The following is a 91,775-nucleotide window of genomic DNA, read 5'->3' as shown; positions in this document are numbered from 1 at the left end:
CCGCCAAGCCATTACAGCTCAGCACCAGCCAGCCAATCCAAAAGGTGAAAACAACAACACCGCCAGGAAGCGAAACCGCGCCCCGGCGCCGCCGCCGATGGACAGCCTTATGACGGACCAACCCTCACACGTCAACACCGACACAACAGAAAAATGACAGGCCCACGAAAGGACGGAGCGACGGTGTTGCGTCCCCTGCCCGGCAACCGGATGAGGCCTCCTGGCCCATTCTACAACTCCTACCTCGGCCAATGCCGCGATATCCCGGCACGTGACGAGGACGGCGAGCTGTCCCGGTCGACGCTGGCGCTCCGAGGCGCGACATCGCTGTGATTCTGAATGTTTGGTCTTTTCAGACATTCCTGAAAGGACGATAAGGAACTGGCACAGCGCTCTCCCGAGGATCGCTCACGAGGTTCCCATGCTCTCGACGTTCGATGCCCTGCTGCTCGCCCGGATCCAGTTCGGGTTCACCGTCGCCTTCCACATCATCTTCCCGGCCTTCTCGATCGGGCTGGCGAGCTATCTCGCCGTCCTCGAAGGCCTTTGGCTTGTGACCAAGCGTCAGGTCTTCATGGACCTGTTCAAATACTGGATCAAAATCTTCGCCGTCGCCTTCGCCATGGGCGTCGTCTCCGGCCTCGTGATGTCCTACCAGTTCGGCACGAACTGGTCGGTATTCTCCGACAAGACCGGTCCGGTGCTAGGCCCCCTGATGGCCTACGAGGTGCTCTCGGCTTTCTTTCTGGAGGCGGGGTTCCTCGGCGTGATGCTGTTCGGCATGACGAAGGTCGGGCCACGCCTGCATTTCCTGGCGACCCTGATGGTGGCGGCCGGGACCTTCTTCTCCGCCTTCTGGATCCTATCCGTGAACTCGTGGATGCAGACGCCGCAGGGCCACGGGGTCAACGAAGCCGGGCAGTTCATCCCCCTCGACTGGTGGGCGATCGTCTTCAATCCCTCGTTCCCCTACCGCCTCGTCCACATGGTGCTGGCCGCCTACCTCACCACCGCCCTGGTGGTCGGTGCCGTCGGGGCCTGGCATCTCATCAAGGACCGCAGGGCGACCCTGAGCCGGACGAGCGAGGGCGCCAAGGTGATGTTCTCGATGGCGATGTGGATGGCGGCCGTCGTCGCGCCGATCCAGATCTTCGCCGGCGACCTTCACGGCATCAACACCCTCGAACACCAGCCGGCCAAAGTCATGGCGATGGAGGGGCATTTCCAGAGCCATCCCGACGGCGCACCCCTGATCCTGTTCGGCCTTCCCAACCAGGACGCCGGGCGGGTCGATTATGCCGTCCAGATCCCGAAGCTCTCCTCCCTCGTGCTCAAGCACAGCCTCGACGCGCCGCTGGCCGGCCTCGACACCGTCGACCGCAAGAACTGGCCGCCGGTGCCGGTGGTGTTCTGGTCGTTCCGCGTGATGGTGGCGATGGGCATGCTGATGCTGCTCCTGGGCGTGCTCAGCCTGTGGGCGCGGTTCAAGGGTCGGCTCTACGAGTGGACGCCCCTGCATCGCTTCGCATTGGCCATGGGCCCGGCCGGCTTCGTCGCGGTCCTCGCCGGCTGGATCACCACCGAGGTCGGGCGCCAGCCCTTCACGGTCTACGGCCTGCTGCGCACGGCGGATTCCGCCTCTCCGCTCTCGGCGCCCGCGGTCGCGGCCTCGCTCACCGCCTTCGTCGTCATCTACTTCGCGGTGTTCTCCATGGGCGTCCTCTACATCCTGCGCCTGATGGCCAAGCCGCCGATGCCCGGAGAGCACGGCGTCGAGGCCAACGTCCCGACCCGCACCGCCGGCATCACCCCGGCCCCCGCCCACGCTTACCCGCAACCGGCCGAGTGAGGACGCCACCATGATCGACACCCTCGACCTGACGGTGATCTGGGCCTTCATCATCGCCTTCGCGGTGTTCGCCTACATCGTGATGGACGGCTTCGACCTGGGCATCGGCATCCTGTTCCCGGCCTTCCGGCCGGGGGCGGAGCGCGACACCGCCATGAACTCCGTCGCCCCCGTCTGGGACGGCAACGAGACCTGGCTGGTCCTGGGCGGTGGCGGCCTGTTCGCGGTTTTCCCGCTCGCCTACGCCATCATCATGCCCGCCCTCTACGCGCCGATCATCGCGATGCTGCTGGGGCTGGTGTTCCGAGGCGTCGCCTTCGAGTTCCGCTGGCGCGATCCCGACCACCGGGCGTTCTGGGATATCGCCTTCACCGGCGGCTCGGTGGTGGCGACCCTGTCCCAGGGCATCGCGCTCGGCGCCCTCCTCCAGGGCATCAAGGTCGAGGGCCGGGCCTATGCCGGCGGCTGGTGGGACTGGCTCTCGCCGTTCACCGTGCTCGTCGGCATCGGGCTGCTGTTCGGCTACGCACTGCTCGGCGCCACCTGGCTCGTGATGCGGACCGAGGGGCCCTTGCGCGACAGGGCCCGGTCGCTTTCGCTCTGGCTCGGAGGCGCCACCCTGGTCGCGATCGGCGGCGTCAGCGCGGCCACGCCCTTCCTCGAGGGTCAGTATTGGGAACGCTGGTTCTCGATGCCCAACGTCCTCCTCACCACGCAGGTGCCGCTGCTCGTGGGCGTGGCCGGGTTCCTGTTCTTTCGGACCCTGACACGCGGCGCCGACCGCGCCCCGTTCCTGATCGCCCTCGGCCTGTTCCTCCTGTCCTTCATCGGCCTGGGCATCAGCATCTTCCCCGACATCGTGCCGGGTCGGGTCACGATCTGGCAGGCGGCAGCCCCCCATGCCAGCCAGGTCTTCATCCTGGTGGGCGCCGCGGTGCTGATTCCCCTCATCCTCACCTACACCGCGTATTCCTATTGGGTGTTCCGGGGGAAGGTCGATTCCTCGGGGTACCATTGATGGCAGGGCCATCGGTCGGGCCGGGGCCGCTCTGGCGGCGCCTCGCCTGGTTCGCCGTCATCTGGGCCGCCAGCATCCTCGCCCTCGGTGTCGTCGGTTTCATCCTCAAGACCTGGCTCAAGGCCGCGTGAGAACGTCTCGTGCCAGACCGTAAAGTCGCCCTGCCGCTCTCGCCCCTCGTCCAGACCTTCGTGCTGCATTTCGGCGAGATGGGGTCGCGCTGGGGCATCAACCGCACCGTCGGGCAGATCTACGCCCTGTTGTTCGTCTCGGAGCGCCCGCTGACCGCCGACGAGATCGTCGACCGTCTCGGGCTGTCGCGTTCGAACGTCAGCATGGGCCTCAAGGAACTGCAGGCCTGGAACCTCGTGCGCCTGCAGCACCGCCCCGGCGACCGTCGCGACCACTTCTCGACTCCCGACGACATCTGGCAGATCGTTCGCACCCTCGCGGAGGAGCGCAAGAAGCGCGAGATCGACCCGACGCTGACGATGCTGCGCGAGAACCTGATGCAGGACGCCCAGACTGGCGAGGACGGCTATGCCCAGGGCCGTCTGCGGGAGATGCACGACCTGCTGGAACTCCTCACGGGATGGTACTCCGATGTCCAGAAACTCGAGACCGAGCGCCTCCTGCAACTCCTGACCCTCGGCTCGAAGGTCCAGAAGGTCCTCGAGGCCAAGGACCGGGTGATGGGACTGCCCGCGCGCCTGCGGAGATCGAAAGCGCAGGACACCGAAGTCTGACCGGATCCTCGGCCCGTCCCCGACGGGCCGAGGCTGTGTGGACACGCGTCTGCGGCCTGGAAAGGCCTGACGGCGATGTGCGCAACCTGGGCGGGCTTTCGACCTCGCGGGCCGTAGACCCTCGACGATTGCGACGAGCCGGCCGATGGCCTCGGCACCGGGGCATGGACAGTCCGGCCGGATCCCGATCGGGATGTGACGCTTTTGACCATTGATTTGATAAAGGCCCTCCCTCCATAAATATTACGCCGCGATTGATGGCTATGCCTCTTTCTCGAAGGCTCTCAAACTCCCTTTTTATAAATCAGAACCGAATCATTGTTTGAAGATATCGACGGCTCGACGAGGCAAAAGCGAGCGCCTCGGAACAAGACGAATTGGATCGTCCTGATCCGGATCCCGAATGGGGCCGAGACGCACAGCATGGCGCAAGACGTCTTCGAGACGGGCGCCAGCATCGGCATGCCTGCCTACAGCGAACGTCCCGACGGGCTCACAGTGAAGATCATCCGCATGGACGACGTCTGCTCGGTCGACCGGGCCGGGCGCGCCGCAAGCCTCGCGGACGCCCCATCAATCGCCGGGAACCCGGCCTGGTCGTCGTCGTGATTGCGGGCGAGGGCACGGAGCCGCGCGCTCGTGCGAAGCGCGTCCTCTGGGTCACGGACGATCCGGGCCGCAACGCGGCGCTGATCCTTCAGGTCGCCCCGGCGGTGGACTGCCGGATGCACGATTTGTCCGGCGATACCGCCCCGGCGGAACCGTGTGCGACGGTGATCTGCGACGTCGCTCATCTCGACGACGGCGCCATGGTCCGCCTGCACGCCTTACGCGAGTCGTCGCGGATCAAGGGGCCGCTGATCGTCATCCAGGCGCGGGAAAGCCGCCGCACCCGCCTCCAGGCGATCAAGCTGGGCGCGACGCACATCCTGTCGGGCCCCGTCGACGTGCAGCGCATCCGTTCCGCCCTCGGGGTACAGGAAGAAGCACCGCCACGGCCGCTCGCCCCGCATGTCGCCGCACAGGCGGCACGGGTCAGTGCCTTCTATACCGACGTGTTCGTGGCCGATCGCCCGATCACGCCGACCGTGATCGACAACGGAACGGAGCTGATCGAGCGCGCGATCCGGGAAACCGGCATCCGGGACTGGATCGGGGCGATACACCGCTTCGACGATGCCACGCATCAACACTGCTTGCTCGTCGCCGGCATCGCGGCGGCGTTCGCCACGCATCTCGGGCTCGGCGCCCTCGACCGGCACCGCCTGACCAAGGCCGCGCTCGTGCACGATGTCGGCAAGATCCACGTCCCGACCGCGATCCTCAACAAGCCAGGGCGCCTCGACGACGCCGAGATGGCGGTGATGCGACTCCACCCGGCGCGGGGACATGCCATGCTCGCCGACCAGGGCTTTTCGACCGAGCTGCTGACCGTGGTGCGCTCGCACCACGAGATGTTGGACGGTTCGGGCTACCCGGATGGGCTGAAGGAGGCGGAGATTCCGGATCTGGTGCGCCTCGTCACGGTCTGCGACATCTACGGGGCGCTGATCGAACGGCGTTCCTACAAGCCGCCGATGCCGTCGGCGCAGGCCTACGCGATCCTGACGGCAATGGAGGAGCGCCTGGACCCCGTGCTGGTGCGGGCGTTCGCGCCCATCGCCGACGCCTTCTCCCCCTGACCCCGCGGCTCTCCCCGCTCCCGCCATGAGGCCGGCAGGGTTTTCTCAACGTCCCCTCCGGCCGCACCAGTAGGACCGCCGTCCGCATCGCGGCGCGCGATGCATGGTCCGTGGCCTCCCGGTTCGCGATCACCACGGAGGCTCCTTCATGTGCGCGGACGGCTGGGGCGAGGTCGATCCGATGCCCTCGCAGGCCGATTGCGGTCATGCTCGGGCGCCGCGCGGGCTCGATGATGCGGGGCCCGCTTAAAGCGAGCGGACCCCCCGTCTGCTTTTCCGGTCCTATCGGATTCGTTGCGACGTCACCCCGATCGCGTCACAGAGAAGAATCTGCGACAGGCCTTCGCGCTTTTGCAAACATCGATGCGCGCTCGTGTGAGCCGATGCAGATCGGCGGTGTCATGACGATCTATAAAAGCGATGCCCCTCAAGGTTTTATCGCCTTTGCACGATGTGCCAGCGGCTACGCTGATGCCACGGATTTCGATCCCAGGAACTCGATCACGGCGATCGGTTGTCCCTCGCATCGAGTGGCGACCTGCGTCGTCGGGTCGGCAGTGGAGCGGGTGAGCATATGCAAACGCGAACCCCGGCCGATCGCCGCGGCGGACCGAAGCGTGGCTCGTACAAATGGATCAGGCCTCGACCCCAACAGCGGCCATTGCTTCTGATAATTTCGAATAAAAGACGTTATTTAATATTGCTAATTAAATAAACTGATTATTTAATTTTCTAAGAAACCTAAATGAAGATTTGATAACGAATTTTATTAAAACGACCCGCCCTTCAATCTCGAACGCCGAGCCATGTTTCTTTTGCGGAACCTCGACCCGCGTATATGCCTTTCTTTCTGACCAAAGTTTATAATTCAATCTTGAATCAATATAATTACATTCATATTTATGTTGTCCATAAAAATATGGATGTTGATTTTTGCATTAACATAAATATTCTTATCTTATCAATTAAAAAATGATAGTCCTTTGCATCGATCTTTTACATGTAATAATATTGAATTCAAATTTTATACTAAGGATAATATAACTACGGCTGCTTACTGAATAGACAGACGATTTAATCAATTTTTAACGGTAGACTTGCCATTGTTATAACTGAACCAGATGATTTTCCAGAAGGCCCGACCAATGAAATTTTTCGGTAACCTCAGCCTGCTGACGAAGATCGCCCTTCCCCTGGCGATCACAGCGCTCTTGGCGGCGGGCCTCGTCGCCTATGCCCGATCGGCCCTCGTCACCCTCGCGGAGCAGACCAACCAGATCGCGCAGGTCCAGGCGGCGCGGCAGGCTCAGATCCTGACCGTCCAGATCGCAGTCACGGAAGCGACGATCCAGAACCGGAACATCCTGATCGAGACGGATTCCGCGAAGCGGCAAGGCTATTACACCCGGCAGCTCGCCTCCATCAAGACGGGCTACGACGCCATGGATCGCCTCGTCCAGCTCGCGGACACCGAGCAGCGAAAGACGGCGAACCAAACCCTGCGGGCGAGACTGGAATCCTACACCGAGGTTCTCCAACGCTCGACCGCCCTCGGCATGAAGGGTGACGCCAGCTCCGGAATGCAGCTTGCCCAGGAAGAGGCGGCACCGCGGCGCGCGAAGATTCGGGAGGAAATCGGAGCTCGCACCGCGCTCCTGGAGCAGGAACTCAAGGTCGCGTCCGGCGACGCGGAGCGCCTCGCGGCCTCGTCGACCACCCTGCTGATGGTGTCGGCCGGCCTCGGCCTCTCGGCCGCCCTGGGGCTCGCCGCCGCCATCGTCGTGCTGGGCGTGTCGCGCCCCATCGGCCGCATGACCACCGCCATGGGCCGGCTCGCCCGGGGCGATCTGGAGATTGCCGTCGAGGGCGTTGAACGGAAGGACGAGATCGGCCTGCTGGCGCGCTCCCTCGCCGTGTTCAAGGACAACGCCGTAACGGCCCGGCGCCTCGCGGCCGAGCAGGAGGTCGAGAACGCCGGCAAGATGCGCCGCGCCGAGATCCTCGAGGGTCTGACCAAGCGCTTCGAATCCGACATCTCGGTCCTGACCGATGGCCTGGCGGGTGCGGCCACGGAGATGGAGGCCACCGCTCAGTCGATGTCCGCCACCGCCGAGCAGGCGATCCAGCAGGCGGTATCGGTGGCGGGTGCGGCCGAGCAGACCTCCGCCAACGTGCAGACCGTGGCCGCGGCCAGCGAGGAGATGTCGGCCTCGATCCAGGAGATCGTCGGTCAGGTGAGCCAATCTTCGACTTACGCGGACCAGGCCGTGGCGGATACGCGCCGGACGGAGGCCACCGTACAGCGGCTCGCCGTCGTCGCCGACAGCATCACCGACGTGGTCGCCATGATCCAGACCATCGCGGGCCAAACCAACCTGCTGGCGCTCAACGCCACCATCGAGGCGGCGCGCGCCGGCGAGGCCGGACGGGGATTCGCCGTGGTCGCGACGGAGGTGAAGGAACTCGCGGGGCAGACGGCGCGGGCCACCGAAGACATCCGCGTGAAGATCGGCGAGATCCAGGGCGCGACGGGCGAGGTGGTGAGCGACATCGCCCGCATCGGCAAGACCATCGCCGACATGTCCGGCTTCTCGTCCGGCATCGCCGCGGCGATGGAGCAGCAGGGCGCCGCGACCCAGGAGATCGCCCGCAACGTGCAGGAAGCCGCCCAGGGCACCCAGAACGTGACGAGCAACATCGAGCACGTTCGCATCGGCGCCGGAACCACCAGTGCGGCCGCCACCCAGGTGCTCGGCGCGGCACGGGAGCTGTCGCGCTACTCCGAGAGCCTCGGTGAGGAGGTGAAACGCTTCCTGTCAGGCGTGAAGGCGGCCTGATTCAGCATAGGACAAGCATGGCGGCCTTCAGGTCCGGAGGCCGCCCTCGTCGTTCCCGATCGGGGCGACAACGACCAGACGATGGGGCGACGGCCTTCTCATAACCATGTCCTGTACCTGAAGACTGGCCGCGCCGCGCCCGCGCCCTCTCTCGTGCCCGCCCGCCGGCCCAGTTCCTCGACGCTCAGATGGCAGGCGATGGGAGCCATGATCCCCTTCGCGAGGAGATGCCAAGGCGAATCCCGCGTCAGATCAGCGGGAATCCCGCCGTGGTCAATCAGCCGGGCCCCGTATCAGGCGACCGGCTCGGTCCCGCACCAGCGCGCGATGAACAGAGCCATCGCCGTAGTGACCCGCTGCAGCGACGACAGGCTCACGCGCTCGTCGAAGCCGTGGATGTTCTCGCCGACCGGGCCGTAGCAGAGGGCCGGCACCCGGTCGTAGAGGGCATGCACGCGGGCATCGAGATAGCAGGGCATCGTCACGCTTTGCATGGCATCGCCCGTGGCGGCCCGGTGGGCGTCGGCCAGGACCGCTTCGGCGTCCGACCCTTCGTCGAGGACATAGCCTTGCGCGAAGAAGCCGTCGAAGGTCACCTGCGGCGGCGTGCGGCATAGGAAAGGATCGGTGGCGGCGACATCGGCGACACACGCCTCGATCGCCCGAGCGGCCGCGTCGGCCGCCATGCCCGGATAGAGGGCGATCCGGCACGAGGCGCGGCACCAGGCCGGGACCGACGAGGCCCAGTCGCCCCCCTCGATCCGGCCGAGGTTGAGGTTGATGGGATGGGCGAGCGCCGCGAAATGCGGGTGCCGGTCCTTCTGTGCGTTCCAGGCCGCCTCGAGACCGCGCAGGGCCGCGATCACGCGGTAGACCGCGTCGATGGCGTTGGCGCCCTCCCCCATCTCGCGGACATGGACCGGCCGACCCCGGACCTCGACCGTGAACCAGAGGACGCCCACGTTGGCCCGCACCAGCCGCTCGTCCATGGGTTCGGGGATGAGCACCGCCTCGGCGCGGTAGCCGGCCAGGTGGGTCATCAGGGCGCCGTTGCCGGTGGATTCCTCCTCGACCACCGATTGCAGGATCACCTCCGCGGCCGGCTGGTGGCCGAGGCGGCGCAGCGCGTCGAGGGCGAAGAGGTTGGCGGCGTGGCCCGCCTTCATGTCGGCCGCACCGCGCCCGTAGAGCCAGTCGCCGACGATCGCCGGCTCGAACGGGGAATGCGTCCAGAGATCGCCCGGCCCGGCCGGGACCACGTCGACATGGGCCTGGAGGATCAAGGACCGGCCGGCCGTTCGGCGCGGGCGATGCCGGCCGATCACGATGGGCGCATCCGAATGTTCAGCCGTGACGGGCGCGCCGCCGGAATGGGCGGCGATGGCCACGGGGTCGAGGGCGAGTTCCGCCACCTCGTAGCCGCGCCCGGCAAAGGCCCGCGCCGTCCAGGCCTGGACCGCGTGCTCGCGTCCCCGCGTCGAGGCGAACCCGACGAGGGCACGGGTGTGCGCGATCTGCCCGGCGAATCCCTCGGCGACCGCGGCGGCGATGTCGTCGTCGGAGGGAGCGGTTCCTGTCATCGCAACGCCTTTCGAAGGGGGTTCGATCACGGTCCCCATCTGGCGCCGAGCCCGCCATGGCCGACGCGATTGAACAGAACCCGGCCTGCCGCGGTTGGCCCTGCAGAGATCGCTTTCGGATCCTTCGGAGTCATACCATGCGCAGCACCACTTTCGCCCTCGCCGCCTCGCTCGCCCTCGCCCTCGGCAGCGGTGCCTTCGCCCAGACGCCCGCCGGCGGCGGCAGCGCCGAGGGTAACCTCAACAACCCCGGCAGCGTGAAGAGCAATGGCGAGAAGGCGATGGAGCGCAGCACCGGATCGGCCACCGGACTGCCCGACACCGCCACCGGATCGACCCGGACGAACCCGGCGATGGTTCCTCCCGGCGCTGGCCCGGCAGGAACCGGCATGCCCCCGGGCACCGGCGGCACCGCCGGCGGTCCGGGCGGCATCAACCGCTGAGGCCAGCGCTCCTCACGACGCATCCACGACAACGGGAAGGCCGGGCTCAAGCCCGGCCTTTTTCATGTGAAACGACGATCCGAGGCTGGGCCGGGCCGACCTACCCCTTGTCGCGGGCGTCGGTGCGCAGCCCGATCGGTTCTGCCCTGCCGCCACGCACGACGCCGGATTTGGCGGGCGCCGGCTTTTCGGGAACGGATTTGGCGGTGGCCATCGTGGCCGGAGCGGGCTTGCCGACATCTGCGCGGACGGGGCCACCCATCGATGGGGGCAGCGAGAGCGCCGGGCGTTCGCCCGAGGGCCGTCGCGGCAGCGCGGCCCCTTTCCCCGTCGTGTCCCGCGCCGTCGGCTTGCCGGTGATGGCGGGCGCGAGGCTTCCCGTGGTGAACGGATCGCCGGGCGGCGGGGCGAGCAGCGCGATCGGTCCCGCCACCAGTCCCGGAGCGGGCGACCCGAGGCGCCCCATGGCGGCGGCCAGGGCGAAGGCGAGGCGGTCGCGCTCGGCTTCGCCGGTGGCGAGCAGGATCTCGGCGATCGCCAGTTCGGAGCGGCTGTTGAGCTCGTCGATGACGGTCCGGAAACCCGCGCCGCGCTCGATCTCGTAACCGTGCACCGCCCCGCGCAGGGCCGCGACGCGCCGGGCGAGGGTGGCGACCTGCGCCTGGTAGGCGGCGCGGCGCTGGAACACCGTCCTGGCGCTGGTCACGGTGCGGAGGATCGCGTCCTCGGTGTCGTAGAACTTCTGCTGGGCGAAGGCGGAGGCCTCGGCGATCCGCGGATAGGCGCCGGGCTCGTAGAGCGGGATCCTGGCCTGGACCTGCGTCGTGGTCTCGCGGATGCTGCGCAGGGTCGGCGTGATGTCGGTCTGCCGGCCGTGGGTGAATTGCAGGGAGAGCTGCGGCAGCAGCGCACCCTTGGCCGCATCGGCGAGCTGGCCGGCCGCCTGGGTCTCGAGGCGGGCCGCGGCCAGGCGCGGACTCTCGGCGCGCACGATGTCGGCGAGCTCGGCCTCGCTGCGCGGCAGCGGCGGCAGGCGCGGTGGCGACAGCCGCGTGGCGGGGATGCCGGTGATGCGGGTGAAATCGATCTCGGACGCCTTGAGGTCGGCGATGGCGAGTTCGACCCCGGCGCTGGCGTCGGCGACGCGGGAATCGGCCAGGGCACTGTCGGTGAGGGTGGCATCGTTGACCGCCACCTGCGCCTCGACCCCGCGCCGGATCGTCTCGATGCTCTGGAGCTGGCGCTGGCGATGGCCGAGGACCTTGCGGTCGCGGATCACCGCCAAATAGGCGGCCGCGGTCTCGAACAGCAGTTGCTGGCGGACGTCGTGGGTGATCAGGCGCCCGGCCTCCGCCAGGGTCCGCGCCGACAGCAGCGAGTTCCAGCGCTGGAAACCGTCGAACAGCGGCAGGTCGACGGTGATGCCGTATTGGTTGGGGCGGTAGCGCGGCGTCGAATCGACCCCCGCATCGAAGATCGGCAGGTCGGGATGGTACTTGATCTTGCTGTCGAGGGGCTTGGAGCCGACCAGCGCGATGCTGGGGAGGAACGCGTCGATGGTGCCGCGCAGGCGGGCCTCGGCTCCGTCCTGGCGCGCCTTGTCGGAGCGCAGCACGTAGCTCTGGTCGAAGGCGAAGTTCTGCGCCGCTTCCAACTGCTGGGCCGCGACCGGCGCGAGCGGGGCGAGCGCCCACGCGACGGACAGGGCGGCGAGGCCGCCTCTCGCCCGGCGGCCGGTGCCGCGTTTCTCGCCTGCGCGCCACTGCACCGGACCCGTACTCCTCAGGTTCACGCGATCGAAGGCGATCGCCCCTCGGCCCCGCCGCCCCCTTATGGTTAGCGTGCCGCTAAAATTCCCTTAAGCATTGGTGGAGCGCGCCGTCCCATCCGGTTTGTTTACGACTAGGGCGTAGTTTGCGGAGGTTCGACGGACGATAGACTGTCGACGATGGTCGACCAGACGGCGCACCGTATGTCCAGACATCCAGCCGATAGCCTGGGCGGACAGCGGATCGAGGCGAGGCGAGCGATGATGCGTCCGGCAGGTTACGCGGCCCTGTTCGCGGCGGGCACCTTCGCGGTGGCCCTGGCCTACGAAGGTGCCGTCCGCTACCTGCGCGCCCAGGTGTTCCAGCCCGATCCGGGCCCGATCACGGCGGTGACCCGCGACGGCGTCGCCTTCTCGCCCCTCACCCTGACCCGGGCCGACGGCACCACCGTGACGGGGCTGCAGGCGACGGGCTCCCGGCCGGGCAAAGCCGTGGTGGTCTATCTCCACGGCAACGGCGGCAGTGCCCTCACCGGCGCCCACGACGCGGCGATCCTGGCCACCGTCGGCTACGATCTCGTCATCGCCGATTACGCGGGCTACGGCGGCAACCCCGGCTCGCCCTCCCAAAGCGGGCTCGTCGCCGATGCGGACGCGTTCCTCGCCAGGGGCCACGTCATCGCCGAGGGGCGCCCGCTCCTGCTGATCGGCCACTCCCTCGGAGGGGCGCTCGCCGTCCTGGTGGCGGAAGACGCTCCGATCGCCGGGCTCCTGACCATCGGTGCCGTCGCCCGGCTGTCGGACCTCGTCCCGGTCCTGGCCCGCCCGTTCCTGCGCGACCGCTTCGACGCGCTGGCGTCGGCCTCGCGCGTCACGGCGCCGTGGCTCATCGCGCACGGCGAGGCGGACGAGGTCGTCCCCGCCTCCGACGCGGTCCGTCTCGCCGGCGCACGGGCGCAGTCCCGCCGTGAACTCGACATCGCGACGGGTCTCGCCCACCCGGTGGAACCGGCCAGTCTTCTCGGGCTCACCGAGCGCCTGTTCGCGATGCGTGCCAGATCCTGACGCCGGTCAGGACAGGCTCGTGAAGACCAGCGAGGCGTTGAGCCCGCCAAAGGCGAAGGAGTTCGACATCGCCACCGGGATCGGCATCGTTCGGGCTTGGTTGGGGATGTAGTCGAGGTCGCAATCGGGATCGACCCCGTCGAAGTTGGCGGTCGGCGGAGCGATGCCGTGCTGCATGGCCAGCACCGTGGCGATGGCCTCGAGGGCGCCGGCCGCGCCCAGGGCGTGGCCGGTCACGCCCTTCGTCGAGGAGGCCGGCGGGCAGGTGGCCGCGCCGAACACCGCCTTCATGGCGGCGGTCTCGCTGCGGTCGTTGGCGGTGGTGCCGGTGCCGTGGGCGTTGACGTAGGCCACGTCCGACGGCGAGAGGCCGGCGTCGGCCAGGGCGAGGCGCATGGCCCCGGCCATGCCCTCGACGTTGGGCGCCACGATGTCGGCCGCATCGGCGTTGGAGCCGAAGCCCGCGACCACGATGCCGGACCGATGGCCACGGCGGGCGGCGTGTTCGGCCGTCTCCAGAATCAGAATGCCGGCCCCCTCCGAGAGGATGAGACCGTCACGCCCGGCCGCGAACGGCCGGCAGGCGGTCTTCGACATGATCCGCATCGATTCCCAGGCCCGGATCGTGCCCACCGACAACGGCGCCTCGCAGCCGCCGGTGATGACGATGTCGGCGAGCCCCCCGCGCAGGAACTGCAGGGCGAGCCCGATGGCGTGGGTCGCCGAAGCGCAGGCGCTCGACGTGACGAAGCATGGACCGCGCGCGCCCGTGGCGATGGAGACCCAGCTCGCCGACGAACTCACCATGGCTTTCGCCACGGTCATCGGATGCAGCCGCTTGTTGTTCTGGCCGTAGAGCCGGACGTATTGGTCGTCCATGCTGCACTGACCGCCGGCCCCGTTGCCGAGGATGACCGCGGCCCGCGTCGGATCGGGCAGGCCCTCCGCCAACCCGGCGTCGGCCATGGCCTGGCGGGTGGCCGCCAGGGCGAAGAGGGCGCTGCGGTCGCAGGCGGAAGTCGCGATGCCGGGGTCCTTCAGGATCCCGGCGTCGGTGATCTGCGCTACCGTCACCCCCGATCCCGGCAGCCCGACGGCCTCGCCGAGCACCGGCGCGGCGGCCACGAGGCTCGCCCAGAACGTCTCGGCGCAAAGGCCGTTGGGGGCGACGACCCCGACGCCCGAGACGACGACCGTGGTCACGCGGCGATCTTCCGGGTCTTGAAGCTGGCGATCTCACCGGCCAGGTCGCCGATGGTCTTCAGGTCGGTGAACTTCAGGTTGGCGTTGAAATCGAGGTCGATGCCGTAATGGTCCTCGATCTTGAACAGGATCTCGACGAAGTCGAAGGAATCGATGCCCACCGCCTCGATCGTGGTGGCAGCGGAAAGCGGCTCGCCCGCTTCCGTACGGTAGGGCTGCAGGGTCTCGATGAGGAACGCGACGACGGAATCGTGCGTGGCGTCTTCGATCTTGGACGGTGTGCTCATGGTCCGCTCCCCCTCGATAAGTTGTCGATGTCCGATGAAGAGAGGCTAATCCGTTCAAGTTAGTCATGCAATTTCTGATCAAAATTAATCTTAATCGGGCCGTCACTGATCAGGCCATGACCAGCCCACCGAAACCGCCCGCTTCGGAACCGGAGAGGGCCTCTGCAAGGCCGGACCCGTCTTGCCTTCCGCACCCTCATCACCTAGCGATCCCGTCATCAGTCCGGAGGCCGATCCGGCGACCATCGCGGTCCGTCCGCAGGAGCCGTCTTCAATGATCCCCCGCTACAGCCGCCCCGAGATGACGGCGATCTGGTCGCCCGAGACCCGCTTCAGGATCTGGTTCGAGATCGAGGCGCATGCGACCTCGGCGCTGGCCGAGATCGGCGTCGTTCCCAAGGCGGCGGCGGACGTCATCTGGGAGAAGGGCCGCGACGCGGTGTTCGACGTCGCGCGCATCGACGCGATCGAGGCGGTGACCAAGCACGACGTCATCGCCTTCCTCACCCATCTCTCCGAGATCGTCGGCCCGGAGGCGCGCTTCGTCCACCAGGGCATGACCTCGTCGGACGTGCTCGACACCTGCCTCAACGTGCAGCTCGTGCGGGCCGCCGACATCCTGATTGCCGACGTGGACGCCCTGCTGGCGGCGCTCAAGCGCCGCGCCTACGAGCACAAGCTGACCCCGACCATCGGGCGCTCGCACGGCATCCACGCCGAGCCGGTCACCTTCGGCCTCAAGCTCGCCCAGGCCTACGCCGAGTTCGCGCGGGCCCGGGCCAGGCTCGTGGCGGCACGCGAGGAAGTGGCCACCTGCGCGATCTCGGGCGCCGTCGGCACCTTCGCCAACATCGATCCGCGCGTGGAAGTCTATGTGGCGCAGGCGATGGGGCTAACCCCCGAGCCGGTCTCGACCCAGGTGATCCCGCGCGACCGCCACGCGATGTTCTTCGCGACGCTGGGCGTGGTGGCGAGTTCGGTGGAACGGCTGTCGATCGAGGTGCGCCACCTGCAACGCACGGAGGTGCTGGAGGCGGAGGAGTTCTTCTCCGAGGGCCAGAAGGGCTCCTCGGCGATGCCGCACAAGCGCAACCCGGTGCTCACCGAGAACCTCACCGGGCTCGCCCGCATGGTGCGCTCGTTCGCCCTGCCGGCCATGGAGAACGTGGCGCTCTGGCACGAGCGCGACATCTCGCATTCCTCCGTGGAGCGCATGATCGGGCCGGATGCGACGGTGACCCTCGACTTCGCCCTGGCCCGCCTGACCGGCGTGATCGACAAGCTCCTGATCTATCCCGAGCAGATGCAGCGCAACCTCGACAAGCTCGGCGGCCTCGTCCATTCGCAGCGCGTGCTGCTGGCCCTGACCCAGGGCGGCCTCTCGCGCGAGGAATCCTACCGCCTCGTCCAGCGCAACGCGATGCCGGTGTGGCGCGGCGAAGGCGAGTTCCTGGCGCTGCTCAAGGCCGACGCCGAGGTGACCGCCGTCCTCGGCCCCGCCGAGATCGAGGATTGCTTCGACCTCGGCTACCATTTCAAGCATGTGGACACGATCTTCGAGCGGGTGTTCGGCGCCCCCTGAGGGCGCACGAATCCTGCTTTCGGCCCTACGACCGGCACCCGTTCGCGCGAGGAACCACGACGTGTCTGAAGCCCGCATCGTCTATCTCAACGGCGCGTTCCTGCCCTTCGACGAGGCCAAGGTCTCGGTGATGGATCGCGGCTTCCTGTTCGCCGACGGGATCTACGAGGTCTCGGCGGTGCTGGACGGCCGGCTCGTCGACAACGCGGCCCATCTCGCCCGCCTCGACCGTTCGCTCGGCGAGATCGGCATCCGCAATCCGCACACGATCGAGGGCTGGGTCGGCCTCCAGGAGGAGCTAGTACGGCACAACGGGCTCACGGAGGGCCTCGTCTACATGCAGGTGACGCGCGGGGCGTTCGAGCGCGATTTCGCGTTCCCGCCCGCCGAGACGCCGCCCACCGTCATGATGTTCACGCAGGCCAAGACCGTGGCCAACAACCCGCTGGCCGAGCGCGGCGCCAAGGTCGTCACCGTGCCCGACATCCGCTGGAAGCGGCGCGACATCAAGTCGGTCGCCCTGCTCGCCCAGGTGCTGGCCAAGCAGGAGGCGGCCAAGGCCGGCGTCGCCGAGGCTTGGATGGTGGAGGACGGCTTCGTGACCGAAGGCTCCTCCTCCACGGCCTTCATGGTGGCCGGCGACGCGATCGTCACGCGTCCGCTTTCGACGGCCCTGCTGCCCGGCATCACCCGCCTCGCGGTGATGCGACTGGCCGGCGACGAAGGCCTGCGCGTCGAGGAGCGCCTCTTCACCGTCGAGGAGGCCGTGGCCGCCGACGAGGCGTTCTACACCAGCGCCTCGGCCTTCGTGATGCCGGTCGTCGCCATCGACGGACGGCCGGTCGGCACCGGCGAACCCGGCCCCCGCGCGCGGCGCCTGCGCGACCTCTACCTGGAGCTGGCGCGCGCCTAGCGGTACGGCGATATCCGGACGGCCACGCTCGCCCGGCCGCCTGCGTCGGCGTCTCTGGGAAGAAGGCGTCTCGGGGAAAAAATGGTGCGGGCGGTCGGAATCGAACCGACACTCCTTGCGGAACCGGATTTTGAGTCCGGCGCGTCTACCAGTTCCACCACGCCCGCAACGCTCGCCTCTTGGCACAAGTTTCGGCGCTCGGCCAGTGGGAGCCGACGTCCCGGCATGTCGGGCCGACGAGCGCCTTTATTTTGAACGGCGTGCAGAAACACACTTACACACCGTTCAAAATACCTCATATGAGAACCGTGAACACGCTTCACGGGTCCGGAGGTCATCCATGTTCAAGCTTTTCAGGATTCTCGCCCGCGGCGCCGCCGCCCAGGCCGAAGAGGATCTGTTCGATCGTCATGCCCTGCTGGTCCTCGATCAGCAGATCCGGGAAACGCGGGTGTCCCTCGAGCGCAGCAAGCTGGCGTTGGCCACAGCCCTGGCGGGCGACCGGGCCGAGGCACGGCGGCGCGAGGAGGTCGCCGCCAGGATCGACGACCTGGAGACGCGGGCCGTCGCGGCCCTGAGCGGCGGTCGCGAAGATTTGGCGGCGGAAGCGGCCGACACCATCGCGGACCTGGAAGGCGAAATCGCGGCCATTGCCGCGGCACGGTTGCGGTTCGGCACCGAGATCGGTCGCCTGCGCCATCTCGTGGCCGACGCCACCCGGCGTCAGGCGGATCTGGAGCGTGGGCGCCGCATCGCGGCTGCCGCCGAAGCCGTCCGGCGCCTGGGCGCCAGCGCCGCCGGCAGCGACCGCGCCACCCTGCGCGAGGCGGAGGCGACGCTCCAGCGCCTGCGTCGCAACCAGGTCGAGGCCGCGGACCTCGACGAGGCGCGGGCCGAGGTCGAACCGGGCCAGGACATCGCCGAAAAACTCGCCCGCGAGGGCTTTGGAGCCGCGAGCCGGCCGCGGGCAGGAGACGTCCTCGAACGCCTTCGCCAGAAGGCGACCATGCAGCCGGCCGGCGCCTGAACGACCCCACCCAGGCACCATTCCCCTCCCTCGTCACGCTTCAGGAGATCGATCATGAACAACGAAACCACGCAGCATTCCGGCGCCTGGGTCGCCTTCACCTACGCCTCGTTCCTGGGCTCCCTCGTCATGGTCGCCCTCGGCATCCTGTTCATGCCGATGGACATCTGGGTGAAGGGCTACCTGACCATGGGCGTGGTCATGCTGGTCCAGTCCTGCATCACCGCCACCAAGACCATCCGCGACGTCCACGAGGGCCGGCGCATGGTCAACCGGATCGAGGACGCCAAGACGGAACGGCTGCTCATGTCGGTGGGCAAGGACTGATCCGGCTCGACCGCGATGCGGCCACCCGAGCGTGTCCCGCGACGGGTGTCCGCGATCGCGGTGGGGCACCCGGACGGCGACAGACCCGACGGCGCCCAATCGAGCCGCACGATGTCCCGACCGCGGTGCCGGGTCGCCGGATCTCAGGCGGCGATACCCTGGGCAGGGATATTCCGGGCAGGGATGTCCTGGGCAGGGATGTCCTGCGCGACATAGGCCGTCATCATCTCGCAGACGGCGCGGTGGGCGTAGGTGGCGACGCTCTCGTTGCCCAGGACGGGAAAGGCATCGACGATCCTGCGGCCGGCAAGGACCTGTCCGATTTCGTCGGGCGTAAAGCCGTCCTCAAGGGCCGCGGCGGAGGCCGCAAGCCCGTAGAGGCGCGGGATACGGTGCTTCTCCCGGCCCGGCAGCGCCGCCGCAAGGAGTCGCGGGCGCGCCGTGTCACTCCGCCTGTCGTCGTCTCTCATGGCCGTGGCCTCCATCCGATCCTGTGCCAAATCCGTCCTGCTCGCACCTCGAAAGGCGACAGGGTTCTGGCCGCTGAAAGAACGAGTCTGGTATCGCCTTCATTGTCGTTCACCTCGGGTCGGGACCGCCGTTGCTCGGCGACGTCAAAGATTTACCTCTTCCTTGTCGGAATGTGCTTCCAAAGTTCCCTCCCTTGGGAGATCGCACCTCGCGAAGCGGTCCCGATGCGGAGAAGACCGCGACGTCGCCCGTCCCGACCCAGGTGGGCAGCCATCTCCGTCATCGAGCGGGTCTCGTTCCGCGAGCACTCGTCGCCGGTGGCGATGCCCGAAGGGACCGACCCGCGACGTCCCGCAGGCGCATGCCGCGGACCGGGGCCATTCACGATACGAGCGTCGAAGCGGGCGCTGCGCTACGATGAGCCGACACTCGCAGGAGGCCGCCGATGCACGACGAGACGACGCATCCCCACGACCATGCGCACGACCACGGATCGGAGACGGGCGGCGAGGCCCGCGAACGCTGGAAGCACGACGGCGTTCGCGTCATTCCCGGCGACAGCCTCGATTCCAACACCGCCCAGACGCCGGGCATGTTCCGCCAGGCCGCGATCAATCACGCACGCGTCGGCGCCCAGAAGATCTGGGCTGGCACAGTGGCGATCGCTCCCGACGCCAAGACCGGCGTCCACCACCACGGTGCGCTGGAGAGCGTGATCTACGTCATTTCGGGCCGCGCCCGGATGCGCTGGGGCGACAGGCTCGAATACGTCGCCGAGGCGGGACCCGGCGACTTCATCTTCGTGCCGCCCTACGTGCCGCATCAGGAGATCAACGCCGACCCGGACCAGCCGCTTCACTGCGTCCTGGTGCGCTCCGACAACGAGGCGGTGGTGGTCAACATCACCGACGTCGAACCCGTCGAACGGCCAGAGACCGTCCATTGGGTCGACCCGATCCACGCCCACCCGTGAGGACACCGGGCGCCCCCGCCGAAGCCCGGGCACCTGCGATGCCGCGTCCGGTGCCCCGTCGCCGCGAGCCTGTCGCCGGGCGGCGGCCTCGACGAGGCGTCCCGAACGGCCGACGGGATCGGCCGGCCGCCGTGTCGTCGGCGATGTGGCGCGCCGGCACGGCCGCGATGCAACGGCGTTCTGTCGATCGCGACCGGGGAGGCTACGGCCGTCTTCGAGGAAGATCGCGGCGGTCATGGCCGCCCTTCGTCGTCCGGCGCGCGCAGCCGGTAGCCGACGCCGGTCTCCGTCAGGAGGATGCGCGGACGCTCGGGATCGGCTTCCAGCTTGAGGCGGAGCTGGCGCATGTAGACCCGCAGGTATTGCGGATCGGACGAGGTCGAGACCGCGGTCATGAGCTGGGCGTGCGTGAGCACCTTGCCGGCATGCTGGACCAGCACGCGCAGGAAGTCGTACTCGCGCGGCGTCAGCTTCACCTCGGCGCCGCGGACCCGGACGATGCGGCGCACGAGGTCGACGCTCAGGCCGTCGACCTCGAACAGGGCCCGCTCGCCCTGGACGGCGAGCTGGTGGCGCAGGGCGGCACGAATGCGCGCCAGCAGTTCGCCCATGCCGAAGGGCTTGGTCACGTAGTCGTCGGCACCGAGATCGAGGGCCTCGACCTTGCCCGGCTCGTCGTCGCGGCTGGAGAGCACCACCACCGGCAGGTCGCGAAAATCCGCCCGGACGACGCGCAGCAGGTCGTGCCCGCGCATGTCGGGCAGCCCGAGGTCGAGGATGATCAGGTCGACCGCCTCCCTGGCCAGCATGGCGAGGGCGGTGCGCGCGTCGGGCGCCTCGACGACGGCGTAGCCCTGCGTGGCCAGGCCCATGCGCAGGAGCTTGCGGATCGGCGGCTCGTCGTCGACGACGAGGATGGTTATGCTCATCCCGCGATCCCCGATCGACCGTTCCCCGCCGCGGGAATGGGCAGGTGGATGGTGAAGACCGCGCCGCTGCGGTCGCGGCGGTTGCCGGCCGTCAGCGTTCCGCCCATCGCCTCGACGAAACCGCGCGCGATGGCGAGGCCGAGCCCCGTCCCGGCCCGGACGCTGTCGCCCTTGGCGGCACGATAGAACTTGTCGAACACCCGTTCCAGCTCGGCTTGCGGCAGGCCACCGCCCTCGTCGAGGACGCGCAGGCGGACCGCACCGCGATGAACCGCCCCTTCGACCGTCACGACCGATCCGTCCGGCGCGTATTTGGCGGCGTTGTCGAGGAGGTTGACGAGCATCTGCTCGAACAGCACCGGGTCGAGGCGCAGGGCCGGCAGCGCCGCGGGCACGGCGACCACGACGCGATGGCGCGCCAGGACCGTACCGAGCCGGCGGATGGCCGTGTCGACGATCTCGGCCACGTCCTGCGGGGTGAGGGTCGCCGCCACCGCGCCCGCTTCGAGCCGGGTCATGTCGAGGAGGTTGGCGATGAAGCGGTTCAACCGCTCGGACTCCGCGACGATGGTCGTCACGAGCTCGCCCTTGGCGTCCGGGGACAGGGCCCCTTCGAGGTCGCGCAGGGTGGTGGCCGCCCCGAGCACGGAGGCCAGCGGCGTGCGCAGGTCGTGGGAGATCGAGGTGAGCAGGGCCTGGGCCAAACGGTCGGTTTCGGCGGCGCGTTCGGCCCGGTCGAGCTCTTCCACCAGGCGGACCCGCTCGATGGCGAGCGCCGCCATGTCGGCCAGGGCATCGAAAAGGCGCCGGCTTTCGGGCGAGAGGATGGGGCCGGTGCCGTCCGTGTCGAGACCGACGACACCGACGATGCCGCGGCCGGTTCGCATCGGCAGGAACAGGCGCCTGGCGCCGGGCAGGGTGTCGGCGCCGCGCCCGGCCGGCCTCTCGTTGTCGAAGGCCCAGGTCGCCGCGCCGAGGTCGGCCGCCTCGAGGCGGTCCTCGGGCGGGAAGCCGGCCTTGACCGAGACCGTTCCGTCCTCGGGCAACAGCACGACCACGCGAACCCTCAGCATGGCCGCGATCTGCGCCGAGGTCGCCCACAGCACGTCGTCGAGGGTGGCACAGCCGGCGAGCGTGCGGCTGAAGCCGTAGAGCCGTTCCGTGGCGCGGGCCCTGCCCTGCGAGACGACGGCCTCGCGGCGGGAGCGCGAGGCGAGGTTCGAGACGACGACCGCCACCAGGGTGAACAGCAGGAACGCCGCCACGTTGGTCGGGTCCGCGATGGTCAGGGTATAGACCGGAGGCAGGAAGAAGAAGTTGTAGGACAGGGAGGCGGCGACCACCGCGACGAGGGAAGGCCCCAGCCCGAGGCGCGCCGCGACCGCGACCACCGCCGTCAGGAGGAACAGGTCCGCGTTCTCCACGCCGAGGACGGGCTGCGTCAGCAGCGCGAGCGCGAGGGCCACGGTCGTCGCGGCGAGGCCGAACAGGTAGGGCGCCACGACGGAAGCCGGCGCGGGCGCGGTGGCCACCGTCTTGGGCGGCATCGGATCGGCCCTCACCGCCTCGCCGGCGATGACGTGGATGCTGATGTCGCCCGAGCGCCGGACGATGTCGTGCACCACCGAGCCGTTGACGAGTTCGAACAGGGCCGAGCGCTCGGCCTTGCCGAGGATGATGTGGTTGACGTTCGTCGCGCGGGCATGGGCGAGGATGTCGTCGGCGATACGCCGGCCGCCGGGAATGGTCACGGCGTCGCCGCCGAGGCGGTCGGCCAGGCGCAGGGTGTCGGCGATGCGGTCGCGCGCGGCCTCGTCGAGGGAGAGGCTTCGCGGGCCTTCGATGGTGATGGCGGTCCAGGGCGCGTGCAGGCGGTCGGCCAGGCGCTTGGCGTGACGCACGAGGCCGGCCGAGCGCGGGTCCTCGCTGACGCAGACCAGCACCCGTTCGCCGGCGCCCCACGGGCCCGCGATGGCGTTGGCCCGCATGTGGCTCAGGAGTTCGTCGTCAACCCGGTCGGCGGTCCGGCGCAGCGCCAGTTCACGAAGGGCGGTCAGGTTGCCGCGCGAGAAGTAGTGCCTGAGGGCGCGCTCGGCGTTGCCCTTCACGTAGACCTTGCCGTCGCGCAGGCGCTGGATCAGGTCGTCGGGGTTGAGGTCCACCACCTCGATGTCCTCGGCCCGGTCGAGGATGCCGTCGGGCACGGTCTCGCGCACCCGGATGCGGGTGATCTGCGCGACGACGTCGTTGAGGCTCTCGACGTGCTGGATGTTGAGGGTGGTGAAGACGTCGATGCCGGCGTCGAGCAGTTCCTCCACGTCCTGGTAGCGCTTGGGATGGCGCGAGCCCGGTGCGTTGGTGTGGGCGAGTTCGTCGACGAGGGCGAGGCCGGGTCGGCGCGCGAGCAGCGCGTCGAGATCCATCTCCTCGAGGACCGCGGCGTGATACGGCACCGCCCGGCGGGGCACGATCTCGAAACCGTCGACCAGGGCCGCGGTCTCGGGCCGGCCATGGGTCTCGACCACGCCGACGACGACGTCGGTGCCCGCCTTGAGCCTGGCGCGACCGATGGTGAGCATCTCGTAGGTCTTGCCGACCCCCGGGGCCGCCCCGAGGAAGATCTTGAGGCGGCCGCGCCCGCCCTCCTCCCGGCGCGCGGCCGCCAGCAGCGCGTCGGGGGACGGCCGGGCTGGCTCGCGCGGCGGGAGCGGGGTCGGCGGGCGGTTCATTCGGCGCGGTTACTTCCGTTCCAGCTCGTCGAGGGCGAGGTTGAGGGCGAGCACGTTCACCCGTGGCTCGCCGAGGACGCCCAGGAGCCGGCCCTGGACCCGGGACGCGACGAGGCCGCGCACCCGATCCTCGGCGAGGTTACGCGCCTTGGCGACGCGGGGCACCTGGAACAGGGCGGCGTCGGGCGAGACGTCGGGGTCGAGGCCCGACCCGCTCGTCGTGACGAGGTCGACCGGGACGGGACGACCCGGGTTCTCGGATCGGCGCGCGGCGAGGTCGCCCGTCACCCGCTCCGCGAGCGCGGCGCTGGTGGGGCCGAGGTTGGAGCCCGAGGAGCTCGCGGCGTTGTAGGGCGAGGGTATGGTTCTGGTCGCATCGGACGGGTCGGCGGCGGTGGTGGCCGAGGGCCGGCCCTGGAAGTAGCGCTCGCTGGTGAAGGACTGGCCGATCAAGCCGGAGCCGACGGACCGGCCGTCCCGTTCGACGAGGCTGCCCGCGGCCTCGGCCGGGAAGATGGCCCCGGCGAGGCCGGTCATCGCGAGGGGATAGCCGAGCCCGGTGATGGCGGTCAGCGCGATCAGGAGGACGAGGGCGGGGCGAAGCGGGTTCGACATGGCGGGTACTCTTTCGCGGGACGGTTCGAAGCGAATCAGACGAGGTGCAGGGCGGTGACGGCCAGATCGATGGCCTTGATGCCGATGAAGGGCACCAGGATGCCGCCGAGCCCGTAGATCAGGAGGTTCCGGCGCAGCAGCGCCCCGGCCCCGACCGCCCGGTAGGCCACGCCGCGCAGGGCCAGCGGGATCAGCACGACGATGATGAGCGCATTGAAGATGACGGCCGAGAGGATCGCACTCTGCGACGAGGCCAGCCCCATGACGTTGAGTGCCTGGAGCTGGGGATAGAGACCCAGGAACATCGCCGGGATGATGGCGAAATACTTGGCCACGTCGTTGGCGATGGAAAACGTCGTCAGGGCGCCGCGGGTCATCAGGAGCTGCTTGCCGATGCCCACGATCTCGATGAGCTTGGTCGGGTCGCTGTCGAGGTCGACCATGTTGCCGGCCTCGCGGGCCGCCACCGTGCCGGTGTTCATGGCGACTCCCACATCCGCCTGGGCGAGCGCCGGCGCGTCGTTGGTACCGTCGCCGCACATGGCGACGAGCTTGCCCTGCGCCTGCTCCTTGCGGATCAGCGCCAGCTTGTCCTCCGGGGTAGCCTGGGCGAGGAAGTCGTCGACGCCGGCCTCGGCGGCGATGGCGGCTGCGGTCATGGGGTTGTCGCCGGTGATCATCACGGTGCGGATGCCCATCCGGCGAAGCTCGGCAAAGCGCTCGCGGATACCGCCCTTCACGATGTCCTTGAGGTAGACGACGCCGAGCAAACGGCCGTCGCGGCTGACCGCCAGGGGCGTGCCGCCGGCCTTGGCGACATCCTCGGCGATGGCCTGGATCTCGCGCACGGTCTCATCGGCGACACCGGGGCTGTAGGCCAGGGCCGCGCTCGATCCACGCGTGGCCATCGGCTGCTTGCTCACGGACGCGATGATGGAATCGACGGCGCCCTTGCGGATGGAGGAACCGTCGAGGTCGACGCCGCTCATCCGGGTCTGGGCGGTGAACGGCACGAAGGTCACGTTCAGGCTCGCCATGTCGCGGGCGCGAATGCCGTATCGGTCCTTGGCCAGCACGACGATGGAGCGACCCTCGGGGGTCTCGTCGGCCAGCGAGGCCAGTTGGGCGGCGTCGGCCAAATCCTGCTCGGAGACGCCGTTCAAGGGCCGGAACTCGGTGGCCTGGCGGTTGCCCAGCGTGATGGTGCCGGTCTTGTCGAGCAGCAGGGTGTCGATGTCGCCCGCCGCCTCGACGGCCCGACCCGACATGGCCAGCACGTTGAAACGCACCAGCCGGTCCATGCCGGCGATACCGATGGCCGACAGCAGCGCGCCGATGGTGGTGGGGATCAGGGTGACGAACAGGGCCACCAGCACGATGAGCGGGATGGAGCCGCCGGCATAGGAAGCGAAGCTCGGGATCGACGCCACGGCGAAGACGAAGACGATGGTGAGGCCGGCGAGCAGGATGTTGAGGGCGATCTCGTTCGGGGTCTTCTGGCGCGAGGCGCCCTCGACCAGCGCGATCATGCGGTCGACGAAGGTCGAGCCGGCGGCCGCCGTGATCCGCACCCGGATCTCGTCGGAGAGCACCTGGGTGCCGCCGGTCACCGCCGAGCGGTCGCCGCCGGACTCGCGGATCACCGGAGCGGATTCTCCGGTGATGGCGGCCTCGTTGACCGAAGCGACGCCCTGGATCACCTCGCCGTCGGACGGGATGATGTCGCCGGCCTCGACCAGAACCACGTCGCCGACCTTGAGGTCGTTGCCGGGGACGGTCTCGAACTCCCGGCCGGCACCCTTGAGGCGCTTGGCCATGGTCTCGGTGCGGGTACGCCGGAGGCTGTCGGCCTGGGCCTTGCCACGGCCTTCCGCGATGGCCTCGGCGAAGTTGGCGAACAGCACGGTGAACCAGAGCCAGAGGACGATCTGGCCGGAGAAGGCGAGGTCGGGGCCACCGGTCAGCAGGTCGCGGAGAAACAGGACGGTGGTGAGCGCGGCCACCACCTCGACCACGAACATGACCGGGTTGCCGATCATGATGCGCGGGTCGAGCTTGGCGAGGGCGCCGACGAGCGCCGGCCCGACGAGGGCGGCGCTGAACAGGCGTGTGGAAGTCTGGCGGGCCATGGGGAACGTCCGGAATGAGGGTCGGCGGGGAGCCGGCGCACGACGCGCCCGGCCCGAGCGGATCTGGCGAAAGCGGCCACCCCCGGGGAGCATCGGGGCGCCACCGCGAAGCGGCCTGGGGTTCAGGGCGCCAGCAGGCGGCCGGCAACGGCGGCGCAGGCCAGGAGGGCGAGCGCACCGAGCAGGGTCACCGCGAGCATTCCGAGCACGATGTCGGACACCCGGGTCTTGCCCCCGTCCTGCGGGGTCTGGCTCGCGATCGGTGTCCTCGGCCGGCGAGGTCCGAGCCCCCTGCGCAGGGCTGCGCGCCGCTGTGCGAGGCGAGGCGGCATGGCGTGACGCATCTCAGCCTCCAACTGCGAAGGTCTGGCCGAGGCCGCCGGCGAGGTGCTCGACGATGGGCCCGAGCGCCAGGGCCGGGAAGAAGGTCAGCCCGCCGACGATGAGGATCACGCCGACCAGCAGCCCGACGAACAGGCCGCCATGGGTCGGGAACGTCCCCGCGGAGGCCGGCACGGTCGTCTTGGCGGCGAGCGACCCGGCCATGGCGAGCGCCGGCACGATCACGAAGAACCGTCCGAACAGCATGCCGAGGCCGAGCGTCGCGTTGTAGAAGGTGGTGTTGGCGCTCAGCCCGCCGAAGGCCGAGCCGTTGTTGGCCGCCGCCGAGGTGAAGGCGTAGAGGATTTCCGAGAAGCCGTGCGGACCCGCATTGGCCGGGCCGGCGAGCCCGGCCGCGACCACGGTGGCGAGTGCGGTGAAGCCGAGCATCATCAGGGGCAGGCACAGGATGGCGAGCATGGCCATCTTGACCTCGCGGCCCTCGATCTTCTTGCCGAGGTATTCCGGCGTGCGCCCCACCATCAGGCCGGCCACGAAGATCGTCACGACGACGAAGACCAGGATGCCGTAGAGGCCGGCGCCGACGCCGCCGACGATGATCTCGCCGAGCTGCATGTTGATCATAGGGATCATGCCGCCCAGCGCCGTGAACGAGTCGTGCATGGCGTTGACGGCGCCGCAGGACGCCGCCGTCGTCACCGCCGCGAACAGGGCGGAGGCGACGATGCCGAAACGGACCTCCTTGCCCTCCATGTTGCCGCCGGTGAGCCCGAACGAGTTGAGGACGGGGCTGCCCGCGCTCTCGGCCCAGTAGACGACGCTGACACCGGCCAGGAACAGCACACCCATGGCGGCAAGGATCGCCCAGCCCTGGCGCTCGTCGCCGACCATGCGGCCGAAGACGTTCGTCATCGCAGCGCCGATGGCGAAGATGGACACGATCTGGATGAAGTTCGAAAGCGCCGTCGGGTTCTCGAACGGATGGGCGGCATTGACGTTGAAGAAGCCGCCACCGTTGGTGCCGAGCATCTTGATGGCGACCTGGCTCGCCACCGGCCCGACCGCGATGGTCTGCCTGGCGCCCTCGAGGGTCGTCACCTCGACGGCTCCGCCCAGTGTCTGCGGGACGCCCTGGGAGACGAGGAACAGGGTGTAGAGAATGCAGAGCGGCAGCAGCACGTAGAGGACGGTGCGGGTGAGATCGACCCAGAACGACCCCACCGTCGTGGCCGACGCCCGCGAAAAGCCCCGGACCAGGGCGACGGCGAGCGCGATTCCGGTGGCCGCCGAAAGGAAGTTCTGGTGGGTCAGCCCCAGCATCTGCGCGAGGTACGACAGCGTCGTCTCGCCGCCGTAGGACTGCCAGTTGGTGTTGGTGACGAAGCTCGCCGCGGTGTTGAAGGCGAGGTCGGGCGCGACCGCCGACTGCCCGTCCGGGTTGAACGGCAGCGCCGCCTGGACGCGCAGCAGCGCGTAGAGGCTCAGGAAACCGAGGGCGTGGAAGGCGAGCATGGCCAGCGCGTAGGTCAGCCAGTGCTGCTCCTGATCGGCGTCGATGCCGGCGGCGCGGTAGAGGCCGCGCTCGACGGGGGCGAGCACGGGCGAGAGGAAGGTGCGCTCGCCCGTGAACACGCGGGTCATGTAGCCGCCGAGGGGGCGGGCGAGCGCCAGCACGACCGCGCAGAACAGCGCGATCTGGATCCAGCCGTTGATTGTCATGGCAAGTCTTCCTTGGGAGCCGTTCCTTCAGAACCGCTCGGGGCGGACGAGGGCGTAGGTGAGGTATCCGAGCAGCCCCAGGGTCACGAGGGCGCCGAGCGTCAGGTCGAGCGTCATGGCGCGTCCCTCACAGGCGTTCGCAGAAGGTCGCGTAGGCGGCGGCCAGGCCGAAGAAGGCCAGCCCCGCGGCGATGAAGACGATGTCGGGCATGATGCGTCCGTTGTCGGTCGAGGGCCGGTGCCATGACCGGCCGCGCTCGTCGGACTATGTGGACGCGAACCGCGTGAGGGTTCGAGAGGGAGTCGAGGGCGATCCCATAAGGATCTCATCAGGATCGCGGGGCGGTCGTCCCGGGCGGAGGGGCCGCCACCGCGACGGTGGCGCCGGCATGACGCCGGGCCCCGGCCGGGGCATCGTCCACCCTATCGTTTGACGAACCCGACGTCGGCCGCCACCCCCGCCAGTCGCTCGGGCTCGCGTTCCTTGCGCTCGCTGTAGCGGTCGACGAGGTAGTCGGCCCGTTCGCGGGTGAGCAGCGTGAACTTCATGAGTTCCTCGCAGACGTCGACGACGCGTTCGTAGAGGGGGCCCGGCTTCATGCGACCGGCCTCGTCGAACTCCTTGTAGGCCATCGGCACCGAGGATTGGTTGGGGATGGTGATCATCCGCATCCAGCGCCCGAGCACGCGCAGGGCGTTGACCGCGTTGAAGCTCTGCGAACCGCCCGAGACCTGCATCACCGCCAGGGTCCGCCCCTGCGTCGGCCGCACGCTGCCCTCGCTGAGTGGCAGCCAGTCGATCTGGCTCTTGATGACGCCGGTGAGGGTGCCGTGGCGCTCCGGGCTCACCCAGACCTGGCCCTCCGACCAGATCGAGAGCGCACGCAGTTCCTGCACCTTGGGATGGTCGGCAGCCGAATCGTCCGGCAGCGGCAGGCCGTGCGCGTCGTAGATCCGCACCTCGCCCCCCATCCGCTCGAGGAGGCGAGCCGCCTCGTGGGCGAGGAACCGGCTGAACGAACGCTCGCGCAGGCTGCCGTAGAGGATCAGGAACCGCGGCGCATGCGTGAAGGGCGCATCGACCCGAAGGGTCTGGGGCGTCGGCACCGCGAAATGCGCCTCGCTGAGGTTCGGCAGGCCGTCGGCGGAGGTCGGTCGGGGGAAGGTCGGTCGGGGCTTGTCCACGGCGTCGCTTTCTTTTATAGTTCAATGATGATTGAGATATTGAATCGATGATGGCGGAACGGCAAGCCCTCACCGCCTTTGCGGCCCTGTCGCAGGAGAGCCGCCTGAGGATCGTGCGGGCGCTGGTCACCGCCGGCCCGGAGGGGCTGGCGGCCGGCCTCATCGCCGAGGGGATCGGCGTGTCCTCCTCCAACGTCTCGTTCCACCTCAAGGAACTGGAGCACGCCGGCCTCATCGCATCCCGCCGCGAGGGCCGGTCGATCATCTACAGCGCCGTCTATCCGGCCCTGTCGGGCCTGATCGCCTTCCTGATGAGGGATTGCTGCCAGGGCCGGCCGGAGGTCTGCGCGCCCGCCGTCACCGCACTCGACGCCTGCTGCACACCGTCTGGGGAGATCGTCCATGCCTGATCGCGTCTACAACGTCCTGTTCCTCTGCACCGGCAACACCGCCCGTTCGATCCTGGCGGAAGCCATGCTCGCCAAGGAAGGCGCGGGCCGCTTCATGGCCTATTCCGCCGGCAGCCGGCCCAAGGGAGTCGTCAACCCGATCGCCCTCCAGGTGCTGCGCGAGACCGATTATCCCACCGACGGGCTCGCCTCGAAGCCCTGGGACGTGTTCGCGACGCCCGACGCGCCAAGGATGGATTTCGTGTTCACGGTCTGCGACAGCGCCGCCGGCGAATCCTGCCCGGTCTGGCCCGGCCAGCCGGTGACCGCCCATTGGGGTATCGAGGACCCCGCCGCCGCCGAGGGCACCGACCTCCAGAAGAAGGCCGCCTTCGTCACCGCCCAACGCTACCTCAAGAACCGGATTTCCGCCTTCCTCGCCCTTCCGATCGCCAGCCTCGACGCCGTGGCCCTGTCGTCGAAAGTCCGCGAGATCGGCCATCAGTCCGGCGCCACCGCCGCCCGGCCGGAGGTGGCGTGATGGACGTCGTCATCTACCACAACCCGGCGTGCGGCACCTCGCGCATTACCCTGGCGATGATCCGCAACGCCGGTATCGAGCCGCATGTGATCGAGTACCTGAAGACCCCGCCGACGCGGGCGCTGCTGCGCCAGCTCGTCGATCGCGCCGGGATGTCGGTGCGCGATCTCCTGCGCGAGAAGGGTACGCCCTTTGCGGAGCTCGGCCTGTCCGATCCGGGGCTCGGAGACGACCGGCTGCTGGATGCCATCGGCGAGCACCCGATCCTGATGAATCGACCCCTCGTCGTCAGCCCGAACGGCGTCGCCCTGTGCCGCCCGTCCGAACGGGTCCTCGACCTCCTGCCGCCGCAACGGGGCGCGTTCGTCAAGGAGGACGGCGAGCGCGTCGTCGACGAGCACGGCCGGACCGTCGCCACCGCCTGATCGCCAACGACCGGACAAGACAAAGACACCGCCCCGATGCTCGCGCTCGCCATCTTCGTCGTGACCCTCGTCTTCGTCATCTGGCAGCCCAGGTTCGCCTGGCAGCCCAACGGCCTCGGCATCGGGTGGAGCGCGCTGGCCGGGGCCGGCGTCGCCCTGGCCACCGGCGTCATCGGCCTGTCCGACGTGCCGGTGGTATGGGACATCGTCTGGGACGCGACCTTCACCTTCGTGGCGTTGATCGTGATCTCGCTGCTCCTCGACGAGGCCGGGTTCTTCCACTGGTCGGCGCTGCACATCGCCCGCTGGGGCGGCGGTCGCGGCCGGCTCCTGTTCCCCCTCGTCATCCTGCTCGGCGCGGCGATCGCGGCGGTCTTCGCCAACGACGGGGCCGCCCTGCTCTTGACCCCGATCGTCCTGGCCATCCTGCTGCGGCTGGACTTCAAGCCGGCCGCCGCGCTGGCCTTCATCGTCGCCTGCGGGTTCGTGGCCGATTCCACCAGCCTGCCCCTCGTGATCTCGAACCTCGTCAACATTGTCAGCGCGAACTTCTTCTCGATCTCCTTCAGCCGCTACGCCGCGGTGATGGTGCCCGTGAACCTCGTCTCCCTGGCGGCCACCCTCGTCGTGCTGTGGCTGTTCTACCGGCGCGACCTGCCGGCCACCTATCGGATCGCCGACCTCGAGCCCCCGCGCGAGGCGATCCGCGACCCGCTGGTGTTCGAGGCGGCCTTCCCGCTCCTGGCCGTCCTGCTGGCGGCCTATGTCGTCACGGCGCCGCTTGGAGTACCGGTCTCCGTCGTCACCGGAGCCGGGGCGCTCCTGATGCTGGCGCTGGCCGGGCGCTGGTTCTCCGGGGGCAACGGCGGCGTCATCGCCATCGGCAAGGTGCTGGCCGGCGCTCCCTGGCAGATCGTGCTGTTCAGCCTCGGCATGTACCTCGTCGTCTACGGGCTGAAGAACGCCGGGCTCACCGACATCCTGGCCCAGGGCCTGGCGCGGCTCGCCGGCCAGGGCGACACGGTGGCGACCATCGGCACCGGTTTCGCCGCCGCGATCCTGTCCTCGGTGATGAACAACATGCCGAGCGTCCTCGTCGGCGCCCTGGCGATCCAGCAGGCCCCCGACCTCGCGCCCCTCACCCGAGAGCTGATGGTCTATGCCAACGTCATCGGCTGCGACCTCGGGCCGAAGTTCACCCCCATCGGGAGCCTCGCCACCCTGCTCTGGCTGCACGTTCTGGCCACCAAGGGGCAGCGCATCACCTGGGGGCAGTATATGAAGGTCGGCCTCGTCATCACGCCGCCGGTCCTGCTCGTGACCCTGGCGGCCCTCGCCCTCTGGCTGCCGATCCTGGGGCCGCAATAACGGGTCATTCATGGACGGTAGCCGACGCTGGCCGGTCATCTCCGCGCTCGGAATCGTCCAGATCCTGTCCTGGGGGTCGTCGTTCTATCTCCTCGGGGTGCTCGCGACGCCGATCGCCGCCGACACCGGCTGGCCCCTGACCTGGATCGTGGGCGGCCTGTCGGCGGGCCTGCTCGTGGCTGGCCTGGTTTCGCCGACCGTGGGCCGGACTATCGCGCGCCATGGCGGGCGCCCGGTGCTGGCCTCCGCTGCGGTGGCGATGGCGACCGGCCTCGTCGTGCTCGCGCTGGCCCCGAATCTGACCGTCTTCCTCCTGGCCTGGCTGTTCCTCGGCCTCGGCATGGGGATGGGCCTGTACGACCCGGCCTTCGCCACCCTCGGGCGCCTCTACGGTGCGCAGGCGCGTCCCGCGATCGCGACCCTCACGCTGTGGGGAGGCTTCGCCAGCACGGTGAGCTGGCCGCTCTCCGCCCTCCTCGTCGAGGCGATCGGCTGGCGGGGAACCTGCCTCGCCTATGCCGGGCTGCAACTGGCGGTGTCGCTGCCCCTGGTCCTGTCGACGATCCCCCCGCCGGCCACCCCGGCGCCGGGCCCCGACGTCCGGCAGAAGCCCGTCCCGGTCCTGGCGGAGCGCGAGCGCCGGGCCTTCGTCGTGATGGCCGGCATCCTGGTCCTGGGCGGCACGGTGATGACCATGGTGTCGGTCCATCTCCTCACCCTGCTCCAGGCGCGCGCGGTGCCGCTAGCCTCGGCCGTGGCTTTCGGCGCGCTGATCGGCCCGGCCCAGGTCGGTGCCCGGCTACTGGAGATGGCGGGCCGGGGCCGCCACCATCCGCTCTGGACGCTCACCGCCGCCATGAGCCTCGTCGCGGTCGGCATCGCCCTGCTGGCGGTGGAGGTGCCCTTCGTGGGCCTCGCCCTCGTGCTCTACGGCGCCGGCAACGGCATCTATTCGATCGCCCGCGGAACGGTGCCGCTCGTGCTGTTCGGCCCGGAGCGCTACGCCCCCCTGATCGGGCTGCTGGCACGGCCGGGGCTGATGGCCCAGGCGGCGGCCCCCCTCGTCGGCGCCTTCGTCCTGACCCACGGCGGCGCCGAAGGCGTGTTCGCGCTGCTCACGACCCTGGCCGTCGCGAACGTGGCGCTGGTGGGTCTCCTGTGGCGGTGTCGCTGACCCCGAAGGACCGGCACGGCCTCCGTCGGCCGCTCGTGGATAACGGATCGCGAGGATGCGCGGGCGCGGTTCACACTTCGATAGGGTAACGACGCGTTAAGGACGGCCCGGCGCGACCCTTTCGCGGCGGCAAGCCCGCTTGGAACACTTCGTCAAACCCCGATCCGCATCGTCGGCACCGTCCACGGTTCCGGGTTTCTTGCGATGTGCGTATTCTGCGGCCAGACCCACCCGACGGTCGCCTATGCCCTGGGATCGGGAAGCGGCACCACCGCCACCGCGTCGGAGGCGTCCGGCACGGCGACGTTCACGTCCGTGTCACGCACCGCCGACGTCGACGTCAACGGCCTGCTGTACGGCACGAAGTGGGCCGGGACCGCGCTCACGGTGTCGTTCCCCGACGTCTATGACGATTACGGGACCGGCTACTACGATCAGGGCGCGGCGAGCCGCATGGCCGTGCTGACGGCCGCGCAACAGACGGCCGCGCGGGCGGTGCTGGCCAACGTCGCCGCCGTCTCCAACCTCGCCCTCACGGAGATCGCCGAGACCGCGAGCGTCCACGCCAACATCCGGCTGGCGAACTCGGGCGCGCCCTCGACGTCCTACGCCTATCTGCCGGGGTCGAGCCTGTCGGGCGATGTCTTCTTCGGCAACATCGCCGGGAGCGTGCCGGTGGCGGGCACCTACGCCTACCACACCTACCTCCACGAGATCGGGCACGCCCTCGGCCTGAAGCACGGCCACGACACCGGTTCGTTCGGCGCGATCTCGCGCCCGATGGATGCGATGGAATACTCGGTGATGACCTATCGCTCCTACGTCGGCGCGCCCCTCACCGGCTATCGCAACGAGTCCATAGGCTACGCCCAATCGCTGATGATGCTCGACATCGCAGCCCTGCAGACCCTCTACGGCGCCGACTACACCACCCAGGCCGGCGACACGGTCTACAGCTTCAGCGCCACCACGGGCGTCATGTCCATCGACGGGGTCGCCCAGGACGCGGTGGCCGGCAACCGCGTGTTCAGGACCATCTGGGACGGCGGCGGCAACGACACCTACGACTTCTCCAACTACACGACCCACCAGACGATCGACCTCGGCGCCGGGGCCGGCAGCACGATGTCGACCGCCCAGATCGCCTATCTCGGCGGCCCGTCCGCACGCGCCAACCTCTACAACGCCCTCCTGTTCGCCGGGAACGTCGCATCCCTCATCGAGAACGCCGTCGGCGGCGCGGGCAACGACCTCATCACCGGCAACCAGGCGGCCAACATCCTGTCAGGCGGCGCGGGCAACGACACCCTCGATGGCGGCATCGGCGACGACACCCTGATCGGCGGCGCCGGTGACGACACCTACCGCCTCGGCGACGCCGGTGACGTGGTGACGGAACTGGCCGGCGGCGGCACGGATACGGTGCTGGCCGCCTTTGGCCTCACCCTCGCGGACGACATCGAGAACGCCACCCTCACCGGCACGGCGGCGGTGAACGCCACCGGCAACGCCCTGGCCAACCTGCTCACCGGAAACGCCGCCGCCAACGTCCTCGACGGCGGCGCGGGCAACGACACCCTCGACGGCGGCGCCGGTGCCGACGCGCTCACCGGCGGGCTCGGCGACGATGTCTACGTCGTCGATTCCACGGGCGACACCGTGACGGAACTGGCCGGGGCGGGCATGGACACCGTGCGCGCCGGTATCGCCTACGTGCTGGGCCTCAACCTCGAGAACCTGGTGCTGACCGGCACCGCCTCCGTCGCCGGGACCGGCAACGGGCTCGCCAACGCGCTCACCGGCAACGCGGGCGCCAACGTCCTCGACGGGATCACCGGCACCGACACCCTGGCGGGGGGCGCGGGCAACGACACCTACATCGTCGACGGCGACGACGTCGTCGTCGAGGGCGCCGGCGGCGGGACGGACACCGTCCGGTCCTCGGGAAGCCACGTCCTCGGCAGCGAGGTCGAGGTGCTGGTGCTCACCGGCACCGCCGCCATCGACGGCACCGGCAACGCCCTGGCCAACACGCTCACCGGCAACGCCGGCGCCAACGTCCTCGACGGCGGCATCGGGGCCGACCGCATGGCCGGAGGCGCGGGCGACGACACCTATCGCGTCGACGCCACCGGCGACGTGGTGACGGAACTGGCCAACGGCGGCACCGATACGGTGTCCGCCTCCGTCGGCTACGTCCTGCTCGCCAACCTCGAGAACCTCACCCTGACCGGCAACGCCGCCATCGACGCCACCGGCAACATGCTGGCCAACGTCCTCACCGGAAACGCCGCGGCCAACCGCCTCGACGGCGGCCTCGGAGCCGACACCATGGCCGGCGGGCTCGGCGACGACACCTACCGGGTCGACAACCTGGGCGACGTCGTCACGGAGGCGTCCAACGGCGGCACCGACCGGGTCGAGGCATCCGTCGGCCACACCCTCGGCGGCGACGTCGAGATCCTGACGCTCACCGGCACCGGCGCCATCTCAGGCACGGGCAACGGTCTTGCCAACCTCATCACCGGCAACGGCGGCGCCAACCTCGTCGACGGCGCGGCCGGCGACGACACCATGGCCGGCGGCCTCGGCAACGACACCTACCGCGTCGACAGCGCCGGCGACATCGTCATCGAGCTCACGGCGGGGGGGATCGACACCGTCGAAGCCGCCGCCAGCTACGTCCTGGGCGCACAGGTCGAGTACCTCGTGCTCACGGGCTCCGCCGCCATCGGCGGGACCGGAAACGCGCTGGCCAATCGCATCACCGGCAACGGTGCGGGCAACACGCTGACGGGCGATGCCGGCGACGACACCCTCGACGGCGGCGCCGGCGACGACGTCCTGGTCGGGGGGCTGGGCAACGACACCTATCGCATCGACAGCGCGAGCGACGTTGTCACCGAGGCGGCCGGTGGCGGCACCGATACGGTCGAGGCGGCGGCGACCTACACCCTCGGCGACGCAATCGAGGGCCTCGTCCTCGTCGGTGCCGCGGCCATCGCCGGCACCGGCAACGTCCTGGCCAACGCCATCGCCGGTAACACGGCGGCCAATCGCATCGACGGCGGCGCCGGTAACGACACCCTCGACGGCGGCGCCGGCGCCGATACGCTGGTCGGCGGGCTCGGCGACGACACCTTCAGGGTCGACGCGGCCGGCGACGTGGTCACCGAAGCCGCCGGCGAGGGCACCGACACGGTGATCGCGACGGTCGGATACATCCTGTCGGGCGAGGTGGAAGCCCTGACCCTGGCCGGGTCGGCGGCGATCAACGGCACCGGCAACGGGCTCGCCAACCTCATCACCGGCAACACCGGCGCCAACATCCTGGACGGCGGCGCCGGCAGCGATACCCTCGCGGGCGGGCTCGGCGACGACACCTACCGGATCGACACCGTGGCGGACGTGGTGATCGAGGCGGCGGCCGCGGGCACCGACACCGTACAGGCCTCCTTCGACGTCACGCTCGGGGCCAACCTCGAGAACCTGCAGCTTCTGGGCTCGGCCGCCGTCAACGGGACCGGCAACGCACTGGCCAACGCCATCACCGGCAACGCCGGGGCCAACCTCATCGACGGCGGTGCGGGCGCCGATCGCATGGCGGGAGGGCTCGGGGACGACGTCTACAGGGTCGACAACGCCGGCGACATGGTCACCGAGACGGCCTCGGGCGGAACCGACACGGTGCAGGCCGGCATTTCCGCGACCCTCTCCGCCTTCGTCGAGAACCTGACGCTCACCGGCAGCCTGGCGATTTCGGGAACCGGCAACACCCTCGCCAACCGTCTCGTCGGCAACGGGGCCGCCAATACCCTCGACGGGGCCTCGGGCGCCGACACCATGGCCGGTGGGGCGGGCAACGACATCTACCGGGTCGACTCCGCCCTCGACGTGACCACGGAACTCGCCGGCGAGGGCACCGACACGGTCCTGGCGTCGACCGGATACACCCTCGGCGACAACGTGGAGAATCTGACGCTCGGCGGCACCGCCGCCCTCTCGGGCACCGGCAACGCCCTGTCCAACCTCGTCACCGGCAACGCGGGCGCCAACCTCCTCGACGGCGGCGCGGGCGCCGATACCCTGGCCGGCGGGCTCGGCAACGACACCTACCGGGTCGACGATGCCGGGGACGTCGTCACCGAAATCGCCGGGGGCGGCACCGACACCGTCGAGACCCTCGTCAGCCTGACCCTCGCGGCACAGGTCGAGGCCCTGACCCTCGCCGGCAGCGCTGCGATCGACGGCACCGGAAACGCGCTCTCCAACCTCCTCACCGGCAACGATGCGGCCAACGTCCTCGACGGCGCGGGCGGCGACGACACCTTCGAGGGCGGCGCCGGGGCCGACACCCTGATCGGCGGGCTGGGCAACGACAGTTACCGCGTCGGTGCCGGCGACGTGATCACCGAGGCGGCGGGCGGGGGCATCGATACGGTCCTCTCGGCCATCACATGGACCCTCGCGGGCGAGATCGAGACCCTCACCCTCACCGGGACCGGCGCCGTCGACGGTACCGGCAATGCGCTCTCGAACCGCATCACCGGCAACGCCGCCGCCAACACCCTGGCGGGCGACGCCGGCAACGATACCCTCGACGGCGGAGCCGGTGCCGACACCCTGGTGGGCGGGCTGGGCGACGACACCTATCGCATCGTCGATAGCGGCGACGTCGTCACGGAACTGACGGGAGGTGGCATCGACACGGTGGAGGCGGCGCTGAGCCTCGTACTGGCCGACTTCGTCGAGAACCTGGTCCTGACCGGGGTCACGGCCCTCTCGGGCACCGGCAACGGCCTCGCCAACCGCCTCACCGGCAATGCCGGCGCCAACCTCATCGACGGAGGGGCGGGCGCGGACACCATGACCGGCGGCCTGGGCAACGACACCTACCGGGTCGACGACAGCGGCGACGTCGTCGTCGAACTCGCCGGCGGCGGCAGCGACCTCGTCGAAACCGGCCTGAGCCATACGCTGTCGGCGCAGGTGGAAAACCTCACCCTCACCGGCTCGGGCGCCATCGACGGCACCGGCAATGCGCTGGCCAACGTCATCACCGGCAACGCAGCCACCAACGTCCTCGACGGCGGCGCCGGCAGCGACAGGATGGCCGGTGGGCTCGGCGACGACACCTATCTCGTCGACATGGCGGCCGACGCGGTGATCGAGGCGGCCGGCGGCGGAACCGACACCGTTCGGTCCTCCGCCAGCGTCACCCTGGCCCTCAACGTGGAGAACCTCACCCTGGTCGGCACCGCCGCCATCGCCGGAACCGGAAACGCGCTGGCCAACGTCATCCTCGGCAATGGGGCCGCCAATAGCCTCGACGGCGGCCTCGGAGCCGATTCGATGGCCGGCGGCCTCGGCAACGACACCTACCGGGTCGACAACGCCGGGGACGTGGTCACCGAAGCGGCGGCATCGGGCACCGATACGGTCCTGACGGCGTCCAGCTACACGCTGAGCGACCACGTCGAGGCGTTGACGCTCACCGGAAGCCTGGCGGCCGATGCCACCGGCAACGGGCTTGCCAATGTCATCACCGGCAACGGCGCCGCCAACCTCCTCGACGGCGGCGCGGGTGCCGACACGATGGTCGGCGGAGCCGGCAACGACACCTATGTCCTCGATTCGCTGTCGGACGTGGTCAGTGAAGGCGCCAGCGCCGGAACCGACAGCGTCCGCAGCGCCGTCACCCATACCCTCGGGGCGAACGTCGAGAACCTCACCCTGCTCGGGAGCGCCGACATCGACGGCACCGGCAACGCCCTCGCCAACCGGATCCTCGGCAACGACGCGGTCAACGCCCTGTCGGGAGCGGCCGGCGACGACGTCCTGCGGGGCGCCGGCGGAGACGACCGTCTCACCGGCGGGCTGGGCCGGGACATCTTCACCTACGACGCCTTCGACTTCGGGGCCGACACCATCCTCGACTTCCTCTCCGGGACCGACCGGATCGACCTGCGCGGGTCCGGCATCGATACCGTCGCGGATCTCTCGTTCTCGGCCTCCGGCGGCGACCTCCTGATCTCGTTCGAGGGAGTGGACGACACGATCACGATGGCCGGCCTCTCGTCCCTCCAACTCGCCACGTCAGACCTCCTGTTCGCATGAGGATCCGCCCCGCCCCGATCGCCGCCGCCCCCTCGCCCTGCGGCGGCGGGTTCGACGCGAGGGCGCGTCATCGCCTCCCGATGCATGGGATGAGCGAACCGATACCGGGCGGTATTTCCCGATCGATCGTTTCGACGCATGGTGTCGTCATGGCCGGCGGCAAGGTCGAAGCGTCATGAAACAGGTCATGCTGGCGACCCTGGGTTGTCTTTTGTCGGCGTTGTTCTGCTTTGGCGCCGACGGTTACTCGTTCTCGACCTACCTGTCCGACCGCGGCGGTTGCAACGCCCAGCGGCAGATCCTCGACGGTCGCCTGAAGGAACTCCGGCTCGACGTCGCCTCGTCCCAGAAGGCCGGTCGCAGTGCGAGCGTCGACCTGTTCGGGAAGCCGGCGGCGGACTGGTCGGAGGCCGACATCCGCGAGGTCCTGGCGGCCTACGGCTACTGCGAGGAACAACTCTTCCTGCGCAATGTCGAAGGGACCACGCACCGTAAAAATCGGGAATCGATGCGCAGGGACTACGAGGTACTGATCGCGCGCGGCGCGGCGCGGATCGAGGAGAGCCTGCGGGAGATCATCGCCGCCGGCCGCAGCGAGGCCGCCAAGACCGGCGCCCAGGCGACGGGCCAGCGCCGACCGAACCGCGACGGTCCTCCGGGCGATCGCTGGAACCGAGACGGGGTCCGGCCCTCAGCCGCCGCCGAGGGCGAGCCGGGCGAACGGTTGCCGGACTCGACGACCGACCTCAGCGAGGCGGAACGGACGAGGCAGTCCGAGATCCGGGCCGGTCTCCTGCAGGATGCCCGCCGCACCGCCCTCGAACGGGAGCGCGACCGCCTGCGCGCGCAGATCCCGCCCTCCGACCGGCCCGTGCCCGCTGGTCCCATCGCATCCGCACCGGAGAAGACCGCCGACGCCTTCGCCTTCGCGCCCCGGCCGATCGTCGACCGAACCCAATGCGCGGTGACGCGGGAGGGCTTCGACCAGGTCCAGCGCGGGATGCCGCTCGAACGCGTCGAGGCGGTGATCGGGTGCCGGGGGACGCTGACCACCACCACGATGTCGGCCGACCTCGGCAAGGTCGAGGTGATGCTCTGGGACGACCGCCGCAGCAGCGGCGCCATCACGGTTCAGTTCCTCAACAACGTGGTCTTCGCGAAGAGCCAGGTCGGGCTGAACTGACGGGACCCGCGACTGCGCGGCTAGGCTCTCCTCACTCCGCCGCCGGCCTCGCCGCGCGCAGAGCCTGCGCCGCCCGGCTCCGCGCGATGTCGCCGTGGGCATCGGTGAACTGGAGCGCGGCGAGCTGTGCGTAGAGCGCGCCCTCGGCCAGCAGGCTGTCGTGGGTGCCCGATTCGACGATGCGGCCGCCGTCGAGGACGAGGATGCGGTCCGCCGAGCGGATCGTGGCGAGGCGGTGAGCGATGACGATGGTGGTGCGCCCGCGCATCAGCGTGTCGAGGGCGCTCTGCACCGCGCGCTCGCTTTCCGCGTCCAGGGCCGAGGTCGCCTCGTCGAGGAGCAGGATCGGCGCATCCTTCAGGATCGCGCGGGCGATGGCGACGCGCTGGCGCTGGCCGCCCGAGAGCGTGACGCCGCGCTCGCCCACCACGGTGTGGTAGCCCTGCGGCAGGGCCTGGACGAAGCCGTCGGCATGGGCGAGTTCGGCCGCCCGCCTGACGTCGGCCTCGGTGGCGCTCGGCCGGCCGTAGGCGATGTTCTCGAACACCGTGCCGGAGAACACCGTCGGGTCCTGCGGCACCAGGGACAGGCGCTGGCGCAAGGCGTCCGGATCGGCCTTCGCGATGTCGACGCCGTCGATGCGCACGCAGCCCGAGACCGGATCGTAGAACCGCAGGATGAGCTGCAGGACCGTGGTCTTGCCGGCGCCCGAGGGGCCGACGAGGGCGACCCGCTCGCCGCGGGACACGGAAAAGTCGATCCCGTCGAGAGCCGCGTGCTCGGGCCGGGTCGGATAGGAGAAGCGCACCGCCTCGAAGGCGAGTTCGCCGCGCGAGGGCGACGGCATCGCGACGGGGGCGTCGGGCGCGCGGATCACCGGCTCGGCGGCCAGGATCTCGCCCAGCCGCTCGGCCGCACCGGCCGCCTGGGCGAGTTCCCCGTAGACCTCGGAGAGCTGGCCGAGCGCACTGGCACCGAAGACGGCGTAGAGCACGAACTGCGAGAGCTGGCCGGCGGTCATGGTGCCCGCCAGCACCCCTTGCGCGCCGTACCACATCACCCCGACGACGCTCGACGAGATGAGGAAGATCGCCACCCCCGTCAGGAGCGAGCGCGCCCGCACCGAATCGCGGGCGGCCCCGTAGGCGTTCTCGGAGGCCTGCGCGAAGCGGCCGGCCGTGGTCCGGCCCATGCCGAAGGCCTGCATCGTCCGGATCGAGCCCACCGCCTCGGAGGCGTAGGCCGAGGCCTCGGCGAGGCGGTCCTGCGCGGCCCGCGAGCGGCGCCGCACCCCGCGCCCCGACAGGATCAGCGGAAACACGATGAGCGGGATCGCCACGAGCACGAGGACCGACAATCGCGGGCTGGTGATGACCATCATGACGACGGCGCCCACGAACAGGAAGGCGTTGCGCAGGAGGATCGAGATCGAGATCCCGAACACCGACTTGACCTGCGTCGCGTCCGCGGTCAGCCGCGAGATGATCTCGCCCGATTGCGACCGGTCGAAGAAGGCCGGGTCCAGCACCGTCAGGCGGCGGAAGACGGCGCTGCGCAGATCGGCCACCACACGCTCGCCGAGCGTCACCACCGTGTAGTAGCGGGCGGCACTCGACAGCGCGAGCACGGCCACGACGCCGAGGAGGCCGGCGAAATAGGCGTCGATGACGGGCGCGTTCTCCGCCGAGAAGCCGTGGTCGATCACCCGGCGCATGGCGATGGGCACCACCAGGGTGGCACCGGAGGCGACGAGGAGCGCCAGGAACGCCGCCACGATCCGGCCGCGGTAGACCGCCGCGAACGGAACGAGCGGCTTCAACGACCCCAGGGGCGCCTTCGAACGATTGTCCTGGCCGGAGGTCTGGCCGGAGCTGCGGTCGGATTTACGGGCCATCATGCCTCTGGAGGATCCACGGATATGACATGGGACGGGCGCGGAACACCGAAATCCCGCCGTCCCGGCCGAGCGGACACGGATGGCCGCTTGTTCGTTCCGGAGCGGTGAGGTATAGGCGCGGCTTCATCCGATTGCGCGTGATCTATGGCCGCGGGCCGCCAGGCGGGCCGGTCGGCGTGGCTATTGAAGGACTTCGTCATGGCAAAGAGTGCGGCCGACAAGGCCAAGGGTACCGAGCATCCCGACTACCACTTCATCAAGGTCGTGATGACCGATGGGTCGGACTACATGACCCGGTCGACCTACGGCAAGGAGGGCGACACCCTCAACCTCGACATCGATCCCAACACGCACCCGGCCTGGACCGGCGGCGAGCAGAAGATGCTCGATCGCGGCGGTCGCGTGTCGCGCTTCAACTCGCGCTTCGGCAGCCTCTCGTTCGGCAAGAAGTAAGGCCTTTCCCGCTCCTGCTGGACCGGGCGGCGAAAACAGGCGGTGCCCGACACGGGGCACCGCCTGTTTTCGTTCGGCCGCCAAATCAGTGCGCGGTGTTGAAGGTCGTGCGCAGGAGGTCGTGCTGGGCCGCCACCGGGCTGATGCGGGCGACCGGCGTCGGGCGGTCGTCGCAGATCAACGCGTCGAGGTGCAGGACGCGGGCATGGAGGCGGCGCGTGCGCACGATGAGGTCCTGCAGGCGCGTCGGCAGCAGCGTCCCGGCATCGGCCCGCGGCAGGTCGGGCGTGGTCAGCCGCACGCGGGTCTTTTCCTGCATCGCCTGGGAGGCGCTGATCTCGCCCTCGGCCACGGCGCGCTGCACGAGGAGCCAGGAGGCGATCTGCATCAGGCGGGTGGTGAGGCGCATGCTCTCGCTGGCGTAGGCGAGGGTGCCGTCCCGCGACAGCAGGCGCGATTCCTCGCGGCCCTGCCCGTCGAGATAGGCCGCCGCTTCCTCGACGATGGCCATGCCCTCGCGGAACAGCCCCTTGAACGCCTCGGAGGCCAGGTAGGTCGTCCCGAAATCGACCCAGTCCCGCTCGTCCCGGAAGGTGACGTCGAACCCGTTCATGGTGCCCCCTGTGCCAAGGCCGGATCGTTGCCGTTCCGAAATGGAACGCGACCCCTGCCGCTGCAGCCCATGTGGCAAACCTAGCGCCGAACGCGCCCCGGCGCGTCGCTAACCGTGTGTTAACGTTAAGGGACAGGGCGGGCGCCGGACAAAAAAATGCCGCCTCGGGTGGGCGGCATGTGTCGAGTCGTCAGGAGGCATCGCGCGAGCGGACCGGAAACCCCGTTCCACATCCAGAACCCTGGACGACCCGATCGTGCCACCGGCATGGTTAACCGAGGGTTAAGGCCTCACCTGCGCGCTCGCCCGAAGGTTCCCGCGAGGGGTCCGCCGCCGGGGAAACGGAATTGACTTGAGCCCCCCCTTCCGCCATAAGCCGCGCCATCGCGACGCCGCGCCCCTTGTGGGCGCCCTTCGCGCTTGCAGACACATTCTTGGAGCGAGCCTCAGGATGTCGCGCGTGACCTTTCGGGTCCGCCGTCCCGGCTCTGTTCCGTCGGAGATCGCGCGATGAAAAGAACCTACCAGCCCAGCAAGCTCGTGCGGAAGCGTCGTCACGGCTTTCGTGCGCGCATGGCTACCGCCGGCGGCCGCAAGGTCATTGCCGCGCGCCGCGCTCACGGCCGCAAGAAGCTTTCGGCCTGATCGACCGGTCGCGCCGTTGGACGACGGCGCATCGGCAGGATGATCAGCGTCCAGGATCGGCGGCTCGGGCTTGACCGGGCCGGAGCGTGTGCGGCCGAGGTCGAGCGAACCGTGTCGACGATCGAACGCCTGAAGAAGCGCTCCGATTTTCTCTCCGCTGCCGGCGGGCGCAGGTTTCATACCGACCGCATGACGGCACAGGGGATCCTGCGACCCAACCCCGATCCCGCCGGTCTGAGGATCGGCTTCACCGTCACCAAGCGGGTCGGACACGCCACCGAGCGCAATCGCATCAAACGACGCCTGCGCAGCGTGGTGGAGCAGGCTGCGCGCGACCTGCCGGACGTTGCCGCCGACGTGGTCCTCGTGGCCCGCCGTCCGAGCCTGCACGCCCCCTTCGGTGTCCTCGTCGACGAACTGCGCCGCGCTGTAGGCGCCGTGACGAAACCGCGGTCCGCAATCCAGCCCGATACCGGCTCGGCCCGCCCTTCCCGGAGCGGATCCCGATCGCGCGGCCGGCCCACGGGCACCGCCCCCTCCGATCTTTCGGCAAAGCCGGTCGATTCCTCGCCGCTGCCGCCCTCCCCTCCCGCCAACCTGTGTGACGGATCGACCGATGGGTAATGACAAGACGAACATGATCGTCGCGATCGCCCTGTCGCTGGCGGTCCTGCTCGGTTGGAACTACTTCATCGCCGCGCCGCGAGTGGAGCAGCAGCGTCAGGCGGCGCTGCTCGAGAAGGCGGCCCAGGGTCAGGCCGCGACCGGACAGGCTGGCGTCGACGGTGTCCCGACTCCGAGTCCCAAGGAGGGCCAGCCCTCTTCGCCGATCCCCGGCACCCTCGGCAGCCCGACGCAGACGGTCGAATCGCGCGAGGCCGCCCTGGCGCGCTCGCCGCGCGTGCGCATCGAGACGCCGGCCCTGTCCGGCTCGGTGTCGCTCAAGGGCGGCCGCATCGACGACGTCCTGCTCAAGGGCTACCACGAGACCGTCGACGACAAGAGCCCGCGCATCGTGCTGCTGTCGCCCACCGGCAGCGCCAACCCCTATTTCGCCGAGTTCGGCTGGGTCGGCCAGAATGCCGGTCCTCTGCCCACCGGCGAGACCGTCTGGACCGCCGACGGCACCGTGCTGTCGCCTGGCACGCCCCTGACCCTGACCTTCGACAACGGCGCCGGCCTCGTCTTCAAGCGGGTCCTGACCGTCGACGACAAGTTCATGTTCACGGTGCGCGACGAGGTCGAGAACAAGAGCGCCAACCCGGTCACGCTCTACCCCTACAGCCTCGTCTCCCGTTGGGGAAAGCCGCAGACGCAGGGGTTCTACGTCCTGCACGAAGGCATGATCGGCGTGCTCGGCGGCGAAGGACTGCAGGAATACACCTACGACCACGTCGCCAAGGAGCCGCCCTACGGCAACGGCGGCACCAAGGGTAAGGCCTGGGCCAACGTGACGGGCGGCTTCGTCGGCATCACCGACAAGTATTGGGCCGCCGCCGCCATCCCCGACCAGGCCGAGGCCTACACCGGCGCCTTCACCGAGCGCACCGACGGGGCCACCAAGGTCTACCAGGCCAGCGTGCGCGGCGACGGCCGCACCATCGCACCGGGCGCGTCTCTGGGCGCGACCCAGCGCCTGTTCGCCGGCGCCAAGGAAGTCAACGCGATCACCACCTACGAGAAGGATCTCGGCATCAAGCAGTTCGATCTGATGATCGACTGGGGCTGGTTCCACTTCATCACCAAGCCGATGTTCCGGGCTCTGGACTTCTTCTTCCACCTGTTCGGCAATTTCGGCGTCTCGATCCTGGTCGTGACCCTCCTGCTCAAGATCCTGTTCCTGCCCATCGCCAACAAGTCCTACAAGTCCATGGCCAAGATGAAGGCCGTGCAGCCCGAGATGCTCTCCATCCGCGAGCGCTACGGCGACGACAAGATGAAGCAGCAACAGGCGATGATGGAGCTGTACAAGAAGGAGAAGATCAACCCGGTTGCCGGCTGCTGGCCGGTGCTGATCCAGATCCCGGTGTTCTTCGCGCTCTACAAGGTCTTGTTCATCACCATCGAGATGCGGCACGCGCCGTTCTTCGGCTGGATCCAGGACCTGGCCGCGCCCGATCCGACGAGCCTTCTCAACCTGTTCGGCCTGCTGCCCTACGCGGCACCGGACTTCGTCCACCTTGGCATCTGGCCCATCATCATGGGCATCACGATGTTCATCCAGATGAAGATGAACCCCGCGCCGCCGGACCCGGTGCAGGCGCAGATCTTTACCTTCATGCCGATCGTGTTCACCTTCATGCTCGGCTCGTTCCCCGCCGGCCTGGTGATTTACTGGGCCTGGAACAACACCCTCTCGGTGATCCAGCAGTACGTCATCATGCGCCAGAACGGGGTGAAGGTGGAGCTGTGGGACAACTTGAGCGGGATGGTGAAGAAGAAGCCCGCCGACAAGGTCCCGACCGTCAAGAGCTGACCTTTCCGGTCGATGGAGGGGGCGAGCCTCATCCATCCACCTGCCGGAGCCGCACCATGTCCCAAGAGAACGACGATGCGGCCCTCCTGGAGTCGGGCCGCCTGCTGTTCGCAGGCGTGGCCGACTTCCTGTCCTCGGCGCCGACCGTCGCGGCGCTGCCGCCGATGAAGGGCGTCGAGATCGCCTTCGCCGGGCGATCGAACGTCGGCAAGTCGAGCCTCGTCAACGCGCTGACAGGCCGCAACACCCTGGCGCGGACCTCGCACACGCCCGGCCGCACCCAGCAGCTCAACTTCTTCGACATCGGCGGACGGCTCACCCTCGTCGACATGCCCGGCTACGGCTACGCCAAGGTCGAGAAGGCCAAGGTCGAGGCCTGGACCGACCTGATCCACGACTACCTCAAGGGCCGGGCCAACCTCGCCCGCGTCTTCATGCTGATCGATTCGCGCCACGGGCTGAAGAGCATCGACACCGACGTCCTCGACGGCCTCGACAAGGCCGCGGTGAGCTACCAGATCGTCCTGACCAAGGGCGACGCCCTTAGGAAATCCGAGATCGCGGCACGGATCGCGGGCGTGCAAGAGGCGCTGTCGAAGCGCCCGGCCGCCTACCCCGAGATCCTGATCACCTCGAGCCGCGACGACAGCGGCGTGCCGGAGCTGCGCGCCAGCGTGGCCCGCCTGCTCGCGGAGCGCGGCGCATGAGGCTCGCGCTGCCGGACCGCATTCTGCTGGCACTCGGCGCGCTGGCGGGGCTGCTCGGGGTCGTCGCCAGCGCGGCGGCGGCCCATTCGGGTGGCGCGGAATCCCTCAAGACGGCGGCGCAGTTCCTGCTGTTCCATGCGCCCGTCGTGATCGGGCTCGTGGCGCTGAGCCAGAGCGGGGCCACCCATCGGCTCGTCACACGCTCGGCGGCCGTCGCCGTCGTGCTCGGGCTCGCGCTGTTCTGTGGCGATCTCGCCCTGCGTGCGCTCTACGGGACCCCGCTGTTTGCGATGGCGGCGCCGACGGGTGGTCTCGTCCTGATGGCCGGCTGGGGACTCGCCGCCGTGGCGGCTTTCGTCCCCGCCGGCCCCCGGGCGGGAAGACCCTGAGGACACTGCCCGGGCCGCCATTCTACTTGATCAGCGGTGGCAGTTGCGGACTCGCGCCGTCCGGCAGGGCCGTCTGCGCCGTGTTCATCGTCATGGCGAGCAAGGTGTAATAGCCGTTGATGCCGGCCATCTCGATCGCGCCCTGCTCCCCGAACGCGGCGACCACGCGCTTGTAGGTAGCGTCGCTCACCGCCTTGTTGTGGTGCAGTTCCGTCGAGAAGGCATAGGTAAGCGCTTCCTCCTCGCCCATGGCGTCGGGCCGGCGCCCTTCCTGGATCGCGGTGACGATGGCGGGGTCGAGACCGGCCTTGAGGGCAATCGGCTGGTGAATGTGCCATTCGAGTTGCTGGGTCCACTCCCGCGCCGTGATGAGGATCACCATTTCGCTCAGGCGCAACGGGAGGACGCTGCGATAGCGCAGGTGCAGGCCCATGTTGCTGGCGTTGGTCATCAGCTCCGGGCTGCGCAGCAGCGGTACGAACGGGCCGAAGACCGGCACCTTTCGCGCGCTCAGGAAGGCGTCGGACGCCTTCCTCTGCGCCTCCGTCTGTCGATCGGCCAGAATCTCGGGCAGGCGATCCTCAGCCATGACGCCCCCCGCTCCGGTCAGGAGCATGACGCCCGCGAGCAGCATTCTGGAGACCATGTCCGGTGACCTTTCGGCGTGGCTGACGGGGTTCGATGCGGCGATCGGGGGCTACGGCATCACCGGCGGGTGATAGGTCAGCGTGAAGGCCAGCGCCCAGAGCAGGAACAGCACCACCGGCAGGTGGACGAGGAGCTGCAGGAAGCTGAAGCCGACGATATCGCGGGCCTTGAGGCCGAGGATGCCGAGAAGCGGCAGCATCCAGAACGGGTTGATGAGGTTGGGCAGGGCTTCGGCCGCGTTGTAGACCATCACCGCCCAGCCGAGGTGCACCTGAAGCTCGTTGGCCGCCTGCATCACGTAGGGCGCTTCCAAGAGCCACTTGCCGCCGCCCGACGGCACGAAGAAGCCGAGCACCGCCGAGTAGACGCCCATGGAGATCGGGAAGCTGCCGGTGGTGTTCAGGCTCACGAAGGCATGCGTGATCACGTCCGACACCGAGGTGCCGGCGGCGTTCTTGGCCCCGGTCAGCATGGCGCTGATGGCGGCGTAGAGCGGGAACTGGATCAGGATGCCGGCGGTGGCCGGGACCGATTTGGCGACCGCACGCAGGAAGCGGATCGGCCGCCAGTGCAGCAGCAGGCCGAGGGTGATGAAGATCAGGTTGTAGGTGTTCAGGTTCGAGATCGCGGTGATCCAGGATTGGCGCGCGAACTCCTGCCAGATCCAGCCCGCCGCCAGGATCACGAGCAGGATGTTGAGGATCGGCCAATGCTCCAGTCGTTCGCCGGGCTGGGAGGGGGCCTCTATCGTCTCTTCCTCGCGGGCGACGTCGATTCCCAGGTCCTGCGCGGTCACGGCGGTGTCACGGCCCGGCGCCGAGGCGATGGCGATCACCACCGAGATCACGAACAGGATCGCGGCCACCAGCATCGACTGCCACAAGAAGATGGTCTCGCTGAAGGGAATCACGCCGGTGATCGGCAGCAGGGACTTCGGCAGGCTGGCCGGGTTGGCCTGGAGCTGCGCGGCCGACGAACTGAGGCCCATGGCCCAGGTCGCCCCGAGGCCGAGGTAGGCCGCCGCCCCGGCGGCGCGGTAGTCCATCCGCAGTTCGGTGCGCCGGGCCAGCGCCCGGGCCAGCAGGCCGCCGAAGATCAGGCTCAGGCCCCAGCTCAGGAACGACGACAGCATGGTCGCGGCCGCCACGAAGCCTACGGCGGCGGTACCGCTGTTGGGCACGCGGGCGAGGCGGTCGATCAATCTCTGCACCGGGGGCGCGGTGGCCACGACGTAGCCGCCGATGGTCACGAAGGCCATCTGCATGGTGAAGGGGATCAGGCTCCAGAAGCCGTCGCCGAAGCTCTTGGCGATCGCCATGGGCGGGGCGCCGTTGGCCACCGCTCCGAGCGCGACGATCACCACCGCGATCGCCACGAAGACGAAGGCATCGGGGAACCAGCGCTCGGCCCAGGCGGTGAATCGGATGCCGAGTTGGGCGAGGGCACCGTCGGTGGCCGCACCTGCGGCGGTCCGCTTCGGGTCTGGCGATGGCATGGGTGGCCCCTCGTGTCGTGCCGGTCACGCGCTGCCGACGACGCGCCGGTGTCGCAAAAACGAGGGGCGGGCTCAACCCATGCTGGCGAATCGGTCCCGTCAAACGGCCGCAATCGTCATGGATCGCAGGACATGGATCGCAGGACAAAGAAGGCCGCCGACCCCGGTGCAGGGTCGGCGGCCTCTTTTTGGTCCAGCGAGCCTCAGTTGAGCGTCGCGGAGGCCGGTCGCCTCTTCTCGCCGATGGCCCGGTCGCCGATCATCAGGCCGAGCGGCCCGAGATCGATCGTCAGGGCCTCGCCGTCGTGGACGACCCCTTCGAGGATCAGCTGCGCCAGCGGGTCCTGGATCGCCTTCTGGATCACGCGCTTCAGAGGCCGCGCGCCGTAGGCGGCGTCGTAGCCCTTGTCGGCGAGCCAGTCGCGGGCGTCCGGGGCCACCGTGAGGGTGATCTTGCGATCCTCCAGCAGGGTCTGCAGCCGGCCGAGCTGGATCTCGACGATCGCCCCCATCTCCGACCGGCGCAGGCGGTGGAACAGGATGATCTCGTCGATCCGGTTCAGGAACTCCGGCCGGAAATGCCGGCGCACCATCCCCATCACCTCTTCGCGCACGCCCTCCGTCTCCTCGTTCTCCGCCTGGTTCACGAGGTATTCGGCCCCGAGATTCGAGGTCATGATGAGGAGCGTGTTGCGGAAGTCCACCGTCCGCCCCTGCCCGTCCGTGAGCCGGCCGTCGTCGAGCACCTGCAGCAGGACGTTGAACACGTCCGGATGCGCCTTCTCGATCTCGTCGAACAGCACGACCTGGTAGGGCCGGCGGCGCACCGCCTCCGTCAGCGCCCCGCCCTCCTCGTAGCCGACGTAGCCGGGAGGCGCGCCGATGAGCCGGGCGACCGAGTGCTTCTCCATGTACTCCGACATGTCGATGCGCAGGAGCGCCGTCTCGTCGTCGAACAGGAAGCCGGCCAGCGCCTTGGTCAGCTCGGTCTTGCCGACGCCGGTCGGGCCGAGGAACATGAACGAGCCGGTCGGCCGGTTGGGGTCCTGAAGGCCGGCGCGCGCCCGGCGCACGGCCGTGGAGACCGCCTCCACCGCCTCGCGCTGGCCGACCACGCGCTTGGCCAAGGCCTCTTCCATGGCCAGCAGCTTCTCGCGCTCGCCCTCCAGCATCTTGTCGACGGGCACGCCGGTCCAGCGCGAGACGACGCCCGCGATGTGGGCCGGCGTCACCGCCTCCTCGACCATGCCGTCGCGGCCGGCGCCGGCCTCCGCCTTGGCCTCGATCTCGGCGAGCTGCTTCTCCAGCCCGGGAATCGCGCCGTAGGCGAGCTCGCCCGCACGCTGGTACTGGCCCTGGCGCTGGGCGCTGGCGAGTTCGGTGCGGGCCTCGTCGAGGCGCTTCTTTAGGTCGGCGGCGGCACCGAGCTTGTCCTTCTCCGCCTTCCAGCGGGCGGTGATGGAGGAGGATTGCTCCTCGAGGTCGGCGAGTTCGCGCTCCAGCCGCGCGAGCCGGTCGCGGGAGGCCGAATCCGTCTCCTTCTTCAGCGCCTCGCCCTCGATCTTGCGGCGCACGATCTCGCGGTCGACGTTGTCGAGTTCCTCGGGCTTGGAATCCACCTGCATGCGCAGGCGCGATCCGGCCTCGTCCATCAGGTCGATGGCCTTGTCGGGCAGGAAGCGGTCGGTGATGTAGCGGTTCGACAGGGTCGCGGCCGCCACCAGCGCCGCATCCTGGATGCGCACGCCGTGGTGCTGCTCGTACTTCTCCTTGATGCCGCGCAGGATCGAGACGGTGTCCTCGACGGTGGGCTCGGAGACGAACACCGGCTGGAAACGCCGCGCCAGGGCCGCGTCCTTCTCGACGTGCTTGCGGTACTCGTCCAGCGTGGTGGCGCCGACGCAGTGCAGTTCGCCGCGCGCCAGCGCCGGCTTGAGCAGGTTCGAGGCGTCCATCGCCCCGTCGGCCTTTCCGGCCCCCACGAGGGTGTGCATCTCGTCGATGAACAGGATGATGCCGCCGGCCGCCGCGGTGACTTCGGCCAGGACCGCCTTCAGACGCTCCTCGAACTCGCCGCGATACTTCGCGCCGGCGATGAGCGACCCCATGTCGAGGGCGAGCAGGCTCTTCTCCTTGAGCGATTCGGGCACGTCGCCGTTGACGATGCGCAGCGCCAGCCCCTCGATGATCGCGGTCTTGCCGACGCCCGGCTCGCCGATGAGCACCGGGTTGTTCTTGGTGCGCCGCGACAGCACCTGGATGGTGCGGCGGATCTCCTCGTCGCGGCCGATCACCGGGTCGAGCTTGCCCTCGCGCGCCGCTTCCGTGAGGTCCCGGGCATACTTCTTGAGCGCGTCGTAGGCGTTCTCGGCGGTGGCGTTGTCGGCGGTGCGGCCCTTGCGCAGGGCGTTGATGGCGGCGTTGAGCGAATTGGCGGTGACGCCGGCGGCGGCCAGGGCGCGGCCGGCCTCGGTGTCCTTCTCGACGGCGATGGCGAGGAGCAGGCGCTCCACCGTCACATAGGAATCGCCGGCCTTCTGGGCCGCCTTCTCGGCGGTGTCGAACAAGCGCATCAGCTCGCGCGTCGCCTGCGGCTGGGACGCGTTGCCGGACACCTGCGGCTGCTTGGCGAGCCATTGCTCGGTCTGCATCAGGGCGACGCGGGACTGGCCGCCGGCCCGGTCGATCAGGCCCGCGCACAGGCCCTCGGGATCGTCGAGGAGCGCCTTGAGCAGGTGGCCCGGCTGGAACTGCGGGTGGCCCTCGCGCAAGGCGATGGTCTGCGCCGCCTGCAGGAAGCCGCGGGCGCGTTCGGTGTACATCTCGGCATTCATGCCATCGTTCCCCGTCATGAAGGACGTCAGGCTCGCCCGCCTCGGCAGCGCGGCCCCGTCACGACCCCGTCCTCCGGCTTTTCGCCGCGAGGGACCCCGGCACCCCATCGGCCGCCGGTGCACCGGATGTGGTGTTGCAAATTCGCATCACAAGAGGAGACCGCACGGAAAGGCGCGGCGGGATCGCGCCGGATGTCGGCTCGCGAAACCGCTGGGCACGCCCGCCGAACCGGCGTAGCGACGGCCGCGGGGATCGCCACGGATCTTGCTACCGATGGTGCAACAGCAGCCAGCCCTTCTCACCGACCCCATCAGGTGCGCGCCATGACCCCATCGACGTCCAAAACCGTCACGATCGCCGGCCTGTATCGCTATCCCGTCAAGGGCTTGAGCCCGGAGCTGCTGCACGAGGCCGTCCTGGAGCGGGACGGGTACTTTCCCCATGACCGCCTGTTCGCCATCGAGAACGGGCCGTCGGGCTTCGATCCCGGACGCCCGGCCCACGAGCCCAAGATCAAGTTCCTGATGCTGATGCGCCACGAGGCCCTGGCGCGCCTGGCGACCCGGTACGAGCCGGCCACCGGCGTCCTCACCATCGCCCAGGAGGGGCGCGTCGCCGTGGAGGCGGACCTCGCCGCCCCGGAGGGGCGCCGGGCCGTCGAGGCCTTCATGGCGGGCTACCTGCCCGACGCCCTGCGGGGCGAGCCGCGCCTGCTGGCGGCGCCCGAGGGGTTCCGTTTCACCGACTCCCCGCGCGGCTACGTCTCGCTGCTCAACCTGGCGAGCGTGGCGGCCCTGGAGGACATGACCGGAGTGCCGGTCGATCCGCTGCGCTTCCGCGCCAACCTGCACCTGACCGGTCTCGCGCCGTGGGCAGAACTCGACCTCGTCGGCCGTGTCTTGAACGGTCCGGACGGCGTGGTCCTGCGGGTGATCAAGCGGACGGAGCGATGCGCCGCGACCAACGTCGATCCGGCCACCGGTATCCGAGACCTCACGATCCCGCGCACCCTCGACCGGAACCTCGGGCACACCGATTGCGGGGTCTATGCCGAGGTCCTGGCGGGTGGACGCATCGCCGCCGGCGACGATGTCGTCCTCGCCGACGCCTGACCGCGTGACGGCCCGGATCGCCGAAGTCGATCAGATGCCGTCGCGATGCACCAGGACGATGGCCGCGGCATAGCCGGCTCGGCGCAGGTGGCGCAGATCCGAGTGCCGGCGCTCGCAGGTGATCTTGAGGTAGCGCGATTCGCCGCCCGTCATGCCCGTGGAGGCGGCCACCGTCTGGCCCTGCATCAGGCATTCGATCGGCGTGCGGACCGGCGAGACGATGACGTCGAGGGCGGTGTCGCGGGAGCAGTCGCGGGCCAGCAGCGTACCGGCACAGACGAGGGCAACGGATAACAGTTCAGGCATGACGGACCCCTTTTTCGAAAGTGGCGAATAAGGTCCGCGGGTTTTGCTCTGGCGTCCGAGCGGCCGCGTGATCGTTGCCTCGGTCGTTCCCCTCGTGGTGACCCTGCTTCTTGTCGGCCGACCGTACGTTCCGGTCGAATCCGCATCCTGCATGGCGTGTGCCAGGGTCGATCTTGGCGGTGGTCGTTCTTGGCGGTGGCCCTTCTTGGTGCTGGCCGTTCTTAGTGGTGGCAGGCGGCCCATGCACAGGTTGCAGGGTGCCGGCGATGGGGACGCCCGCGCGGGCGTCCCTCTCGGTCAGCCGCGCGGCGAGAGCCAGACCGGCTCGGGCAGGTCGCGGGGCAGCAGGGCCGCGACGGCGTCGAGATCGACGACGTAGCGTTCCGTGAGCAGACGCCAGACGTCGGCCTTGGTCTGGGCGAGGCCGGCGATGTCGCCGAGCGCGGTGGCCAGGACCGAGGTCGCCGTGAGAACCGGGCGAGCGTGGGTGAGATCGGGGTTCAGCATCGGCTCGTGATCCTGTCAGACACGACCTGAGAGTGTGCCCGCACGGTTAATCGTCGGTTACCGGTACAGTTTTCGGGGTCGGACGGGTTCGCAGGGCGCGTGCGCTGCGCTAGACCCCCTCCCGCCGTCACGCAGACCCCGAGTCGCCGCGATGAAAGAACCCCTGCCGAACGTCCACGTCCGGGCGGAAGTCCTGGTGCAGGCGCTGCCGCACATGCAGCGCTACGACCAGGAGATCGTGGTCATCAAGTACGGTGGCCACGCCATGGGCGATGCCGCGGCGGCGGAGGATTTCGCCGAGGACATCGTGCTCCTCGAGCAGTCAGGCCTGAAGCCGATCGTGGTGCACGGCGGCGGCCCGCAGATCGGCCGCATGCTCGGTCGCCTGGGCATCCAGTCCGAGTTCAAGGGCGGCTTGCGCGTCACCGACGAGGCCACCGTGGAGGTGGTCGAGATGGTGCTGGCCGGCTCGATCAACAAACAGATCGTCGGCTGGATCTCGGCCGAGGGCGGCCGGGCCATCGGCCTGTGCGGCAAGGACGGCAACATGGTGCGCGCCAGGAAGGCGATGCGCACCATCATCGACCCCGACAGCCGGACCGAGCAATCGGTGGACCTCGGCCTCGTCGGAGAGCCCGAGCACGTCGAACGCGGCGTCCTCGACGCGGTGCTCAAGGCCGAGCTGATCCCGGTGCTGGCCCCGGTCGCGTTCGGGGCGGACGGCCAGACCTACAACGTCAACGCCGACACCTTCGCGGGCGCCATCGCCGGATCGCTGCGGGCCAAGCGCCTCCTGCTGCTCACCGACGTGCCCGGCGTCCTCGACAAGGAGGGCAAGCTGATCCCGGAGCTCTCGGTGGAGGATTGCCGGCGGCTGGTGGCGGACGGGACGATCACCGGCGGCATGATCCCCAAGATCGAGACCTGCATCTACGCCATCGAGCAGGGGGTCGAGGCCGTGGTCATCCTCGACGGCAAGGTCGGACACGCGGTGCTGCTCGAACTCTTCACCGACTACGGTGCCGGCACCCTGATCCGACGCAGCTGACCGCACGCGCACCGGCTCCCGCCCCGAGCGGCGAGCCGGAGCGCGATGCATTGCGCATGACCGATTTGGTCACTACCAACAGTCACGCTATCGTCGGTGCCCGAAGCCGGCCGTCATCCCGCGAACCCCGCGAACCACCTTGTTTCTTCCAGGCGAGAGCCATTTCACCGCCGCCGCGTCCCGCGGATTCTCCGATGTCGACACCTGGGTGTTCGATCTCGACAACACGCTCTATCCGAGCGACGCGATGGTCTGGCCACAGGTCGACGAGCGCATCACGCTCTACGTCATGCGCCTCTACGGCCTCGACGGCCTCTCCGCCCGCGCGCTGCAGAAGTATTTCTACCATCGCTACGGCACGACGCTGAAGGCGTTGATGATCGAGGACGCGATCGACCCGCACGACTTCCTCGATTTCGCCCACGACATCGACCATTCGACCATCAGCCTCGACCCGGCGCTGGGCGATGCGATCGAGCGGCTGCCGGGGCGCAAGCTCATCCTCACCAACGGCTCGCGGCGGCACGCCGAGGACGTGGCGCGCAAGCTCGGCATCCTCGATCACTTCGAGGACGTGTTCGACATCGCGGCCGCCGACTTCATCCCGAAGCCCGAGCGGTCGACCTACGAGCGCTTCCTCGCACGCCACGGCGTCGATCCGCGCCGCTCGGCCCTGTTCGAGGACATCGCCCGCAACCTCGTCGTGCCCCACGAGATCGGCATGGCGACCGTGCTGGTGGTGCCCCGCACCCTCGACCCGTTCCGCGAAGCCTTCGAGCAGGAGGCGGTGCAGGAAACGCACATCGACCACATCACCAACGATCTCGCCGGCTTCCTGAGCGAACGGGTCCTGCCGGTCGCCGGGTCCTGAGGGGCCAAACCTGAGAGTCCAAGCGTTCAGGCGTCGTTGGCGGCCTGGGCGTTGCGCAGGAGCCCGACCTTGGGCCGGCGCGTGCGGAACTGGCCGCGCTCGACCGCGATGAACACCAGCACCACCACCGAGAGGGTGGTGATCCACCACATCACGGTGAGGCCGACGCCGATGCAGGCGACGGCGAAGGCGGCCGCGAAGGCGGCCAGCGCACCGGGGACCAGCACCGCCGCCACCCGCTCGCTGCGCCGGATGGCGCCGTGGAGGGCGAAGGCGGCGGCCAGGGCGCCGACGAGCCCGAGTTCGTACCAGAGCTCGAACAGCACCGTGGTCGGCGCGTTGGCGGGCACGAGCCCGACGACGCGGCCGCGGCGGGCGCTCTCGAGCCCGTGGCCGGTGATGAGACGGATGGGCTCGGTGGTGACCACCTTCTGCCAGGCCTTGATGCTGAGAACGGCGGGCGCCACCGGCCCCGCCACGGCGATCCCGAGGGGCCGCGCCACGAAGGGCAGCAGCGGGGCCGCCACGAGGAGGCCGGCGCCGAGGACGGCCACCAGGCGCGTCGTGAGGCTCATGCGAACGCTGGCGAGAGCGAAGACGACGGCACCGACGGCGAGCGCCGTCCATTGCGTCACATTGGGCACCGCCACGAGGGCGCAGGCCACCAGCACGAGGGTGACCAGCGCCTCGATATCGCGTCCGCGCGAGCGCAGCCACGCCATCGCCGGCCAGACGAGGAGGGCGAGGAGGATCAAGCCGCGGTTCAGGGCGCCGTCGTCGTCGGCGCTGCTGCGCATCACGCTGTCGCCGAACAGGCCGATCCCGATCGACAGGATCGCGGCGGCGGTCACGCCCACCGGCAGGAGGTAGAGGTTGGCCGAGCGCATCCGGTCCGGCAGCGCGAGGTAGCCGACGAGGGTCAGGAGGATCGTCGCGACGAGGTTGAGGAGCCGCTCCGTGGCCGGGTCGAGGAACGGGGTCCAGACCAGCGAGAGGGCGGCCCAGCCCAGCACGAGCAGACCGGCGTGGAAGGCGGGCGAACGCAGGAGCGCCGTCGCCACGGGCCGGACCGGGCGGTTCTTGCCGTCGATGGCGCTCGCCAGGATCAGCAGGACGATGCAGATCGGGACCAGGATGACGGCCGCGCGCCGCGCCACCTGGGCCGCGATCGGCACCACGACGAACAGCCCGAAGAAACCGACGCGCCGCAGAAGGGCGGCCGCGTCGAGGGCCGGATCGATGGACGAGGAGGTCGGTGCGCGCGCCATGTGCGAGAGGTCAGCCGTGAGCCGGCGCCACGAGGGAGCCCGCGCGCTACCGGCGCAGTCGTAAGGCATCGCGGACGGGCCGGCTGTAGATCGACCGCAACACCTGTGCCTTCCCCGCAACGGCGAAGGCGCGTCCCGGCTCGCAAAACCGATCCGTCAGGCGGGGGTGGCCGCCGGGCGCCGCCGCGGGGTCAGGCGCCGGACGAGGTCGCTGAGCAGCCGCCAGCCGGCCCAGGTGGCGAGAAAGCCGAGGCAGCCGGCAATCAGGCCGTCGGCGGTGGTCGGCACGGCCGGCTGGTAATCCTGGTAGGTGGCGCGGACCAGCGGCAGGTCGGGCGAGCGAACGAGGGTCGCCAGCCGGCCGAGGGGGCCGCCGGCCCGGGCCAGGGCCTGCTGCTGCGCGTCCAGGTCGGCCAGGCGCTCGATGTCGTAGCGGGCGGCCTCGCCGCGCCTGGCCACCAGCGCATCCTGGTTCTTGCGCAGCCGCTCGACGGCGCCGTCGCGGCTGTTGCCGGTGTCGGCGGCATCCTTCTCGAAGGTGGAGACCATCCGGCGCAGCTCGTCCACGGTCCCGCCGAGGCGCTGGGTGTACTGCTGGGCGAATTCCGGCCCCTGGGCGGCGACGGCGCCACCGAACAGGCCGAGGGCGAGGCCGAGGGTACGTAGGACACGGAACACGGCGGTTTCCTCACGGCGACGTCTGGACAAGGGCGGGACCCTGGCCGGGGTTCCGCGTCGAGCGCCGGTCAGCCGGTCAGGGCGTCGGCCACGTCGGCCTGCGTCACCGCCGCGATGGGTTTCGGCACCTTGAGCGCCCGGGTGCGCTCGCCCGGCCGCATGATCAGGATCACGGTCTCGAAGCCCGGGCAGGCGGGGTCGGGACACAGGATCTCGTTGACCTTGACGACATCCGCCTCGTCCAGCCCCGCGGCGGGACGGACCCAGGCCTCGACCCGGCGGCGGGGGCCGTCGTTGGCGGGCGGGCGGGCGGAGCGGCCGAGACCGAACAGGGCCATCGCGCTCAGCCCGGAACGGTCAGGAGGCCGGCCTGGCCGTCGGTGCAGCCGAAGGCGAGGCGCCCTCCCCTGGCGTCCCAGGCGAGCGCGGAGATGCCGCTGCCCTTCACGGCCGGGCGCACCAGCAGTTCCGAGGCGTCGACGAAGCGCACGAGCAGGATGCAGCCGTCCTCGTAGCCGATGGCCAGCACCAGGGCCTTCGGGTGGAAGGCGACGCGGGAGACCCGCGCCGGGCGCACGCCGCATTCGCGCGGCGCCTTGCCGGTGGGGCCTTCCTTCGAATCGAACGGCCACACGATGGCCGCCTCGGCGCCGCTGGTGGCGAGCCAGTCGCCGTCCCCCGACCAGCTCGTGGAGCGGACCTTGCCCGGATAGCCCGACATCCGCATGTGGCCCTTGTCCGGCTGCAGGCGCCAGCCGTGCAGGGCGTTCTCCTGCATCGTCGTGACGACGAAGCGTCCGTCCGGCGACCAGGTGACGTCGATGTGCGAGCCCTTCCAGGCCACGGCCTCCGGCTCGGCGGAGAGGTTCGGGTACCAGAGGGTGGCGCCGTTGTAGTGCGAGATCGCGAGGCGGTAGCCCTTGGGTGCGAAGGCGAGCCCGCGGGCGGTGGTGGGAGCGGTGAACGCCTTCTCCCGGCCCTTGACGTCGCGGGCGACGACGGCGCGGCCGGCGGCATAGGCCACGGCACCGTCGGGATGGAGCGCCAGGGCGTCGATCCAGGCGCCCTTCGCGCCGGCACCGAGTTCGGACGTGGCGCCGTCGGCGCGGATCTCGACGACGCGCCCGTCGTCGCCGCCCGTGACGAGGCGCCGCCCGTCGCCGGCCCCCACGAGGATGCCGCCGCCGGGATGGGCCTCCACCTCCCGCTCGACGCCCTCGGCGACGAGCACGACGCGGCCGTCCCCCAGCGCCAGGGCGAGGGTGTCCTTCATCCAGGCCGCGACGGTGACGTGCGCGCCGGCCTTCAGCGGCGCCACGTGGTCGGCGAGGGAGGGTTCGCTCAGGCTCATGCGTCGGGCGTCCTTGGCCAGCGTTGGGCAGGGCCGGGTTCGTGGAGCATCGTCAGCACCGTCGCCATCACGGCGAGGCATCCGGCGAGTCCGGCGGGGATCGCCAGCGCATACAACGACAGCTCGGCATAGGCGATGGTGCCCGTCAGCGAACCCACCAGCAGGGACAGCCAGACGAAGCCGTCGCCCATCCAGGCGAAGCGCGGCCCGCGGCCGGCCAGGGCGAGGGCGAGCTTCTGGCCGAAGCCGAACAGGGCGCCGGTGACGAAGGTGGTTCCCGCCCGGAACCCCTGCACATGGGCGAGCACGGCGTTCTGCGCGCCCATCGCCAGGGCGAGGAGGAGCGAGGCGACGTGATCGGTGGGCGTGGTCACCGCGGCGGAAAAGGCGGCGGCGACCACCACCGTCTCGAAGGCGAGGATCGCCGGCGTCCCCCAGCGCGGGGGCAGCAGGGCGGAGAACCCGCCGCCGCAGATCCCGCCGAGGAGGAAGGCGGCGATGAGCAGGGCCGGAAGCAGGGCGCCGCCGGGCTCTCCGTGCCCGAGGTGGACCGCGAACTGCGTGGTGTTGCCGCTCATGAACGAGGTGTAGAGCCCGCCCAGCCGAATGAAGCCCAGCGCGTCGACGTAGCCCGCGAGCGCGGTCATCACGAGGCCGAAGCCGAGGTGCCACGGGCGGGTCAAGCGGACGCCCTGCCCGCCATGCCCGCAGGGTTAAGCCTTTGCTCACCAAACCCGCGCAATTTGACCGAACCGGGGTGAACGTCGGGGCGAACGGAGCCGTTGGTCCAGCGATCCGGTCTCGGGGGTCTCGTCCTCAGCCGGGTGCGTTGGAGTTGCGTCATGGTCCCTTTCGCCTGTGCTGCCCTGCCCTGGCCGGCCATCCGGCCGGTCGGCATCAACGAAACGGTTCTCGTGGTCGAGGATGAGGCCATGGTGTGCGAGCTCGCCGCCGAGGCCCTCCTGGACGAAGGCTATCGCGTGCTCACGGCGGAGGATGCCGACGAGGCGCAGACCATCCTCGAGCGGGAGAGCGTCGATCTGCTCTTCACCGATATCGATCTGGCCCGCAACACGAACGGCATCGTCCTGGCCCGCCGGGCCCGGCGTCAGCGCCCAGGGCTCCCGGTCATCTACACCTCCGGCGGACGGGCGAGCCTGTCCCAGGCCGATGCCGTGGCCGCCTCGGTGTTCGTGCCCAAGCCGTACCGGCCGAGCCAGCTCGTGGCGGTGGCCAACGGCCTCCTGCGCGGCCCCCATCTCTTCTGAACGGGCGGCGTGCTAGACGACCACTCTCATCTTTCCCACGACGGCGTGCCGGGAGCCTTGCGACCCCGGCATCCGTTTCCCAGCGAACCGCGCCCCCGGGTCGCGCGCCGACGCCTGGCGCGCCCGTTTCGAGCGCCACCTTTGGAGATCCCCATGCGACCCGTCTATGCCCGCACGCTGCTGATCGCCATCGCCCTCCTGTTCGCCTACGCCCACCCGGCGGCGGCCTGCGACGTGAAGAGCGCCAAGCTCGAGGAGGCGATCGCCGACAAGAGCGAATTGCGCGAAGCCGCCAACAAGCAGACCGTGCGCGACCTGCGCACCCTGCGCGACGCGGCCATCGTGCTGGACACCTACAAGTACGCCGCCGAATGCGAGGCGCTGATGAAGATCGTCGCCAAGCTCGCCGCCGACCCGGAAACCACCATCGAGCGCGGCGGCGATACCGACGAGGACAAGGCCGAGGGCATCGCGGAAGCCCGCAAGCCCAAGGTCGTGCCGGGCATCGAGCCGGCCCCCGCCAAGCGCTGACACGCGGCGGCGGCCTGCCCCGCAGCCCGATCGCACCTGACGCGTTGTCGGGCGGGGCCGGCGGTGTTCGGTCGGACCAATCGAAACGGTGAGCGACACGATGGCGAGCGGCAGCAAGTCGGGACGATCGGCACTCTTCCACGGATCGCTCGACCTGCCCGCCGTGGTGGTGGATTCCACCAACATCGAGCTGAAGGACGACGAGGGCTTCGTCGGCGACCAGGTCTCGAAGAAGGCGTTCCGCGCCCTCGTCGAGGAGTGGCGCGGCAGGATGCGCGAGCTCGGGCCCGACCCCCTCGCCGACCGGCCGAGCGAGACGATCAGCAAGAAGCGCCTCGACGAGGCCCTAACCGGCGATGCGCCGCTCGCCGCCGGGGTGGTGTTCAGCGCCGTGGAGGAGTTCGCCCAGGGCCTGGCGCGGCTGGTGCGCCGCTTCCTGCGCCAGAAGGGCTGGCGCGACACCTCGCACATCGTGGTGGGCGGAGGCCTGCGCGACAGCCTCGTCGGTCGCCTGGCGATCGCCAGGGCGGCGGCGATCCTGCGCGGGGGCGGGCTCGACATCGTCATGGAGCCGATCCGCAACCATCCCGACGACGCCGGGCTGATCGGCGCCGTCCACCTCGCTCCGGCCTGGATCTTCGCGGGCTACGACAGCCTGCTGGCCGTCGACATCGGCGGCAGCAACATCCGGGCGGGCGTCATCGAGACCCACCTGAAGAAGGCGCCGGACCTGTCGCGGGTGGCGGTGTTCCGGTCCGAGATCTGGCGCCATGTGGACGACGAGCCGAGCCCGAGCCGCGACGAGGCCGTCGACCGGCTCATCGCCATGCTCACCGACCTGATCCGGCGCGCCGAGCGGGCCGATCTGGCGCTGGCGCCCTTCATCGGGATCGGGTGCCCCGGCCGGATCGAGCCCGACGGCACCATCGCCCGGGGCGGCCAGAACCTGCCGGGGGACTGGGAGGGCGAAGGCTTCAACCTGCCAGGCCGCATCCTCGCGGCGATCCCGCGGATCGGCGACCATGACACCATGGTGGTCATGCACAACGACGCCGTGGTGCAGGGCCTCAGCGAGGTCCCGCACATGCACGATGTCGCCAGATGGGGTGTCCTCACCATCGGGACGGGCCTCGGCAACGCCCGCTTCACGAGCCGGCAGGCGCTGCCCGAGGACGCCTGATCGCCTCCCGGGCTCGCATCCCTGACGATCACGCCCGACGCGATCGTCAGGGTTTCACGTCCGAGGGCTTCGTCTCCGACGGCTTCGCCTCCGATGGCTTGCCGTTGCGCGACCGCGGCGCCGTGGCCTGCGCGAGTGTCTTCGCCAAGCGCTGGCGCATGTCCTCGGGCAGGTCGATGTCCACGAGGCGCCAGGTCCAGCCGCGCAGGCGAAGGCGGATCCTGAACTGCCGCGGCTCGCCGTGACCGGGGGGAACCCTCAGCACCACGGTGCGAAAGCCCCGCATCTCGGAGGTCAGGTAGAACGCGACGAGCTTGCCGAAGCCGTCGACGCGCAGGCCGCCGGATCGGGACGGGGCCGGCCCGGCCGCTTCGTCCGCCGGTTCGACCGATTGCGGCCGACCGTCGTCGAGGAAGTCGATGACGGTGCGCGGCGTCACCAAGGTTTCCACCAGGGGGACGGCCAGCACCATCGCCGTATCGACGATGCGCTCGCGCGGCTCGGCGGCCTCGGTGCTCGCCCGTGCCGCCGCGGTGGCCTGGCGCACGAGGGACAACCTCAGGGTGCGGAAGTTCACGTGCCGCTCGACGTAGGCCTCGTCGCCCGCCTGGACGGCCCTGGCGAGGTCGTAGAGCGCCCAGAGCGGCGTGAGCGTGAAGAGGAACCAGCCGAGCGCCAGACCGATCGGGAGCGACCACCAGCGCATGGCGCGCCCTCAGCTCCGGCCGCTCACGACCGGTCCCGCCAGCCGGCGAGCCCCGAGAAGGCGGCGACCACGCCCTCGTAGACCGGCCGCTTGAACGGAACGATCAGGTCCGGCAACGCCGCCATCGCCTCCCAACGCCAGGCGTCGAACTCGGACGGATGGGCGCCGCCGCCCGGATGCAGGACGTCGATGTCCGCATCCGTGCCGAGGTGGCCGAACGCGAACCACTTCTGCGACTGCCCGCGATACCGCCCCTTCCAGACCTGCTTGAGCACGTCGGGGGGCAGGTCGTAGGACAGCCAGCCGGGCGCCTCCGCCAGCAGCACGACGCGGTCGGGGGACACGTTGGTCTCCTCGTAGAGCTCGCGAAGGGCGGCGGCCTTGGGGTCCTCGCCCTCGTCGATGCCGCCCTGGGGCATCTGCCAGGCACGGCCGTCGGCGACGTGCTCGGGGCCGGCGTCGGCCCGGCGCCGGCCGACGAACACCCGCCCCTTGGCATCGAGCAGCGCGATTCCGACGCAGGCGCGATAGGGAAGGTCGGCGCCGGCGCCGCGGGTCGTGTCTGAATCTGTGGTCATCGCGCGGGACCATAGGGCAGCCGGCGCCCGGACCGCAACGCGCGGCCTCGATCCGTCACGGGGCCGCGCTGGTGAGGCGGGCGCCGGCCGCCGGGCCTCGCAGTGCCGCGCTCACCGGAACGAGGCGCACGCCGCGCGCTTCGAGATCGCGCGACCAGCGGGCGATGCGCTCGATCGTCATCGGCATGCCCCCGGCCGAGGCCAGGACGAACCCCTTGGCCTTGGCCTCGGTCTCGAGCCGGGCGAGTTCGCGGTCGATCGCCTCCGGACGCGGCACCGCATCGACCACGATCTCGGCACGCGCCACCGGCGTCTTGGTCTTGGCCGCCACCGTCAGGGCCTGGCTGCGCGGCGAGGCGCCGTCGTCGAGGAAGCCCAGACCGCGCTGGCCGAGGTCGCGCATCACCGGCTCGAGGGCGGCGGCATCCGCGGTGAACTTGGCGCCCATGAAGTTGACGACGCCGATGAAGCCGCTGAACCGGCTCATCGCCCAGGCGAGGCGATCCAGCGTCTCGGCGGGCCGCGAGGTGGTCAGCAGCGTCTGCGGGCCGGGATCGCTGTCGGGATAGTCGAACGGCTCCATCGGCGCGTGCAGAAGCACTTCGTGCCCGGCCTCCCGCGCCCTCGCGACGGAACGTTCGAGCTCGGTGCCGTAGGGCGAATAGGCGAGGCTGACGGCAGCGGGCAGCTTGGCGACGGCGCTGGCCGTGGCCGCCTGGCCGACGCCGAGGCCGGTGACGACGAGGGCGATGCGCGGGCCGCCGGTCACGCCGGCGAGGGGCCGGGCGTAGACGTCGAGGGGACGGCGACGGCCCTCCCCGATCTTGGGCACCGATCCGTGGCGGCTGCGCTCCACCAGCCGCGGATCGGGCGCGGCGGCGAGCGTCACGCCCGCCTCGTTCGGAACGCGGATGATGACCGCATCGGTGGGAGCGGCGGTGCCGAGGGGACGCACGACGTTGACGCCCGAGGCGCCTTCGACGTCGCTGGCGGAACTGGGACCGGAGGCGACCCGCTCGGGGGGCGGCGCCGGAACCGTGGCCGCTTCGGGCTCGCGCAGGCTGATGACGGCGTGCGCCCGTGGCTCGCCGCCCTGGGGATCGCCTGTGACGGCCAGAACGCTGCCGCCGATCACGACCGCGGCCGCGAGCGCCCCGAACGCCGTCGCGCGGGAGGGGCGCTGCCGCAGCAACGCGCGCAACCGCTCGGCCTTCGACACGGGCTGTCCGAGGGGACGGGTCAGGATGTCGTCGGAGGCCACGCCTGCCTGCTTCCTCGGCCGTGGAGCGCACGCCGGCCGTCATCCCCGTCCATCAACGAACGAGGCGGCCTCCAGCGTCGGTCCGCACCGACATTGGAGGCCGCCATGGTTAACGTCCGGCTAAGACCCGCGAGGGCGGCCCTCGGGGCTAGTTGGGAACGGCTGCCTTTGGGGTGTTGGCGGCGCCCTTCTGGACACCGCGCAGGAGGTCGGTGGCCGCGATCAGCTGCTTGTCCTTGGCCGGATCCGGCGGGACGTAGGCCGAGGAACCGCCGCGCTCCTCGGTGTCCTTCTGCTTCAGGTGGCCCTTGAGGCCGGCCTCGCCCTTGGTCTCGTCCTTGCCCTTCAGCTCGTCGGGGATCTCCTGCGTGACCTCGACGTCAGGCTCGATGCCCTTGGCCTGGATCGAGCGGCCCGACGGCGTGTAGTAGCGCGCCGTGGTGAGGCGCAGAGCGCCGCTGCCGCCGAGCGGGATGATCGACTGCACCGAGCCCTTGCCGAACGAGCGGGTGCCGAGCACCGTCGCGCGCTTGTGGTCCTGCAGGGCGCCGGCGACGATCTCGGACGCCGATGCCGAGCCGCCGTTGACGAGGACGACCACCGGCCGGCCCTTGGTGTAGTCGCCGCCCTTGGCCGAGAAGCGCTGGGTCTCGTCGGCGTTGCGGCCGCGGGTGGAGACGATCTCGCCGCGGTCGAGGAAGGCGTCGGAGACCAGCACCGCCTGGTCGAGGAGGCCGCCGGGGTTGTTGCGAAGGTCGAGCACGTAGCCCTTGAGCTTCTCCGGACCGATCTCGGCGGTGACCTTGTCGATCGCCGTGCGAAGGCCGTCGAAGGTCTGCTCGTTGAACTGGGTCAGGCGGATGTAGCCGACGTCGCCGCCCTCGATCCGCGACCGCACCGGCTTGATCTTGATGACGTCGCGGTTGAGCGTGACCAGCAGGGGCTCCTTGGCCTCCTTGCGGCTGATCTTCAACTTGACCGGGGAATTGACCGGGCCGCGCATCTTGTCGACCGCCTGGTTCAGGGTGAGCCCCTGGACCTGATCGTCGTCGATCTGGGTGATGATGTCGTTGGTGAGGATGCCGGCCTTGGAGGCGGGGGTGTCGTCGATCGGTGTCACGACCTTGATGAGGCCGTCCTCCATCGTGACCTCGATGCCGAGGCCGCCGAACTCGCCGCGCGTCTGCACCTGCATGTCGCGGAAGCTCTTGGAATCCATGTAGCTCGAATGCGGGTCGAGGGAGGTCAGCATGCCGTTGACGGCCGCCTCGATCAGCTTGGCCTCGTCGGGCTTCTCGACGTAGTCGGTGCGGACCTTCTCGAACACGTCGCCGAACAGGCTGAGCTGGCGATAGGTCTCCGCGGAGGCCGCCACCGCGCTGGTTCCGGAGAGCAGGTGCGTCTGGGTCGCGACGATGGATGTACCGGCGCCCAGGAACGCGCCGACCAGAACCAGGGAAATCTTGCGCATTATCCGCGAACCTTCTCGCTGGGGCTTTTGGCCCACCAAGGCTCCGGATCGATGGAGCCCCCGTCCTTCTTGAACTCGACGTAGAGCGTCGGATCGTTACGCTCGCCGCCCGGCGATTGGGGACCGGGGCCGCCTTCCCCCATCACCGCCACAGGCTCCCCGGCCAGCACGAACTGCCCGACGTCGACGTTGATCTGATCCATGCCCGCCAACACGAGATAGTAGCCATCGCCGGCGTTGATGATCAAGAGTCGCCCGTATGAGCGAAATTGTCCGGCGAAGGAGACCCAGCCGTCGGCGGGCGAGGACACCACCGCCTTGGGACGGGTCGCCAGGGAGATGCCGCGGGTGCTGCCGCCGGTGCCGTCGGGCTGGTTGAAGGTCCGCACCAGGGTCCCGCTGACCGGGCGTGGCAGGTCGCCGCGGGCGTCCGCGAACCGGATTTTCGGCGAGAGACGTGCGGGATCGCGCAGGCTGGCTGCGGCAAAACGCTCCTGGGTGGCGCGGGCTTCGCGCGTCTCGGCGGCGCGGGCCTCCTCCGCCGCCTTGCGGGCGGAGGCGACCTCGGACTCCATGCGGTCAAGCAGATCCTTGAAGCTGCGCGCCTGGACAGCCAGCGCGGCGATGCGCGTCCGCTCGGCGGCGAGCCCGCCCTCGACCTCGGCGAGGCGGGCGCGCCGGGCGGTCACGAGGGCGTTGAGGCGCTGCTGCTCCTTCGCCCAGCCGGCGAGGTCGTTGGTGAGGGCCTCGCGGTCCGAGGCGATCTGCCCGCGCAGGCGGACCATCTCGCCGAGGTCCGCGGCCAGGGTCTCGGCCTCGCCGCGCAGTTCGGGCACGATGGCGCCGAGCAGCATCGATGTTCGGATGACCACGAGGACGTCCTCGGGCTGCACCAGGACGGCGGGAGGCGGGCGGCGGCCCATGCGCTGCAGGGCGGCGAGGATCTCGGCGATGACGCCGCGGCGGGCCTCCAGGGAGCGCCGGATCGCCTCCTCGCTGGCGCCGAGCGTCTTGAGGCGCTCTTCGAGGCGCGTCATCCGGTCTTCGGTGGCCTGGGACTGCCGGGCGGCGTCGAGGAGGGCGGCGTTCAGCTTGGCGCGATCCCCGCCGATCGCCGCGACCTCCGCTTCGAGCTGCGCCCTGGCGGTGTTGGAGGCGGCCAGGGCCTCCTCGACGCGCTTGAGGTTCTCGGCCCGGCGCGCCTTCTCGTCGAGGCTGCGCTGGATCGCGTCGACGGCCTCGGGCGGTTTCTCGGGCGGTTTTTCGGGCGACGGTCCCTGCGCGACGGCCGGGGCCGCGAGAAGGCACAGCAGGCCGGCGATCCCACTGCGCGCGCCGTCCCGACCGATCCAGTTTCGACGCCGCGTGCCGATCATGATTCGTCGGGGTTGCCGCGGTGATAGGGGTGGCCGGAGAGGATGGTCAGCGTGCGGTAGACTTGCTCCAGGACGAGCACCCGCACAAGCCCGTGCGGCAGCGTGGCGGCCCCGAACGAGAGGGTCAGGTCGGCGCGGCGGCGCACCTCGGGGTCGAGGCCGTCGGCCCCGCCGATCGCGATGACCAGGACGGGACGCTGCCCGTCGCGCCAGTCGGCAATGCGCCCGGCGAGGGTGGGGCTCGGCAGATCGCTGCGTCCGCGCTCGTCGTAGGCGAGAAGCACGCCGGCCGCGGGGCATTGCGCGAGGATCGCCGTGCCTTCCTCGGCACAACGGTCGGGCGCCCGCCGTGCCCTGCTCTCCGCGATCTCGACCACGTCGCAGGCGGAAAAGCCGAGCCCGCGCGCGATCGGGATCGCACGATCGCGGTAGCGTGCAGCAAGGTCGCGCTCCGGTCCGGCCTTGAGGCGTCCGACAGCGGCCACGAGGAGGCGCAAGGCAGTCTCCCGGTGTAAGGCAGTCTCCCGGTGTGCAGGCGCGGGGACGGTGCGCTCTTAGCCTGCCAGCAGGCCCAGGGGACGGTCGACGCCCCACATCTTCTCGAGGTTGTAGAAGCCCCGCACCTCTGGCCGGAAGATGTGGACGATGATGTCGCCGGCATCGATCAGCACCCAGTCGCAGGCGGGCAGTCCCTCGACGCGGGCACCACCGAAGCCCTTCGACTTCATGTCCTGAAGGATGCGATCGGCGATGGCACCGACATGACGCTGCGAGCGCCCGGAGGTGATGATCATCGCATCGGCCAGCGAGGTCTTGCCGGCGAGGTCGATCTCGATCGTATCTTCGGCCTTCATGTCCTCGATACAATCGAGGGCGAGCGCGCGCAGATCGCCGATCTTCCGGTCGGTGGCGGCGTCGGAACCCGGGGTTCCTTCTTGGGTCGGGTCGGACAGAGTCTCGGTTCCTCGAAATGATGGTGGCGTCGCACTCATCTTTAGCCTGTTTGCGGGAGATTGATATCATCCCGCCGCATTTTCAATCCTTCGTCCTGCATCTCCGCCTGCCGACGGATCAGCGTCGACGACAGCGTCGAGCGCGGCCCGTGCAGGAACACCCAGGCCGGCGGCGTCCGCGCGGCGAGGGTCGAGGCATCCCGCTCGGGCAGGCGCCAGCGGTCGAGCACCTGCGCGGCCCGCCCGCTGGGCGCCGACAACGTGAAGCCGGGCCGGTCGATCACCGCGATCGGCATCAGGGCGGCGATCTCGGCGAATCCCTGCCAGCGGTGGAAGTTCGCGAGACTGTCGGCCCCCATGATCCACACGAAGCGGACCTCGGGCAGGCGCGCAACCAGGTGGCGCAGGCTCTGGCGGGTGTAGCGGGCGCCGATCCGGCTCTCGAAATCCGTCACCGCGATCCGCGGATGGGCGGCGATGCGGGCCGCGGCCGCGACCCTGGCGGCGGCCGGCGCGAGACGGCCGCGGTCCTTGAGCGGGTTGCCCGGGCTCACCATCCACCAGACCCGGTCGAGGGCGAGGCGACGCAGCGCGACGAGGCTCACGTGGCGGTGGCCGGAATGGGCCGGATCGAACGATCCGCCGTAGAGGCCGATCCGCATGCCGGGAAAGGCCGGCGGGAGCGGTGCCGGCAGGACGAAGTCAAGCCGGCGCGGAAAGGGCATCGACCCGGGCCCAGGAGCTGACACGCAACGGACGCGCGCGCGTCACGGGCGGGTCTGCCCGCTCCCGTGGACGCGGTACTTGAAGGTGGTGAGCTGCTCGACGCCGACCGGGCCGCGGGCGTGCATCCGGCCGGTGGCGATGCCGATCTCGGCCCCGAAGCCGAACTCGCCGCCGTCGGCGAACTGGGTCGAGGCGTTGTGGACGACGATGGCCGAATCGACCTCGGCCAGGAACCGCGTCGCCTCGCCGCCGTCCTCGGTGACGATGGCGTCGGTATGGTGCGAGCCGTAGGTCTCGATGTGGTCGATGGCGGCGCCGAGCCCGTCGACCACGCGCACCGCGATGACGGCGTCGAGGTATTCGGTGCGCCAATCGGCCTGCGTCGCCGCGCTCACCCGCGCATCGACGGCCTGCACCGCCTCGTCGCCGCGCACGGCGCATCCGGCGTCGATCAGCGCCTCCACGAGGGGGCGCAGATGGGTGCCGGCGCAGGCCCGGTCCACCAGCAGCGTCTCGGCGGCGCCGCAGATGCCGGTGCGGCGCATCTTGCTGTTGAGGACGATGGTGCGGGCCATGTCGAGATCGGCCTCAGCCGCGACGTAGACGTGGCAGATGCCGTCGAGATGCGCGAACACCGGCACCCGTGCCTCGGCGTGGACCCGCTCGACGAGCCCGCGTCCGCCGCGGGGCACCAGGACGTCGATGCAACCGTCGAGCCCCGACAGCATCGCGCCCACCGCCGCGCGGTCGCGGGTGGGCACGATCTGCACGGCGTCGGCGGGAAGGCCGGCGGCCTCCAGGCCCGCGCGCATGACGGTGGCGATGGCCAGCGACGTGCGGTGGCTGTCCGAGCCGGCGCGCAGGATCGCCGCGTTCCCGGCCTTGAGGCAGAGGGCGCCGGCGTCCGCGGTGACGTTGGGCCGGCTCTCGAAGATCACGCCGATGACCCCGAGCGGCACGGCGATGCGCTCGATCAGGAGTCCGTTGGGCCGTTCGAAGGCGGCGACCTGGCGACCGACCGGATCGGGCAGCGCGCCGATCTTCTCGACGGCCTCGGCGATGCCGGCGAGGCGCACGGGATTGAGGGTCAGGCGATCGATCAGCGCATGGGTCTGGCCGGCGGCCCTGGCGGCGGCGACGTCGTGGGCGTTCTCGGCGAGGATCGTGTCGCCGGCCGCGCGCAGGTGTTCGGCCACGAGCCGCAGGGCGACGTCCTTGGTCTGGGCGGAGGCCAGCGCCATCAGGCGGGCGGCGGCGCGGGCGCGCCGGCCGATGCCGTGCATCGCGTCGGTGAGGTCGGTCGCGACGGAAGGGTCGGATCTCAGATTCGCAATGGGCACCATCGTATTCCTGGCAGCGTCCCCCGCGACGGGTCCCGCGCTGCCGGCCCGTCATGCCACCCGGTATGGGGCAAAACAAGCACGGCGTGCTTCACTCGCCCACCATCGCCATGTCGTCGCGATGCACCATTTCCGCCCGCCCGGGATGGGTGAGGAGGTCGGCGATCTCGCGGCTGGGACGGCCGATGATACGGGCGGCCTGGGCGCTGTCGTAGGCGACGAGCCCACGCCCGAGGGTGCGGCCGGACACGTCGCGGATGATGACCGCGTCGCCGCGCCCGAAGCTGCCCTCGATCCTCGTGACGCCCACCGGCAGCAGGCTGGCCCCGCCCTGCAGCGCCCGGGCGGCGCCGTCGTCGATGACGAGGATGCCGCGCGGTTCGAGGGAGCCGGCGATCCAGGTCTTGCGGGCGGCCACCGGGTTGGAGCCCGACAGGAACCACGTGCAGCGCCCGCCCTGGAGGATGCTGCGCAGGGGATTCTTCTCGCGTCCGTCGGCGATGACCAAGTGGGTGCCTCCACCCGTGGCGATCTTGGCCGCCTCGACCTTGGTGCGCATGCCGCCCCGCGACAGTTCCGAGGCCGGGCCGCCGGCCATCGCCTCGATGGCCGGCGTGATGCGCTCGATGAGCGGCAGGTGGCGGGCATCGGGATCGCTCGCCGGAGGGGCGGTGTAGAGGCCGTCGATGTCCGAGAACAGCACCAGCACGTCGGCGCCGATCATGGTGGCGACCCGGGCGGCGAGCCGGTCGTTGTCGCCGTAGCGGATCTCGCTGGTGGCCACCGTGTCGTTCTCGTTGACGACGGGCACGGCACGCACTTCGAGGAGCTTGAGCACCGTGGCGCGGGCGTTGAGGTAGCGCCGGCGCTCCTCGGTGTCCTGCGGCGTCACCAGGATCTGGCCCGCGACGATGCCGTGGTGCCCGAGCGCTTCGGACCAGTAGCGCGCCAGGGCGATCTGGCCGACGGCCGCCGCCGCCTGGCTCTCCTCGAGGCGCAGGACGCCCGGCGCATAGCCCAGCACCGTCCGGCCGAGCGCGATGGAGCCCGACGAGACCACGAGGACGTCGACGCCCCGCGCATGCAGGTCGGCCACGTCCTCGGCCAGCGCCGCCAGCCAGGCGTGGCGCAGCCGCCCGCGACCGCGATCGACGAGAAGCGCCGACCCGACCTTGATGACGACGCGGCGGAAATCCTGGAGGGAGGGGGTCATGGGGCAGGTCGGTACGCGGGCTCGATGTCCGTGTGCACGAAGTCGTTGCCCTTGAACAGCAAGGGGAGCCCATGGACCCTGGCGACAGCGTAGGTGAGGCAGTCGCCGAGGTTGAGCCTAGCCGGGTGACCGCGGCCCTTGCCAAAGCGAATGAAGGCCTCCGATGCGCTTTCGAACATGGTGGCGTCGAAGGCGACGATCGTGATGCTTCTGCGTGAGACGAACCGATGAAGCATGCTTTCGGCATGGCCTGGAGCATGGCTTTCGAGAACCATGCGGGTTTCGACCAGCGTCGGCGCCCCGACGATGGCTCTCCGGATAGCCAATAATCTCAGGAAGGCATCTGCTTCGGGCTCAGCGGCCAGGATCGCGAACATCGCCGACGTATCGAGAGCAAGCACGTCGGGACGCTCAGATCGGGAGGCCGCTGTCGTCGTAGAACGAGCTATGATCGGACGTGGCACCCGGCGCGATGTGTCTGGATGTCTCCCGCACTAGAGCGCGCAGGGCTTCGTAATCATCGCGTTGTTCCGGGGTCATTTCCTCGACGGTCGGGATGCGAAAAGGGCCACGTGCATGGTCTGGTGCCGAAGGCTGCGACCTCTCGTCGAGGGACGCTCGCAGCGAGGCGACGACGGCCTCGCCGAGGCTCGTACCGCGGCGGTCGGCGAGTTCCTGAGCGAGAGCATAAGCCTCGTCGCCCTCGACGATCAGCGTCTCCGTCATCGCCGTCTCCTCTCCGCCATCTTGAGCCAAGCCTATCCGAAGCCAAGCCTATCCGAGGCGGCCCATCTCGTCACTCACGGCTGCCACGCCTCCGCCGGCTGGCGCTCGGCCTCCGCGGCCTTGGCCTCCTGCATCTCCCGCGTGATCGCCCGCAGGGCGTCCTGCACGCCGAGGCCCGTGGCCGAGGACAGGATCAGCGGCTTGACCTTGGCCGCCCGCTTCAGGCGCGCCACCTGCTCCTTGAGGGTGTCGGGATCGACCGTGTCCGCCTTGGAGAGGGCGACGATCTCGGGCTTGTCGGTGAGGCCGTGGCCGTAGGCGTCCAGCTCCTTGCGCACCAGCTTGTAGGTCTTGCCGGCGTGCTCGCAGGTGGCGTCCACGAGGTGGAGGAGCGCACGGCATCGCTCCACGTGGGCGAGGAACTTGTCGCCGAGCCCGACGCCCTCGTGCGCGCCCTCGATCAGGCCCGGGATGTCGGCCAGCACGAACTCGCGCTCGTCCGAGCGCACCACGCCGAGGCCCGGGTGCAGCGTGGTGAAGGGATAATCCGCGATCTTGGGCTTGGCCGCCGTCACCGTGGCGAGGAAGGTCGACTTGCCGGCGTTGGGCAGGCCGACGAGTCCGGCATCGGCGATGAGCTTCAGGCGCAGCCAGATCCACTGCTCGTGGCCTTCCAAACCGGGGTTGGCGTGCTTGGGCGCCCGGTTGGTGGAGGTGGTGAAATAGGCATTGCCGAAGCCGCCGTTGCCGCCCTTGGCCAGCCGCACGCGCTGGCCGACGTGGGTCATGTCGGCGATCAGCGTCTCGCCGTCCTCGGCGATGATCTCGGTCCCGGCGGGCACCTTCAGCACCACGTCGGCGCCATTGGCGCCGTGGCGGTTCGAGCCCATGCCGTGCTCGCCCTTCTTGGCCTTGAAGTGCTGCTGGTAGCGGTAGTCGATCAGGGTGTTGAGCCCGTCGACGCATTCGACCCAGACGTCGCCGCCGCGCCCGCCGTCGCCGCCGTTGGGGCCGCCGAACTCGATGAACTTTTCGCGCCGGAACGCGACGCAGCCGGCGCCGCCGTCTCCGGAGCGGACATAGACCTTGGCTTCGTCGAGGAATTTCACGGCCGGACTCGTTTCACGGGTTCGGGTCGGCGATCCCTCGCCGACCCTTGAGACAAACGACAACGGGGAAGACGGTTTCCCATCTCCCCCGGGGTCTCGTTGCGCGTCGGGCGATCCTTCGAACAGGATCGCCCGTGACGATGCGGATGCCTACTCGGCGGCTTCCTGCATCGGGATCACCGCCACGAAGGCACGACCGCGCTTCACCTGGAACTCGACCCGGCCATCAGCCTTGGCGAACAGAGTGTGGTCGGTGCCGATGCCGACGTTGACGCCGGGGTGGAACTTGGTGCCGCGCTGGCGAACGATGATGTTGCCGGCGATCACGGCCTCCGAGCCGAACTTCTTGACGCCGAGGCGCTGGCCGGCGGAATCGCGGCCGTTGCGGGACGAGCCGCCTGCTTTCTTGTGGGCCATCTGGATGTGCTCCGAATTGGTGTTGCGTCGCTGGGGCGGTGATCAGGCTTCGGCGGAGGCGAATTCGCCCTCGGAGCTCTTCACGGTCTTGGCCCTACGCTCGGGCGCCTTCGACGACTTGCCGCCGGCGCTGATCTCCATGATCCGCACCACGGTGTGGTGCTGGCGGTGGCCGCGCTTGCGCCGCGAGTTCTGCCGGCGGCGCTTCTTGAAGGCGATGACCTTCTTGTCGCGGCCGTGGCTGACGATCTCGCCGACGACGCTGATGCCGCTCAGCATGGGGGCACCGACCTCGGTGGCGCCTTCGCCGTCGGCGAACAGCAGGACCTCGCCGAAGGTAACGGCCGAGCCCTCTTCGCCCTCGAGCGTGGCGATGGTGATGGTGTCGTTGGCGGCAACGCGATACTGCTTGCCGCCCGTCTTGATGACTGCGAACATCGTTCTCTCTCGTGTTCTCTGCCGGCCTCCGGCTGGCGCCTGGGCCGTCTTCTTGTTCAGGTCATCCGCGGCACCGGTCGAGCGATGCGCGAACGCGAAACGCGCGGACTTCTGCGAGGAAGCCGCGCGTTGCTCCGGTTCGTTAGGCTCGATCGACGTGATTTGTCAAGGACGGCAAACTGGTGGTCGCCGGCTGTTCGTCCGCGCGGACAGCTTCCGCGATCGACGGACCGCGCACGATGATGGCCAGCAGAATTCGAGCTTGTGCACCGAGTTCGTTCAGAACTGGCCCCGGTTCTCAGCCGTCTCGTATCAGGTCGCGCGCTTCGGATCGACCAAGCTGAAGGGGCTTTCCTCTCTACCTTCGGGGGAGGGACCAAGGATGGAGGCGGCTGGGCAACCCTCCGCGTCAGACCAGCGAAAACGCCGCCGCCTCCCAGCAAGGGGTAAAAGCGGCGCGAAAATTTCGCCGGAGCGTCACGCAGTGGGCCTCACCGCTTCATCAACCCACCCAGCACGTTGCGCAGGATCGCGTTCCCCACCTGCGTCCCTACCGTCCGCGCCATCGAGCGGGCGGCGTTGCCGATCACCTGTTCGGCGAGGCTCTGGGGCGGGCGGCGGCCTTTTCCCGTCGCCGGCTTGCCACCGAACATTCCGCCGACGAGGCCGCCGAGCATGCCCGTCAGGCCACCCTCCGACTCCTGCGCCGCCTCGGCGCCGCCCGCATCGAGCCCCTTGCGCTTGGCCAGGATCTCGTAGGCGCTCTCGTTGTCGATCGCCTGATCGTACTTCCCCCGCAGCGGGCTCTTGGCGATGAGGTCGGCGCGCTCGGCCGGCGTCAGCGGCCCGACCCGGCCCTGGGGGGCCGCGATCAGCGCGCGCTCCACCACGGAGGGCGTGCCCTTGGCCTCCAGAAAGCTGACCAGCGCTTCGCCGACGCCGAGTTCGGTGATGGCTTTCGCCACGTCGAAACCGGGGTTCTGGCGAAACGTCTCGGCGGCGGCCTTCACGGCGCGCTGGTCGCGCGGGGTGAAGGCGCGCAGCGCGTGCTGCACCCGGTTGCCGAGCTGGCCCAGCACGGTCTCGGGCACGTCGAGCGGGTTCTGCGTCACGAAGTAGACGCCGACTCCCTTGGAGCGGATCAGGCGCACCACCTGTTCCACGGCGTCGAGCAGGGCCTTGGGCGCGTCGTCGAACAGCAGGTGTGCCTCGTCGAAGAAGAACACCAGCTTGGGCTTGTCGAGATCGCCCACTTCGGGAAGCTGCTCGAACAGCTCGGAGAGCATCCACAGCAGGAACGAGGCGTAGAGCCTGGGCCGCTGCATCAGCTTGTCGGCGGCCAGGATGTTGACGATGCCGCGCCCGTCGCGGTCGCGCTTCATGAAGTCGTTGAGGTCGAGCGCCGGCTCTCCGAAGAACCGGTCGGCCCCCTGGTTCTCCAGCATCAGGAGCTGGCGCTGGATCGCGCCGACCGATGCGGCCGAGACGTTGCCGTACGTCCCCGAAATCTCCTTCAGGTTCTCGGTGAGGTAGAGCAGCAGCGCCCGCAGGTCCTTGAGGTCGAGCACCGGCCACTGGTTGTCGTCCGCGACCCGGAAGGCGATGTTGAGAACGCCCTCCTGGGTGTCGTTGAGTTCGAGGAGCCGCGCCAGCAGCAGCGGCCCCATCTCGATGACCGTGGCGCGGATCGGATGGCCCTGGTCCCCGAACAGGTCCCAGAACACCGTGGGAAACCGGTCGGGCTCGTAGGTGATGCCGAGTTCCTGCGCCCGCTTGACGAAGACGGGCTTGGCTTCTCCGTCGGCGGCCAGCCCCGAGAGGTCGCCCTTGATGTCGGCGGCGAAGACCGGGACGCCGGCGTTGGAGAATCCTTCCACCATCACCTGGAGGGTCACGGTCTTGCCCGTGCCGGTGGCGCCGGCCACGAGACCGTGGCGGTTGGCGAGCCTGAGGGTCAGGGCCTCCGGCTTGGCGCCGCTCTTGCCCACGAGGATCTTGCCGTCGAGGATTTTGCCGTCGAGATCCTGGCTGTCGCCCTGCATGATCGTCCGCTCCAAACCTCGTGCCGTGCGCAAAGGCGCGGCGCCTGCGGTTATGGCGGTCGCCGGCCGTCTTTTCCAGGCCGACCGCATCGGGACGGCGTACGTCGAAGCGTGGCGTAAACGATGTTTCGTGCCGCCGCGTGCCGAAACACCTCCGGCGTGCGTTACCTCCCCACGAGACCGCCTGCCTCCGGTTCGGAGACGGCGCATCTCACGGAGGATACCGCGTGAAACAATCGATCACCCTGGCCGCCGGCCTCATCGCCGCCGGCCTTTTCTTCGCGCCCGCAGCGGTGTCGGCGGCCCCCATGCCCGTCCCGACCGCCGACGTGGCACCCCTGGCGACGGATACCGTCCAGTACGGTTACGGCCGCCGCGGTTATGGCGGCGGTTACGGTCGTGGCGGTTACGGTCGTGGCGGCTACGGCAATCGTGGCTACGGTCGTGGCGGTTACGGCGGTCGCGGCTACGGTCGTGGCGGTTACGGTGGCTATGGCCGGGGTGGCTATGGCCGCGGCCCCGCCCGCATCGGCATCGGCCCGGGCAACATCCTCGGCGGCGGCCCCGGCTACATCGGCCGCGGCTTCTGATCGGAACACGGGCGCGCCGCGGACTCGCGGGGCGCCCGACCGGATGTCGAGGTCCGAGCGAAGCCCGTTGCGTCACCCTGTCCGAATATCCCGGTCCATCGGGGCTCCCTCGCCCGGCCGCCCTTGATTTCACGGCGGCGAGGCTCGAAGGACGAGCTTCCTTTTCGGCGGAGCCTTGGACATGGACGAACTGATCACCCGCGTCACGAGCGTGACCGGCCTCGATGCGGCGACGGCGCAGACGGCCCTCGGCCACATCCTGGCCTTCCTGCAGAAGGAAGGGCCGGCCACCGAGGTCGCGCAGCTGCTCACGGCGATGCCGGGATCGGAAGCCCTCATCGCCGATTCCAACGCGGGCGAGGGTGGCGGCGGCGGCCTGATGGGCATGCTCGGCGGGATGATGGGCGGCGGCGTCATGGCGCTCGGCCAGAAGCTGATGGCGGCCGGCGTGCCGATGGGTCAGATGCAGCCCCTCGGGCGTGAATTGTTCGCCTATGGCCGCGAAAAGGTCGGCGAGGACGTGATGGGCCCCATCGTCGGCTCCATCCCCGGCCTCAACCAGTTCGTCTAACCGGACCGCGCGGTGCTTCGGCGGCTACCCTTCGCGGGAGGTCGCCGGAGCGGGTCGCCCTGCGCCTTAAGCTCCTCTGTCGTCACGCGAAGATCTGTCATAAAAGCGTTCCCGCTTCGTGATTAATGGAAGCGGTCGAGGCACGAGGCCGACGGCTCCACCGGGAGCCAGCCCAGGCGCCTCGCAGGGCGGATCCGATGGTCCCGAATTTCGCGCGTGACGCCTCGGCGGCGTGGCTCAACGGATGGGAGGCGCATGTGCACGCCCCCCTCGCCCGGTTCCGGCAGAAGCGGGTCGACGCGGGCCTCGCCGCGTTTCCGGGCCTCGGCTTCCTGCCGCCCGGCGGTGTCCCGATCAAGTTCAAGCCGCGCCTCAAGAGGCCGCTGGCGGCGCCGGGCCTCGACCCGAGCCTCGGCCGGATCGGCAACCTCGAAGTGCGTCTGGCCACATCCGTGCCCGACATCCGCCGGGCGCAGCGCCTGCGCTACCGGGTGTTCTACGAGGAGATGTCGGCGATCCCCACCGGGATGACCCTGCTCGCGCGTCGCGACATCGACGATTACGACACGGTCTGCGACCACCTCCTCGTCATCGACCACGCCGCCACCGAGGCCAAGCCCTTCCGCAAGCCGCGCCCGAAGGTGGTGGGCACCTACCGCCTGCTGCGCCAGGACGCCGCCGACCGCAACTTCGGCTTCTACACCGCCGGCGAGTACGACATCGCGCCGCTGCTCGCGGCCAACCCCGGCAAGAGGTTTCTCGAACTCGGCCGCTCGTGCGTCCTCAAGCCCTATCGGACCAAGCGCACGGTGGAGCTGCTGTGGGCCGGCATCTGGGCCTATGTCCAGCATCACCGCATCGACGCGATGCTCGGCTGCGCCAGCCTGGAGGGCACCGACCCCGATCGGCTGGCCTTGCCCTTGAGCTTCCTCCACCACCACGCTCGGGCGCCCGACGCCTGGCGCGCGCGCGCGCTGCCCGGCCGCTACGTGGCGATGGACCGCCTCGCCCGCGAGGCGATCGACCCGAAGGCGGCGCTGCAGGCACTGCCGCCGCTGATCAAGGGCTACCTGCGCGTCGGCGCCACCTTCGGCGACGGCGCCGTGGTCGATCACCAGTTCGGCACCACCGACGTCTTCGTGGTGCTGCCGGTCTCGGCCATCGCCGCCCGCTACATCGACCACTTCGGTCCGGCCGCGAACCGCAGGGCCGCCTGACACGGGCGGCCCGACCCGACGGGACAGGCTTGCTCACCCCGCCGCGCCACGACTAAACCCGCGGGGCGGACGGGGCCTCGACGCCCCTTCCGCCGAGGCGTGGAGAAACGGGGCGCCCATGCGCGGCTATCGGTACGAGGCCCTCGACGGGGTGCGCGGGATCGCGGCGCAGGCGGTGCTGGTGAGCCATGCCCTCGGGATGGCCTATCCGCACCTCGAGGCACCGGTGGCCGGTGTCGTCGAGTGGGTCGGGCGCCTCTCGGTGATGGTGTTCTTTTCCCTGAGCGGCTTCGTGATCGCCACGAGCCTGTCGCGCCTGATCGCGCAGGACCGCGACCGGTTCGTGCTGCCCTACGCCGTCCACCGCGTCGCCCGGATCTGGCCGCCCCTGATCCTGGCCATCGTCGTCACCTTCGCGGTGGGCGCCATCGGCCATGCCGGGCTGCCGCTGCTGACCCGCACCGGCGACCCCTACCGCCTCGACCTCATCGCGTTCCTGCGCGGCATCACGCTGACCTTCGGGCCGGGGGACGCCACCTTCGTCATCGACCGGGCGCTGTGGTCCCTACGCCAGGAGGTCTACCTCTACGGTGTCGCGGCCTTCGCCGCCCTGGCCCTGGTCCGGACCGGGCTCGTGCGCCTCGTGGCAGGGACGGTGGTGGTCGGGATGATCGCCATCACCGCCGACCGATTCTTCTACCCGCAATCCCTCGCCCTGTTCGCCGCCGGGGCCGGCGCCGCGCTGTTCGGCCACCGCCTGGGGGCCTGGGCGGACTCGGGCCTGCTGTGGCCGGCGACCGCCCTGCTTCTGGTGCTCCCCCTCGCGACGGTGAGCGACCCGGGCTACGTCGACGCCTTGAGCGACCACCGCGGCCTGCTCGCCTACCAGGCCGCCCTCGGCCTGCCGCTGGCGCTGTGCCTCTTGAACCTCGCGACGCGGGACGGCCCAGCCACCCGCCTGTTCACGGCCTGGCGCGGGGCGGCGGCGTTCTCCTACACGCTCTACGTCATCCACGTGCCGGTCATGACGCTGGTGTTCTCGCTCCGGGCCCACCAGGGCTGGGTGCCCGGGGCGTTCGGGACGGTGCTGACCCTCCTCGTCGCCCTCGCGGTGGCGCAAGGCCTGTCCTACGTGGCGGCCCGGTTCGTGGAGCGTCCGCGCCAGGTCCGGGCGCTGATCTTTCGCGCCCTGGGGGTGGTCGGGCATGCGCCCCGCCCGGCTCAGGCCGAGGCGTCGCCCACCAGGGCGGCCAAGCCCTCCCGGTAGGTCGGGTAGGCGAGGTCGACCCCGAGTTCCTCGCGGATCAGCCGGTTCCGCACGCGCTTGTTCTCGCCGTAGAAGCTGCGGGCCATCGGGCTGAGATCAGCGGTCTCGAAATCCACCTCCGGCGGCAGCGGCAGTCCGGCGAGGGCGGCGGCGTATTCGGTGACCACCTGCGGCGGCGTCGGTTCGTCGTCGGTGACGTTGTAGGTCGCCCCCGGCCGCGGCCGGCGGATCGAGGCCATCAGCGTCGTGGCGATGTCGTCCACATGGATGCGGTTGAAGACCTGGCCGGCCTTGATGATCCGCTGCGACTTGCCCTCGCGCAGTTTCACCAGCGGGTTGCGGCCCGGGCCGTAGATGCCCGACAGGCGGAACACCTGCACCGCCTTGCCGGTCTGCCGGCCGAGATCGAGCCAGGCGTCCTCCACCGCGAGGCGGCCGCGCGAACGCGCGCTCTTGGGGATGGGTAGGGTGTCCTCGTCGATCCAGGCGCCGTCGTGGTCGCCGTAGACGCCGATGGTGGAGAGGTAGCCGATCCAGCCGATGCGGCTGTCGCGGATCGCGGCGCCGTAGCGACGCAGCACCGTGTCGCCGTCGCGGTCCGGTGGCGCCGAGACGAGGAGCGCGTCGGTCTCGGCGAGATCGGCCGCGATGCGCGGGTCGTCGGATTCCGGCCCGAAGGTGCGCATGGCGAACGTCGTCTCGCGGGCGATGGCGTCGGCACGGGCCCCGTCGGTGACGGTGGCCCGCACGGCGGCGAATTGGGCGCCCTCGCGTTCGGCGAAGTGGCGGGCGGTGAAGCCGAGGCCGAAGACGAACAGGTTCACGGGGCTGGTCTCCGTCGTCAGGTCGCGCCGGGGCGCACCGGGGCCATATCGCGCGCGGCGTCCCATTCCGCCAGCACGTCGGCGTCGGTTTCTCGGCCCGCGTGGTCGTCGGCGAGGATCGCGAAGCGCGCCGGATCGAGGAGCCGGGCGGCCGCCCACACCGCCATGCCGCGCACCAGGGCGGACGGATCGCGCAGGTTGTCGAGGGCGCCCTGCGCTAAGGTCTCGTCCCGCGAATTGCCGATGGCGATGAGAACGTTGCGCAGGAAGCGGTCGCGCCCGGTCCGCTTGATCGGCGTGCCGGCGAAGCGGACCCGGAACGCCGCCTCGTCGAGGCGGGCGAGGTCGGCCAGCGGCGGCGCGAGGAGGTCGTTGCGTGCCGCCAGCCGCGATTCGCCCGCCGCCCTGGCGAACTTGTTCCAAGGGCAGACGGCGAGACAATCGTCGCAGCCGAAGATGCGGTTGCCGATGGCCGCGCGGAACTCCGGCGCGATCGGCCCCTCGTGCTCGATGGTGAGGTAGGAGATGCAGCGCCGCGCATCGAGCCGGTAGGGCGCCGGCAGCGCGCCCGTCGGGCAGATGTCGAGGCAGCGCCGGCAGCCGCCGCAATGGTCGGCCTCGGGCGCATCCGGCGCGAACGCGGCCGAGGTGTAGATGGCGCCCAAGAGCAGCCAGTTCCCGAACGCCCGCGACAGCAGCACCGTGTGCTTGCCCTGCCAGCCCAGGCCGGCGGCGGCCGCCAGCGGCTTCTCCATCACGGGGGCGGTGTCCACGAACACCTTCACGCGGACGTCGCCCTTGGCCGAGAGGTAGCCGCCGAGTTCCTTCAGCTTGCCCTTCAGCACCTCGTGGTAGTCGCGCCGCTGGGCGTAGGCCGCGATGGCGCCGCGGTCCCGCCGTTCGAGGAGCGACAACGGATCGGTCTCGGGACCGTAGTTCATCCCGAGCATGACGACCGACCGGACCTGCGGCCACAGCACGGCCGGGTCGGCGCGCTGGTCGGCGCGGTCCTGCATCCACGCCATCCCGCCGTGGAAATCGGCGGCGAGCCAGCCCGCGAGGTCTTCGGGGAGGCCCGGCACGGCGTCGGGCGTCGTCACCCGGACGAGGTCGAAGCCGAGACGGCGGGCGCGGGTCTCGAGGGCGTCCCGGAGTTCGCCGCCGGCGAGGATCTTTCGGGGCTGTTTCATGCCGGAGGAGGCCGGCTCGTCACGCATCGGCGCTTCCCGGAACGGGCTCCGCGCCCGCCCGGGAAACGGCGTCCGTGCCGGATCGGGAGCCGCGCGAAGGACGTCAGAAATCGAGGTCCGCGTAATGGTCGGCCGGGGCCATGCCGGGCACACGGTCGGCGAGCAGGGTGCGGAAGGACGGGCGCGACTTCACCCGCGCGTACCAGTCCTTGGCGGTCTCGTCCTCGTCCCATGGCACGTCGCCGAGGTAATCCACGCAGGAGAGATGGGCCGCCGCCGCGAGATCGGCATAGGTGAGATGGTCGCCCGACAGCCAGCGCCGCCGCCCCATCAGGTAGCCGATGTATTTGAGGTGGTAGCGCACGTTGGTGCGCGCGGCGCGGATCGCGTGCATGTCCGGCGGACCGCCGCCCACCGCGCTCGTCATGAACCGCTTGTGGATCTTCTCCAGCACCAGGTAGCCGGTCACCTCCGCGTCGAACTTGACGAGGAACCAGTCGAGCAGCCGGCGGACCTCGACCCGGTCGGCGGTGACCTCCGGCAGCAGGCGCCGGCCGCTGAGGCCGAGCCCGCGGGTCTCGTCGAGATATTCCGCGATGATGCCGGGCCCCGGCACGGCCAGCCCCGTCTCCTCGACGAGGACCGGCGTGGTGCCGGCGGGATTGAGGAGCAGGAAGGCGTCGCGACGCTCCCACGGCTTTTCTTCGACGAGGGCCGGCTCCATGCCCATCTCGGCCAGGACCAGGCGCACGAAACGTGAGTGCGGGCAGAAGGGGGAATGGTGCAGCGTCGCCATCGAGGCCGTTTCGGACGGGTTTCGGCGCGTCGGGCCGACGGGCCGTGTCGAAGCCCCTCGTGAACGGGCCGCGGTTGAGACTTATTGCTCGATCGTTGCCGCCTCATTAACACGCTCGACCTTTCACGGTAACCGTCCGTCAACCGCGATCGGACAAGCCTGCCCCGCGGCCCGCTCGACGGCGCGATGAACGCGACACCCAACCACCACGATATCGGGGCGATCAGATGATGGATGCGGTCGGCATCGCGAAGGCGGTCGTGCTCGGCGTGGTGGAAGGCGCCACCGAGTTCATCCCGGTGTCCTCCACCGGCCACCAGCTCCTGGTCGGGCACTTCATCGGCTTCAAGTCGCCCAACAACACCTTCGAGGTGCTGATCCAGCTCGGCGCCATCCTGGCGATCCTGACGGTCTACTTCCGCCGCCTGCTGGGCGTGGCGCTGGCGTTCCCCAACGATCCGCGGGCGCGCCGCTTCGTCTTCGGCATCCTGATCGCCTTCCTGCCGGCGGCGATCATCGGCGGCCTCCTGTCGAAATACATCAAGTACTTCCTGTTCAACCCGTGGATCGTCTGCGCGACCCTGGTGGCCGGCGGCCTCGTCCTGCTCGTCATCGACGAGACCGACCTCGAGGTCGAGAAACGCGACGTGTTCGACTTCCCCCTGGTGATGGACCTCAAGATCGGCCTGTTCCAGTGCCTGGCCATGATCCCCGGCGTGTCGCGCTCGGGCGCCACCATCGTCGGCGCGATGCTGATGGGGGCCGACAAGCGCTCGGCCACCGAGTTCTCGTTCTACCTCGCGATGCCGACGATGGCCGGAGCCTTCGCCAAGGACCTGCTCGACAACTACAAGAACCTCACGGTGGACGACACCGGCCTCATCGTCATCGGCTTCATCACCGCCTTCATCTCCGCCCTGATCGTGGTGCGCACGGTGCTCGACTACGTCTCGGCCCACGGCTTCCGGTTGTTCGCCTGGTGGCGGATCATCGTCGGGTCGCTCGGGTTCGCGGGCCTGATCGTGTTCGGATAGGCGTCGCGGGCACAGCCACAAGGCGATTGCCTCCACGCGGCCCGTCATGCGAGGGCTTGCAGCGAAACCGTGTCCGGCCACGCTCGGCCGGCGCATCGCTCGCGAGGCCCTGACGATGGAAGACCGCCCCTTCGCCGACCTGTTTCCGCCGGCCACCCGCGAGCGCTGGCTCGGCCTGGTGGAAGGCGTGCTCAAGGGCGGCGATTTCGAGAAGCGGCTGGTCTCGCGCAGCGCCGACGGCATCCGGATCGAACCGCTCTACGAGGCGGCCGAGCCGGTGGCCCAACCGATGCGGGCGCCCGGCCCGTGGCGGATCTCCCAGCGCCTCGACCATCCCGATCCGGCCGCCGCCAACGCGCTCGCCCTGGCCGACCTCGAAGGCGGCGCCGACGCGCTCACCCTGGTCTTTGCCGGCGCGCCGTCGGCCCGCGGCTACGGGCTCGAAGCCCACGACGTCACCGCCCTCGAGACCGCCCTGTCGGGCGTGATGCTGCCGCTCATCGGCTTGCGCCTCGACGCCGGTGCCCGTGGCATCGAAGCCGCGGAACTCGTCAAGGCCCTGGCCGAGGCCCGCGGCGAGGCGCTCGGCGCCCTCGACCTCGATCTCGGCCTCGATCCGATCGGCACCCTGGCGGCCACTGGCGCCGAGGCGGACGAGGGTCTGTCGCAGGCCGCCGCGCTGCTGGCGACGTTCGATGCGGCCGGCTTCACCGGCCGCGCCATGCTCGCCGACGGGCGCCCCTATCACGAGGCCGGCGCCAGCGAGGGGGCGGAACTCGCCGCCGTGCTCGCCACCGCCGTGGCCTACCTGCGCGGCCTCGAGGCCTCCGGCCACGACCTGGCACGGGCGCGCGACGCGATCGCCGTGCTGCTGGTGGCAGATGCCGACGAGTTCCTGACCATCGCCAAGTTCCGCGCCATGCGCCGGCTGTGGGCGCGGGTGGAGGCCGCCTGCGGGCTCGACCCGAAGCCCCTGCGCCTGCATGCCGAGACCGCCTGGCGGATGATGACCCGGCGCGAGCCCTTCACCAACATCCTGCGCACGACGCTCGCCACCGCCTCCGCGGGCCTGGGCGGCGCCGATGCGGTCACCGCCCTGCCCTACACCCTGGCACTCGGCCTCTCAGACGGTTTCGCCCGGCGGGTGGCACGCAACAGCCAGATCGTGCTGATCGAGGAATCCAACCTCGCCAGGGTCGCCGACCCGGCCGCCGGCGCGGGCAGCTTCGAGACCCTGACGCAATCGCTGGCCGAGACCGCCTGGGCCGGCTTCCAGGAGATCGAGCGCGAGGGCGGCATCCTCGCCAGCCTCCGGGCGGGACACCTCCAGGGCCGGATCGCGGCGATGCGGGCGAACCGCACCAAGGCGGTGGCGACACGCCGCGAGGCGCTCACCGGCGCCAGCGAATTCCCGAACCTCTACGAGAAGCCCGTCACCGTCCTCGACGTGCCGGCCGCCGCACCCATGCCGGCGGGCGAGGCCGCCCTGCCCTCGCACCGCCTCGCCGAGCCCTACGAGGCGCTGCGCGACACGTCCGATGCGCATCTGGCATCCTCGGGCAAGCGCCCGGCGGTGTTCCTGGCCAACCTCGGCCCGGTGGCGGTCTTCAACGCGCGCTCGACCTTCGCGGCCAACGCCTTTGCGGCGGGCGGCATCGAGGCCCTGGGCAACGACGGCTTCGTCGAGCCCGCAGCCTTGGCCGAGGCCTTCACCGCATCCGGCGCGGCCATCGCCTGCCTGTGCTCGTCCGATGCGCTCTACGCCACCCATGCGGTGGCGGCTGCCGAGGCCCTGAAGGCGGCGGGCGCCCGCGAGATCTATCTGGCCGGCAAGCCGGGCGACCTCGACGCGGCGCTCAGGCAGGCCGGCGTCACCGGTTACCTCCATGCCGGCGGCGACCTCCTCGCGCTGCTAGGGGCGGCGCTGGCCACGGCGGCCGCGGCCTGAGCGCCCAGCCCGCAACCGTTGTGGGCGCTTGGCGGTTTCCCGGGTCCACCAACACGGATCGAGGACATGACGATGCGTCTCCTGAGCCTTGCAGCCCTGACCTCCGCCATCGCGGTCGCCGCAACGGGGCCGGTGGCCGCCAAGAAGGTCGCCGTCCCCGACCGCTACGACGGCAGCTGGAGCATCGAGGTCATAACCGAGGACGGCCCCTGCGACCGCGCCTATCGCTACGGCGTGAAGATCGATCGCGGGCAGGCGAGTTATGCGGGCGACGACTTCGACGTGCGCGGACGCGTCTCCGGCAACGGCAGCGTCAAGGCGGTGATCGCGCGCGGGTCGGACAGCGCCAGCGTCGTCGGCCGCCTCGGACGTGAGGGCTTGGGCAACGGCACCTGGACCACAAACGGACCAGTCCGTTGCACGGGTCGCTGGAACGCCGAACGCCGCGGCTAGCCCCGCGATCTGTGCCCCCGGCGTCACAGGCGCGACCCGGCATCACGATCTCGTCGTTCGGCCCTGTTCCGGCCGGGTTCCCTGGTGAATACTCGGGTGGCACCGATCTTAGCCATGCCTGAGGCCTTCCCCGATGAAAGCCGTGCTGCTCAGCCTTGTGACCGTCGTCGCTCTCACGCCGCCGGTGCAGGCGGGGCCTCGGGTTCCCGGTAGCGCGCACGAGATGCTGCTTCCCCTGGAGCAGGCGGCCACCGCCTGTTTCGCCGAGACCGTGGCGGCCAACCCGCGCAGCATGGCCTTCGCGCGGGCCGGACGCTGGTACGAGGCGGCCAGCGTCACCGGCTTCCTGTGCCGTCCGGAGGTCGACGCCATGGTCGGCGCGCACGACCGGCTCTACGGGCGCGGCACCGGCAACCGCTTCTTTAAGAACGCCTACGCCAGGCACCTCGGGCAGCAGCTGGCCGACCGGCTCAAGCCGTTCCTCGAACGCACCGCGGTCGCCAACGCCGAACCACGCGATGGCGCCGCCTCCGATGCGAGCGGCAAGGGCACCGACGAGTAGAGCGGGAAGCGATCCGCGACGCGGCGGAAGCGGCCCGGGGGTCGGGCACAGACCGCGAGCCGCGTCGTACGGTGTCCTGTCGATCACGTCGTGGTGCGGAAACGGGCTTCGCTCGCGCGCCGTGCGGGCTCGGCGATGCGGTTCCGCCTCGGTTCGCCGGGTCGCCGTCTCAGGCCAGGGCCCTCGCCGAGACGGCGACCCGGCGAACCGAGGCGTCGATCTCTCCGGCGGTCTGCGAGATGCCCTCCATGCTCTCGCGTACGAGCTGTACGCTCTTTGCCGCGTTCTGCATGTTCAGGGACATGTCGCGGGTGACGGCGGATTGCTCGGTCACCGCCGAGGACACGCTCAGCGAGATCTCGCTCAGATGCGCGATGGTCGCGGTGATCGCCGTGATCGCGTCGACGGCCTGGTCCGTGGCCGCCTGCACGGCGCCGATCTGGGTGCCGATCTCCTGGGTCGCCCGCGACGATTGGGCGGCGAGCGCCTTCACCTCCGTGGCGACCACGGCAAAGCCCCGTCCCGCTTCGCCGGCCCGCGCCGCCTCGATGGTGGCGTTGAGTGCCAGGAGGTTGGTCTGGTCGGCGATGGAGCGGATCAGGCTCACGGCCTCGCCGATCCTGTCGGCGGCCGTCGTCAGGCCCGAGATGATGCCATTGGCTTCGCGGGCGCGCACGACGGCATCGTCCGCCGCGGTCCTCGCCTCCGTGGCGTGCCGGCTCAATTCCTCGATGGAGGCGGCGAACTCCTCGGCCCCCGCGGCGATGGCCTGGACGTTGCCGGAGGTCTCGACGGCGCTGTCCGTCGTCTTCTGGGCGCGGACGGCCACGTCGGACATCGCGTGGGTGATCGCCTCGATGTCGCCGTCGATGACCTTCTGGCCGGCGATCCGGCGCATGCGGTCGTTCACCTGCTGCGTCACGTCCGTCGCGAACTTGACGACCGAGGAAGGCCGGCCCTCCGCGTCGAGGATCGGGTTGTAGGCACCCATGATCCACACGACGCGGCCGTCCTTGGCCTGGCGCTGGAACTCGCCGGCTTGATAGCGGCCCTCGGCGAGCGCCGCCCAGAAGGCCGCGTAGGCGGGGCTATCGCGCTCGGCTTCGCTGACGAAAAGGCTGTGGTGACGGCCGCGGACTTCCTCGATCCGGTAGCCCATGGTGGACAGGAAGTTCTCGTTGGCGTCGGTGATGGTGCCGTCGAGGGTGAAATGGATGACCGCCTGGGACCGGTCGAGCGCCGCGATCTGCCCCTGATAGACGGCGTCGCGGGCCTTCTGCGCGGTGATGTCGGTGGCGAACTTCACGATCTTGACCGGACGCCCGCGGCGATCGAGCACCGGGTTGTAGGACGCCTGGATGTAGATCGTCCGCCCGCCCTTGCCGACCCGCTTGAACTCGCGCGACTGGAACTGGCCCTGGCGAAGCTGCTCCCAGAAGGCCCGGTACTCGGCGCTGTCCCGCTCGGCCTCGGGGACCAGCATGGCGTGCGGCCGCCCCTCGATCTCGTCGAGGCGATAGCCGATCACGTCGAGGAAGGGCTGGTTGGCCCGCAGGATGCGCCCGTCGAGCGAAAATTCGATCCGCCCGAGCGACTTGTCGAGCGCACGCAGAACCGCGGAATCGGACAGGATATTGAGCGACATGTTGGACAACCCAGGAGCGGCACTGGGCAATCCTATCCCGGCATTGATAAAATTCGATTAAAATTGCCGCTTTTCGAAAGATATAACCAATTTGTCCGCATCAATGAACAATTCGAGAGTTCTATATCGGATTTGTACCGCCTAAAGTATAAAATATACAATCGATATATGACGCTGGCTAATCATCCATCTTCAGCGCCGCAATGAAGGCCTCCTGCGGAATTTCCACACGGCCGAACTGGCGCATCTTCTTCTTGCCCTCCTTCTGCTTGTCCAGGAGTTTGCGCTTGCGCGAGATGTCGCCGCCGTAGCACTTGGCGGTGACGTCCTTGGACAGGGCCTTGATGGTCTCGCGGGCGATGATCTTGCCGCCGAGCGCCGCCTGGACCGGGATCTGGAACAGGTGGCGTGGGATGAGGTCCTTCAGCTTCTCGCACATCGCCCGGCCGCGATGCTCGGCGCGGGTGCGGTGGACCAGCATCGAGAGGGCGTCCACCGGCTCGGCATTGACGAGGATCGACATCTTCACGAGGTCGCCCTCGCGGTAATCGGAGATGTGATAGTCGAAGCTCGCGTAGCCTTTCGAGATCGACTTCAGGCGATCGTAGAAATCGAACACCACTTCGTTGAGCGGCAGGTCGTAGACGACCATGGCGCGCTTGCCGACGTAGTTGAGGTCAACCTGGGTGCCGCGCCGGTCCTGGCACAGCTTGAGCACGCCGCCGAGATACTCGTCGGGCGTGAGGATCGTGGCGCGGATCCACGGCTCCTCGATGGCCGTGATCTTCATCACGTCCGGCATGTCGGCCGGGTTGTGGAGTTCCTTGACCGTGCCGTCGGTCATCTGCAGGCGGTAGACGACGGAGGGCGCCGTCGAGATGAGGTCGAGGTTGAACTCGCGCTCCAGCCGTTCCTGGATGATCTCCAGGTGCAGCAGCCCAAGGAAGCCGCAGCGGAAGCCGAAGCCGAGCGCCGCCGAGGTCTCCATCTCGTAGGAGAAACTCGCGTCGTTCAGGCGCAGCTTGCTCATGGCGCTGCGCAGGGTCTCGAACTCGGCGGCATCCACGGGGAACAGGCCGCAGAAGACGACCGACTGCACGTCCTTGAAGCCCGGCAGCATCTCCTTGCAGGGGCGCTTGTCCTCGGTGAGGGTGTCGCCGACGCGGGTGTCGGCGACCTCCTTGATCGAGCCGGTGAAGAAGCCGACCTCGCCGGGGCCGAGTTCGGCGATGTCCGCCATCTTCGGCCGGAACACGCCGATCTTGTCGACGCCGTGCACGGCGTCGGCCCGCATCATGCGGATGTTCATGCCCTTCTTGAGCACGCCGTCGACGATGCGGACCAGCACCACGACGCCGAGATAGACGTCGTACCAGCTGTCCACCAGCAGGGCCTTGAGGGGCGCGTCGCGGTCGCCCTTGGGCGGCGGCAGGCGCTTGACGATGGCCTCCAGCACCGCCTCGATGTTGAGCCCGCTCTTCGCAGAGATCGCCACGGCCTCGGAGGCGTCGATGCCGATGACCTCCTCGATCTGGGCGCGGATGCGCTCGGGCTCGGCCGCGGGCAGGTCGATCTTGTTGAGGACGGGCACGATCTCGTGGTTGGCGTCGAGCGCCTGGTAGACGTTGGCCAGCGTCTGCGCCTCGACGCCCTGGGAGGCGTCCACCACCAGCAGCGAGCCCTCGCAGGCGGCCAGCGACCGCGAGACCTCGTAGGCGAAGTCGACGTGGCCGGGGGTGTCCATCAGGTTGAGGATGTAGTCCTTGCCGTCCTCGGCCTTGTATTCGAGGCGCACGGTCTGCGCCTTGATGGTGATGCCGCGCTCCTTCTCGATGTCCATCGAGTCGAGCATCTGCTCGCTCATGTCGCGCAGGGCCACGGTACCGGTGGTCTGGATCAGCCGGTCGGCCAGGGTCGATTTACCGTGGTCGATATGGGCGACGATGGAGAAGTTGCGGATGTTGTCGATGGGGGATGTCGTCATCGAGAATTGGCTCTCCGGCGCGGCGCGGCCCGTCGGCTTGAGGCGAGGGCCCGGCGCACGGTCTGTCGGCTTCTAGGAACGGACCCGCGAGATAGCAGTGCCGCCCGCCAGCGCCAAGCGAGCGTGGCGTCGCGCCGGTCAGAGCAGCGCGACGGTGGAGGAGACGTCGGGGCTCTGCAGGGACGTGAGTTCGCCGAAGGTGCGCCTGGCCAGATCGCGGGCGATGGAGCAGCGCCGCTGCGCCGCCGTCGACTCAGGCCCCTCGGCCGCGGCGGCGAGCCGTCCGTAGGCGTTGGCGAGGTCGAGGAAGCCGAGGCGGGCGGCGGCCACAGCGATGGTCTGCGCTTCGCGGGCCGAGCTCGCGGCATCGCCTGCGGTCTCCAGGAGCGACATGAAGGCGCGCAGGGTGCCCTGGGCGGCGGCGAGGCCGAGTTCGGACCGCAG

Annotated in this window: 87 protein-coding genes, 1 tRNA gene and 1 pseudogene (1 of these 89 cut by a window edge); 41 read left to right on the top strand and 48 right to left on the bottom strand. The window is 69.7% G+C overall.

The window, feature by feature from the left end; genetic code table 11:
• Positions 1 to 421: 421 nt before the first annotated feature.
• From ASG40_RS16245 to ASG40_RS16215, 7 genes are all read left to right on the top strand, one after another.
• Positions 422 to 1,849, top strand: coding sequence for a cytochrome ubiquinol oxidase subunit I (locus tag ASG40_RS16245; protein WP_055888075.1), 1,428 nt, complete (start codon positions 422 to 424; stop codon positions 1,847 to 1,849).
• A gap of 10 nt (positions 1,850 to 1,859) precedes the next feature.
• Positions 1,860 to 2,867 carry a cytochrome d ubiquinol oxidase subunit II gene (gene cydB, locus ASG40_RS16240; RefSeq protein ID WP_055888073.1) on the top strand — a complete coding sequence of 336 codons (1,008 nt, stop codon included), beginning with the start codon at positions 1,860 to 1,862 and terminating at the stop codon, positions 2,865 to 2,867.
• Positions 2,867 to 2,998, top strand: coding sequence for a DUF2474 domain-containing protein (locus ASG40_RS16235; RefSeq protein ID WP_055888071.1), 132 nt, complete (start codon positions 2,867 to 2,869; stop codon positions 2,996 to 2,998). The genes cydB and ASG40_RS16235 overlap by 1 nt, the downstream gene beginning before the upstream one ends.
• Before the next feature lie 30 nt (positions 2,999 to 3,028).
• A complete protein-coding gene (locus ASG40_RS16230) occupies positions 3,029 to 3,613 on the top strand; it encodes a GbsR/MarR family transcriptional regulator (RefSeq protein WP_055888122.1) in 585 nt (194 codons plus the stop codon).
• A gap of 423 nt (positions 3,614 to 4,036) precedes the next feature.
• Positions 4,037 to 4,222 (top strand): hypothetical protein, encoded by a 186-nt coding sequence (locus ASG40_RS21925; protein ID WP_156648433.1) that lies wholly within the window; start codon positions 4,037 to 4,039, stop codon positions 4,220 to 4,222.
• Positions 4,223 to 4,422: 200 nt separating this feature from the next.
• On the top strand, positions 4,423 to 5,295 hold the full coding sequence (locus ASG40_RS16220; RefSeq protein ID WP_244480639.1) for an HD-GYP domain-containing protein: 873 nt from the start codon (positions 4,423 to 4,425) through the stop codon (positions 5,293 to 5,295).
• A gap of 1,145 nt (positions 5,296 to 6,440) precedes the next feature.
• Positions 6,441 to 8,132 carry a methyl-accepting chemotaxis protein gene (locus ASG40_RS16215; protein WP_055888067.1) on the top strand — a complete coding sequence of 564 codons (1,692 nt, stop codon included), beginning with the start codon at positions 6,441 to 6,443 and terminating at the stop codon, positions 8,130 to 8,132.
• A gap of 293 nt (positions 8,133 to 8,425) precedes the next feature.
• Here ASG40_RS16215 and ASG40_RS16210 read toward each other — a convergent pair whose 3' ends face one another.
• A complete protein-coding gene (locus tag ASG40_RS16210) occupies positions 8,426 to 9,712 on the bottom strand; it encodes an ArgE/DapE family deacylase (protein WP_055888065.1) in 1,287 nt (428 codons plus the stop codon).
• A 137-nt stretch (positions 9,713 to 9,849) separates the two neighbouring features.
• Between ASG40_RS16210 and ASG40_RS16205 the strand changes: the two genes are divergently transcribed.
• Complete coding sequence (locus tag ASG40_RS16205) at positions 9,850 to 10,155, top strand: hypothetical protein (RefSeq protein ID WP_055888063.1); 306 nt, start codon at positions 9,850 to 9,852, stop codon at positions 10,153 to 10,155.
• A 100-nt stretch (positions 10,156 to 10,255) separates the two neighbouring features.
• Here the strand turns inward: ASG40_RS16205 and ASG40_RS16200 are convergent, their stop codons facing one another.
• On the bottom strand, positions 10,256 to 11,923 hold the full coding sequence (locus ASG40_RS16200; protein WP_055888061.1) for a TolC family protein: 1,668 nt from the start codon (positions 11,921 to 11,923) through the stop codon (positions 10,256 to 10,258).
• Between the two features lie 261 nt (positions 11,924 to 12,184).
• Between ASG40_RS16200 and ASG40_RS16195 the strand changes: the two genes are divergently transcribed.
• Entirely contained in the window at positions 12,185 to 12,988 is an 804-nt protein-coding gene (locus ASG40_RS16195) for an alpha/beta hydrolase (RefSeq protein WP_055888059.1), read from the top strand.
• Between the two features lie 6 nt (positions 12,989 to 12,994).
• Here the strand turns inward: ASG40_RS16195 and ASG40_RS16190 are convergent, their stop codons facing one another.
• Together ASG40_RS16190 and ASG40_RS16185 are read right to left on the bottom strand one after the other, a co-directional pair.
• Entirely contained in the window at positions 12,995 to 14,191 is a 1,197-nt protein-coding gene (locus ASG40_RS16190) for a beta-ketoacyl-[acyl-carrier-protein] synthase family protein (RefSeq protein ID WP_055888057.1), read from the bottom strand.
• Positions 14,188 to 14,478 (bottom strand): acyl carrier protein, encoded by a 291-nt coding sequence (locus ASG40_RS16185; RefSeq protein ID WP_055888055.1) that lies wholly within the window; start codon positions 14,476 to 14,478, stop codon positions 14,188 to 14,190. The genes ASG40_RS16190 and ASG40_RS16185 overlap by 4 nt, the downstream gene beginning before the upstream one ends.
• A 274-nt stretch (positions 14,479 to 14,752) precedes the next feature.
• On the opposite strand from ASG40_RS16185, the gene purB reads away from it, so the two are divergent.
• On the top strand, positions 14,753 to 16,060 hold the full coding sequence (gene purB / locus ASG40_RS16180) for an adenylosuccinate lyase (protein WP_055888054.1): 1,308 nt from the start codon (positions 14,753 to 14,755) through the stop codon (positions 16,058 to 16,060).
• A gap of 61 nt (positions 16,061 to 16,121) precedes the next feature.
• A complete protein-coding gene (locus tag ASG40_RS16175) occupies positions 16,122 to 16,973 on the top strand; it encodes a D-amino-acid transaminase (RefSeq protein WP_055888052.1) in 852 nt (283 codons plus the stop codon).
• An 82-nt stretch (positions 16,974 to 17,055) separates the two neighbouring features.
• Here ASG40_RS16175 and ASG40_RS16170 read toward each other — a convergent pair.
• Positions 17,056 to 17,140 (bottom strand) — tRNA-Leu (locus ASG40_RS16170).
• Between the two features lie 173 nt (positions 17,141 to 17,313).
• Between ASG40_RS16170 and ASG40_RS16165 the strand changes: the two genes are divergently transcribed.
• Together ASG40_RS16165 and ASG40_RS16160 are read left to right on the top strand one after the other, a co-directional pair.
• The gene (locus ASG40_RS16165) at positions 17,314 to 18,000 is read left to right on the top strand and encodes a PspA/IM30 family protein (protein ID WP_055888049.1); all 687 of its coding nucleotides are present in this window, start codon (positions 17,314 to 17,316) and stop codon (positions 17,998 to 18,000) included.
• A 54-nt stretch (positions 18,001 to 18,054) separates the two neighbouring features.
• The gene (locus ASG40_RS16160; protein ID WP_055888047.1) at positions 18,055 to 18,327 is read left to right on the top strand and encodes a YiaA/YiaB family inner membrane protein; all 273 of its coding nucleotides are present in this window, start codon (positions 18,055 to 18,057) and stop codon (positions 18,325 to 18,327) included.
• A 143-nt stretch (positions 18,328 to 18,470) separates the two neighbouring features.
• Here the strand turns inward: ASG40_RS16160 and ASG40_RS16155 are convergent, their stop codons facing one another.
• A complete protein-coding gene (locus ASG40_RS16155; protein ID WP_156387762.1) occupies positions 18,471 to 18,812 on the bottom strand; it encodes a hypothetical protein in 342 nt (113 codons plus the stop codon).
• A gap of 431 nt (positions 18,813 to 19,243) precedes the next feature.
• Here ASG40_RS16155 and ASG40_RS16150 point away from each other — a divergent pair, with 431 nt between their 5' ends.
• Complete coding sequence (locus ASG40_RS16150; RefSeq protein WP_055888045.1) at positions 19,244 to 19,771, top strand: cupin domain-containing protein; 528 nt, start codon at positions 19,244 to 19,246, stop codon at positions 19,769 to 19,771.
• A 233-nt stretch (positions 19,772 to 20,004) separates the two neighbouring features.
• Here the strand turns inward: ASG40_RS16150 and ASG40_RS16145 are convergent, their stop codons facing one another.
• The 8 genes from ASG40_RS16145 to arsH form a co-directional block, all read right to left on the bottom strand.
• Positions 20,005 to 20,700 (bottom strand): response regulator, encoded by a 696-nt coding sequence (locus tag ASG40_RS16145; RefSeq protein WP_055888043.1) that lies wholly within the window; start codon positions 20,698 to 20,700, stop codon positions 20,005 to 20,007.
• Positions 20,697 to 23,429, bottom strand: a complete 2,733-nt coding sequence (locus ASG40_RS16140) for a sensor histidine kinase (protein ID WP_055888040.1) — start codon at positions 23,427 to 23,429, stop codon at positions 20,697 to 20,699. The genes ASG40_RS16145 and ASG40_RS16140 overlap by 4 nt, the downstream gene beginning before the upstream one ends.
• Before the next feature lie 9 nt (positions 23,430 to 23,438).
• Positions 23,439 to 24,044: a K(+)-transporting ATPase subunit C gene (locus ASG40_RS16135; protein WP_055888038.1), complete on the bottom strand. Its 606-nt coding sequence runs from the start codon at positions 24,042 to 24,044 to the stop codon at positions 23,439 to 23,441.
• Between the two features lie 35 nt (positions 24,045 to 24,079).
• Complete coding sequence (gene kdpB / locus ASG40_RS16130) at positions 24,080 to 26,173, bottom strand: potassium-transporting ATPase subunit KdpB (RefSeq protein ID WP_055888036.1); 2,094 nt, start codon at positions 26,171 to 26,173, stop codon at positions 24,080 to 24,082.
• Between the two features lie 122 nt (positions 26,174 to 26,295).
• A complete protein-coding gene (locus ASG40_RS21315; protein ID WP_156387761.1) occupies positions 26,296 to 26,505 on the bottom strand; it encodes a hypothetical protein in 210 nt (69 codons plus the stop codon).
• A gap of 13 nt (positions 26,506 to 26,518) precedes the next feature.
• The gene (gene kdpA, locus ASG40_RS16125; RefSeq protein WP_055888034.1) at positions 26,519 to 28,234 is read right to left on the bottom strand and encodes a potassium-transporting ATPase subunit KdpA; all 1,716 of its coding nucleotides are present in this window, start codon (positions 28,232 to 28,234) and stop codon (positions 26,519 to 26,521) included.
• A gap of 27 nt (positions 28,235 to 28,261) precedes the next feature.
• Positions 28,262 to 28,351, bottom strand: a complete 90-nt coding sequence (locus ASG40_RS16120) for a K(+)-transporting ATPase subunit F (RefSeq protein WP_036267122.1) — start codon at positions 28,349 to 28,351, stop codon at positions 28,262 to 28,264.
• A 306-nt stretch (positions 28,352 to 28,657) separates the two neighbouring features.
• A complete protein-coding gene (arsH, locus tag ASG40_RS16115) occupies positions 28,658 to 29,419 on the bottom strand; it encodes an arsenical resistance protein ArsH (RefSeq protein ID WP_055888032.1) in 762 nt (253 codons plus the stop codon).
• Between the two features lie 50 nt (positions 29,420 to 29,469).
• Here arsH and ASG40_RS16110 point away from each other — a divergent pair, with 50 nt between their 5' ends.
• From ASG40_RS16110 to ASG40_RS16080, 7 genes are all read left to right on the top strand, one after another.
• Positions 29,470 to 29,829 (top strand): ArsR/SmtB family transcription factor, encoded by a 360-nt coding sequence (locus tag ASG40_RS16110; RefSeq protein WP_443136627.1) that lies wholly within the window; start codon positions 29,470 to 29,472, stop codon positions 29,827 to 29,829.
• Entirely contained in the window at positions 29,822 to 30,349 is a 528-nt protein-coding gene (locus ASG40_RS16105; protein ID WP_055888030.1) for an arsenate reductase ArsC, read from the top strand. Before ASG40_RS16110 ends, ASG40_RS16105 begins: the two co-directional genes overlap by 8 nt.
• Positions 30,349 to 30,774, top strand: a complete 426-nt coding sequence (gene arsC, locus ASG40_RS16100) for an arsenate reductase (glutaredoxin) (RefSeq protein WP_055888028.1) — start codon at positions 30,349 to 30,351, stop codon at positions 30,772 to 30,774. The genes ASG40_RS16105 and arsC overlap by 1 nt, the downstream gene beginning before the upstream one ends.
• 36 nt (positions 30,775 to 30,810) lie before the next feature.
• The gene (locus ASG40_RS16095; RefSeq protein WP_055888025.1) at positions 30,811 to 32,142 is read left to right on the top strand and encodes an arsenic transporter; all 1,332 of its coding nucleotides are present in this window, start codon (positions 30,811 to 30,813) and stop codon (positions 32,140 to 32,142) included.
• 10 nt (positions 32,143 to 32,152) lie between these two features.
• A complete protein-coding gene (locus ASG40_RS16090; protein ID WP_055888023.1) occupies positions 32,153 to 33,316 on the top strand; it encodes an MFS transporter in 1,164 nt (387 codons plus the stop codon).
• Between the two features lie 204 nt (positions 33,317 to 33,520).
• Positions 33,521 to 39,433, top strand: a complete 5,913-nt coding sequence (locus ASG40_RS16085; RefSeq protein ID WP_055888020.1) for a M10 family metallopeptidase C-terminal domain-containing protein — start codon at positions 33,521 to 33,523, stop codon at positions 39,431 to 39,433.
• A gap of 175 nt (positions 39,434 to 39,608) precedes the next feature.
• Entirely contained in the window at positions 39,609 to 40,616 is a 1,008-nt protein-coding gene (locus ASG40_RS16080; RefSeq protein ID WP_055888011.1) for a hypothetical protein, read from the top strand.
• 31 nt (positions 40,617 to 40,647) lie between these two features.
• On the opposite strand, the gene ASG40_RS16075 is transcribed toward ASG40_RS16080, so the two are convergent.
• Entirely contained in the window at positions 40,648 to 42,510 is a 1,863-nt protein-coding gene (locus tag ASG40_RS16075; protein WP_055888118.1) for an ABC transporter transmembrane domain-containing protein, read from the bottom strand.
• 201 nt (positions 42,511 to 42,711) lie between these two features.
• On the opposite strand from ASG40_RS16075, the gene rpmE reads away from it, so the two are divergent.
• On the top strand, positions 42,712 to 42,966 hold the full coding sequence (gene rpmE / locus ASG40_RS16070) for a 50S ribosomal protein L31 (RefSeq protein ID WP_055888117.1): 255 nt from the start codon (positions 42,712 to 42,714) through the stop codon (positions 42,964 to 42,966).
• Positions 42,967 to 43,051: 85 nt separating this feature from the next.
• On the opposite strand, the gene rcdA is transcribed toward rpmE, so the two are convergent.
• Positions 43,052 to 43,579, bottom strand: coding sequence for a protease adaptor protein RcdA (rcdA, locus tag ASG40_RS16065; RefSeq protein WP_055888008.1), 528 nt, complete (start codon positions 43,577 to 43,579; stop codon positions 43,052 to 43,054).
• A 510-nt stretch (positions 43,580 to 44,089) separates the two neighbouring features.
• On the opposite strand from rcdA, the gene rpmH reads away from it, so the two are divergent.
• From rpmH to ASG40_RS16045, 5 genes are all read left to right on the top strand, one after another.
• Positions 44,090 to 44,224 (top strand): 50S ribosomal protein L34, encoded by a 135-nt coding sequence (gene rpmH / locus ASG40_RS20755; RefSeq protein WP_055947927.1) that lies wholly within the window; start codon positions 44,090 to 44,092, stop codon positions 44,222 to 44,224.
• A gap of 111 nt (positions 44,225 to 44,335) precedes the next feature.
• Positions 44,336 to 44,848: a ribonuclease P protein component gene (gene rnpA / locus ASG40_RS16060; RefSeq protein WP_055888115.1), complete on the top strand. Its 513-nt coding sequence runs from the start codon at positions 44,336 to 44,338 to the stop codon at positions 44,846 to 44,848.
• A complete protein-coding gene (yidC, locus tag ASG40_RS16055) occupies positions 44,841 to 46,700 on the top strand; it encodes a membrane protein insertase YidC (protein WP_055888005.1) in 1,860 nt (619 codons plus the stop codon). The genes rnpA and yidC overlap by 8 nt, the downstream gene beginning before the upstream one ends.
• Positions 46,701 to 46,756: 56 nt before the next feature.
• Complete coding sequence (gene yihA / locus ASG40_RS16050; RefSeq protein ID WP_055888002.1) at positions 46,757 to 47,407, top strand: ribosome biogenesis GTP-binding protein YihA/YsxC; 651 nt, start codon at positions 46,757 to 46,759, stop codon at positions 47,405 to 47,407.
• A complete protein-coding gene (locus tag ASG40_RS16045) occupies positions 47,404 to 47,796 on the top strand; it encodes a DUF423 domain-containing protein (protein WP_055887999.1) in 393 nt (130 codons plus the stop codon). The genes yihA and ASG40_RS16045 overlap by 4 nt, the downstream gene beginning before the upstream one ends.
• A gap of 22 nt (positions 47,797 to 47,818) precedes the next feature.
• On the opposite strand, the gene ASG40_RS16040 is transcribed toward ASG40_RS16045, so the two are convergent.
• The 3 genes from ASG40_RS16040 to clpB all read right to left on the bottom strand — a co-directional run bounded on the left by ASG40_RS16040 (position 47,819) and on the right by clpB (position 52,773).
• Complete coding sequence (locus tag ASG40_RS16040; protein ID WP_055887997.1) at positions 47,819 to 48,430, bottom strand: carboxymuconolactone decarboxylase family protein; 612 nt, start codon at positions 48,428 to 48,430, stop codon at positions 47,819 to 47,821.
• Positions 48,431 to 48,493: 63 nt separating this feature from the next.
• A complete protein-coding gene (locus ASG40_RS16035; RefSeq protein WP_055887995.1) occupies positions 48,494 to 49,939 on the bottom strand; it encodes a short-chain fatty acid transporter in 1,446 nt (481 codons plus the stop codon).
• A 203-nt stretch (positions 49,940 to 50,142) separates the two neighbouring features.
• Complete coding sequence (gene clpB / locus ASG40_RS16030) at positions 50,143 to 52,773, bottom strand: ATP-dependent chaperone ClpB (protein ID WP_055887992.1); 2,631 nt, start codon at positions 52,771 to 52,773, stop codon at positions 50,143 to 50,145.
• A gap of 324 nt (positions 52,774 to 53,097) precedes the next feature.
• Here clpB and ASG40_RS16025 point away from each other — a divergent pair, with 324 nt between their 5' ends.
• Positions 53,098 to 53,886 (top strand): MOSC domain-containing protein, encoded by a 789-nt coding sequence (locus ASG40_RS16025; protein WP_055887990.1) that lies wholly within the window; start codon positions 53,098 to 53,100, stop codon positions 53,884 to 53,886.
• Between the two features lie 30 nt (positions 53,887 to 53,916).
• Here the strand turns inward: ASG40_RS16025 and ASG40_RS16020 are convergent, their stop codons facing one another.
• The gene (locus ASG40_RS16020) at positions 53,917 to 54,192 is read right to left on the bottom strand and encodes a hypothetical protein (protein ID WP_055887987.1); all 276 of its coding nucleotides are present in this window, start codon (positions 54,190 to 54,192) and stop codon (positions 53,917 to 53,919) included.
• Between the two features lie 297 nt (positions 54,193 to 54,489).
• The gene (locus ASG40_RS16015) at positions 54,490 to 54,699 is read right to left on the bottom strand and encodes a hypothetical protein (RefSeq protein ID WP_055887985.1); all 210 of its coding nucleotides are present in this window, start codon (positions 54,697 to 54,699) and stop codon (positions 54,490 to 54,492) included.
• A 151-nt stretch (positions 54,700 to 54,850) separates the two neighbouring features.
• Here ASG40_RS16015 and argB point away from each other — a divergent pair, with 151 nt between their 5' ends.
• Together argB and ASG40_RS16005 are read left to right on the top strand one after the other, a co-directional pair.
• Complete coding sequence (argB, locus tag ASG40_RS16010; protein ID WP_055887982.1) at positions 54,851 to 55,747, top strand: acetylglutamate kinase; 897 nt, start codon at positions 54,851 to 54,853, stop codon at positions 55,745 to 55,747.
• 139 nt (positions 55,748 to 55,886) lie between these two features.
• Positions 55,887 to 56,618, top strand: coding sequence for a pyrimidine 5'-nucleotidase (locus tag ASG40_RS16005; RefSeq protein ID WP_055887980.1), 732 nt, complete (start codon positions 55,887 to 55,889; stop codon positions 56,616 to 56,618).
• A 26-nt stretch (positions 56,619 to 56,644) separates the two neighbouring features.
• Here ASG40_RS16005 and ASG40_RS16000 read toward each other — a convergent pair whose 3' ends face one another.
• From ASG40_RS16000 to ASG40_RS15980, 5 genes are all read right to left on the bottom strand, one after another.
• Positions 56,645 to 57,886: a hypothetical protein gene (locus ASG40_RS16000; RefSeq protein ID WP_055887978.1), complete on the bottom strand. Its 1,242-nt coding sequence runs from the start codon at positions 57,884 to 57,886 to the stop codon at positions 56,645 to 56,647.
• A gap of 156 nt (positions 57,887 to 58,042) precedes the next feature.
• On the bottom strand, positions 58,043 to 58,564 hold the full coding sequence (locus tag ASG40_RS15995; RefSeq protein WP_055887975.1) for a DUF2937 family protein: 522 nt from the start codon (positions 58,562 to 58,564) through the stop codon (positions 58,043 to 58,045).
• A 68-nt stretch (positions 58,565 to 58,632) separates the two neighbouring features.
• Positions 58,633 to 58,902 (bottom strand): hypothetical protein, encoded by a 270-nt coding sequence (locus ASG40_RS15990; RefSeq protein ID WP_055887970.1) that lies wholly within the window; start codon positions 58,900 to 58,902, stop codon positions 58,633 to 58,635.
• Between the two features lie 5 nt (positions 58,903 to 58,907).
• A complete protein-coding gene (locus tag ASG40_RS15985; protein WP_055887968.1) occupies positions 58,908 to 59,915 on the bottom strand; it encodes a WD40 repeat domain-containing protein in 1,008 nt (335 codons plus the stop codon).
• Entirely contained in the window at positions 59,912 to 60,598 is a 687-nt protein-coding gene (locus ASG40_RS15980) for a YoaK family protein (RefSeq protein WP_055887965.1), read from the bottom strand. Before ASG40_RS15980 ends, ASG40_RS15985 begins: the two co-directional genes overlap by 4 nt.
• 159 nt (positions 60,599 to 60,757) lie before the next feature.
• Here ASG40_RS15980 and ASG40_RS15975 point away from each other — a divergent pair, with 159 nt between their 5' ends.
• From ASG40_RS15975 to ASG40_RS15965, 3 genes are all read left to right on the top strand, one after another.
• Entirely contained in the window at positions 60,758 to 61,183 is a 426-nt protein-coding gene (locus ASG40_RS15975) for a response regulator (protein ID WP_055887962.1), read from the top strand.
• A 153-nt stretch (positions 61,184 to 61,336) separates the two neighbouring features.
• Positions 61,337 to 61,714, top strand: a complete 378-nt coding sequence (locus ASG40_RS15970; protein ID WP_055888113.1) for a hypothetical protein — start codon at positions 61,337 to 61,339, stop codon at positions 61,712 to 61,714.
• A gap of 100 nt (positions 61,715 to 61,814) precedes the next feature.
• On the top strand, positions 61,815 to 62,894 hold the full coding sequence (locus ASG40_RS15965) for an ROK family protein (protein ID WP_055887959.1): 1,080 nt from the start codon (positions 61,815 to 61,817) through the stop codon (positions 62,892 to 62,894).
• 46 nt (positions 62,895 to 62,940) lie between these two features.
• Here ASG40_RS15965 and ASG40_RS15960 read toward each other — a convergent pair whose 3' ends face one another.
• The 16 genes and pseudogenes from ASG40_RS15960 to ASG40_RS15885 form a co-directional block, all read right to left on the bottom strand.
• Positions 62,941 to 63,600, bottom strand: coding sequence for a DUF2939 domain-containing protein (locus tag ASG40_RS15960; RefSeq protein WP_055887957.1), 660 nt, complete (start codon positions 63,598 to 63,600; stop codon positions 62,941 to 62,943).
• Between the two features lie 23 nt (positions 63,601 to 63,623).
• Positions 63,624 to 64,178, bottom strand: coding sequence for an RNA pyrophosphohydrolase (locus ASG40_RS15955; protein ID WP_055887953.1), 555 nt, complete (start codon positions 64,176 to 64,178; stop codon positions 63,624 to 63,626).
• Positions 64,179 to 64,233: 55 nt separating this feature from the next.
• On the bottom strand, positions 64,234 to 65,439 hold the full coding sequence (locus ASG40_RS15950; RefSeq protein WP_055887949.1) for a divergent polysaccharide deacetylase family protein: 1,206 nt from the start codon (positions 65,437 to 65,439) through the stop codon (positions 64,234 to 64,236).
• Positions 65,440 to 65,587: 148 nt separating this feature from the next.
• Entirely contained in the window at positions 65,588 to 66,910 is a 1,323-nt protein-coding gene (locus ASG40_RS15945; RefSeq protein WP_055887946.1) for a S41 family peptidase, read from the bottom strand.
• Positions 66,910 to 68,286, bottom strand: a complete 1,377-nt coding sequence (locus tag ASG40_RS15940; protein ID WP_082524108.1) for a murein hydrolase activator EnvC family protein — start codon at positions 68,284 to 68,286, stop codon at positions 66,910 to 66,912. Before ASG40_RS15940 ends, ASG40_RS15945 begins: the two co-directional genes overlap by 1 nt.
• Positions 68,283 to 68,783, bottom strand: a complete 501-nt coding sequence (gene rlmH / locus ASG40_RS15935; protein ID WP_055887943.1) for a 23S rRNA (pseudouridine(1915)-N(3))-methyltransferase RlmH — start codon at positions 68,781 to 68,783, stop codon at positions 68,283 to 68,285. The genes ASG40_RS15940 and rlmH overlap by 4 nt, the downstream gene beginning before the upstream one ends.
• 57 nt (positions 68,784 to 68,840) lie before the next feature.
• Entirely contained in the window at positions 68,841 to 69,278 is a 438-nt protein-coding gene (gene rsfS, locus ASG40_RS15930) for a ribosome silencing factor (RefSeq protein ID WP_082494447.1), read from the bottom strand.
• A gap of 2 nt (positions 69,279 to 69,280) precedes the next feature.
• Positions 69,281 to 69,901, bottom strand: coding sequence for a nicotinate-nucleotide adenylyltransferase (locus ASG40_RS15925; protein WP_082524115.1), 621 nt, complete (start codon positions 69,899 to 69,901; stop codon positions 69,281 to 69,283).
• Between the two features lie 105 nt (positions 69,902 to 70,006).
• A complete protein-coding gene (locus tag ASG40_RS15920; protein ID WP_055888108.1) occupies positions 70,007 to 71,305 on the bottom strand; it encodes a glutamate-5-semialdehyde dehydrogenase in 1,299 nt (432 codons plus the stop codon).
• A 91-nt stretch (positions 71,306 to 71,396) separates the two neighbouring features.
• Complete coding sequence (proB, locus tag ASG40_RS15915) at positions 71,397 to 72,518, bottom strand: glutamate 5-kinase (protein WP_055887938.1); 1,122 nt, start codon at positions 72,516 to 72,518, stop codon at positions 71,397 to 71,399.
• Entirely contained in the window at positions 72,515 to 72,919 is a 405-nt protein-coding gene (locus tag ASG40_RS15910; RefSeq protein ID WP_055887934.1) for a type II toxin-antitoxin system VapC family toxin, read from the bottom strand. The genes proB and ASG40_RS15910 overlap by 4 nt, the downstream gene beginning before the upstream one ends.
• A gap of 10 nt (positions 72,920 to 72,929) precedes the next feature.
• Positions 72,930 to 73,244: a type II toxin-antitoxin system VapB family antitoxin gene (locus tag ASG40_RS15905; protein WP_055887931.1), complete on the bottom strand. Its 315-nt coding sequence runs from the start codon at positions 73,242 to 73,244 to the stop codon at positions 72,930 to 72,932.
• Positions 73,245 to 73,318: 74 nt separating this feature from the next.
• Complete coding sequence (gene obgE, locus ASG40_RS15900; RefSeq protein WP_055887928.1) at positions 73,319 to 74,353, bottom strand: GTPase ObgE; 1,035 nt, start codon at positions 74,351 to 74,353, stop codon at positions 73,319 to 73,321.
• A gap of 150 nt (positions 74,354 to 74,503) precedes the next feature.
• A complete protein-coding gene (gene rpmA / locus ASG40_RS15895; RefSeq protein WP_055887924.1) occupies positions 74,504 to 74,770 on the bottom strand; it encodes a 50S ribosomal protein L27 in 267 nt (88 codons plus the stop codon).
• A gap of 126 nt (positions 74,771 to 74,896) precedes the next feature.
• Positions 74,897 to 75,208: pseudogene (gene rplU, locus ASG40_RS15890) on the bottom strand (50S ribosomal protein L21); the annotation flags it as partial.
• Between the two features lie 491 nt (positions 75,209 to 75,699).
• Positions 75,700 to 77,250, bottom strand: a complete 1,551-nt coding sequence (locus ASG40_RS15885; RefSeq protein ID WP_055887918.1) for a helicase HerA-like domain-containing protein — start codon at positions 77,248 to 77,250, stop codon at positions 75,700 to 75,702.
• A gap of 227 nt (positions 77,251 to 77,477) precedes the next feature.
• Here ASG40_RS15885 and ASG40_RS15880 point away from each other — a divergent pair, with 227 nt between their 5' ends.
• The 4 genes from ASG40_RS15880 (at position 77,478) to ASG40_RS15865 (ending at position 80,895) form a co-directional block, all read left to right on the top strand.
• Positions 77,478 to 77,840, top strand: coding sequence for a hypothetical protein (locus ASG40_RS15880; RefSeq protein WP_200938188.1), 363 nt, complete (start codon positions 77,478 to 77,480; stop codon positions 77,838 to 77,840).
• 181 nt (positions 77,841 to 78,021) lie between these two features.
• Complete coding sequence (locus ASG40_RS15875) at positions 78,022 to 78,411, top strand: hypothetical protein (RefSeq protein WP_055887915.1); 390 nt, start codon at positions 78,022 to 78,024, stop codon at positions 78,409 to 78,411.
• A gap of 197 nt (positions 78,412 to 78,608) precedes the next feature.
• Complete coding sequence (locus ASG40_RS15870; protein ID WP_055887912.1) at positions 78,609 to 79,628, top strand: GNAT family N-acetyltransferase; 1,020 nt, start codon at positions 78,609 to 78,611, stop codon at positions 79,626 to 79,628.
• A gap of 118 nt (positions 79,629 to 79,746) precedes the next feature.
• Positions 79,747 to 80,895, top strand: coding sequence for an acyltransferase family protein (locus ASG40_RS15865; protein WP_055887909.1), 1,149 nt, complete (start codon positions 79,747 to 79,749; stop codon positions 80,893 to 80,895).
• Here ASG40_RS15865 and ASG40_RS15860 read toward each other — a convergent pair.
• From ASG40_RS15860 to ASG40_RS15850, 3 genes are all read right to left on the bottom strand, one after another.
• On the bottom strand, positions 80,850 to 81,719 hold the full coding sequence (locus ASG40_RS15860) for an SDR family oxidoreductase (protein ID WP_055888106.1): 870 nt from the start codon (positions 81,717 to 81,719) through the stop codon (positions 80,850 to 80,852). The two genes, ASG40_RS15865 and ASG40_RS15860, sit on opposite strands and share 46 nt — an antisense overlap.
• Positions 81,720 to 81,736: 17 nt before the next feature.
• Positions 81,737 to 82,909 carry a tRNA epoxyqueuosine(34) reductase QueG gene (queG, locus tag ASG40_RS15855; RefSeq protein ID WP_082524114.1) on the bottom strand — a complete coding sequence of 391 codons (1,173 nt, stop codon included), beginning with the start codon at positions 82,907 to 82,909 and terminating at the stop codon, positions 81,737 to 81,739.
• Between the two features lie 103 nt (positions 82,910 to 83,012).
• Positions 83,013 to 83,705 (bottom strand): glutathione S-transferase family protein, encoded by a 693-nt coding sequence (locus ASG40_RS15850; protein ID WP_055887906.1) that lies wholly within the window; start codon positions 83,703 to 83,705, stop codon positions 83,013 to 83,015.
• Between the two features lie 230 nt (positions 83,706 to 83,935).
• Between ASG40_RS15850 and ASG40_RS15845 the strand changes: the two genes are divergently transcribed.
• The 4 genes from ASG40_RS15845 to ASG40_RS15830 all read left to right on the top strand — a co-directional run bounded on the left by ASG40_RS15845 (position 83,936) and on the right by ASG40_RS15830 (position 87,702).
• Positions 83,936 to 84,739 carry an undecaprenyl-diphosphate phosphatase gene (locus ASG40_RS15845; RefSeq protein ID WP_055888103.1) on the top strand — a complete coding sequence of 268 codons (804 nt, stop codon included), beginning with the start codon at positions 83,936 to 83,938 and terminating at the stop codon, positions 84,737 to 84,739.
• Between the two features lie 115 nt (positions 84,740 to 84,854).
• Positions 84,855 to 86,687 (top strand): methylmalonyl-CoA mutase subunit beta, encoded by a 1,833-nt coding sequence (locus tag ASG40_RS15840; protein ID WP_055887903.1) that lies wholly within the window; start codon positions 84,855 to 84,857, stop codon positions 86,685 to 86,687.
• A gap of 72 nt (positions 86,688 to 86,759) precedes the next feature.
• Entirely contained in the window at positions 86,760 to 87,140 is a 381-nt protein-coding gene (locus ASG40_RS15835; protein ID WP_055888101.1) for a hypothetical protein, read from the top strand.
• A 133-nt stretch (positions 87,141 to 87,273) separates the two neighbouring features.
• Positions 87,274 to 87,702, top strand: coding sequence for a hypothetical protein (locus ASG40_RS15830; RefSeq protein WP_055887899.1), 429 nt, complete (start codon positions 87,274 to 87,276; stop codon positions 87,700 to 87,702).
• Between the two features lie 169 nt (positions 87,703 to 87,871).
• Here ASG40_RS15830 and ASG40_RS15825 read toward each other — a convergent pair whose 3' ends face one another.
• The 3 genes from ASG40_RS15825 to ASG40_RS15815 form a co-directional block, all read right to left on the bottom strand.
• Positions 87,872 to 89,347 (bottom strand): methyl-accepting chemotaxis protein, encoded by a 1,476-nt coding sequence (locus ASG40_RS15825; protein WP_055887896.1) that lies wholly within the window; start codon positions 89,345 to 89,347, stop codon positions 87,872 to 87,874.
• Positions 89,348 to 89,525: 178 nt separating this feature from the next.
• Positions 89,526 to 91,331, bottom strand: coding sequence for a translation elongation factor 4 (gene lepA, locus ASG40_RS15820; RefSeq protein WP_055887894.1), 1,806 nt, complete (start codon positions 91,329 to 91,331; stop codon positions 89,526 to 89,528).
• A 138-nt stretch (positions 91,332 to 91,469) separates the two neighbouring features.
• Positions 91,470 to 91,775: the final stretch of a response regulator gene (locus ASG40_RS15815; RefSeq protein ID WP_055887891.1), read on the bottom strand. Its footprint extends 1,794 nt past the window's final position; the window shows 306 of its 2,100 coding nt (coding positions 1,795-2,100); the start codon falls outside the window, past its right edge; it ends in the stop codon at positions 91,470 to 91,472.

It is taken from the genome of Methylobacterium sp. Leaf399, assembly GCF_001424525.1.
In the GTDB taxonomy this organism is placed as follows: Bacteria; Pseudomonadota; Alphaproteobacteria; order Rhizobiales; family Beijerinckiaceae; genus Methylobacterium.
The sequence above is the reverse complement of the archived record's forward strand: the minus strand, read 5'-3'. Positions and strand labels throughout refer to the sequence as shown.

What these genes read in the sequence shown, in the direction of transcription:
- ASG40_RS16245 (WP_055888075.1), top strand. Translation starts at nt 422, where the DNA reads ATGCTCTCGACGTTCGATGCCCTGCTGCTCGCCCGGATCCAGTTCGGG.
- cydB (WP_055888073.1), top strand. Translation starts at nt 1,860, where the DNA reads ATGATCGACACCCTCGACCTGACGGTGATCTGGGCCTTCATCATCGCC.
- ASG40_RS16235 (WP_055888071.1), top strand. Translation starts at nt 2,867, where the DNA reads ATGGCAGGGCCATCGGTCGGGCCGGGGCCGCTCTGGCGGCGCCTCGCC.
- ASG40_RS21925 (WP_156648433.1), top strand. Translation starts at nt 4,037, where the DNA reads ATGGCGCAAGACGTCTTCGAGACGGGCGCCAGCATCGGCATGCCTGCC.
- ASG40_RS16220 (WP_244480639.1), top strand. Translation starts at nt 4,423, where the DNA reads ATGGTCCGCCTGCACGCCTTACGCGAGTCGTCGCGGATCAAGGGGCCG.
- ASG40_RS16215 (WP_055888067.1), top strand. Translation starts at nt 6,441, where the DNA reads ATGAAATTTTTCGGTAACCTCAGCCTGCTGACGAAGATCGCCCTTCCC.
- ASG40_RS16210 (WP_055888065.1), bottom strand. Translation starts at nt 9,712, where the DNA reads ATGACAGGAACCGCTCCCTCCGACGACGACATCGCCGCCGCGGTCGCC.
- ASG40_RS16205 (WP_055888063.1), top strand. Translation starts at nt 9,850, where the DNA reads ATGCGCAGCACCACTTTCGCCCTCGCCGCCTCGCTCGCCCTCGCCCTC.
- ASG40_RS16195 (WP_055888059.1), top strand. Translation starts at nt 12,185, where the DNA reads ATGATGCGTCCGGCAGGTTACGCGGCCCTGTTCGCGGCGGGCACCTTC.
- ASG40_RS16185 (WP_055888055.1), bottom strand. Translation starts at nt 14,478, where the DNA reads ATGAGCACACCGTCCAAGATCGAAGACGCCACGCACGATTCCGTCGTC.
- purB (WP_055888054.1), top strand. Translation starts at nt 14,753, where the DNA reads ATGATCCCCCGCTACAGCCGCCCCGAGATGACGGCGATCTGGTCGCCC.
- ASG40_RS16165 (WP_055888049.1), top strand. Translation starts at nt 17,314, where the DNA reads ATGTTCAAGCTTTTCAGGATTCTCGCCCGCGGCGCCGCCGCCCAGGCC.
- ASG40_RS16160 (WP_055888047.1), top strand. Translation starts at nt 18,055, where the DNA reads ATGAACAACGAAACCACGCAGCATTCCGGCGCCTGGGTCGCCTTCACC.
- ASG40_RS16155 (WP_156387762.1), bottom strand. Translation starts at nt 18,812, where the DNA reads ATGGAGGCCACGGCCATGAGAGACGACGACAGGCGGAGTGACACGGCG.
- ASG40_RS16150 (WP_055888045.1), top strand. Translation starts at nt 19,244, where the DNA reads ATGCACGACGAGACGACGCATCCCCACGACCATGCGCACGACCACGGA.
- ASG40_RS16145 (WP_055888043.1), bottom strand. Translation starts at nt 20,700, where the DNA reads ATGAGCATAACCATCCTCGTCGTCGACGACGAGCCGCCGATCCGCAAG.
- ASG40_RS16140 (WP_055888040.1), bottom strand. Translation starts at nt 23,429, where the DNA reads ATGAACCGCCCGCCGACCCCGCTCCCGCCGCGCGAGCCAGCCCGGCCG.
- ASG40_RS16135 (WP_055888038.1), bottom strand. Translation starts at nt 24,044, where the DNA reads ATGTCGAACCCGCTTCGCCCCGCCCTCGTCCTCCTGATCGCGCTGACC.
- kdpB (WP_055888036.1), bottom strand. Translation starts at nt 26,173, where the DNA reads ATGGCCCGCCAGACTTCCACACGCCTGTTCAGCGCCGCCCTCGTCGGG.
- ASG40_RS21315 (WP_156387761.1), bottom strand. Translation starts at nt 26,505, where the DNA reads ATGCCGCCTCGCCTCGCACAGCGGCGCGCAGCCCTGCGCAGGGGGCTC.
- kdpA (WP_055888034.1), bottom strand. Translation starts at nt 28,234, where the DNA reads ATGACAATCAACGGCTGGATCCAGATCGCGCTGTTCTGCGCGGTCGTG.
- ASG40_RS16120 (WP_036267122.1), bottom strand. Translation starts at nt 28,351, where the DNA reads ATGACGCTCGACCTGACGCTCGGCGCCCTCGTGACCCTGGGGCTGCTC.
- ASG40_RS16110 (WP_443136627.1), top strand. Translation starts at nt 29,470, where the DNA reads ATGGCGGAACGGCAAGCCCTCACCGCCTTTGCGGCCCTGTCGCAGGAG.
- ASG40_RS16105 (WP_055888030.1), top strand. Translation starts at nt 29,822, where the DNA reads ATGCCTGATCGCGTCTACAACGTCCTGTTCCTCTGCACCGGCAACACC.
- arsC (WP_055888028.1), top strand. Translation starts at nt 30,349, where the DNA reads ATGGACGTCGTCATCTACCACAACCCGGCGTGCGGCACCTCGCGCATT.
- ASG40_RS16095 (WP_055888025.1), top strand. Translation starts at nt 30,811, where the DNA reads ATGCTCGCGCTCGCCATCTTCGTCGTGACCCTCGTCTTCGTCATCTGG.
- ASG40_RS16090 (WP_055888023.1), top strand. Translation starts at nt 32,153, where the DNA reads ATGGACGGTAGCCGACGCTGGCCGGTCATCTCCGCGCTCGGAATCGTC.
- ASG40_RS16085 (WP_055888020.1), top strand. Translation starts at nt 33,521, where the DNA reads ATGTGCGTATTCTGCGGCCAGACCCACCCGACGGTCGCCTATGCCCTG.
- ASG40_RS16080 (WP_055888011.1), top strand. Translation starts at nt 39,609, where the DNA reads ATGAAACAGGTCATGCTGGCGACCCTGGGTTGTCTTTTGTCGGCGTTG.
- ASG40_RS16075 (WP_055888118.1), bottom strand. Translation starts at nt 42,510, where the DNA reads ATGGCCCGTAAATCCGACCGCAGCTCCGGCCAGACCTCCGGCCAGGAC.
- rpmE (WP_055888117.1), top strand. Translation starts at nt 42,712, where the DNA reads ATGGCAAAGAGTGCGGCCGACAAGGCCAAGGGTACCGAGCATCCCGAC.
- rcdA (WP_055888008.1), bottom strand. Translation starts at nt 43,579, where the DNA reads ATGAACGGGTTCGACGTCACCTTCCGGGACGAGCGGGACTGGGTCGAT.
- rpmH (WP_055947927.1), top strand. Translation starts at nt 44,090, where the DNA reads ATGAAAAGAACCTACCAGCCCAGCAAGCTCGTGCGGAAGCGTCGTCAC.
- yidC (WP_055888005.1), top strand. Translation starts at nt 44,841, where the DNA reads ATGGGTAATGACAAGACGAACATGATCGTCGCGATCGCCCTGTCGCTG.
- yihA (WP_055888002.1), top strand. Translation starts at nt 46,757, where the DNA reads ATGTCCCAAGAGAACGACGATGCGGCCCTCCTGGAGTCGGGCCGCCTG.
- ASG40_RS16045 (WP_055887999.1), top strand. Translation starts at nt 47,404, where the DNA reads ATGAGGCTCGCGCTGCCGGACCGCATTCTGCTGGCACTCGGCGCGCTG.
- ASG40_RS16040 (WP_055887997.1), bottom strand. Translation starts at nt 48,430, where the DNA reads ATGCTGCTCGCGGGCGTCATGCTCCTGACCGGAGCGGGGGGCGTCATG.
- ASG40_RS16035 (WP_055887995.1), bottom strand. Translation starts at nt 49,939, where the DNA reads ATGCCATCGCCAGACCCGAAGCGGACCGCCGCAGGTGCGGCCACCGAC.
- clpB (WP_055887992.1), bottom strand. Translation starts at nt 52,773, where the DNA reads ATGAATGCCGAGATGTACACCGAACGCGCCCGCGGCTTCCTGCAGGCG.
- ASG40_RS16025 (WP_055887990.1), top strand. Translation starts at nt 53,098, where the DNA reads ATGACCCCATCGACGTCCAAAACCGTCACGATCGCCGGCCTGTATCGC.
- ASG40_RS16020 (WP_055887987.1), bottom strand. Translation starts at nt 54,192, where the DNA reads ATGCCTGAACTGTTATCCGTTGCCCTCGTCTGTGCCGGTACGCTGCTG.
- ASG40_RS16015 (WP_055887985.1), bottom strand. Translation starts at nt 54,699, where the DNA reads ATGCTGAACCCCGATCTCACCCACGCTCGCCCGGTTCTCACGGCGACC.
- argB (WP_055887982.1), top strand. Translation starts at nt 54,851, where the DNA reads ATGAAAGAACCCCTGCCGAACGTCCACGTCCGGGCGGAAGTCCTGGTG.
- ASG40_RS16000 (WP_055887978.1), bottom strand. Translation starts at nt 57,886, where the DNA reads ATGGCGCGCGCACCGACCTCCTCGTCCATCGATCCGGCCCTCGACGCG.
- ASG40_RS15990 (WP_055887970.1), bottom strand. Translation starts at nt 58,902, where the DNA reads ATGGCCCTGTTCGGTCTCGGCCGCTCCGCCCGCCCGCCCGCCAACGAC.
- ASG40_RS15985 (WP_055887968.1), bottom strand. Translation starts at nt 59,915, where the DNA reads ATGAGCCTGAGCGAACCCTCCCTCGCCGACCACGTGGCGCCGCTGAAG.
- ASG40_RS15975 (WP_055887962.1), top strand. Translation starts at nt 60,758, where the DNA reads ATGGTCCCTTTCGCCTGTGCTGCCCTGCCCTGGCCGGCCATCCGGCCG.
- ASG40_RS15970 (WP_055888113.1), top strand. Translation starts at nt 61,337, where the DNA reads ATGCGACCCGTCTATGCCCGCACGCTGCTGATCGCCATCGCCCTCCTG.
- ASG40_RS15965 (WP_055887959.1), top strand. Translation starts at nt 61,815, where the DNA reads ATGGCGAGCGGCAGCAAGTCGGGACGATCGGCACTCTTCCACGGATCG.
- ASG40_RS15960 (WP_055887957.1), bottom strand. Translation starts at nt 63,600, where the DNA reads ATGCGCTGGTGGTCGCTCCCGATCGGTCTGGCGCTCGGCTGGTTCCTC.
- ASG40_RS15955 (WP_055887953.1), bottom strand. Translation starts at nt 64,178, where the DNA reads ATGACCACAGATTCAGACACGACCCGCGGCGCCGGCGCCGACCTTCCC.
- ASG40_RS15945 (WP_055887946.1), bottom strand. Translation starts at nt 66,910, where the DNA reads ATGCGCAAGATTTCCCTGGTTCTGGTCGGCGCGTTCCTGGGCGCCGGT.
- ASG40_RS15940 (WP_082524108.1), bottom strand. Translation starts at nt 68,286, where the DNA reads ATGATCGGCACGCGGCGTCGAAACTGGATCGGTCGGGACGGCGCGCGC.
- rsfS (WP_082494447.1), bottom strand. Translation starts at nt 69,278, where the DNA reads ATGAGTGCGACGCCACCATCATTTCGAGGAACCGAGACTCTGTCCGAC.
- ASG40_RS15925 (WP_082524115.1), bottom strand. Translation starts at nt 69,901, where the DNA reads ATGCGGATCGGCCTCTACGGCGGATCGTTCGATCCGGCCCATTCCGGC.
- proB (WP_055887938.1), bottom strand. Translation starts at nt 72,518, where the DNA reads ATGACCCCCTCCCTCCAGGATTTCCGCCGCGTCGTCATCAAGGTCGGG.
- ASG40_RS15905 (WP_055887931.1), bottom strand. Translation starts at nt 73,244, where the DNA reads ATGACGGAGACGCTGATCGTCGAGGGCGACGAGGCTTATGCTCTCGCT.
- rpmA (WP_055887924.1), bottom strand. Translation starts at nt 74,770, where the DNA reads ATGGCCCACAAGAAAGCAGGCGGCTCGTCCCGCAACGGCCGCGATTCC.
- ASG40_RS15885 (WP_055887918.1), bottom strand. Translation starts at nt 77,250, where the DNA reads ATGCAGGGCGACAGCCAGGATCTCGACGGCAAAATCCTCGACGGCAAG.
- ASG40_RS15875 (WP_055887915.1), top strand. Translation starts at nt 78,022, where the DNA reads ATGGACGAACTGATCACCCGCGTCACGAGCGTGACCGGCCTCGATGCG.
- ASG40_RS15870 (WP_055887912.1), top strand. Translation starts at nt 78,609, where the DNA reads ATGGTCCCGAATTTCGCGCGTGACGCCTCGGCGGCGTGGCTCAACGGA.
- ASG40_RS15865 (WP_055887909.1), top strand. Translation starts at nt 79,747, where the DNA reads ATGCGCGGCTATCGGTACGAGGCCCTCGACGGGGTGCGCGGGATCGCG.
- queG (WP_082524114.1), bottom strand. Translation starts at nt 82,909, where the DNA reads ATGAAACAGCCCCGAAAGATCCTCGCCGGCGGCGAACTCCGGGACGCC.
- ASG40_RS15850 (WP_055887906.1), bottom strand. Translation starts at nt 83,705, where the DNA reads ATGGCGACGCTGCACCATTCCCCCTTCTGCCCGCACTCACGTTTCGTG.
- ASG40_RS15845 (WP_055888103.1), top strand. Translation starts at nt 83,936, where the DNA reads ATGGATGCGGTCGGCATCGCGAAGGCGGTCGTGCTCGGCGTGGTGGAA.
- ASG40_RS15840 (WP_055887903.1), top strand. Translation starts at nt 84,855, where the DNA reads ATGGAAGACCGCCCCTTCGCCGACCTGTTTCCGCCGGCCACCCGCGAG.
- ASG40_RS15835 (WP_055888101.1), top strand. Translation starts at nt 86,760, where the DNA reads ATGCGTCTCCTGAGCCTTGCAGCCCTGACCTCCGCCATCGCGGTCGCC.
- ASG40_RS15830 (WP_055887899.1), top strand. Translation starts at nt 87,274, where the DNA reads ATGAAAGCCGTGCTGCTCAGCCTTGTGACCGTCGTCGCTCTCACGCCG.
- ASG40_RS15825 (WP_055887896.1), bottom strand. Translation starts at nt 89,347, where the DNA reads ATGTCGCTCAATATCCTGTCCGATTCCGCGGTTCTGCGTGCGCTCGAC.
- lepA (WP_055887894.1), bottom strand. Translation starts at nt 91,331, where the DNA reads ATGACGACATCCCCCATCGACAACATCCGCAACTTCTCCATCGTCGCC.